This is a genomic window from Rhodococcus tibetensis (assembly GCF_024438035.1).
Classification (GTDB): Bacteria; Actinomycetota; Actinomycetes; order Mycobacteriales; family Mycobacteriaceae; genus Rhodococcus_F; species Rhodococcus_F tibetensis.
In genome coordinates this window covers 1-105,767 of sequence record NZ_JANFQF010000022.1, presented here as the reverse complement: position 1 = coordinate 105,767, position 105,767 = coordinate 1, and the positions used below count along the sequence as shown (strand labels likewise).

Below are 105,767 nucleotides of genomic sequence, written 5' to 3'. Positions count from 1 at the left end.
GTCCTCAACCGCAAGGACTTCGGCATCAGCATCGACATGCCCCTCGAAGGCGGCGGAGCCGTCGTCGGCGACAAGATCACCATCACCCTCGAAATCGAAGCCGGCCTCCAGGCCTGATCGTCTCCCTCGCCGCTGTGAGGACGCACCATGTGGGTGCCGTCGCGCCCTTCGACGGCACCCGCGTCTCTCGCGTCCGTGTCACCCACTACCTGCTCGCGAGGCCGAGGTATCGACTACCGGGTCGCCGATCGTTCGCGTTGTCGGCGCCGCGGACGGCGGAGTCGAAGTCTGCTGTAGCAAAAGACCGCGAGGACGACACCGATGACCACCAGCATGGCGATGTTGAGCAGCCACCACGACGGGGCGTGCTGCCACAGCGGGTCGTCCTCCGTGCCGGGTGAGTAGGTACTCAGGTCCGTCGTCGAGGCGGCGGCGGCGAAGCCCCAGCGGGACGGAAACAGCCACGACAGCTGATCGAGGACGGCGCGGCCGGTGATCGTGATCATGCCTCCGCACATCACCAACTGCACCATGATCGCGACGACGAGCATCGGCATGACCTGCTCGTTGGAGCGCGCCACCGACGACAAAGCCATACCGAACACCACGCAGGCGCAAGTGGTCACTGCGATGTCGACGATAAGCTCGACGGCGCCGGAGGGGATGACCGTCCCTGCTCCCGGAAGGCCCTTGCCCGCGAAGACAACTGTCACCATCACCACCGACTGCACGACCCCCGCGGCGCAGAACACGACGATCTTCGCCGTCAGGTATGCGGACGGGAGCAGCCCGGCCGCGCGTTCTCGGTGGTAGATCATGCGCTCACCGACGAGGTCGCGGATGGTCAGCGAGCAACCCATGAAGGTCGCGCCGAGGATCAGAACCACCAGGATCTGGTTCAGTTCGCTCGACTCGGGCGGTGCCGGACCGAACCCGGTGTCGCCGGGCACGAGAACGGACAACCCGCCGAGGACGAACGGCAGGAGGGACAGGAATATCAGGTATCCCCTGTCGGCGCGGATCAACCGAATCTGCCTGCGCGACACGGTGCTCCATTGCTTCCACCTCGAAGTGTGCGCGGGGCTTCCCAACGGTCCGGGCGGCGTCGACGGCGAACCCCCGTCGACCGAAGGCCGGCGGGCGCGGTACTCGGCGAACACCTCGTCGGGCTCGGCCGCCACCCGGGCGAAGACGTCCGCCCAATCGGAACTGCCCAGCATTGCCCCGACCTCGTCCGGCGGACCCACGTAGGCGGTCTTCCCGCCCGGCGCGAGGAGGAGCACCTGGTCGCACATCTCGAGGTACGAGAGCGAATGCGTGACGATGACGACGACGCGCCCCGAGTCGGCGAGGCGGCGCAATGTGCCCATGATCTGCCGGTCGAGCGCCGGGTCGAGGCCTGAGGTCGGTTCGTCGAGGATGAGAAGGGATGGTCCGGTGAGCAACTCGAGCGCCACCGATGCGCGCTTGCGCTGACCGCCGGACAGGTGGTCGACCCGTGTGTCGGCGTGATCGGTGAGCTGCAGTTCGGCTAGCACCGACGCGATCACCTCCTCGCGGTCCATGCGCGTGGTGTCCGGTGGCAGCCTCAGCTCCGCGGCGTAACCCAGCGCCTGGCGGATGGTCAGCTGCCGGTGCACGACGTCGTCCTGCGGAACCAGCCCGATGCGGGACCGCAAGACTTGGTAGTTGGCGTGGACGCTGCGGCCCTCGAAGTCGACCACACCTTCGGTCGGGCTCTGCGACCCGGAGAGGACCGTGGCCATCGTGGTCTTTCCCGCGCCGGACGGGCCGATCACCGCGGTGAGGGTACCCGGTGCGGCAGTGAGATCGACTTCCTCGAGGAGTCGACGCCCGCCCTCGATGGTGAGTCCGACACCGCGCACGTGCAGTCCATTCACGGCCGGTGTCGTCATTCGCCGCGGAACGAGTCGACCGTCCTCCACACTGAAATCGGTGTTCCCGACCGTGACGACGTCACCGTCACTCAGCGGGGAGCGGCTCACCCGGGAACCACCGACGAACGTTCCGTTGACGCTCCCGAGGTCCTCGATCTCGAGTCCGGACCGCCGAGCGTGGACGATGGCGTGCCTGCGTGAGGCGAGCACGTCCCGGACCACGAGGTCGTTGTCCGGCGCGCGGCCCACCGTGACGGACCCGGCCGGCACGGGCTGATCCTGAGGACGGGTGGTGACCGCGTCTCGCGGGGTCCCGACCTCCACCGTCGACTCGTCCCATCGGGCGCCCACCGCCTGCTGCGTCGCCTCCGGATCCTCGACGGAAATCCGCACCACGGGTCCTTCGGCAGCGTTACCCAGGCGAACGGTGACAGGGTTGGTGACGCGGACCCGCTCCTTGCGCTTACCGTCGACGAAGAACCCGTTCTTGCTTCCCGCGTCGACAAGTTGCCAGCCGTCGTCCCAGCTCAGACGCGCATGCTCTCGCGACACCGCCGGATCGATCACCGTGACTTCCATCTGCGGGTCGCGGCCGATGCGAACGGTCTTTCCCGCGTTGTAGCTCACGCGGGCGTGCTCGGTCTCAACCACCACCCGCGGGTTCCCGGTGTCCGCCGCGTCGTCCATCGCCTCGGCCTCCGTCAGCATCGTCCGGCGTCCGGATGTCGACTCGTCCATCGTCTCACGCAGCCACGGTCGCTCGCGGATGAAGCGACACCGAAGCCGACCAGTCCCGCGTCGTGCTCGGTCACCGACGCCAGACTCACCGCGTATGCGGGCCGCTCGTCGTCATCGAAGGTGTGGAACAGTCCGCAGTCCAGCATCGTCTCGAAGGTGCGCCCACGTGAACCAGCTGGAACGCGTCATCCGCAGCGAATTCGACCTCGAGTCCGCGAACGTCGCAACGTCTCAGCTGCGGTCGGCGGGCCTGTCGTCGAAGGTCACCTGGATGTCTTCGTGCGCGACGGCACGCTGCGCCTGCGCCTGATCGTTGAAGGTGCGTTTGTCCCCTTCGATGAGATCGACATTGTCGGTGAACGGTGCGAGCAGGGCGCGGGGATGCAACTTGTCCACCCTCACCACGTTGATCTCGACACACAGCACTATCGCGACCCCGGCGAGGAACAGAAACGCCAATAGTCCCAAGACGATGGCGAATACACCGTTCGTCACAGACGCGGTGCGCATCACACTGCTGACATAGAAGGCACCGAACGTTTGCAGCATCTGCCACAACACTGCCGCTGCCACCGCCCCGGGCGCTACTTCAGCGTTGGACAACGGCCGTGCGGTGGTGAGCCGGAACGCGAGGATGAAGATTCCGGAATTCAAGACCAGAGTCGCGACGATGAGAAGAACACTGAACGGTCCGTCGAGATGTGCCGCGGCACCGATGCCGGCGATCGCGGCGGTGCCGAGGATCGCGAGACCGATCGTGCCGAGGAGCAGCAACCCCTCACCGCGGGCGCGGATGGGGTCCGGCCGTTGATGACGAGGCACCGACCATGCGGTGTTCATCGCGTTCTGGCACGCCAACGCGACGCCGAGGCCTCCGTACAGGGCGCCGACCACACCGATCACCAAACCGGTCATTCCACCACCGATCCGATCCGGGCTGGCCAGATCGGCCCCGATCGCAGGGAACTGCCGCAGCGCGGAATCGATGATGTCCTGCTGCAGCCCCGGGTTGCCGGCGAGAACGAAACCGAGAAGCGTGGACAGAAGAAGCAGCAACGGGAAAAGCGAGATAAAGCCGTAGTACGCGATCAACGCGGCGAGATAGACGCCCTGATCGTCGAGGAACTTGTACAACACGGCGATCGGGAACCCCAGCGCCGGATGACGCCGCTGAAGGGCGTCCAACCGCCTCGCAATACTCATGCCACTCATCTTGCCCTGCGACGCGACGGAAGGCGCAGGCACGGAGCGTGCGTCCCCGCCCGTGACGAGTCCGCTCGGACGCGTTCACCGATCGCAGGGAGACAGAATCGCGGAGTGACCGATCACTGCGTTCCGGGATGATTGGCGCGGACGTTCACCTCGGCGAGCGTGACCGTTCGATCGATCCGGCGCCGCCTGGTGTCCGGCCTTTTCGCCTTCGCGATCCACTCCAGGATCAGCCGTTTCGACGACGGCGGAAAAGCCTCGAAGTTGATGCGGGCGGCACTGTTTCGATCGAGCAACTCGCGCAGATCGTTCGGTATCGCGGCACTTTCGTGGTCGGGGAGCACCTGCCAGGTTCCCTTGGCCATGGCGAGGTCGATCAAGGCCTGACCGTGCTCGGTCATCAGGCCGAGCTCGATCATTCGCGTCGCACGCTCTCGATTTATCCGGCTCCACGAACTCCGCTCGGTGCGCGGAGTGAAGCGCAGTCGGGAACTGTTCGCATCATTCTTGCGATGCAATCCGTCGATCCATCCGTAGCACAACGCCTGCTCGATCGCCTCGGAATAGCGCACGCTTGCGGTGCCACTGTCCTTGTGGTGAAGGACGAGCCACACTTCATTCTCGGACTGACAGTTGCGGGCCAGCCAGGCACGCCATTCGGCGGACGTGCGGGCGGACACGGTGCTCACCTCATGCTCCCGTCTTGGGATGCCACGACGTCGAGGTAGTGCTGGTTGTACATCACACCGAGGACGTTGCCGAACGGGTCGACGACGGAGGCGGTGACGAATCCGGGTCCGTGCTCGACCGGCTTGGCATGCACAGTGCCACCCAGCGAAACCAACCGTTCGAAGGCCGCCTCGACATCGTCCACCGCCCAATAGGTCATTCCCGCGCCCGCCTCACCGGTCCGGCCCTCTGCCGCGAACCGCCGGTCGATGATCCCCAACTCGTTCTGGTAGTCGCCGATCCGGAACTCGATGTATGCGGGCGCTCCCTGTACCTCGCGCACGAAGTATGGCTCGATGCCCAGCAGTTCGGTGTACCAGTCCCGTGCAGCCGACAGGTCGTCGGCGAAGAAGTTGACGGTGGTGAGTCCTCGCAACATCGGTGGGTTCCTTCCATCGGTGAGTGATAGGAACCATCTTCCGTCCCAAAGTGCTCACCAACTGAGCACTTTCTGGAGGAGACTTCACTTATGCGCGCAGACCGGCTCGTGGCCACCCTCCTGCTCATGCAGTCGCGTGGACGCGTAACCGCTGCCGAGCTCGCCGAGGAACTCGAAGTGTCCGTCGCTACCGCTCGTCGCGATCTGGAAGCCTTGTCGGCCGCGGGCATTCCGGTCTATCCGCAGCCCGGACGCGGAGGCGGTTGGTCACTCGTCGGTGGCGCGCGCACCGACCTGAGCGGTCTGTCGGCAACAGAGGCCCAAGCCCTGTTTCTACTTGTGGGTCCGGCCGCGGCCGTCTCGGACGAGGCGAAAGCGGCGATGCGCAAACTTGTGCGAGCCCTTCCACAGACTTTCCGGGCCGATGCGGAGGCGGCCGCGAGCGCCACGATGATCGACCCCACCCGGTGGGGTGAGCGGGGCCGCCGCCGACCCGAGATGGTCGACCTTCTGCGGGACGCCGTGATCCGCCGACGCAAAGTTCGTCTGACCTACAGCAACAGCGCCCGACAGCGATCCGAGCGTCTCGTCGACCCGTGGGGGCTGGTCGACAAAGACGACACGTGGTACCTGCTCGCCGGAACCGACAAAGGTCAGCGCACGTTCCGGGTCGACCGCATCGTTGCGAGCGAGCACACCGACCAACCGGCCGAGCGGCCGGACGACTTCGCCCTCGCCGCCGCGTGGGAGCAGGTCGTGGGAGAAATGGAGGAGAAGCGGTCGCGCACCTGGGCCACCGTCCTCATCGAAGCCCGGTTCGTGCCCATACTGCGCGACCACTTCGGGCGGCACTGCCACACCGACGCCGAGCTCGACGACGGCCGCGTGCGCGTCCGCCTCGCCGCGCCTACCCCGTTGGACATCGCCCGCAACCTCGCCGGGTGGGGTTTCCTCGTCGAGGTTCTCGAACCACCGTCGGTGCAATCCGAACTCGCACGAATCGGCGACGAACTCGCCGGACTCTATGGTTCCGGTTGATCGTTGCCACCATGCGACGCTGCTGAGTCAGGGCCGAAATCAGCACAGACGTGGCGGACGGCGGCGCATGATATCGGCGACGACGCCGGCGAGTGCCTCGTCGATCACGCCGCCGCTGCGGGCGATCATCGTCGTCCAAGACGTCTGCACGGCGCCGCCGTCACCATCGGTGATTTCGTTCCGGAACACGAGGACATCCTGTCCGTGAGACTGCCGGAACGACTCGAGAGTGGACTCGCAGTGGAGTTGGTCTCCCACCCGAACGGGTCTGTGTGCTACGAGGCGTTGATCGGTGTGCAAGACCTGGCTCAGGTCGTAGACGGTGACGAACTCGGTGAAAAGCTGCTGTTGGACAATCGAACCCAGAATGGAGGTGAAGGTGATCGGTGCGATCAACGTTCGATAACCGAGTTCCGCGGCACCCCTCTCTGTGTGGTGGGCCGGGTGATCGTCGTGCACCGCATCAGCGAACTCACGGATCTTCTCCCGGCCGACCTCGTAGTATCCCGGCATTCGATAGGTGTACCCGACCAGGGCCGCAACCCGGTCGCTCACCGTCAGCTCGGCTGTCATGTCGAAAGGCTGAACTGCATGACGTCGACGTAACCGTCGCGGAAGTAGTCGGCGCAACCGCTCAGGTACTTCATGTAGGTGTCGTAGGTCTGCTCCGAGGCGGTCGTGATCGCCTCGGAGCGGTGCTCGGCCAGTGCGGTCGCCCACAAATCCAGCGTCCGCGCGTAATGCTGCTGCAGCGGCTGTATCCGGTCCACCGTGAATCCCGCCTTTTCCGCACCTGCCACTACCCATTCCGGTTCCGGCAGTTGACCGCCCGGGAATATTTCGTGCTGGATGAACTGCCCGAAAAGCAGGACCTCCCGGTTGATGGGCAAGCCCAGTTCCCGGATTCGATGACGGTTGATCTGAGTAATGGTGTGCAGCAACATCCGGCCGTCTTCGGGAAGTATCGTCTGGCACCGTTCGAAGAAGGTGTCGTAGCGTTCACGCCGGAAGTGTTCGAACGCGCCGATACTGACGATCCGATCCACCGGTTCGTCGAAATCTTCCCAGCCCTGCAGGCGCACCTCGGCCGTTGGACCTCCGCTCGGTAGTCGTGAGAACACTTCGTCGACGTACTCGAACTGGTTACGGCTCAACGTCAACCCGATGACGTCGACCCCGTACTTCTCGATTGCCCGCAACATGGTCGACCCCCAGCCACACCCCACATCGAGCAAAGTCATGCCCGGGCGCAGCTCGCACTTACCCAACGCGAGATCGACTTTGGCGAGCTGTGCCTCCTCGAGAGTCATCTCGTCCCGTTCGAAGTACGCACAGCTGTAGGTACGGGTGGGATCGAGGAACAGGGCGAAGAATTCATCCGACAAGTCGTAGTGCGACTGCACATCGGCGTAGAACGGGGTCAGCTTCGCCATAGCTCGACCACCTCTCGTGATCAATGCAGATGCGCCGTCGTCGAGCCGGCTGCCGAGCTCGCGAGCGGTCACTGGAGCGGTGACGTCGACCCCTCGGAGCACAACGCCACCGTCCGGTGAATTTCAAGATACCCACTGCGCGGTTTGCCCGCGACCCAACTCGGCGAAAAAAGTCTGCGCGCCCTCTCGCTCGGCAGACCGGATCGCGCCTCCTATCTCAGTGCGTCGTCAGTGATGGTTCCGTAGTCGTGGTGGTGGTTGCCTCGGTGCGCTCCACACGGAGCCGAGAGACCGCCAGCGCCGCGAGGCCGAAGGACACGGCAACGAGTACGTAGAGCTGGGCCGGGGTGGGGAGGGTGATCGAGAAGTAGACGCTGCCACCGTTGGCGGGCGCGCGGGTGACGGTGGATCCGTCCGGCGACGGGTGGGTGATGCGATCCAATTGATCTCGTTCAGGTACTCATCCTGTGGTGACGGCGCGGACCGGCCGCTGAGGTCAGTGCCCGTTCGGCACGTATCGGCGCCACCCTAATGCGGGGTGAGTGCTCCGAGCAGTGCGGCGAATCCCAATGCCGATTTCGGTTCGTACGCACTACGCCACAGCCCGCCATGAAGCGCTTGGTCGCTGAAGAGTGCTTCAGGGTGTGGCCGAGTGCCGGGTCGGTGATGCAGGTCATGGACGAGTAGAGCGGCCATGAGGACACGGCAGGTGTCGGGCTCGAACACTTCGACACGGAAGTGGCGTGCCCCGCGATACGCGGCGGCCAATACTCGGTTGCGGGTGACTGAGCGAGTCCACGAGGCCGGCGCGACGTTGAACGACACCGGGTGGCCGTCGTGTTCAGCGATGATGCCGCGCCATCGTTGCAGGCGTTTGGCGAGGGCGTAGCTGGGTCCCTGTTGGGGGACGAGGATGTCCGCGATGCCGGTCCCGTTTTCGTGCAGTGTGGTGTAGGACGGCTGGAATAGGGCGCCTCGGCTCGCGCAGCGGGCGAGCCACTGCAGGTGCTTGAGCGCTCCGCGGTCGCGCCAGGCAGCGTGCCCGGCGTGGACGACCTCGCGGGGTACGACGAAGGCGTCTGTGGGGGTCGCGAGATACGAGAGGGACGTTTCCGGATTGACGGTGCACAGGTGCGTTGCCATAAGGTCTACCGCCATCGTCACGCGGACGTGTGCTCCGCGATCGGCGTAGGCGTACATCCCGAGCACCAACGGTGCGTCGTCGGCAGCTTGGTTGAGCCAGGCGGTCAGCTCACGCAAATGTGAGGTGACGTCAAGGCCGGGTGTGCCGTCCGGGCGGAGGGGCCACTGGACGGTGCCCGCTCCGGCGCCGGCGAGGTCGCCGATGCGGCGCCAAAGGTCCGAGCCTGCGACATCGATTGCGAGAACGTCCGCACCCCATGTGGTCAGCGGGGCAAGGGGACTGAGTTCGGCTCCGGCGCCGATGAGGACGATCCGACGGCCCGGTGCGGGGAGCCATTCGGGATGCGCGACGACGCGGGCGATGGCATCACGGAACGATGGCTCACCGGTTCCCTCGGCGACCCACACGTCGAGCTGATCGAGCAGCGCCGAACCGGCCAGTTGCCGTCCTCGATAGGGCACCTGCAGCTGCATCACCGGTCTGCCTGTCCCGGTGACGGTCTCCATACCGGGGTCCCACGCCTGGCCACTGGAGACATCGAGGTCGTCGAGGGGGGATTCCGCTGTCCCGTGGGCCCAGATCATGTTCCGCCGCGCGGAAGCGAGCCCCTCGGTGGCAATGGTGTATGCGGTCGGGGTCTCCCGTGCGGAGGCGCTGGTGAGTTCCGCGAGCAGAGTGGCGTAGTCGGTGCGCCAGGTCGCGCTCTCGAGGACGCGTCGTCGGAGGTCCTGCGACGTGGTTCCCGAGGCATCAGCCAGAATCCGGGTCAGCACCGGGGTCGTGGGCCGAGCGTTCGACACTAACGGGAAGTCGATGCCACCTGTGGCGTGGGGGAGGTGGCCGATGGCAACGATCGAGGTGGGGTCGCTGGTCATCTCATCTGCTCCGTCGGATAATGCTGCGACAACGCTGTTCGAGAAGAACGACGGCGATGCCGAAGAATCGGAAGGCTTTGTTGGTGGTCTGCTTGTGGTGGTACCGGTAATAGATCTGCTGGCAGATCACTGCGAGCCGGAACAGACCGAACACCTCGTAGAACGCCCACTCGCGATCGCCGAGCCCGATGCCCATTTGCCGGCAGTAGTATTCGACGACCTCGTCACGGGTGAGCATTCCTCGAACATGGGTAGGTTGGCGTCGAAAGAACTTGAACGCCGGTCCGTCGTCGTTCTGAACCCAGTAGGCGAGCGCTCCGCCGAGGTCCATCAGCGGATCGCCGATCGTGGCCATCTCCCAGTCTAGGAGGCCGATGGGCTGGGTCGGCTGGGTCCGATCCAGGACAATGTTGTCGAACCGGAAATCGTTATGGATGACCACCGCGGACCGATCCCGTGGTTGGTTGCGATCGAGCCAGGACATCACGGACTCGAATGAGCCGACGTTCCACGTCTTCGCTCCCCGGTAGCGCTCCGTCCACCCTGCGATCTGACGGGTGACGTAGCCGGGCCCCTTGGACATCCAGGTCAGCTCGGCGGCATCCGGGTTGATCTTGTGCAGGTCGACGAGAATGTCGAGGACATTGGTGCACATGGTGTGGACCTGCGCCGGGGTCAGGGTCAGCTCCGGAGGTAGCTCTTTGCGGGGGATGAGCCCGTCGAGGCGTTCCATCAGGTAGAAGGGTGTCCCGATGACGCCGGGATCCTCGCACAATGCGACCGTGGCCGGTGCGTAGTCGAATACCGGGGCGAGGGCGCTCTGGACACGGTACTCGCGGCTCATGTCGTGGGCGCCTTTGGACCGTCGCCCACCAGGTGGGCGACGGAGGATCAGCTCGCGGTCCGCGTACTCGAGCAGATAGGTCAAATTAGAAGCGCCGCCCGAGAATTGCCGCACTTCCGGTACCCCGATCAGGGGCTCGTCCGGGACATGGGTGCGCAACCAGATGCTGAACGCATCGATGTCGAATGCGTCGTCGGCGCGCACATCGCGAACGCCGGGACGTGCTGGCTGTGGTGTCATGTCAACTTCCTCACGATCGGCAGGGGGAGATTTTTCATCGCGACTGCGACCGCGCCCCAAGGCCAGCGGGGCACATACGCCTTCGATTTGCGGCGCTCGATGGCCTGCACCATCGCTCTGACGCCGGGAGTGGTGTCGACCATGAACTTGGTGCGGTCGGCGGCCGCGGCGGTCATCTCGGATCGGATGTACCCGGGGTAGATGACCGAGATTTCCACTCCGGGAATGTTTTCCGACCGCAGCCCTTCCGCGAGGGCGGCGACGCCCGCCTTGCTGGCGGCGTAGGTGGTCATCGATCGCCGCATTCCGCGCAGCGCGGACATCGAGGAGATAAGGACCAGGTGACCACGGCCCTGCTCACGGAAAATGGTCAGGGCGTGATCGCTCTGGGCGAGGGCCCCGACGAAATTGGTCATCGCGGTCGTGCGGTTGGCCGCGTGACCGCCGGTTCCGAGGGCGGCGCCGACCCCGCTGCCGGCGTTGACGATGACCCGGTCGATGGTCCCGAACGCCGCCCGGAAATGCTCGAATACCACACGGACAGTTTCGTCGTCGGTGACATCGAGGTCAGCGATCTCGACGGTGATGCCCGGGTGCGCAGCTGTGAGCTCGTCTCGGAGCGCGGTGAGGCGTTCGATCCGACGCGCGCACAGGCCCAGGTTGTAGCCCAATGCGGCGAACTGACGTGCCATCTCCTCGCCGAGACCGGAGCTGGCGCCGGTGATGACGATGGTTCCCTTGGTCATCGATCGGTCTTCTTCCTTGTCGTGGAATGGTCGGGGGAGGTGTCGATACGCCGGCCGATCGCGAACATTCGCCGGTCGTACACCGGGCGCAGTAATCGCTTCGTCCAATACGCCTGCCGCCCGGCGCGGTCGGTCAAGATAAGAAACTTGTGGGCGTCGATGCCGGCCAGTGCCGTACCAGCGACCTGGTCTGCGTCCAGGTCGGCGGTGTCGATCAACTTCCGCGCCACCTTCGTCATGACCGGGTCGCTGTCGTCGAGAGACGAGGACAGGTTGGTGCGGAAGAAGGAGGGACAGATGACCGAAACGTGCACACCGTGGGGTGCGAGTTCGTAGCGCAGGCTTTCGCTGAGAGCGACCACCGCCGCCTTGGTCGCGGTGTAGGACGCCATGGCTGGCGGATGGACCAGACCCGCCAGCGATGCTGTGTTGACCACGTGCCCGCTGCCGGCCGCCTTGAACATTGATGCGAATGTCCGGCACCCGTTCGCGACGCCGAGGACGTTGATGTTCATCACGCGGTGCCATTCGTCGTGGGGCACGAAGTCGATGCGCCCACCCGTTGCCACGCCGGCGTTGTTGATCAGAACGTCCAGACCGCCCATCGTGTCGAGCACCCACTGCCGTGCGCGGTCCCAGTCCTGCGGGGAGGTGACGTCGAGGCGCTGATAGGACGCGCCATCGGGGACGGGGTGATTATCGGCCAGGTCGGTGACAAGGACATGATCGCCTCGGGCGGTCAGGCGGCGGACCAGTGCTGCCCCGAAGCCGGACGCTGCGCCGGTGACCAGTATTCGCTGTGTCATCGCGATGCTCTGTACTTGCCGAGCTCCACCCGGGAGACCATGTCGAGGTGGACTTCGTCGGGACCGTCGGCGAGGCGAATTGCTCGCGCAGTCGCCCACGCCGCCGACAAGGGGAGGTCGTCGGATACCCCGGCGCCGCCGTGCATCTGCATCGCGAAGTCGATCACGTCCTGAGCCATGCTCGGGACGTGCGCTTTGATCTGACTGATTTCACTGAGCGCTCCGACCGCGCCGACGGTGTCGAGTTTCCAGGCGGCGTGGAGCACAAGCAAGCGTGCGGAGTCGATCGCGATGCGGGCCTTGGCGATCCGTTCGCGGTTCCCGCCGAGACGTGCAAGTGGCTTGCCGAACGCCGTGCGGTCGAGGCTACGTTGGCAGGTCGCCTCCAACGCGGCCTCGGCGAGCCCGATCAGGCGCATGCAGTGGTGTACCCGGCCGGGCCCGAGCCGGCCCTGAGCGATCTCGAAGGCACGGCCGGGACCAAGGATGATGTGCGAGGCAGGTACCCGCACGTCGGTGAAGGAGACTTCCCCATGCCCGAACGGTTCGTCGTAGCGTCCCAGCGCCGGGAGCATCCGCTCGACCTTCACACCGGTGGTGTCACGGGGAACGAGGACCATGGTGTGCCGTTGATGCTTGGCAGCGTCCGGGTAGGTCAAACCCATGAACAAGATGACCGCGCAGTCGGGGTGACCGATGCCGGTGGTCCACCATTTGCGGCCATTGAGCACCACCTCGTCACCGTCGATGTCGGCGGTCGCGGCCATGTTCGTGGCATCGGAGGAAGCCACATCCGGTTCGGTCATGGCGAACGCCGATCTGATGCTGCCATCGAGCAGCGGCTCGAGCCACCGATCGCGTTGAGTCTGATCGCCGTACTGCAGCAGCACTTCCATGTTTCCCGAATCCGGCGCGTTGCAGTTGAACACGTGCGGGGCCAGAAACGAACGTCCGGTCAGTTCCGCGATCGCGGCGTAGTCGGTGTTGGTCAGACCTGCGCCGCCGTCGGTGCCGAATCGGGCGGCGTAGTCCCCGGCATGGGCGGCCGGAAGGAACAGATTCCACAGACCGGCTGTGCGCGCTTTCGCACGCAATTCGGCGATCAGGGGCAACGGTGTCCACGGATCACCTCCGTTGTCGCGCAGCGCGGCGACATCTCGGTGGTAGTGGTCCTCGAGGGGGGTGATCTCCCCGTCGAGGAAGCGACGTGTCCGCTCGATCAGATCGGCGGCGCGGGGGCTAGGAGCGAAGTCCATGGTGTCCTCGATGCTTGGTTTTGTTAGGGGAGGTGCGTGCTAGCGGTCATGCGGGACATGGGTCAGTGCCAGCGCTGATTCGTGCAGGCTGCCCAGAATCAATGTGCCGTCGTGCTCGACGACGCCGGTGACCATGGCGTAGTCGGTGCCCTCACGCTGGAGGTCGTGAACGACGGTGCCATCGAAGTCGATGCCCATGACCCAAGTAGTGCGTTCGGGTTGCGGTTTCACCCGGTCGGGCAGAGCCCACAGAAGCCGGCGCAACATGCCGGGTCGGGGTAACAGCGCATCGAGCAGCGGATTGCGCGGCGAGGCGAGGGTGACCCACACGAGTCCGTCGCTGCCCAGCGCGATGTTGTCCGGAAATCCGGGCAGATTGTCGATCAGTGTGTCTCGGGTGCCGGCCCGAGGTCCGGTGAGCCAGTAGCGGTTGAGCCGGTATTCGGCGGTCTCGGCGACGACGAGGCACGATCGGTCGGGAGCGAGGGCGACGCCGTTGGCGAAGTGCAGACCGTCGAGCAGGGTGACCACGTCACCGGTCGGTGCCAGGCTGAGCAGTCGGCCGGTGCCGGAATGCTCGATCAGGTCGCCCTTCCACTCGTCGAGTGACCACCGGCGGGAGGATGCAGTGAAGTAGATCAGTCCGTCATCGGGGTTGTCTACGACGTTGCTCGCAAAGGTCAGGGGCTTCCCGTCGACGGTGTCCACCAAGACCTCGGCGGGGCGGTCGGGATCGGTCAGGCGCAACAACCCCCGCTCGGCATCACAGATCAGCAGGGATCCGTCCGCGGCGATGTGCAGCCCCAGGGGGCGGCCACCGGTATTGGTGACCCGGCTGACCTGCCCGGACGCCGGGTCGATCCGCAGGACGTGACCGTCGGCGGTGCCGGTGTAGATCGACCCGTCCGCGGCCCTGACCACGTCCTCGGGTCCGGCAGCGGGGAGCTCGATCCGTCGCACCGAGGGCAGCAGCGGCGAGCTGCGCTTCCGGCGAGCACGCTCGGGTGCGGGCGAGGGAGTCCAGCGTTGCGGTTTCATGGGGAAGTCCTATGTATGTCGGGCGCGACACCGAGGATGGCGCTCGCGACGGTTGCCGGTGCTCCCAGGGGGGTGTGTGCCCGGCGTCGGGGAGGGTGGTGACGACAACACCGGGTACATCCGAATACACCTGCGCGGAGGAAGGATTCACCCGCAGGTCCTCGAGGCCGAAGAGTACGTGGACGGGAAGATCGAGTTTTCTGAGCCGGTCATCGAGCGTCTCGGCACGCAGATACGCGTCGATCGCGCCGTTCTGGCGGACAAACGCGGTCCTGCCGGTGTGGCGTAGCGCTGTCACGAACTCCTCCGGCACCGGTGTTCGAGGGGCGAAGGCAGTTGCCAGTCCCTGCCGCACCAACGAAGACGGCATCAGGCGCCAGACCACCGATCCGAGGACGGGCAGGGCAAGTATCCGTTCGGAGATGCCTCGGGCGCTGGTGCGGCTCTCCCATAGAGGCGGGGTGTTGATCAGGACCAGGCGCTGGACCAGACCTGGGTGGCGCGCTGCCCAGAGCGGTAGCCACCAGGCCGCCCATAGAGTGTCCGGCGACGACAACCGGCGACGAGACCTGCCCGGCGACCCGCTCGGCGATCCGATCGGCCTCCGCTTCGATAGTTCGGTCACCGACCAGAACCGGGGTGATCGCCGTATCTGTGTGCGCGGTGAGCTCGCGCACCACTTGCTTCCACACAATGGGGGACCCGCCGAGGCCACGGATGAGGGCCGGCGCGCTCATCGCGCGGCTCGCCCGTCGCGGATCTCCTGCTCGATGAGCGGAACGTTGACCGCGGCGCGCGGCTTGAGGATCCGGTCCCACAGTGCGCCGGTGAAGACGCCGCGGACCTTGTCCACGGCGGCGAGGGCCCGGGGAACATAGATCTTCCGCCGACGTTCGGTAATGCCGCCGGCGAACGCGGCGGCACAGTCCTCGACGTCGGTGACGGCACTGAACGGCCACGGCAGCTGACTGATACTGCGGTTGACCGACTCGATCTGGCGCTGCGCGGCGAACATCGGGGTTCGGATCCACGCGGGATGAGCCACTCCCACATCGACGCCCTTGTGTGCGACCTCTAGGCGAAGGGCGCCGGCGAAAGCTTCCACCCCAGCCTTGGACGCAGCGTAGGAGGAGCCGCCGGGGACGTTCTTCAGAGCCGCTGCCGAGGACACGAGCAGGTAGTAACCGCGGCTGGCCGTGACGTGGGGGAGGGTTGCGTGCACAGTGCGGATCACACCGGTCAGGTTGACCTCGATCGTGCGGGCGAGGCTCTCTACATCGCTGATCGCGACGGTTCCGGCCGCGGCGATGCCGGCGTTGGCCACCACCACGTCCAGACCGCCCAGCTCGGCGATTACCAGTTCGACCGCGCGCTGCAGTGATTCGGTGCTGCTCACGTCCGCGTCCACACCAAGATGGTGTCCGTGTGCCGGAGGCGGATAGCTGTTGGCGGTGGCCTTTGCCGCTGCCGCGTCTCGATCGAGCAAGGCCACTCGTGCTCCCCTCTCGGCGAGCTGGCGACCGGTTTCGGCACCGATTCCCGACGCACCGCCGGTGATCAGAACAATCGATCCTGCTAAGTTCACGCCGCGAATTCCCAACTCTTGTGGGGGTGTAGGTGGTCCTCGGGCCGGAACCGGAGAGCTTTCAGGCGGAAGGTGGCGGTACTGCCGGGCCACAGATTGCTCTTGCGACCGGTCGCGTCGAGATACCAGCTCGAGCATCCGCCAGAAGTCCAGACGCTGCCCTCGGCCAGTTTGTCGACCAGCGCTCCGAACCTGCTCTGCGACTCGGGAGTTGGTTCGATCTCCGCAAGTCCGTGATCGAGGCTGTAACGCACCGCCCCGACGATGTAATTCGGGCGAGCTTCGACTGTCTCCATCACGTGCCTCTCCAGTTCTTGAATACGGGCGGCCTCCGCGCCCTTGTGCATATGCAAGTGTCACCCCGCGCATGCGGGGGCGTGAATAGGCGCATGACCCGTGAACGCGCCACTGCGTTGTGCACGCGCATAGAATGCGAGGAGGGAGAAAGGCGATCGCGCAATGTCGGACGGCAAGTACCAACACCAGGTCCATCTCGAACCGCACAAACGGCAGATTGCGACGCAGATTGCGACGATGATTTCTGAGGTCGACCCGGAACTCAACGAGATTGCTGCGGACCTCACGCGCTTGTACCGCGACAGCATCCCCGTCTACGACCGAGTCAACAGGGACACGATCGAGCAGAACACCCGCGCCGTTCTGTCCATGGTCGTCGCGCAGTTACACAGCGACTCGGCCCATACCAGCCTCGACGAACTGGCCGCGCTCGCTCGAACCTGGGCGGATCAACAGATACCTCTCGAACTCGTTGCGCACAGCATCCAACTCGGAGCCCGCAGGATTTTCGGTGTGATCCGGGAGCGAGCTACAACCCAGGCCCTGCCGGCGACCACAATCGACGAGATGCAGGACCTCACCTGGGAGTGGGCAACCGCGTACGCGGCCGCCGTGCACACGGTGCTGCAGGAGCGGGCTGTTGCCGGCGCGACTCGACGCGCAGATTTCCTGCGTCGCCTCGTCGACGGTGGCCTCTCTCCAACTGCCTTGACGATGGAGGCGCGCAATCACCATGTGAACCTGCATCACAGCTACCTCGTCGCGTGCACCGCCTGGGACGAGACAGCTGCCACGTCGGACCTGCTGGCCGCCCTGCGTGCCCGGTGTTCGACGCCCGACCTACCCGTGATCGACGCAGTCCTCGACATGCACTTGGTTGCGTTGCTGCCTCGCACTGCCGACGGTCTGCTGCGCTCCGGACCTGTCGGCCTGGGGCCTGCGGCGCTGCCGGCGGACGTGCCGTCGTCTTATCAACACGCCCGACGTGCCCTCGAGATCGCCACCCGATACGGCCGGAACGGTCTGGTCGACCTGGCATCCCTGGGTCCACTGCCGTTGCTCGGGCTCGGTGACGATGCCGCCAGTATGCTCGCCGAGCAACATCTCGCCCCGCTGCTCGATAGTGGGGCCGCCGGACAGGAAATCGCCACCACCGTCGCGACGTTCCTCGACTGCGACCGTCGAGTCGACGACACCGCCACCAAGTTGTACATCCACCGCAACACCGTCCGAAATCGCCTCACTCGATTCGGTGAACTCACCGGACTGGACATCGACCGCACCGACGATCTGGTCCTGGCCTGGTGGCTACTGAACCGCGACCGCGCCGCCGCCGCGCAGTGACACATCGGGTCCGTTGGGCACTCAGGACGGAAGTATCGGGACCGGCACCTGCCGAAGGTGCTTTGTGGCCTCGCGCACGGCGACGAACCCGACAGCATCGAATTACGGATCCGCCGCGCCGAAGCCGCCGGCCTGCCACTCACCCTCTGGTGATTCTCAGTGCAGCGCACAGCACCGCGTGCACGCACACGGCTGATGCGCCGAGGGTGTTCGGGACTCGACGCCCCGAACGTCCTCAACCCTCTCCCGGGAGCACGGCTAGGGGATGTCGATGTCCTCGGGGCGCAGCTCGCCGCTGATCACCTTCTCCACATTCGAGAGCGTGTGCCCGTTCTCGGTGAGCATCCAGGCGCGAGACTCACTGGCCGCCGTCGCTGCGGCGGCCGCGATCTTCTTCTTCGCCTCGTACGTCGCCCAGGTCTTCTCACCCATCAACTCCGGCAGCAGATCGGACGAGTGGAACTCCGACAACTGGTGCGGTGCAAGCGCGACCATCATCGCCGTCCACGTGGCCGCGTTCTTCGGGGGCTTGGTCGCCGACAACATCTCGCGGATGAACTCGCGCCTGACGTCGGTCGCGGCCTCTGCCAACTGGTTCAGCTCCCGTACCCGGCGACGCTGCACCCGCTTGGCCTCCTCAGCCTCCAGGAGTGCGGCCTCGCGCGCTTCCTCGTCCTCCGGCAACGGGTTGGTCGGGTTGAACCCGGCGAGTTGGATCGCCCGGTTGAACTGGTAGCGGCCGCCGTTGACCGGAACCAGGCCGGTCTCCTCGGCACGCAGTACGTCGAGGAAGTAGAACTGCGGCACATACACGTCGCGTTCCTCGACTGAGTTGGCGTGCAGTAGTTCTTCCTCGGGTTCGACGTCCGGGTCGTCGAAGGTGTCCCAGTCGATGTCGCCCTCTTCGACCGGTTCTCCGGATTCGATGTCGGCGTACATCGTGTCGGTGCGCACCCACACGCCCCACAGGTCCGGTCGTCGCCGCGGCGGGCGCACACCGCCGGGTTCAAGGTCATCGAACTCCATGCCGCTCACGGTTACTTGCTCCACCAATTTCTCGCCGGAGAGCAATACCCGAATAGACGAATACGGTGGCCCCTTCGACTATCGGATACGACTGGTGCTCGAGGTCGTCGACGCCGTACGCGAGAGTTGGCCCGCCACACTCCCCTTGTTCGGTCGACTCTCCGCAACCGACTGGACAGGTGAGGAGAGAGGGATCGATTCGACGTCCTGGACGCGGAACAGTCGGTCCTGCTCGCCGACCGGCTACGCGAGCGTGGTGTCGACCTGATCGATGTGTCCACTGGCGGCAACTCCCCGGACGCGCGGATCCCCGTCGGACCCGGTATCAGGTGCCGTTCGCCGGCCGCATCCAACAGGAGGCCGGGATCCCCACCGCAGCAGTGGGAATGATCACCGAGCCTCGTCAAGCCGAACAGATCCTTACCTCGGGAGATGCGTCCGCAGTATTTAATGCGCGGGAAATGCTGCGCGATCCCTACTGGCCGCGGCGCGCAGCACGCACTCTGGGAGCCGATATTCATCCCGCGCCCGCGCCCTACCATCGGGCATTCTGACTCGAAAGTCCTGGCACGCGCGGCGACGACGACGGATGACTCACGTCGGTGGGTGCCCGCAGCGCATCGAAGCTACCCACCTCAGATCCTTCCCACTTTATCGATCGTTCGGTAAGCTAGGTGGTGAGATAGACCTCTCACAGTCGGACCCCGATCCGCACGCGCCTGGTCTCCCGCTCGAGCCAGCCGCACCCGACCAGCTCGTCGATCAGCCGCGACGCGGTGGACAGATGCAAACCCGATCTCCGGGCTATATCGGACACTGTCAGCAGGGAATCATCCGACTGGAACGACTCCACGATCCGCACCGCCCGGGCCAGAACCGACTCACCGGTGTGCACACGCGCCATGCCCACAGTGTGCACCGAGAAGCAGTCAGCGGCAGAAACTGCACCACACCCGCCAGGTCCGCGAGATAGGTTGAATCTGCACAACTCATACGGCATCGAGGGGGGTCGCAGACCATGCGCAGTCACCGTTCCTACTGTCTGGCCGCAATGCTGGTCCTGGTGCTGTGCACCGGGATTCTCACCGCCTGCACCTCCACCTCGGCACCGTCCACGCCCACCAGCGCGCAACCGCCGGCCGGGCCGCAGCTCACCGTGGTACCCGCCGATGGGGCCGCCGCGGTCAACCCGCTCGATCCGGTGTCGGTCGAAGCCGAGGGCGGCACCCTCGAGTCGGTGACGATGACCAACGACGAGGGCCGGGTCGTCGACGGCATCTTCACCCCGGACCGCGTGTCCTGGAAACCGGGTGTGCCCCTCGGCTACGGCAAGACCTACACCCTGGTGGTCGCCGCCGTGAGCGAAGCGGGCGGCCGCACCGATCGGGCCAGCACGTTTTCCACCGTGCGGCCTGGCAATCAGACAAAACCCTCCTTCGTCACCACGGGCGGCAACCTCCTCACGGACGGCGGCACCTTCGGCGTCGGGATCGTGGTCGTCACGCATTTCGACGAGCCGATCACCGACCGCGCAGCCGCCGAAAGGGCACTGAGCGTCGAAACGACGCCGCCGGTCACCGGCTCCTGGTACTGGGCGGACGATCAGAATGTGCACTGGCGCCCGCAGAACTACTACACACCTGGCACCGAAGTCACCGTCCGCGCGAACGTCTACGGGATACCCCTGGGCGAGGGCCTGTTCGGCCAAGAGGACGCGACGACCTCCTTCACCATCGGAGACGCCCACATATCTGTTGCCGACGACACCACCAAGCAGATCACGGTGACCGACAACGGCGAGGTGGTCCGCACCATGCCGACGTCGATGGGCATGGGCGGAAGCGAAGTCGTCGGCGGGCAGACCCTCACGTTCTGGACCCAACCGGGCATCTACACGGTGATCGACAAGGCCAACCCGGTGGTGATGGACTCTTCCACCTACGGGCTCCCGGTCAACTCCCGCCTCGGCTACAAAGAGACGATCAACTTCGCCACCCGTATCAGCAACGACGGCATCTACCTCCACGAACTCGCGGACACCCTCTGGGCTCAGGGCAACACCAACGTCTCGCACGGATGCCTGAACCTCAGCCCCGAGAACGCCCGCTGGTTCTACGACTTCTCCCGCCCCGGCGACATCGTCGAGGTTCGCAACACCGGAGGCGCCCCCCTCGAGCTGTGGCAGAACGGTGACTGGAGTGTCCCCTGGGATCAGTGGCTGGCAGGCAGTTCGCTGCGCTGACCAATCGCCTATCGGCAGCGCCAGTCGCTTGGACAGCGACTACTCGCTGCCCCTTGACGGTGCCGGGCGGCTTCCTGGGTGGCCGCCGTCGTCTAATCGAGCGGCTCGATCCGGAAGACGGCACACCGCGGAGCGGCAGCCTCGAACGCCTCCGGCGAAGAATTCTCGACCGTTCCGGCCTTCAGGAACATCGAGACCCCGTGAGGCATCTTGGCCGGGAATTCCCGCAAGATCGGTCCCCGCTCGGACACCGGCAGGGCGACGAGCCGCACTTGCTCGCTGCGACGGCCGCGGGTCAACGTTCCACGGCCTGCCGCCTCCGCATTCTTCGCCCAATCCGACCGGGCGTATCCGGCGACGACGTAACGCGAGCCGCCAACCTCGTACGGTGACACGGGTGTCGACCGCGGTGTACCGGTCTTCCTGCCGGGAACCGTGAGCGTCTGCATGGGCATGGCTACCCCCAGGCGATGCAGACCCATGATCGCTTTGTTGACCCACGGCAGGTACCACGGGGGCGTCACGGTGTCGGGTGAGCGTTTCATCTCGTTTCATCACCTCCACTGATGGGTACCACGCCGCCATAGAAAAAAACTGGACGGTTTGGTACTCGCAAGTAGCGCGGAATCAATCGTAACCTGCACGGCGCAATGCATTTCCACAGGCGAGGTCGTCAGTTCGACAGCGACCGTTAGCGAAGGAAGATTCCATGGGCATGCGCGACACGGTCAACGGCGCGATCGAAGTTACGCGCCTCACATTCGACGCCGTCGCCGCCGTCGTATCCATGGTTGTCGCCATTCCTGTCGCGTTCGCCATCGGCGAGGCAACCACCATGGCGCGCGCCGCACGCGGCGATATCACTCCCACCACAACCGATGGGACGATCAGCCGCAGAACTCGCCTGTCCAGCACTCCTCATCTCGCCCCACTTCCGCTCGATCACCGAGACGACGCATACCTCGGAAGCTGACCGACGACGCGTCTCCTCGAGGCTCGACGAGCCGAACCTCGCTTGTCGGCATAACGCGGAAGGTGACATTTTCCTCAACGTCGTGTTTCTCGCAGGCGGCCTGCACAGTATGTGTTATTGATATGGCGGTCGTTTCCAGGTTGACCGCTGCATGACCGTCTGATCGCGGTCCAGGCAAGCGAGAACGTAGATGCTCGATGCCGACTAACCTGGGGTTTGGAGCACTACGTGCGTAAGGAACCGATCCCGTACGATCGCCACTCCCATCGCCGGAATCGTAATCTTCACGTCCGCAACGGCTTGCAACCCTTGAGCGTTCCCAACCGATAGTGCTTGCCTTCTGTGTGAGGACGATCACTATCGACAGGAGTCAGGGATGAGCATCAACGGCAAAGTCGCTCTGATCACGGGAGCGGGCCAGGGTATCGGGCGGGCAATCGCGTTGCGTTTGGCAGCGGACGGCGCAGACATCGCGCTCGTCGATGTCAACGGTGACCGTGCGCACGCGGTGGCCGACGAAGTCCGGGCCGTGGGTTCGAAGGCAATCTCTCTGGTTGCCGACGTGACCGACCGAAGTCAGGTCCAGTCCGCCGTCGATCAGGCGGAGCACGAACTCGACGGCTTCGACATCATCGTCAACAACGCGGGAATCGCCCAGGTGAATCCCCTCGCGGACGTAAGGCCCGAGGAAGTGTCGCGGATTCTGGCGGTCAACGTCGAGGGCGTGTTGTGGGGTATTCAGGTCGCGGCAGCCAAGTTTCGGGCACGAGGACACGGCGGGAAAATCATCAACGCGTCGTCGATCGCCGGTCATGAGGGCTTCGCGATGCTCGGTGTCTACTCGGCAACCAAGTTCGCGGTCCGCGGGCTGACACAGGCGGCGGCCAAGGAGTATGCATCCGAGGGCATCACCGTCAACGCCTACTGTCCCGGTGTGGTCGGCACCGACATGTGGGTCACCATCGACGAACGGTTCGCGGCCCTCACCGGCGCGCCGAAGGGTGCGACGTTCGACAAATTCGTCGGGGGCATCGCTCTCGGCCGTGCGCAGACCCCGGAGGACGTCGCGGCATACGTATCCTATTTGGCTGGACCGGATTCCGACTACATGACCGGTCAAGCGGGACTGATCGACGGCGGCCTGGTGTACCGGTAGGTGAGGACCCCTGTGATGCTCCTCATCGGAGCATCACAGGGGGGTGCGGGCCCGGACTATTGCCGGCGACACCGAATGCGGCAACAGTCGGGTGGGGTCGCCCGGGAGGCGTACTTCCAGCGCTGCGGCTTCATCGAACCGGTAAGGCTGTCCCAGCACGACTCCGGAGAAGTGCCTACGTAGACGCGACATCTCGGCTCGCACCGTCATCGCGCGACCGCTGTCGCCGAACAGGTCATCCGCCAACTGGGCGGCAGTGCGGCCGTCGCGGCTCCGGGCAAGGAGGAAGAGGATCTCCGCATGCCGTGGTGTCGGCTCGTGCACCCAAGCCCCGGAAGGGCTGTGCACGTGAACGATCGGATGTTGCGGCCGGGTGAGATCGAGCCGCACGAGCGTCCGCGGGGTGGTCTCGTGGTCTGAGTTCCCGAGCGGGCGCACCAACCACCCACCGGGGAGCGGTTCCACGTCACACGAGCCGAGCTCGGGCATCCACGCACGGCCCGGGGTCATGTCGTCGGGCAACAGCAGTCGCGGACGAAACGGCGACGACTCGATCGCCGCCGTCCACCCGTCACTGTCGACTGCCAACGCTGGACCTGGCATTCGTGACAGCATCGGCGCCGCTACAGCCCGCAGCCGGTCGAGGTGCTCCCGGTGCGTCTCCCGCAGGTGCGATTCGGCGAGGCGCGCGACCGCGTCGACGAGGGCGAGCGTGGCTGGGTGCACGGTGCCGACTGGACCGCTGACGTCGACGACACCGAGGACGCGACCGGTCCGGGGATCGCGGATCGGGGCTCCGGCGCAGGTCCACGCGTGGTGGCTGCGCACGTAGTGCTCGGCCGAGAAGATCTGTACGGGTCGGCGCGATGCGAGCGCGGTGCCGATCCCGTTGGTGCCGACGCTTTCCTCTGCCCAGGTGGCGCCCTCTACGAAGCCGAGGCGATCGGCCCGGCCGAGTGCCATTGTGGATCCTCTGCGCCACAACACTGTTCCATGATGGTCGGTGACGACGAGGATGTTGTCGCCGCCGTCGACCACTGCGTCCAGCCCGTGAACGAGCTGGACGAGCACGTCATCGAGCCCGGACTCGCGGCGGCGCGTATCCAGTCTCGACGGCGTCATTCTCAGGGTCGGTGGCGCCGACTCGGGGTCGATGCCCAGCTTCCTCAGCCGGCGCCATGAATCGTCCACCACCGCGCGGGGCCGTGCCGGTGACTTGTCCCCGGACATCGTGGCCTCGTATACGGCCGACAGGATCCGCGCATAACCTGCCGGATCCTCCCCCGCACCGACCGCCGGTTCGGGGGCCTGGCGTCGTCGAGGCGCGCCACGTCGCGTGGAGGTCACTGCGAGGGGTCCACGAGCACCTTCATCTTGGTGCCTGCGTGTAGGGCTTCGAATCCGTCTTCGACCACGCTGTCGAGTGCGATGGCGCTGACCCACCCCGTGGGGTCGTACTTGCCTTCCGCCATCAGGGCGATGACCGCCTCGCAGTCTGCAGACGTGTAACACAGTGAGCCCTGGATGCGAGACTCGTTCATCACCAGATTCAACAGTGGTGTCTCGAGCGGCTTCTCGTAGATTGCGACGCTGACCATCGGCTTGCGGGCACCCACGCACGCAAGGGCGGTTTCGACGGACGGCTGCACACCCGCGGCGTCGTAGACGGCGTCGGCTCCCCGGCCATCGGTGGCGTCGCGGACATATTCCGGAACATCCACGACGGTGGGGTCGAGCGTCTTCGCGCCCAGCGCCTCGACGGCGGCGCGCCGGGTCGGTGACGGTTCGACGACGAGGACGTCGTCGAGCCCCTTACCGCGCAACGCGAACCACAGACCGATGCCGATCGGTCCGGCACCAAAGACCATCGCGGTATCACCCGGACGGACGTCGCCCAGGGTCGCTGCGTGATAGGCGACGGACATCGGTTCGACGAGCGCGCCGAGTTCGAGCGAGACGTTGTCCGGCAACTGATGGACCATGTCGGCCGGCACCACCGTGTACTCGGCCATTCCGCCGTCCGACATCAGGCCGTGGAATCCGATCTGCTGGCAGATGTTGTAGTTCCCGGCCACACACGGAGCGCAGTGCCCGCAGCGGTAGATCGGCTCGATCGCAACCCGGTCGCCCACGGACGTACCGGTTACACCCTTACCGACCTCCGTCACCGTGCCCGAGAATTCGTGCCCGAGGACCAACGGCATCTGCTGTCCGGTCAGTGCGTGCGGTTCGGTGGGGATGAAGATCGGCCCTGCGTAGTACTCGTGCAGGTCGGTTCCACAAATTCCGTTGAAGCCGACCTTTACCTTCACCTGCCCCGGCCCCACCTGGGGTTCGGGCACATCGGCGATCTCCACTTTGTTCGGGCCGTAGTACACAGCTGCGCGCATCGTTCGCTCCCGTCGTTCCGGCACCCTGCCGGTATGCACTGAGTTGTATGTGACCTGCCCCACAGTCCGGAAGGGTTGCAGCGCGTTGCAGCGGCTACACCTTGCAACCCTGCCGCGACTTTGTGATCCAGCTCATAGTTGGCGCAACCTTGCCCCGCATCTCCCGACGAAGGAGCCCGACAATGACAGCAACCCTGAGCCCGTCGCGAACGAGCGCGCCGGCGGATCGATCCCGGTCCTGGGTGGTTTTCGGCCTGGCCAACCTGGCCGTGGTCGCAACCACGGCCCTCGCCACCTGGTATCTGCTTGCGGATCCGCAGATCAGCCCTTGGAACTTCTACCCCCTCCCCTTCAACGCGGCACTGTTCTGGGCAATCCTGTTCGTTGTCTACATTGGCTTCAACTGCGAGTTCGCCGGCTTCGACCGATTAGGTCAACCCGCCCGAGGGCTCGCCATCCTCGGCACGACGGCAGCGTTCGCGGTTGCCGTCACATGGCTCCTCGCGAATGGCCTCGGCCGGCTGTATCCCGACTTCGCCGCTGACCGCGCCGACGGGCTGGGGTACTTCGCCGGCGCCCTGTTCGTGTTGTTCGGCTTCGGGACGTGGGTGATGGCTGTCCTGAATTGGAAGCACTGGCCGTGGACCGTGCTCGGGCTGCGACAGCCACTGATCGGACTGTGCGAGATCGCATTCATCGCCGTGCCGACGCTGGCGTTGTATCTAGTTCTCGGATTGCCGTCCGTGTCGCTGACGGCGACGGACCCGCTGATGCCGGTCGACACGGTCCTCGGATGGTTCTATTCGATCGTCGTCTCTGTGATCCTGACGGGACAGACGCTCGACAATTGGCCGTGGCGGATCTTCGGCGGCGACCGGAACCCGCGAGCGGTGGCCATCGCCTCGACGGTCGGCAACGTCGTTCTCGGGACCACGATCTACTTCGTGATGATTCCTCTGGTCGAAGCTCTCGTCGGCAGTGCGGCCACGGCCGAGTTGGGCGGTGTCATCCACCAGTTCCCGGCGCAGCTCGGGGTGTGCTGGGCCTTCTGGATGATCTTCTGGGCCAACGCGTTCGGTAACCGGCCGACCCGTTTCGCCGACGGCGTGAACTTGCTGCTGCGGGCAGCGCTGACGTTCGGATTCGCAATCGTCACGTTCCTCGTCTACTACCGGCTCGCCGCCGAACACATCCTCCACGAACCCGTGGTCGCCGGTGACCTACACGGCAACGCACTCGGATTTCTCGACTGGCTGGTGCTGTGGACCCTGTTCTACGTCGTCGGGTTCCAATCCTTCGGTCTGCGGCGGTGGGCGCCCGCCGGGGCCGGGTCGTGATTGCAACACGCTGCAACGCTGGTGTCCCCGCCCCGAACAGAGTGTGCTGTGAGTCACAACAGAGAGAAGGAGAGGTCCATGACACAGACTGTCCAGCCGCCCGCGGTCCAGACATTCTCGACGCCCCAGGAACGGGTCGACCTGTGGCTGGCTGATTTCGAAGCGGCTCTCGCTGCGCGGGACATCGACCGCGCTGCGGGCATGTTCGCGGTCGACAGCTTTTGGCGGGATCTGGTGGCATTCACCTGGAACCTCGAGACGGTCGAGGGACGCGACGGCGTTGCCGCAATGCTGCAGGCACGACTCGACGACACCGAGCCGAGAAACTTCCGCACCAGCGAGACCCCGGAAGAGGCCGACGGAGTCACCTCCGCATGGATCACGTTCGAGACCGCCACGAGCCGCGGAAAGGGCCACCTGCGGCTCAAGGGTGACGAGGCATGGACGTTGCTCACCACCATGCAGGAACTGAAGGGACACGAGGAGCCCCGAGGGACGAATCGCGTGAAGGGCGCAGTCCACGGGTCCGGCGGGGACACCCTCAGCTGGGCCGAAAAGCGGGAACTCGAGGAAAGGGAACTCGGCTACACGCAGCAGCCCTACGTGCTGATCATCGGTGGTGGCCAGGGCGGCATCGCGCTCGGTGCCCGCATGCGTCAACTGGGTGTGCCGGCCATCGTGGTCGACAAGAACGAGCGTCCCGGCGACCAGTGGCGCAACCGGTACAAGTCGCTGTGCCTGCACGACCCCGTCTGGTATGACCACCTACCGTACATGCCGTTCCCCGACAACTGGCCGGTGTTCGCCCCGAAGGACAAGATCGGCGACTGGCTCGAGATGTACACGAAGGTGATGGAGATCCCGTACTGGGCGTCCACCACCTGCACCTCCGCCGCGTTCGACGAAGAGACCAAGGAATGGACGGTCGTCCTCGATCGCGCCGGTGAGGAGGTCGTCCTCCACCCGAAACAGTTGGTGCTCGCCACCGGCATGTCCGGCAAACCCAGTGTTCCGTCGTTCCCGGGCCAGGACATCTTCGAGGGCGAACAGCACCACTCGAGTCAGCACCCGGGTCCGGACGCCTACGCGGGCAAGCGCGTCGTCGTCGTGGGCGCCAACAACTCGGCCCACGACATCTGTAAAGCACTCTACGAGAACGGCGCCGACGTCACCATGCTGCAGCGCTCGTCCACGCACATCGTGAAGTCGGAGTCGCTCATGGACCTCGGCCTCGGCGACCTCTACTCGGAGCGGGCACTCGCGGCGGGCATGACGACGGAGAAGGCCGACCTCACGTTCGCGTCCTTGCCGTACAAGATCATGCACGAATTCCAGATCCCGATCTATCAGAAGATCGCCGAACGTGACAAGGAGTTCTACGACCGGCTCGAAAAGGCCGGATTCAAGCTCGATTTCGGTGACGACGGCTCCGGGCTGTTCATGAAATACCTGCGCCGAGGCTCCGGCTACTACATCGACGTCGGCGCCTCCGAACTCGTCGCCGACGGCAGCATCCACCTCGCGTCCGGACAGGTCGATCGACTCACCGAGACCGCCGTGGTCCTCACCGACGGAACGGAACTGCCTGCCGACCTGGTCGTCTACGCCACCGGTTACGGATCCATGAACGGGTGGGCCGCCGACCTCATGGGCCAGGAAGTGGCCGACAAGGTCGGCAAGTGCTGGGGCCTCGGCTCCGACACCACCAAGGATCCCGGCCCGTGGGAAGGTGAACAGCGCAACATGTGGAAGCCGACACAGCAGGAAGCGTTGTGGTTCCACGGCGGCAACCTGCACCAGTCGCGGCACTACTCCCTGTATCTGGCCCTCCAGATCAAGGCGCGGTACGAGAAGATCCCGACCCCGGTCTACGGACTGCAGGAAGTGCACCACCTCGCTTGATCCGCCTCCGAGAAGGATGGGCGCCCCGCACGACATTGGTGCGGGGCGCCCGACTGCCCATCAGGCGCATGACCAACCAGTCCCCGACCGAACTACCGGAGAGTTGCCGTGCCGATACTCCACGCCCTCGTCGCATGTTTCGCCTTCCTCACCGGACGATGGCTGTTCGCACCGATCAGAAAGCCGGCTGCCATCCTTGCCCAGACACGCACGGTGATGCGGTCGGCTGCTCTCGCCACGCCCAGTCGGGGACGCCGACCAGACAAGGCGCCTGCCCCCGACTGGCAGACGCCTTGGGTCGATATAGGCCCTGAGTAAGCACTGTTCGCTGGCTGACGGGACCGTGGCTGCCTTTGCCTCCTAAACGTGAACTTACGCGGGTCCGGTCATCTCTGGTTGGCGGCCGCCGGAGTGATGTCGACCAGTGAGGTGTAAGCCACGATGTTGGACAGGTAGCTACGGGCGTGCGGGTCGAATTCCCCTCCGCAGGTGACCAGTTGCAGAGTCTGGTTGCCGTGTGAGCCGTAGACCTGCTCGGCCGGGAATTCCGTCTTCGGATACGTCTCCACCTTGGTAACAGAGAAGTGGGCGATGTTGCCGTCGGTCAAGCTCACCTCGACCGTGTCTCCTGCCTCCAGGTTCTTCAATCCATGGAACACCGCCGGCCCCTCGTGTGAGTCGACATGCCCCAGGATCACGGCCGAACCCAGTTGCCCCGGAGCGGGCCCGAACTTGTACCACCCCGGCTTGTCGAAATCGGTGGGCACTTCCACTGTTTCGTCGGGATTGAGGCCGAGGGTGATGAGGGATTCGTCCACCCCCAACTCGGGGATCCGCAGTGCGACCGGCGCCGGGCCGGACACCCCCTCAGAGGGCGCAGTATCGGTCACCGTTGGCGGTGTCAGCTGCGAATCACCCGAATCCTGATAACTGCGCAGGGCGAGGACAGCCGTCGCGATGAGCAGCAGGACTGCCGCCAACACCCACCAGCGTTTCGCCCTGCCCATCGTCCCCTCGGTTCCTGGCCACTCGGGGCCCGGGACGGACTCCGACCACTCGGAGTTCGGCTCGCTCATCGTTGCCTCCCGCGCAGTCGGGCACCCTGGCCTGCCGCTATGCCCGATCCGACTAGGGCCAGCCCTCCGAGGGCGCGGAGAAGCGCCTCATCACCGGGGGGCGGAATGGTGCCGCCGGCCCCTGTTTCCGGGGCCCCCTTGGGAATGATGTACCCGTTACCGCCAGGGCCACCCTTACCTCCCCCGCCGGGTCCACCCTGACCGGGGCCACCCTGCTCGCCAGGTCCACCCTGACCGGGTCCACCCTGCTCGCCAGGTCCACCCTGACCGGGTCCACCCTGCTCGCCAGGTCCACCCTGACCGGGTCCACCCTGCTCGCCAGGTCCACCCTGACCAGGTCCACCCTGCTCGCCAGGTCCACCCTGACCGGGGCCACCCTGCTCGCCAGGTCCACCGGGCGGCGCAGGAGGTGCGGGCGGAGCAGGCGGTCCGGGAGGAGCAGGAGGTCCGGGAGGAGCAGGAGGAGCCGGCGGTCCGGGAACACCGGGGATACCGGGAACACCGGGAACACCGGGAACACCGGGAACGCCGGGAATACCTCCGCCGGGGGGGATGGGGATCGGAATGGGAATCGGGATGGGAATCGGCACGACGGGGCCGTTGGTGATTGTGGTGGTGATCGGCGGCGTGGTCGTCGTGGTCGGCGGTGGCGTCGTTGTGGTCGTCGGCGGCGCCGTCGTTGTGGTCGTCGTCGTGGTCGGCGGCGGCGTCGTCGTGGACGTCGGCGGCGGCGTGGCACAGTTGGGCCGGGTGATGACGTTGTTGTCCAGGCTGACTTGGCCGTTGCGGGCCAGTACGCGTCCGTTCACGGTGGTGCCGGTCTGCACCGAGATCGAGGTCAACGCCATGATGGTTCCGACGAAAGTGGTGTTGGTGCCCAGAGTCGCCGAGCTACCCACCTGCCAGAACACGTTGCACGGTGAGGCCCCGTTGATCAGGGCGACCGTGCTGTTCGACGCGGTGATCAGCGTGGATCCCGCCTGGAAGATGAATACCGCATTGGGATCTCCCTGCGCATCCAGGGTGACTGTGCCGGTCAATCCCATCGGCCCAGCCGTGTTGTAGGTGCCGTCGACCAGAGTCAGGCCACCGAGGTCGGGGGGCGCCGCCGCGGTGGCCGGCCGGCCGGCAGCATCGTTGTAGGCCGTCGTCAGATCGGATTGAGCCTGGAGCGCAACGGCATCGGCGACGTGCTGCGTTCCGTTGATCACCGTTCCCGGCGGGAATCCTGTGACCGCGCTGCCTGGGCTGACCCCCAGGTCCCCGGAAACGGTCGTAGGGCCGGTGTTGGTGACCGTGGTGCCGGCCAGCACCGCGAAGGAGGCGGCTGTCCCCAGACCGACTGGAGGATGAGACGCGGACGCGACACCACCCGAGATCATAAGAGCCGTGGCGGTCGTAATTGCCGCCACCCCAACAAACCAGCGACGCGGAGAACGCGCCCAAAGCGAACTGTGGATCGATGTCACGAATTTTCCCCTCACCGTGGAGCGGTTGACGAGAGGAATCATTCGCAAATCACCCGGTATGTGTCAACGACCGGGACGGCGTGTCGGTTATTTGAATAATTTATTTCCGAATTTCCGGGTCTTCGCGGATGTAGAAACTATCAGCGGAGGACGACGCCCTTAACGGGCGAATGATTGCTTTTCACAAGGACAATGAACGTTCATCTCAGAAGGCGCACCCTGGGTCCGTAATGCCTGGCAGTGCGCCTTTACGACCTAGTCGGACGTGCAGTAAGTTTCGGCTTTTGGTCGGACGTTCAGTAAGTTCTCGTTTCAAGGTTGGTCGTTCGGAAAGCAAATTGCAATTTTGCTACCAAGCTACATTGCATGCCAAATCGTACCGGAGGTACGATAACTGGCGCCAAACCCTGATAGGGACCATGATTGCTTCTTTTGCTCAACCGAACTAAGTATCCCGAATCCGATTGCTTTCCTGATAACAACCTACATTGCCTTCACGCCTGCTATCTTTCTACCCGCAGGCTTCGGTTTCGGTCCATTCTGGTCGTAAATGTAGGCAACTAAGCTTCTAATACAACTCTCAACGTGCAAACCCGGATTCCTGAACACCTCATCGGTTCGTCAAGGAGATGAAGATGTCCAACGAGCACTCCATGGGAGCACCCGACACCGCGTTGCAGACCGCGACGCCCGATGGTGATAACAGTTCGCTCGTACCGAGGACTGCAACCGACTTCACCACACCGTCCGTGGGTGCGAAGAAACTCCCTCAATTCTCCGCCCGCGTAGACCCGGAGTTGCTGCGGCAGGTGAAGATCGAAGTAGCCACCCGGGGGACGACTTTGCAGGCGGCAACGGCCGAAGCCTTCAGACTGTGGCTGTCCTCGAAGTAACCCTCCCGACAGGGGACAGCGTGCAGGAGCCCACCGGTCCCGGTGATGAACAATGCGTGTAGGGCGTCTTACCCAATAGTGTCCAAAAGACCGGTGCACAATTCTGCATCTCGACATCTCGACATCTCGACATCTCGACATCTCCAGCGCTGGGCCGCCCACTGGCCGCCTACCGTCACGTGCACCCGACAGCTGAGTCGATGACCCTGACCGACGACTGCGGCCGTGCGGCATGTTGCATCGGACTTGGACCGGAATGGCTGGCAGGTGCATCCTCTGCGTCCCTCGCGTCGGCAGTGCAGAATGATCGCCGTAACACTGCCGTCGATTCTCCCGATCTTGTCGAAGTGGAGAAACGAGACTGCCCGAGAGGTGGAGTCGTTTCAGTCTCGTCTCCGGGAACCGTACGGAATGCGCGGCCGAGTCGTGTGTCAGGAAGGAGCTCATCGTGTACTCCTTCGCCGATCACTGTGCCGTTCCGGGAAGGGTACTAGCGCTCCCCAGCGCCGAGTCCCGGCTGGTCGGGCGCCTACGCGCGGCGGGAGTGCATGTGCAGATCGGTTCCGCCCTGCTCAGCCGAGCAGAACTGGTGCGGCTTGCCGACGTGGTGATAGTGGACGCGCGTTCACGAAATGTTGAGCAGCTCGACACAATTCGCGCCTTGCGTGCTTGCGGAGCGGGAACGGGGATCCTCGTCATCGACGAGTTCGCGAACGAGGAAATCCGGTGCTCCTACTTCGAGGCCGGCGCAGATGACGTAATGAGTTTCCCGGTCAACATCGACGAGGTCATCGCACGACTGCGCGCCCTCCTCCGACGACTGGGGCCGTCTCGTTCCTCGTCGAATTCACCCACCTTGTCAGGCATCGCCGTGAACACCGACAACGCAGTGCTCCAAGTGGGCACTACGCGCATTGCCCTGAGTAAGACAGAACTCGATGTGGTTGTTGTTCTCGCGAAAGATCCCGGCCTTGTCGTCCGTCGCGGGCACCTACTCCAGAAAGTGTGGGGGCTCCCAGCGGATTCCAAGTCGAACGTCCTCAACACATGCATCTATCTACTACGCCGCAAGCTCGAATCCCACGGGGCACCAGACGTCATCGAGACGGTGCGCGGTGTCGGTTTCAGACTGACACCCGAGTCCGATGATCGCCCGGTCGCGGCAGTGGTCGCCCACAGCTGCCACAACACCGCCGCTGACGGGCCTCGAGCAGCGTTCTCGCTGTCTGATACTGGATGAGTAAGCGAGCATCTGTAGACCACCCGACTTCACCACATCCGGCGCTCGCTCCTGCTGTGGCGTTCGTCAGCGAGTTCTCGCCGGAGGAGGTTCATCGCGGCGTGCTGAGTCAGCAGAACCGCCTCTGTCGAGGTGCCGAGCATCCGGGCCACTTGCTCTACCGACAACTGATGAGCGAGCCGCAGACGCAGCACCGTCCGGTACCGCCCGGGGAGTGCGTCCACGAGCGGCGACGGGCGCGTTGCGCTCTTGTCGTCGATGGTCACCAAGGCTCGCCTTTCGCTCTCGAAGTCGCTCCACTGTGCCGGGCTCGATGTCCCGCGGGGAAGGGACTGGCGTCCCGACCAGCCGGGATGTTTGCGCAAGCCGCTGCTACCTGGGCGCCTTACGAGAGGGCGTGAACGCTTGCCACCTTTTTCGCGCGGCCGGACTCAGGACAGGTGGTGAGGCTCCGGATCGGTCTTGTGCGTCCAGTCGGCACCCACTTCGTCTTGGTCGCCGGCTTGATCGGGGTCCTTCCCCTTCGCCCGGGCGAGCGAGATGACCACGGACTTCGAGGTCGGACAATTGCTGCCCAACGCCGTCGAGTCCAGTGGCACGAGTGGATTGGTCTCCGGATAGTAGGCGGCAGCGGAACCGCGCGGGGTGTCGTACTCGACGATGCGGAAGTTCCGCGCGCACCGGACCCGCTCGTCACCGTCCCAGCGCGTGAAGAGATCGACCATGTCGCCGTTGTCGAATCCGAGCGACGCGATGTCGTCGCGGTGCAGGAAGATCACGCGACGGCCACCCTCGATGCCCCGGTAGCGGTCGCTGTACCCATAGATGGTGGTGTTGAACTGGTCGTGACTACGCAGCGTCTGCAAGATCACGTGTCCCGGCGGCACCTGCACCACCTCGATCGGGGACACCGCGAACTCTGCTCGACCCGAGCGAGTTTCGAATGTCCGCGAATCACGCGGCGGATTCGGAAGGATGAAGCCGCCCGGCCGCCGGACGTTCACCTCGTACCCCTCGCACCCGGGCACGACGCGGGAGATGTGCATGCGGATGTTCGCGTAGTCGTCTCGCATCCCCTTCCAGTCGAGCCCGTAACGGTCACCGATGGTGGCCTCGGCGATGCGCGTCACAATGCCCACCTCCGACTCCAGGTGTGGACTGGCTGGATCCAACGGGCCCCGCGACGCGTGCACCGAGCATGTGGAATCCTCGACCGAAACGAACTGCGGCCCCGACGCTTGGACGTCCTTCTCGGTGCGCCCCTTCGTCGGCAGAATGAGCGCCGTCTCTCCGCACACCAGGTGGGAACGATTGATCTTGGTGGAGATGTGGACGGTCATGCGCGTCTTGCGGAGCGCGGCAGCGGTCACCTCGGTGTCCGGGGCGGCCTGGACGAAGTTGCCGCCCAATCCGAGGAAGAAGTGCGCCTTCCCGTCGCGCATAGCGCGGATCGAGTCGACGGTGTCGTACCCGTTCTCGCGCGGTGGATCGAAATGAAACTCCTTCTCGAGGGCATCGAGGAAATGTCCGGGCGGCCGCTCCCAGATACCCATCGTGCGGTCACCCTGCACGTTGGAGTGCCCCCGAACCGGAAACAAACCTGCACCGCGCTTCCCGATATTACCCTGCGCCAGTGCAAGATTGGTGATTTCTTTGATAATCGCCACTGAGTTGCGGTGCTGGGTGAGTCCCATCGCCCAGCAGAACACGGTGGCGTCGGAGTCCCGGAGCAACGTGGCGGCGTCGGTGATCTGCTCCCGGGACAGCCCCGTCGACTCGGTGACGACGTCCCAGTCGATCGCGGCGACATGCTGTTTCCACAGCTCGACGCCGATCGTGTGCTGGTCGATGAAGGCGTGATCCAGCGCGTCCCATTCGACGAGTAGGGAGCCGAAGGCCTGGAGAAGGGCGAGATCACCATTCAGCGCGATCGGGAGGTGCATGTCGGACAGGTCGGTGCCCGATCCCACCATGCCGCGTGGCGTCTGCGGGTTCTTGAAGTTGACGAGGCCGGCCTCGCGGAGCGGATTGATCGACAGGATCTTCGCGCCGTTCTGCTTGGCTTTCTCGAGCGCCGACAGCATGCGCGGATGATTGGTGCCCGGATTCTGCCCCTGCAACACAATCAATTTCGCGTTGTAGACGTCCTCCATCACGACACTCGCCTTGCCGATGCCGATAGATTCCTGGAGGGCGATGCTGGTGGATTCGTGGCACATGTTGGAACAGTCGGGCAGATTATTGGTGCCGAATGCGCGGACGAAGAGTTGGTACGCGAACGCCGCCTCGTTGGACGCCCGGCCGGACGTATAGAAAATGGCCTCGTCGGGGCTGCCCAGCGCATTCAACTGGTCGCCGATCAGCCCGAAGGCCTCGTCCCAGTCGACCGGTTCGTAATGCGTCGCCCCGGGCCGCTTCACCATGGGATGGGTGATCCGCCCCTGCTGCCCGAGCCAGTGTTCGCTGTGACTGTCGAGGTCGGCGATACTGTGCCGGGCGAAGAACTCCGGAGTGGCGCGGGACCGGGTCGCTTCCTCCGCGACTGCCTTCGCACCGTTCTCGCAGAATTCCGCTTTGTGCCGATGGCCCGGGTCGGGGTCCGGCCAGGCGCAGCTCATGCAGTCGAATCCCTCGGCCTGATTCAGGCGCAGCAGAGTCTCGGCTGTCCGCCTCACACCCATGTGTTCGAGGGAGCGTTTCATCGACACTGCGACGGCAGTGGGGCCGGCGGCATGATCTTCTTGCGGTCGAATCTCGAGGTCAGCCTCGTCGTGGTCGCGGCCCTCATCGTGGTGACGCATGGTCAGGCTCCCGTCAAACAGCTCATCCCTCCCCCCGACATCGTATTCGCGCTGCACGCCATCGGTGGGAAAAGCTCATCGTCAACGAAGCCTTGACGATTCTGATGCGTCAATCTAGCGTTGACGCATGGAAAAACTTCGGCTCGATGACCTCATCGACGGCATCCGCTCCGGATACCCCGATCAACCCCTCGAACAGTTGACGGCTGCGGTCTTGACCGCCGAGCACGTCAACGAAATCTCCGACCACCTGATCGGACACTTCGTCGATCAAGCGCGGCGTAGCGGTGCCTCGTGGACCGAGATCGGCGGCTGCATCGGTGTCACGAAGCAGGCCGCTCAGCAACGCTTTACACCCAAAGGCAGTGCCAACATGTTCGCGCGCTTTACCGAAAAAGCCCGGCACGCGGTGGTCCAATCGCAGGAAGAAGCACGGGCGCAGCGACTGTCCGAGATTCAGTCCGCGCATCTCCTACTCGGCATGCTCTGCGCGCCCGACAGCCTCGCGATGCGGGCGCTCACCGACCAGGGCTTCACACCGCATGCAATCCGGGAAGCGACGGAGGCCGAACTACCGGCAGGGCCGGCCGACGCCGAGTCCCCCAGCCTGATCCCCTACGCGGCGGGCGCGAAGAAGGTGCTCGAACTGACCACCCGTGAGGCGTTACGACTGGGGCACAACTACATCGGTACCGAGCACATGCTGCTTGCGTTGATGGCCGACGAATCCGACAATCCCGGTCCACTCCACCGCCTCGGTGCCGACACCGATGCCGCCGAGAGGTTCTTGTTGACGGCGCTCGGCACGGCGGAAGCGAAGGAGTGAATCCGATTCCAGCCAGGAGTTGCTTCGACGGCCGCGGATTCAACGGTTTCCGCCGGCGAGCGAAGCGGCGCACTACCGTCACACGCTCACTCGACGAAGGCGAGCCCTTGTTCCGCGAGGGCGACTTCCAGGATGCGGACGGCCTTCGGGCCCACGCCGTGCATGGCAAGTAGTTCGCGGCGACTGCGGGTGGCCACCTGGGCCAGGGAGGTAATGCCCGCCACGATCAGGGCACTGTTGGCCGGACGCCCGATCGGGGGGAGATCCCCGATCTGCGCAGGAACATCGCGGGTACTCATCCTGACACGGTATCGAAGCGATGGTCCCGCGCTGATGCTGAGGTCGCGGGACCACGCGCTGCTGCGAGGTCTACTCCTTGATGAACGCGAGAATGTCTCGGTCGAGGGCCTCCTGGTAGGAGCCGTAAATGCCGTGGGGAGCCCCTGGGTACACCTTGAGGGTGCCGTTCTCGACCAGCTTGATGGACTTCTCTGCTGCTGCGGCGATCGGGACTATCTGGTCGTCGTCGCCGTGCGCAATGAGGATCGGGACATCGATCGCCTCGAGGTCCTCGGTCTGGTCCGTTTCCGAGAATGCCTTGACGCAGTCGTACGCTGCCGCGAGATTGACGAGCATTCCCTGCCGCCAGAAGTCGTCCTTCGCGCCCTGCGAGACATCGGAGCCTTCGCGGTTTGCGCCGAAGAAGGTCTCGCTGAGGTCCTTGTAGAACTGCGACCGGTCCTTCAGGACGCCATTGCGGATTCCGTCGAACACCTCGATAGGCGTGCCTTCGGGATTGGTGTCGGATCGGACCATGATCGGGGGAACAGCACCGGCGGTGACAATTTTGGCGACGCGCCCTTTGCCGTACTGCGCTGCGTAGCGGACGACCTCGCCGCCCCCGGTGGAATGTCCGACCAGGATGACGCTGTTCAGGTCGAGCGTCTCGATGAGTTCGGCGAGATCCTTTGCGTAGGTGTCCATGTCATTGCCGGTGTAGGTCTTCGACGAACGGCCGTGGCCGCGGCGATCGTGCGCGATCGTGCGGTAGCCGGCGTCAGCGAACACCTTCAGTTCGACCTGCCACGCGTCGGAACTCAGTGGCCACCCATGGCTCAGCACGATCGGTTGGCCGGTGCCCTGCTCGGTGTAGTAGATCTCGGTTCCGTCGGAGGTGGTGATGTACGGCATCGCGCTGCTCTCTTCCTGTGTCGTTCACGGAATGTCCGGAAAGCCCTCACTGTGCTGCGACTCCCCGGCTTTCCCGACGCTACGGGTGGCCGCCCCACATTGACAGATTTTCGTGGATTCTCGTCCCCGGCAACAACTCGAACCGGCCAGGACGGGACGAAGCGCTAGTGCGCTCCCCCCCGCCTTCGCCCTCGGCGGGGCGGCCCAGCGCGTCAGAAGTTGCCGCGTGCGGCTTGTTCTCGTTCGATGGCCTCGAAGAGGGCTTTGAAGTTGCCGATGCCGAAGCCGAGGGAGCCGTGGCGTTCGATGAGTTCGAAGAACACGGTGGGACGGTCGACGAGCGGTTTGGTGAAGATTTGCAGCAGGTAGCCGTCTTCGTCACGGTCGACGAGGATGCCCCGTTTCTGCAACTCCTCGATCGGGGCGCGGACGTTGCCGATCCGGGCGCGCAGTTCGGGATCCTCGTAGTAGGAGTCGGGGGTGGCCAGGAACTCGACACCCTCGGCAGTGAGCTGGTCGACAGCGGTGAGAATGTCATTGGTAGCCAACGCCAGATGCTGCGCGCCGGGGCCTCGGTAGAAGTCGAGGTATTCGTCGATCTGGGAGCGTTTCTTCGCAATCGCCGGCTCGTTGAGGGGGAACTTGACCCGGTGGTTGCCGTTGGAGACGACCTTGGACATCAGGGCGGAGTAGTCGGTGGCGATGTCTTCGCCGACGAATTCGGCCATGTTGGTGAAGCCCATGACCCGGTTGTAGAAGCCGACCCATTCGTCCATCTTGCCGAGTTCGACGTTGCCGACGACGTGGTCGAGGGCCTGGAACAGCCGTTTCGGGGCGCCGTCGCGTCTGCGATGGGTGGAGGTGCGTTCGACGTAACCGGGCAGATAGGGCCCGGAATAGCCGGAGCGGTCGATCAGGGTGTGGCGGGTGTCGCCGTAGGTGGCGATCGCGGCGAGGCGGACGGTGCCGTGCTCATCGGTCACGTCGTGCGGCTCGTCCAGTACGGTCGCACCCTGCGCCCGGGCATGCGCGATGCACTTGTCGACATCGGGCACCGCCAGCGCGATGTCGACGACACCGTCGCCGTGGATGCGGTGATGCTCGATCAGGGGGCTGTCCGGGTCGACGGCGCCCTTGATGACGAAGCGCACGGCCCCGGATTCGAGGACGAAGCTGTGGTGGTCGCGGTTGCCGGTGGTGGGCCCGGAGTAGGCGACGAGGGTCATCCCGAACGCGGACTGGAAGTAGTGCGCGGTCTGGGTGGCATTGCCGACGATCCAGACGACGGCATCCCAACCGCTGACCGGGAACGGGTCGGCGGCCGAGTCGTATTCCACGAGACCGACGAGCTGCTTCAGCTGATCGAGATCGAGATCCGCCAAACGTTCCTTGTCGGTGAGAGTCTGTTCGATCGTCATCGGAGTCTTCCTGTTTCGTGGGCCGGTGGGCCCGGACTGTTGCCTGGGTCACTACGAAAACCCACTTCGCTCTCGTAGGCAACCGAGCCAGGAGTTCCTAGCCCCACTGCCACTTTCGAGGGGCTGATTGCCCGATTTGTTATACAGTCGGCCTAGTTGACTGGCCTCGGAGGAGGTGTTCGCATGAAGGATGCCGTGCAACTGGACGAGCTCGATTTCGCGCTGCTCGACGCTATGCACAGCGACCCGAAGGCGGGAGTGCTGGAGCTCTCGCGCCGGATCAAGGTGGCAAGAGCCACCGTCCAGGCCCGGGTACGCAAGCTCGAGGAGTCGGGCATCGTCGCCGGCTACGAGCCGCATCTCGACATCGGGGCCGCCGGTTTCGACGTGCAGGCATTCGTCACCCTGGAGACGGCGCAGGGCGCACTCGACTCGGTGACGTCGGAACTGGAGTCGATTCCCGGCGTGCTCGAGGCCTTTGCAACCACCGGTTCGGGCGACATCTTGTGCCGGGTCGCGGCCCAATCACACCTCGGTCTGCAGCAGACCTTGATCGATCTGAACAAGTCGAGCGTTGTCGCGCGATCGACGAGCGTCATGGTGCTGTCCGTGCTCGTTCCGTACCGATCGATGCCGCTTTTGCGCACCCTCGACCGTCGCGGTTCGGCGAAGGCTCCCGCGTACCGGGCCACCGATCAGCACGTCGATCGCTGAGTTTGCTGGGCACGTTGCCTAGAAAAATGTCGAACACCTGTCGTGGTGATGTTCATGTTGGCTACGTGCTGCCGCACTGCTTGCGGCACGGGAGTGGCGCCCGCCACAGTGATCGCCGTAACAGCGGGCGCTGACCGACGAACCGGCTCGATCGCCCCGCAGCCCGGCCGCCCCGACACCCGAAAGAAGCCATGAAGAACCTGCTCACCCGATTCGAAGAAAAGGCCCCCGAGATCGTCTTCGAGTGGCACGACACCGAGACGTCCGCGCGGGGATGGACAGTGATCAACTCGCTGCGTGGTGGCGCCGCCGGCGGGGGAACGAGGATGCGGCGCGGGCTGGACCGCCGGGAAGTGGAGTCGCTTGCCAAGACCATGGAAGTGAAGTTCACCGTCTCGGGGCCGGCCATCGGCGGTGCAAAGTCGGGCATCGATTTCGATCCGACGGACCCCCGCAAGGACGAGGTGTTGCGACGCTGGTTCAAGGCCGTGACCCCGCTGCTGAAGGCGTATTACGGCACCGGCGGAGACCTGAACGTCGACGAGATGGCCGAGGTCGTCCCGATTACCGAGAGCTACGGCTTGTGGCACCCGCAGGAAGGCGTCGTCAACGGACATTTCGCGGCCACCGACCGTGAACGGGTGCAGCGGGTCGGTCAACTCCGGCTCGGTGTCGCGAAGGTGGTCGAGGATCCGCGCTTCACCCCCGACCCGCAGGCCAAGTACACGGTTTCCGACCTGATCACCGGCTGGGGTGTCGCGGAATCGGTGCGCCACTACCACCGCGTCTACGGCGGTGAACTCACCGGCAAGCGGGTTATCATGCAGGGCTGGGGCAATGTCGGTGCCACCGCCGCCTACTACCTCGCCCAGTCCGGCGCCCGGATCGTCGGAATCATCGACCGCAACGGCGGGGTGTCGAACACCGATGGCTACGATTTCGAGCAGATCCGCGACCTCTTCCTGACCAGGTCGGGCAACGAGCTGAATGCCACTGGCGCGGTGCCGTTCACGGAGATCAACGAGACGATCTGGAGTGTCGGCGCGGAGGTGTTCCTGCCCTGCGCGGCGTCCCGTCTGGTCACTCGCGACCAGGTGGACCGGTTGATCGACGGCGGCCTCGAAGTGGTGGCGAGCGGCGCCAACGTGCCCTTCGCCGACGACGAGATCTTCTACGGCCCCACCTACGAATACGCCGACAAGAGTGTGGCGGTGTTGCCCGATTTCATCGCCAACTGCGGCATGGCCCGGGCTTTCGCATTGTTGATGGAGGGTGATATCGAGGTGTCCGACGACGCCATCTTCGGCGATGTGTCGACCACGGTGGCGACGGCGCTCGAGCGGTGCCACGCGCGATCACAGCAGCCGACCGGGATTGCCGGTACCGCCTTCGAGATCGCTCTCGATCAGCTCGTCTGACGTCCCGGGAGACCCCATGAACACAGTTCACGACACAGCGGTGCAGACACCGCCTGTTCCGACGAAAGATATTGCCACCCGGGGACTTCAGCAGGCGATGAAGCCGCGACAGCTCGTGATGATGAGCCTGGGGGGTGCGATCGGGGCCGGGTTGTTCGTCGGTTCCGGCGCCGGCATCGCTGTCGCGGGTCCGGCGGTGCTCGTGTCGTTCCTGATCGCCGGCTTCCTCGTCGTCCTCGTCATGCGCATGATGGGCGAAATGGTGGCCGCCGATCCCGACAGCGGCGCCTTTTCGGTCCACGCCGAGAACGCGATGGGCCCGGTCGCGGGACGCACCATCGGATGGCTCTACTGGGTGCAGGTGGTCATCGTGGTGGCGGCCGAGGCGACCGCTGCAGCAGCCATCACCGCGTCGTCGATACCGACGGTGCCGCAGTGGGCGGCGGCGCTCGTCTATATGAGTGTGCTGACCGCTGTGAACCTGACGGGTGTCTCCCGGTTCGGTGAGTTCGAATTCTGGTTCGCTGCACTGAAGATCGCGGCGATCGTCGCCTTCCTGGGTATCGGTTCCGCGATGATCTTCGGTTGGATCCCGAGCTTCGACGCTCCCGCGCTGGCGAACCTCACGGGCCACGGCGGATTCGCCCCGAACGGGATCACCGGCATTGCGGCCGGACTGCTCATCGTGGTGTTCGCGTTCGGCGGCACCGAGGTGATGGCCATTGCCGCCGCGGAGACGTCCGAGCCGCGCCGCAACGTGAGCCGGGCGGTGCGCTCAATCGTGTGGCGAATCCTGGTGTTCTACATCGGTTCCGTTCTGATCATGGTGACGGTGTTGCCGTGGACTGCCGACGAACTCGCCACCGGCCCCTTCGTGGCGGTGCTGAACGCCGCACACGTACCCGGGGCCGCCGCGGTGATGACCGTCGTCGTGGTGATCGCCCTGCTGTCTTCGCTCAACGCCATGCTGTTCAGTGGTTCTCGGATGATCTACTCGCTGTCCGAGCGCGGCGCCGCGGCCAAGATCTTCGGGCGGGTGTCTCGCAACGGCGTACCCCGCCTCGCGGTGCTCGCGTCGGTGACCTTCGGCTTCCTGACGGTGATTCTCAACTACCTTGCGCCCGACCGGGTACTTCCCCTGCTGCTCAACGCCGTCGGGTCGACGATCCTCGTGTTGTGGACGTTCGTCACGGTGTCGCAGATCGTGCTACGCCGCCGCGCCGAAAAGGAGGGCCTCAGCGACCTGCCGTTGAAGATGTGGGGCTTCCCGTATCTGTCCTACGTCGCTCTCGCCCTGCTCGCCGCGGTGGCGGTGCTGGCTCTGTTCGACGACGCAGCGCGGAACCAGCTCATCGCGACACTCACCTTCACGTGCGCGATCACCGTGGCGTGCTGGTTGGTGGGACGTAGGCACAGCGTGTCGGTTATCGGCTGAACCCGGCACCGTACCGCTCACCAATTCGTCTGCGCCAGGACCGCATCGAGGGCCACGTAGCTTTCGTTCATGCCACCTTCCATGCCGGATTGCAGCATGCCGTCGCGCTCTTCAGGCGCGTGGAACTGGCTGACGACGGTTAGTCTGGTGCGACCGTCACCCAGCGCTCCACGTCGAGCCGATTGCCGCGGCCCCACCACTGTGCCAGCAGTTCGGGTGTGGTGAAGGCTGCCCACACACGCTCGCGCGGGGCATTGAAGATGCGCTCGACGTGGATTTCGCGGTCCGCCGGGGTGGTGAGTGTTGCAGCCGTGGGGGGAGTTGATGTGCTCATGAGGTGCCTTCCGTTCGTGAGAGGAATTCGTCCAGACGGTCCAGTCGGCTTTCGAGCGACGATTGGTAGCCCCGTATCCAGGCCACCTCGCGCTCGAGGGGATTCGGGCCGAGCGTGCAGTACCGCACCCGCCCGCGCTTTTCCGTCACGACCATGCCTGCAACCTCGAGCAGGTGCACGTGCTTCTTGATGCCGGTGAGGGTCATCTCGAAGTGCTCCGCCAGATCGCTGATCGTGCTGGCGCCTTGGCCGAGCCGTTGGAGGATCCCACGTCGCGTGGGGTCGGCCAGTGCGGCGAACGAAGTATCGAGATCTGAATGCTGAACCATCTAGTTCAGTGTTGCACCCGCTGTGTGTGCGGTCAACCCCTCGGCGCGCGCACGCGTCTCGGCGCCGGTACGGATCGATAACGAATCCGCTGACCGGCCTGCGATACCAAAGCCGGTGCCTCCCGCCGGTTAGCGTGTACTCGGGAGGGGAGAAGAAAGGGGGACGGCATGGCCGGATCGGAGGCAGGTGGCGGCGTTCTGTTTCCGCGCAGCCTGACACTCGTGATCGGGTTGGTGGTGAGCGCGACGGTTGCGGCAGCCTTGGTTCTCGGCCCTGTCGATCCGTGGACCCCGGACATCGGGTTGTTCGCCGGCGGCGCCGACCTCCACGTGTACCGGGACGGCGGGTGGCGGGTGCAGCACGACCTGCCGCTCTACGGCGGGCCTGTCGTACTCGGATTGCACTACACCTACACCCCGTTCTCGGCGCTGGTGTTCATCCCCGTCGAACGAATCCCCGGCGCCTATGTCGACAACCTGTGGATGGCACTGAATCTGTGCGTGCTGGCGGCGTGCATCCTGCTGTGCTGGCGCGTGCTCGGATACCGGATCACGCCCTACCTGCTGCTCGTCACAGCCCTGGCGACAATTAACTGCACTCTCGTCGAACCGGTACGAACCACCCTGTTCTACGGCCAGATCAATCTGGTGCTGATGCTGCTGGTGCTGTGGGATTTCTCCCGGCCGAATCGCAGCCTCCTGCGAGGAGTGGGCACGGGCATCGGCGCTGGGATCAAACTGACTCCCGCCTACTTCGTGGTGGTGTTCCTGGCGTTGCGCCAGTGGCGCGCCGCTGCCGTCGCCACGGCGGCCTTTCTCGCGACGGTGGGCGTGGCCTGGGTGGTGATCCCCGGAGATTCACGGCAGTACTGGACCAGCACGTTCTTCGACTCGACGCGGATAGCCGACAACAGACATCCGTCGAACCAGTCGTTGCGTGGAACCCTGGCCCGGCTGACCGACGGAACCGCGCCGCTGTGGTTGTGGTTCGTCGTGGCGGGCACCGTGGCCGCGATCAGCCTCGTGGTGTCGGTGCGGCTGTACCAGCGCGGCGAGCACCTCCTCGCAGTCGCCCTCAGCGGACTCACCATGGCCGTGGTGTCGCCGTATTCGTGGAGTCATCACTGGGTGTGGCTGATTCCCCTGCTCGTCGATGTGGTGCACCGTGCGCTGACCGTGCGCCGGCCTTGGTGGTGGGCCGCGGCAGCATTGTTCGCCGCGACCGCGGCGTGGCCGTACTGGTGGAGCCCCGACTTCATCGTGATCGGGTTGTTCCTGTACCCGCCCTCCTGGCCGGTCGCCCCGATACTGCAGAACATCTACCTCGTCGTCTACGTCCCCGTCCTTGTCGCATCGGCCGTTTTCGCGCGCAGAACTCGGTCCCCGGCCCTGGTCGCGGCGCCGCCTGAGGCCGTAGATCCCATGCGCCGGGATCCGCCTCACATGCCGTTGCGCAGCGCCTGACGGACTTTCGCCCCGATCGGACTCGACCCGGAATATCCTGGCAGTAGCCACGTCGCACGCGGCTCCCCGCCACCGTTGTCCTGAATCGAACCGCCATGAACGATCGCCCGCAGAGTGACGTGACGGTCGCGACCGGTCCACCCACCGAACTGGGGCCGGACACAGCCGTCGCGTCGTCTCCCGTCACCTCGTCGGACAACGGATTCGTCGTGGAGAGCGGCGTCGAACAACTGGTCGCCGACTGGGAGTCGTCCGGCTCTCCGGCCGCGCTCACCGAGTATCTCCCCGATACGGCAGCCATTCGACGGGCAGCACTATCCGAACTGATCAAGGTGGATCTCGAATACCGATGGCTGCGTGCGGGGCAGCCGAAACGGCTTGCCGACTACTGCCTCGAATTCCCGGAACTCCTGGCCGAACCACTGCCGGCCGATCTCGTCTACGAGGAATACCGCGTCAGACGCGACAGCGGAGAGAAGGTGGCGGCCGACGAGTATGTGAAGGCATATCCCGCTCAGGCGAACCGCTTCGAAAGCCTGCTCACCCTCGATCGGCATCGGCGCACGCTCACTCCGAAGTCGACGGCGGGCGACGCATTCGACGTCGGAGCTCGCCTCGACGATTTCGAACTCGTACGGGAATTGGGCCGGGGAGCGTTCGCGCGGGTGTTCCTCGCCCGGCAGCACTCGATGCAACGCTGGGTGGCACTCAAGATTTCGCGCAACGTCGGCACCGAGCCGCAGACGATGGCCCAGCTCGACCATCCGTACATCGTGCGTGTCTTCGATCAGCGGCTGTTGGAAGAGCGTCAACTCCGGTTGCTCTTCATGGAGTACGTGCCAGGCGGCACCTTGCTGGACGTGGTCCGGCTCGTGCGCACCACACCGCCCGACAAGCGCTCAGGACAACTTCTTCTCGCTTCGATCGACCTCGTTCTGGACGAGAAGGGCGAGATGCGGCCCGAGGATTCCAGTGTGCGCAGCGAGATCGCGGCCTTGTCCTGGCCGGAGACTGTCGCCTGGATCGGCTTGCGTCTGGCCGACGCCCTCGAATACGCGCGTAAGCACGGAGTACTGCACCGCGACATCAAACCGGCGAACGTACTGCTGGGCGTGGAGGGCGTGCCCAAGCTGGCCGATTTCAACGTGAGCTCCAGCGACTGTGTGGCAACGCCGGGCTCTGCGGGGTTCATCGGCGGCTCGGTGGCTTACATGTCGCCCGAACAGCTCGAGGCCTGCGACCCGGTTGCCGCGCGGACCGCCGGTGACCTCGACACCCGGAGCGACATCTACGCTCTCGGCGTCCTGTTGTGGGAACTGCTGACCGGGAGCCGACCGTTCCCCGACGGCGAAGCAGGAGAGGCGCCCCCGTCGCCGCACGTGCTCCTCGAATCCCGGCGCGGGGGCGTCGACCTCGAGCGCAACCCGTTGCCCGACGGTTGTCCCGCGGCGCTGCGGCGCATCCTCGTGAAGTCGCTAGCACCCGACCGGGACGACCGGTGGTCGAGCGGCCGCAAGCTCGCCCGCCAGTTCGCGCTGTGTCTCGACCCGCACGCACGCGACCTCGTCGACCCGACGCCGGGTAGTTTGCGTGCCACGATGTGGCGGTGGGCCCCGGCCATCCTGCTCGCTGCGATCGGTATCCCCAACGTGCTGGCGGCCGGATACAACTATTACTACAACAAGGTTCTGATCATTTCCGCGCTCCCTGCGGAAGCACAGCAGAATCTCGAGCGGGTCCACCTGATCATCGGCGGTGTCGCCTTTCCGCTCGGCGCGGTTCTCATCCTCTACTGGTGTCGACTGTCGATGACGGTGCCGCGTGGTCTCAGCCAGGGCCGCACCTACAGTTCCGGCCTTCTCGGCAAAGCCCGCGTCGCCACGCTGACCCTCGGCCATCGCGGCGTCGTCGTGAGTTTCGCGTTGTGGGTTGTGGCCGGCGTCGCCTATCCGATAGCCCTGCAGATCACCGCCGGTGGGATTCCGCTCCACGCATTCACCCAAGTCCTCGCCTCACTCGCGGTGTGCGGAGCGGTGGCGGTGGCGTACCCCTTCTTCATCCTCACGTTCTACGGCGTCCGATGCTTGTCGCCGATCCTGCTCTCCCACGGCGAGTTGCGGAGCAATGACGGCCGCAGCATCCGGAGCCTCGGCCGCAGCATGCCGCGTTACCTCGCGGTCGCGGCGTCGGTGCCGTTGATCGGCGTCGCCGGACTCAGTTTCGTCGGCGGCGACCCGAGCGACGCCGTCAACGCGACCGTTCGAGGACTGTGCCTGGGCGGCATCTTCGCGTTCATCGGCGTGTACCAGCTGTTCCGGCGGATCGAGAGCGACTTGCGGGCGCTGGAGCGAGTCGTGCGGATAGAGGTGCCCGGCGCACCTGCCGGGCGACGTCGGCAGCCGTTCGCCGTGCGGCTCCGGCAAGGAGAAAGCCCCTGACGCTGCCGGGTCGGGGTCCGACAGCGCCACGGGCTCAACTGGTATTTCTCCGGAGGGCCCGTTTGTGTTACAGGCCGGCGAGATTTCCGCCTGCCAGGCCGCCCATCGTCATGTCGTACAACACCGCCGCCAGCTCGTTCCGGCGCTCCCGGAGGTCTCGGCGCAGGTACTCGAGGCTGAGCGCGCGGTAGCTGACCGTGAGGACCAGCAGCAGCGATTCGAGATCCACGCCGGGAGCGATCGCCGACGGATTGAGCGTGACGTACGTGCGCAGCAGGTCCCGGCAGCGCTCCTCGAGGCGGGCCGAGCGGTGCGTCAGTCCGAGGTGCGGCGCGTCGTTGAGCAAAGGCGCGAGTATCCCTCGATAACTGTCCAGCACGGCCAGGAGTTGCCCTTGGAGGGCGGGGTCTCGCAGAAAGGCCCCCTGCCCGAGCGACCGCTCGAGGTGCTCTCCGAAGGTGCGCGTCGTCTCGTCGACGATGCCGTCGAGGAGAACCTCGATGATCTCGTCCTTGTTGGCGAAGTACTGATACACCGAGCCCTTCGAGATACCGGCCGCCTCCGCGATGGCGCCAGTGCTGCACCCGGCGTAACCCTTGGCTTCCAAAACCTGACCAGTGGCCGACAAGATGCGTGCCACCGTCGCCTGCGATCGCTGCTGAGACGGGCCTTTCCGCTGGCCAGTGCCCATTGCGTAGACCGGTCCCTTCTGTGCCTCAATGCGACTTGTACCCGTCCGATTCGGTGGTGTGCACTGTAACTCAGGCAGCCGCGAAAGCTGGTCGGAAGTACCTACGCGCCCGAATCGAGTTCATCCACATGACTGAAGTACAGACCGAGTTCATCCCTCCGCGCCGATTCGCCCGCGACCTCGAGTGGGGGCGCCGGTCGATGCGGGCGCTGTCGCTGCTCACCCGCGGAGATACGCGGCCGACTCCCGCCGAGGAGGACCGTCACGCCCGGGCGGTGATGAGTCAGGACGAGCTCGGTGCTGCGCTTGCGCACGCCATCCTCGTCGACAAAACGGTGACGATGACGCAGTTCGACACCGCGCTTTCCCGCGGGATCGCCGGCGTGGACGAGCCCCCGGCGCCACTCGCTGCATTCTTCGACTCGGTGGGTCACCGGCCCTCCTGGGTGGACGATGCACGACTCGCGCGAGGAGCGGCGGTCTGCCTGCGCAGCGGCATGACGGGACTCGACCTGCTCGCAACTGGCTCGTTGATGAATGGGTACCGGAGCTCGGCGACCACCCGGCAGCTCGTGTCCACGGGCCGGCTCGTCGGCGCTGGAGCGGGTGGGCGCGTCGCAGAGACGGTCCGGTGGTGGTACGAGTGCGTCCTGCCCGGCGGGATGGACCGCGATCGCCAGGGCTGGCAGCTGTCGGTGCACGTCCGGTTGATGCATGCGTTCGTCAACCACTCGTTGCTGCGGGACGAGGACTGGGATGTCGCCGAGTGGGGAATGCCGATCAATCAGTCGGATCAGGCCGGCACGCTTGGGCTCTTTTCGACGACCTTCCTCGTCGGCCTGAGGTCGCTGGGTGTGTGGGTCTCCGCCGACGAGGGCCGCGACGTCATGCACCTGTGGCGGTACATCGGGTGGCTGATGGGCATCGACGACCATTGGCTGGTCGACGACGAGAACACCGGGCGACGGAACCTGTGCCAGATCGGAATGTTCGCCCCCGGCCCGGATGAGAACTCGAGAGTTCTGGCAGACGCCTTGCAGAAATCCTGGGGCAACTTCTCCTACGCCCGCGCGCAATCGTTGCGACGCAGAATAAACCAGCAGCGCCTCCTCAGCATCCAGCGGCTGTTCTCCGGCAAGACCGGGATGCAGGAACTGGGACTGCCGTCCGCACTTCCCTGGTACGTGCCGTTGGCGCTCGCCGGGAACGGTGTGCTGCACGGTGCGGCGAGACTGAGCCCGGCGGTCCGGGAGGGGGTGAGCCGGCGCTCACGGCTGCGAGTGGAATCTTGGCTCGCCGACAACGAACCGAAGCGCGGGCCGCGTCAGCGCCGTTCGTAGATTCCGCGGATGTACGCCGCCTGCCCGGCGTGCTGCAGATCGTCGGAGATCACGCTGATCAGCCGCACACCGAGGGTGACCGGTGGATCCCAGTTCTCGTCGACGATGCGATCGAGGTCGTCCGGACCGATCGATTGGACGTAGTCGACGGTTCGGTCGTGGACCGCGTCGTGATACCCGAGCAGGAGCCCGGCTGCGGTCGTCACCCTCGCCACCTCGGCGGAAGACTGCCCGTACCCGATCGCGGCCACCGGGAAGGGCAGGTCGAAACGTTCACACCACCCGCCCGACGTCCACACCTGCTCGGTTCCCGCCACCCCGGCAACATGGTCGTCCTGCACACGGGTGAGATGCCAGACGAGCCAGGCGATGGTGTTCGCGTCCTCGTCCACCCGATAGGTGAGAGCGCCCGACGGCAGCTCTGACAGCGCCTCGTGCACGGTCTCCTGAATGCGATCGAAAGCGTCGGTCAACAACGCACTGTGATCCACAATGCTCCCCTCGTCGCGTGTACCTTTCCCTGTCCACTATGACCGTTCGGGTACCCGGGCGGGCGGAGACGCCCGGACGACGTCCACGGTGGCCCGTCCGGTCACACATTCACCGGCAGCGCGAGCACGACCTCGCGCTCGTTCGTGGGAAGGTAGCGGACGTCGAGTACTCGTCCCACCTGCACGTGCGCGACGCTGCGTGACGGCAGGAACTTCTCGACGGGGGTGGTGAACGTCGATCCGTCGGGCCGATTGACCACCAGGCCGAGGTGCACCTTGGGATGTCCGTTGCGGATCTCCCCCGGAACGCTCAGCGACTGCACCACCGCCCGGGCCGCGACTCCCCGCGCGGCAACGTCGAGCTTGTCCGCAGAGGTGATGCCCTGCCGGATCATGGTGTGATTCCACGCTACGGTGACCGCCTCGGTGTCGCCGGAGCGATCGATCTCCACCTTGTCCGTGCGCCCCGGTACGTACCGCACGGGTAGCACGACACCGGGCTGAATCAGCGCCAGTTCGGTGAACGGCACAATCATTTTCGCGTGCGATTCGAATGTTTTCCGTCGGCGTCCTCGACACCGAGATCGATTCGGACCTCCGGCTGATCGTTGAGGGTCATTCCGGTCTGGCGGACCGCGCGAACGGTACCGATCCCGACAGACCCGTTGCGGAACGCTGCGCTGTTCGTGCCGGTCAGTGCCGCCATCACGCTGTCGCCGGTGAAGGCGAAGACCATGATGACGAGGGTCGTGGCGAGGATCGGCCAGATCATCTGTGGACCGACCCAGGCGAGACCTTCGATCCCGTAGTCCGTTGCCCCCTGGTTACCGAGGCCGTACCAGAGGTAGTAGCCGACGGACCCGACGAAGAACGTGAGCGCTGTGACGCGCAGGATCTTGCTCATGATGTTCCCTTTCGATACGTGTGGGCGGTGAGGGCAGTGCCCTGGTGCGCGCGAATCCCGTTGTCGCAGCATCTGTCCGAGACTCGCGCGCGCCGTGGTGCTAGTGGTGTGGGGCTCAGCCGTCGACGATGGTGGAGCACGCGAAGGTGATGTCGAACTTCGCCGTGGTCGGCGCGGTCGGATTGCTCATGTCGGGAGCGCCGACGCCTTCCCCCGTCACCTTGTACACGTCACCGTCCTTCACGACCGTCGCGGTGCCACCGGGCATTCCCTGGCCGAACCCGAGGGCGTAGGGCAATCCGTTGGATCCGCCCTTGCTGCCGGCGATCCCGACGGCCTGGACGGTGTCCGCGCCGGTGATGGTCGCGCTCACGGCCAGGTCCCCGTACGTGGCATTGCCGGTGTCGGCGAGAGCCAGCGCCAAGGTGTCACCCCGCTTGGCGCATGTGGCGTCGAACGTGGCGTCCAACGCCTTCCCGTCGATGACGGCCGCGGACGCACCGGCCGGGCTCGGGGCGTTCGACGTCTCCGAGGCGGCCGTGGAGGCGTCGGAGCTGCCATTGGACCCCTTGCTGTCACTGCAACCCGAGAGCAGCAGGGCTGCAGCCGCAACCGCGACGATGCCTGCGGTGTATGCGCGCTTCGGCTGAGTCCGAATGATCTTGTTCATGATCCGTCCTTCGCATGTGGTGAGGGGCGCTCGGCGCCCGTCTCCGATCTCTTCGTCCCGCGGTGTGGGGCCGATGGCTGAAAGGTATGGACGGCCCGCGCCCTACCGATCCCAGATTTCTGCCGACCTCTACCGGGCATACCTGCGGTAGCCTGCACGAATGCGGACGGGAGCGATGGGGGCGACGGCTACTCGACGACCCCGCGCCATGGTCGTGGACGAGGTGTGGCGGGAACTGCACGGCGTCGAACCGCTGAGCGGCCCGGACGGCGGGCCGCTCAGCCGCACAGTCAAACTGATTCTCGATCCGCTGGTGATTCGCCCGGTGCAGAACCCGGCGTGTGCCGGTCCGGTCATCTCCTCTGACGGCGCGGAGCTTCTGGCGACACGCCTGCACGCCTCCGCTGATCTGCTGCGTGCCACGGCAGCATGGTTCACGCTGCTCAAGCGGGTCCGCCGTGCACTACGGATCACCGAGGGCAATCCGCAGGACCTGTACTTTCAGCGCTGTTTCGAGCTGGCCGCCACGGCCGGCCCACCGGACTCTGACCGCGGCGAGTCGATCGCGGCAAACACCCTGCGCGACGTGCACGAATACTAGGCCGGACGCACCACTCAGGCTTTGAAAGCCCATATCACCGACCCATCGCAGGCCCGGCAACTCACGGCACTCATCGATCTCGCCTGGGGCCGGCGACCGCTCTCGCGCGTCGCCCTCGCGGACGACACCTCGGAGATCGAGGCACTTCTCGACGCCTGCCCCGGCGCACGGCTCGACGAGTCGGACGACTCCGGCCAGTGCGTGTTCGACGGGTTGGTCTCCGGTTCCGCCGGAACCCACTTCGGAATTGCGCTGTGGACACCCCCCCCTGCGTACACGGCTCACGAGCTGGGATTGACCACGCATCCGGTGCCTGTGGCGCCCGTCCTGGGAATGTCTGCATCCACCACGGCACTGGGACTTCCCTTCGACCGCACCGTCCACGAACGTGCCTTCACCGTGCTGCGCGCTTCGAGTGAGCGCGCCGAACTTCCGCCCCTAGCCGAGTTGGTGACGACGGAGATTGCGCGGAGTTGCTCGCCGTGGGCCCTGCTCGACGAGTCGTTGAGGGTGGTTGCGACGGCGGGCGCCACGCTGGCCGTCGACTTACGGCCGATCGGGGCCGGCGGTCGCGATCCTGTCGCGGACACGGCGGCGGGTCGAGCGATCAACGGCCGCTGGCAACGCGAAGCGTATGTGCTGCAGGCTCGCCGGCTCGCGCTGAGCACCGAAGATCGGTCGTTACCCGAAACGAATCCGCTTGCCGCCATCGCCGCCGAACTGCAGAAGCCGTGGCGGCCGTACCTGCGGCGTCTCTGGGTGCGCTTGCACGGCCGCGATGCCCGGGAGTCCTCGGTGCACGAACTCGACGAGGTGTGGAATCTACTCGACGGTGTCGCCCGATCGGTCATCCTCGACCACCGGATGCGGGTCAAGCAGGCACTCAGCGTGGTGCCGCTCGCCGACTCCACGGATTCATCTCGATCGCGGGCAAGCTGATGCCGGACTCGGTGACCGTGAGGGCAGTAGCCGCAGGCCTCTGCGCGATCACGCCCGGGGCCGCGCCCAGCGTTCTGGACGACAATCCGGGTATCGACGTCGCCGTCCTGGAGGTCGCCGGCGGACACCTCAGCTGGAGTGTGCTCACCGAATCCGCCCCACCCACCGCAGTGATCGACAACGTGACCTCCGCGCAGAACTGGGTGTGGGCGCTGTACGGAGAGCCGGTGGCTTTGGCGCTGGCCGAGCCCGGTGTGTCTGTGGACGAGGTCGAATACGCACCGGCACGCCCGGACCTCGCCGCGAAGGTGCGGCGACTCGCCTTCGCGCTCTGGGCCGCACGATGGTGGCCGGCCTCGACGATCGATGACATCCCGACCCTCGACGACGCCCTGCTGGACCGCGACATCACCGGACTCGTCGACGACTGCGAGTCCGTGGTCGCCGGCGCTGACGCGCTCTTCGTCGCCGTTTCACCGCCACCGGCGGGAGACTCGGCGCGCGCAGAGGATTACGCTCTCGCAGCCGGCACGGCGGCGGTCAGGCCCGGCACCCTCGTCCTCGCCCGCGGCATCAGCGGAACCGACTGGCGCCGTTACCCTCCCGGCATCGTCGACGCGTCCGAGCGGGCAGTGTCCTGGGAAGTGACACACGTTGCCGGCAACACCGCCGTGCGCGTGGCTGTGGTGGCCTCACCGCACCTCGTCGGAGCCGTACCCGCACACCTGCGCCCGCGTGCCACAGTGGCCGGCGCCGATCCGTCACGCGCCGTCGATGTCGCACTGCACCTGACCGGCGACACCTGGGTCGGCGCCACCCACGCCCCACCGGGATCTGAAGGGGGGGTCACCGTGGAGGTCTACCTCCCCGGGTTCGGCGGAAACCTCCACCCCGAACTCGGCGGGCGCGAGGTCCGCGATCGAATCCGGGACCTCGTGCGGCAACGGCTGCAGCGAGCCGCCACACCTGACGACGACGGCGACACCCCCCTGCTCGCCGAGATCGGCGCCGCTGCCTCGGAATCGGACTTCTGACATGACGGATCACCCACTGTCGCCGGACGAGGCCCGTGACCTGCTCGCCGCAGGCGGCGCCGCGTACGCCCGCGGTGACCTCACCGCAGCGCGGGACACCTTCGAGCAGGTTGCGCGCACCGCCTCCGACGATCTACGGATCAGCGCAATGATCAACGCCGCCAGTATGTCCGACGAGTTGGGTGACCACGTCACGGCCGTCGACCGCTACCGCGAGGCCCTCGCCGCCATGTCGGCGGACGCTCGCAGGATTCGTCCCGTCGCGTTGATCAATCTGTCACAGACCCTCCAGCACGTGGGGGACCTCGACGGTGCGCAGACCGCACTCGAGCAGGCGCGCTCCCTGCTGACCGGTCACGACGACCTCGAGGACCTCCGCATCCCTTGCCTGTTGTCGTTGACAGCCGTCGCCATCCACCGGCAGCAATGGGCGTACGCGGCCGACCTGGCCCACGAGTCACTTGGGGCCGCAGTACATTCCGCGCCACACCTTGCCGGCCACCCATTGATGAATCTGGCGGCGGTCCATTTCGAGACCGGCCGCTTCGACCTCGCTGACGATTTCGCCGGCCAAGCTCTCGCCGCCTTCGCCGAGGCCGGTGACAACAACGCCGTCGCCGAAACACAGCAGAATTTGGGCATCCAGACACACTTCGAGCAGGCCGGGGTCGGCCATCGGGTGGGGATCGGACTGAAGGTCCTGGCATTTGTGGCGGAAAGACGCGACCAGACCGAGCGCGCGAGCGCGCTCTACCGGCGCAGCGCCCAGCACTTCGCGGATTCCGGGGCGTTACTCGATGTCGCGGACGTCAACACTCGCCTCGCCACGCTGGCTTTCGGCGCCGGACGCCGGGACGAGGGTGAGGCTCTCCTCGCTTCCGCTGTCGAGACGTACGCCGAGCTGGGCCTGGGATTGCACTGCGCACAGGTCGACGTCTGGCACGCGACACTGTTGGAAGCGATGCTGAACGACCACCCCGACCCGGCGCTGCGAAAGCGAGCCGTCGACCTCGCAGTGCCCGCGGCACTCACCGTCAACGCCGTGCGCTACACCCTCCCGAACGGTTTTCAGCGCGAGCAATGGAACCGGCACATCGCGGACCCGGCTATGGCGTTGGCATTCCGCCTTTCCTACGGCTGCGGTGATGCCCTTCTCGTCAGTGATCTCATCGAGGCGCAGTGCGCGGGCACCACATTGGATCTCGACCGCTCCACCGGCAGCCCGGCGGCGACGTTACCGCTCGTGATGCCTGCCCTTCCGGACCACACTCTCGACGTGTCGACCGCATTCCAGCTCGGAACCGCCCTGGCCGGGGTTGCCGCGGGCGTCGGCCTGCCCGTTTGTCTGCCACCGCAGCTCACAGTGTCTCACGGTGGCCGCGTCGCGCTCGAGCCGCACATCGCGATGGCCGAGAAGCGTTACGGCCACCCGGTCCGCGACGGCCGATCGGTCCCGGCATGGTGATGTCGACGGAGCGTCCCACCGTCTTCGTGCGGATGGCCGATGCGGGAGACCTGTATACGTCGTGGCGGTGGTCGGGCGACACCTATTCGGGCGGAGTCTCGGTCGTGACGGCGGCACAACTGGACGAGGCACTCGCCGCGCTGACACCTGCTGTGCCGAACGCCGCCGTACCGGAAAATCTCGAATATGTTCTGACGGTCGCCGACTTTGCCACGTACGACGCAGAGCACGCACTGGCACAGCAGCTTTCGCGAACGTTCCTCCCGTTCGGTCTCGCCGCGCAACTGCACGAGTTGTATACCCGCGGGGTCCGGCCACACATCCGGATCCAGCCGTCACCCCGCGTCGCGCAGGTTCCATGGGAACTGATCGCCCCGGACGCCCACATGCGCCTGATCGATATTGCGGACATCAGCCTGCTCGCACCACTGAGTATCGTCCACGCCCCCGGGCGCTCTCCGCGCTCGTGGCGCCACACGCGAGAGCTGCCCGTCGTCGCCGTCCTCGATCCACGAGTACCGGGATATCGAGCGGATTCCGTACTCGGCTCGGTGCTGGGCCGGATGTCGGGGGAGGCGCCCCTGTCCCGACACATCGCCGAGTATGCCGAGCAGAACCGGCTCGAGCCAAGGGTCACCGACCCCACCGGTATGTTCCGTCGGGAGGACGTGGACCGGGAGTGGCTGGGCGAAGCGCTGCGGGGCGGCGCCAGCAGACTGATCTATGTCGGCCATGTGACCGCAGCGGTGCCCGAGTCCGGCCAGAGCGAGCACGCAGAGCTGCATCTGGCGTGCCGGGCGGAGACGATCGGGTTCGCGGAGGCGACGCGGGCACACCGACCGCTGTCGGCGAAGGACCTGCTCTTGGGCACCCACGCCCTCACCGACGACCCCGTTGCCGGACCCGACTTGTGGCCCATCCCTAGCAGGGTTGCCCTCATCGCTTGTGAGAGCGGCGGCGACCTCCGCTTCGGTGAGGCGCTGGGCCTGGTCTCGGCGATGATCAGCGGCGGCGCCGAACTGGTCACGGCCAGTCGGTGGACTCTGCCCACCGACCTCGCCTTCGAGCGCCTGGCGGGGGCACGTCCCGGGGAACGTCCCTTGCAGTCGGCAATCTGTTCCGTGGACTCCGCACACGAGAGCCCGGATGCGGTCAACGCGCTCTGCGACTGGCAGCGAGAGCGATCGTCGGCGTGGCGAGAGGAGCGGACCATCGCCCACTCGCCGGTGCTGTGGGGAGCGTTCGCGACGGTGTCCACTTAGAACCGATCCAGGGCTGCACTGATCCGGGGTCGAGCGACCGCTCTTCGCTGTACCGTCGGTGTGTCGGATCGCCACGAGAAACAATTTCTGCACCGAGAAGGAGCTTCGCCATGGCCTCACGTCTCAATCCGTACATCAGCTTCGGCGGCAACGCACGAGAGGCGATGGAATTCTACAAGGAGGTGTTCGGCGGTTCGCTGTCGATCAACACCTTCGGAGAATTCGGTGCGCCCGACGCCGAGAGCAGCGACAAGATCATGCACTCGCTGCTCGAAGCCGACAACGGATTCGTGCTGATGGGCGCCGACACCCCTCCTGGGATGCCGCACAACCCGGGCGACAACATTGCCGTCAGTCTCTCCGGTGACGACGCCGACGAGCTGCGCGGCTACTGGACGAAACTCTCCGAGAACGGGACGGTGTCCGTCCCCCTCGAGAAGCAGATGTGGGGCGACGAGTTCGGCGCCTGCGTGGACCGGTTCGGCATCTCATGGATGGTGAACATCACGCAGCCGCAGTGATGCGCAGGCGCGCTACCACGGTTTTTCGCCCGGTCGGAAGCCGAACGTCGGTAAATGCACTCGTTCCGCGGCAGAGGGTGGCAGTATGGGTGTACGACCGGGCCTCGATATGAGCGTTCGGCGGACAGTTGCAGGGAGTTAACGGTATGGCGCAGGGTGTTGTGAAGTGGTTCAACAGCGAAAAGGGATTCGGGTTCATCGCACCGGATGACGGCAGTGCCGACCTTTTCGTTCACTACTCGGAGATCTCGGGCAGCGGCTACAAGTCGCTCGACGAGAACCAGCGTGTGGAGTTCGAGGTCGGCCAGGGACAGAAGGGCCCGCAAGCCCAGAACGTGCATCCCGTCTGACGGATCCAGACGTAACGTGAGGCCGCGCCCGATTGTTTCGGGTGCGGCCTTCGCACGTTACGGCGAGGCCTCGGGGCGCTTCTCCACCCGCGCGGTGTGGGGTACCCAATCGTGATGCAGTGCACTCGTATGCCGTGCGGCAAGTGGGTACTCGTCCGGTGGTCGTCGCACGATCACGAACGACCGGGCTCCCATGGAGGTGACAGCGATGAACCTGTACTATCCGCTGGTCATTGTGCTGTATGTAGTGTCGGCTCTGTTGCAGGGCAATCTCGGGACGATCTTCTGAGCCCGATACGTCGGACGCACCCAGCCTGATTGCCGGCCCGGCTCAGCGCACGAATACTGCAGCCCGGTCGGCGATATCGAGCGCGGTCTGCGGCAGGATGCCCAGAACAATGGTGACCACGACGGAGACGGAGACGGCGGCTGTGGTCAGCACGCTGGGTATCACGACCGTCGGCGCGTCGTCCCGCGGCTCCGAGAAGAACATCAGCACGATAACGCGCACGTAGAAGAACGCCGCGATCGCGCTGCTCACTACCCCGACGAGGACGAGTGGGGTGGCGCCGCCCTCGATCGCGGCCTGGAAGACCGCAAATTTGCCGACGAACCCACTGGTCAGCGGGATACCGGCGAAAGCGAGCAGGAACAAGGCGAATACCACCCCGACGAGAGGTGAACGCCTGCCCACTCCCGCCCACCGCGACATCTCCGTGACCTCCCCGTCGGAGTCCCGGACGAGGGTGACGACAGCGAAGGCGCCGAGGGTGCTGAAGCCGTAGGCGAGGAGGTAGAACATCGTCGACGACAACCCGGCGTCGTTGGCGGCGATGAGACCCGTGAGGATGAACCCGGCGTGGGCGATCGACGAGTACGCGAGCATACGTTTCACATCGGTCTGAGTCACCGCCAGGACCGCACCGATGACCATGGTGAGGATGGCAACCACCCACAGCATGGGCCGCCAGTCGTCGCGGAGGCCGGGGAGGGCGACGTAGAAGATGCGGAGCATCGCGCCGAAGGCCGCGATCTTGGTAGCCGCCGCCATGAATGCGGTAATCGAGGTGGGGGCGCCCTGGTAAACGTCCGGTATCCACGAATGGAACGGCACCGCACCGACTTTGAACAACAACCCCACCGCGAGCAGTCCGGTGCCGATCAGGGCCATTCCCTCGTTGCCGGAACCATCGGCGACGGTATCAGCGATCCCTGCCAGCTGGACCGTCCCGGCGTAACCGTAGAGCAGCGCCACTCCGTAGAGGAAGAACGCCGAGGAGAACGCGCCGAGGAGGAAGTACTTGAGCGCAGCTTCCTGGGACAGCAGGCGTCGGCGGCGGGCCAGTCCGCACAGCAGGTACAGCGGCAGCGACAGCACTTCCAGGGCAACGAAGATGGTGAGAAGGTCACCTGCGGCGGGAAACAACAGCATCCCGCCGATTGCGAGCAACGTGAGGGGGAAGACCTCGGTCTGGGCGGCGCCGGCTTCCTCGGCCTCCCGTTCGGCCGCGCTCCCGGGTAGGGCCGCCGCCTGAGGGGCGAATGCATCCGCCACCACGGCGGCGTCGGCGGTTGCCCGGCCTGCACTGACCGCGACACCGGCCGACACCCGCATGCGGTCGAGGCCCCGCTCGGCAATCAGCAGAATCGCCGGGATCGAGACCAGCAGAATCGTCCCTTGCAGAAACAGGGTCGGTCCGTCGATGATCACGGCGCCCATGACCGCCGAACTACGTGTTCCCGCGAGCAGGACGACGGCGACGAACGCCGCCGCGAGACCACCGAGGCTGAGAACGAGATGACTCGTGTAGCGGGCCCGGCGTGGCAGGAAGGACTCGACGAGCACGCCGGCCACGGCCACCCCGAACACGATGAGCATCGGTGAAAGCTGACCGTACTCGATGTCCGGGGTGGGCAGCGCCGGACTCTGCGCGAGCAATGTGTCGGGACTCATGGGTGAGTACCTCCGTCCGGTGCCTGTTCGGCTACGGAGCCGCTGCGGGGGTCGGTGGGAACAGTGGGCGCCGGGTCTTGCCGGTCGATCGTGGTGAGGATTTGGCCGACGGCGGGTGTGATCACGTCCAGGGCGGGCTTGGGATACACGCCGAGGATGATCAAGAGAGCGATGAGCGGTGCGACCACAGCCAGTTCACGGGGCACGAGGTCCCGGACTTTCTCGTTGTCCTCGGTGATCGGACCGGTCATCACCCGCTGGTACAGCCACAGCACGTAGACGGCGGAGAGGACGAGTGCACCGGCCGCGAACACGGCGGCAACCTGGTAGCGCGGATAGGTGCCGACGAGGACGAGGAATTCACTGACGAACGGTGCCAGCCCGGGCAGGGACAGCGTCGCGAGCCCTGCGACGAGGAACGTGCCGGCCAGAACGGGCGCGACCTTCTGCACGCCGCCGTAGGCGTCGATGAGGCGCGTGCCGCGGCGCGAGATCAGGAACCCGGCGATGAGGAACAGTGCCGCAGTCGAGATTCCATGGTTGACCATGTAGAGCGTGGAGCCGGCTTGGCCCTGACTGGTCATGGCGAAGATCCCGAGGATGATGAACCCGAAATGCGAAATCGACGTGTAAGCGATCAGCCGCATCATGTCGGTTTGGCCGATAGCGAGCACTGCGCCGTAGAGAATGCCGATCACCGCCAGCGTGGCGATCAGGGGCGCGAACGTAGCGGACGCCTCGGGGAACAGTTGAAGGCAGTACCGCAGCATCGCGAAGGTGCCCACCTTGTCGACGACGGCCATCATCAGCACCGCACTTGCCGGTGTCGCCTCCACGGCCGCGTCCGGGAGCCAGGAGTGAAACGGCCACAGCGGTGCCTTGACGGCGAAGGCGAACATGAAGCCGAGGAACAGTGCATTGAGAACGGCGGGGTCGGCGCCGAGCTCTCCCGCGGATGCGGCTGCCACGACCTCCCTGAAGTCAAACGTCCCGGTGCCCCCGTCGGCGGTCACGACGTAGAGGCCGATCACCGCAGCGAGCATGATCAGGCCGCCGAAGAGGTTGTACAGCAGGAACTTCACCGCAGCATACGAGCGGCGCGCCCCGCCGAAACCTCCGATGAGGAAATACATCGGGATGAGCATCGCCTCGAAGAACACGTAGAAGAGCAGGATGTCGAGGGCGGTGAACGACACCAGCACCATCGCCTCGACCATCAGGATCAACGCCACATACGTATGGGCCACCCGTCGCTGCGTGTAGTCGGGCGCGTCCTGGCCGTCGTTCCAGCCTGCCAGCAACAGCAGCGGCACCAGCACCGCGGTCAGCAGAACCAGCACCAGCGCGATGCCGTCCAGTCCCAGGGTGTAACCGGTACCGAAAGCCGGTATCCACGAGTGGGATTCGACGAACTGGTATTGAGCGCCGCCTGCATCGAATCCGATCGCCAGCCCGCCCGCGAGGACGAGAACGGCTATGGCCACACCCAGCGCAATCGACTTGGCGAGGTGCCGTCTGCGCGCGGGAACTGCCAGGACCACGCCGGCGCCGACCATCGGCAGCACCCAGAGGACCGTCAGCCAGGGAAAGTTGTTCACCACAGCCTCACCAGCATCATCGTCGCGACCACCAGTGCCGCACCTGTGAACATGGACAGTGCATACGACCGGACGAAGCCGGTCTGCAGGCGCCTGATCAATCCTGACCCCCCACTCACCGCGGAGGCGACACCGTTGACGACGCCGTCGACGCCCTTGTTGTCGAAGTACACCAGCAGCCGCGTCAGATACTGGCCGGGACGCATCACGACCGCCTCGTTGACGGTGTCACCGTAGAGGTCGTTGCGGGCTGCGAGGGTGAGCGGGGAGACCGCGACCGGAGCGGTTTCGGGCACTTCCTTTGCGGCATACTGCCGATAGGCCGCGGCGACACCGGCGAGCACGACCACCAGGATGAGGACGGTCATCATCCACACCGGGATTGCCGCCTCCTCGTGGTGAGCGCCGACAACTGGTTCCAGCCAGTTCACCAACGACGAACCGATGGCCAGTGCCGCACCGGATCCGACCGAACCCACCGCGAGTACGAGCATCGGTATCGTCATCACCCGGGGTGACTCGTGCGGATGCGCGTCGGCCGCCCAGCGCCGGTCCCCGAAGAACGTCAAGAGCATGACGCGGGTCATGTAGAAGGCAGTGATTCCGGCGCCGAGCAGTGCGGCCGTTCCGAGGATCACGCCCTTGACGCCACCCGCGGCGAAGGCCACCTCGATGATCGGATCCTTGGCGAAGAAGCCCGCGAAGGGCGGGATTCCGATGATGGCCAGGTAGCCGAGACCGAATGTCGCGAAGGTGATCGGCATGACGGTGCGCAGTCCGCCGTAGCGTCGCATATCCGTCTCGTCGTTCATGGCATGCATGACCGATCCGGCGCCGAGGAACAGTCCGGCCTTGAAGAAGCCGTGGGCCAGCAACAGCATGATTGCGAATGCGTACCCGGCCGGGCCGAGTCCGGCGGCCAGCACCATGTATCCGATCTGGCTCATCGTGGAGGCGGCGAGCGCCTTCTTGATGTCGTCCTTGGCGCAACCGATGATCGCCCCGAACAGCAGGGTGGCGGCTCCGACGATGACGACAGCCAACTGGGCGGTGGGAGCGAGATCGAAGATCGGACCGGACCGGACGATGAGGTAGACACCGGCGGTCACCATGGTTGCGGCGTGGATGAGGGCCGACACGGGGGTGGGTCCCTCCATGGCATCACCGAGCCACGACTGCAGCGGCAGTTGCGCCGACTTTCCGCAGGCGGCCAGGAGTAGCGTCAATCCGATTGCGGTCGTGATGCTCTGGCCCGCGCCTTCTGCGCCGGCGAACACTCCGGCGAAGGAAATGGTGCCGAAGGTCGCGAACATGATCATCATCGCGACGGCCAACCCCATGTCTCCCACACGGTTGACCACGAAGGCCTTTTTGGCGGCGGTCGCTGCCGTCGGCTTGTACTGCCAGAAGCCGATGAGCAGGTAGGACGCGAGACCGACACCCTCCCAGCCCACGTACAGGCCCAGGTAATTGTCTGCTAGCACCAGCAGGAGCATCGCGGCGAGGAAGAGGTTGAGGTAGGCGAAGAACAGGCGTCTGCCAGGCGCGGAGCCTGCGGTGCGGCCGGCGGGGTCGGGCCCGTGTGCCATGTATCCGATGGAATAGAGGTGGATCAGCGACCCCACGCCGGTGATCAGCAGCACGAAACAGATGGACAACTGGTCGAGTTGCAGTCCGAAGTCGACCTGCAGGCCGGCCACCGGAACCCAGCTGAACAAATTCTGGTGTACCGCACGATCGGCTTTGTCCGCGCCCAGCATGTCGACGAAGAGCGCGAGACCCAGTGCGAACGCGGCCAGTGCCGTCCCGCAACCGAGCAGGTGTCCCCACCTGTTGCTGCGGCGGCCTGTCAGCAGCAGCACGGCGGCACCGAACAGCGGTAGAGCGGGCAGCAGCCACACGAGCGACGTAATCCCCCCGCTCATGTCAGTACCTCAGCAGGTTGGCGTCGTCGACCGACGCCGAGCGGCGCGACCGGAAAATGGTCATGATGATCGCCAAACCCACCACCACTTCGGCCGCTGCGACGACCATGGTGAAGAACGCGAAGACTTGCCCGTCGAGGTTGCCGTGCATTCGGGAGAAGGTGACGAACGCCAGGTTGGCAGCGTTGAGCATCAGTTCGATGCACATGAACACGACGATGGCGTTGCGACGGAGAAGAACCCCCGCCGCGCCGATCGTGAACAGCAGGACCGACAGGTACAAGTAGTTTTCCGGGTTCACCGGGTGCCCTCCTCACCGAACGCTGCGGACTGTGTCGGCGAAACTTCTGCGCCGTGCACCTCACCCGTCACGGACCCGCTGGGGTGACGTCCGCGCTGTTGGAGAACCCGGCTGACCGACAGCCGAGAATAGGAGCCGTCCGGCAGCATGGCCGGCATGTCGACGGCGTTGTGCCGTGCGTAGACACCGGGACTGGGCAGCGGGGTGACGTGAGCGTCGGGAGTGTCGCCGACACTCCGTTGCGCCCATCGACGGAAGCGGTCCTGTGACAACTCGCGCTGACCCTTGCGGATTTCGAACCGTTCGCGATGCGCCAGCACCATAGCGCCGATGGTCGCGGTGATCAGGAGGGCGCCGGTCAGCTCGAACGCCCATACGTACTGCAGGAAGATCAGCTCGGCGAGGCCCTCGACATTTCCGCCGGCGTTGGCTTGCTCCAGATCGGCGAAGCCGGGACCTTCAGCCGAACGCGCCCACTGCGTCGACGCGTTACCGAGGCCGCCGATCAGCAGGAGCCCGAATCCGATTCCCGCCGCTACCGCGGCAGCGCGCTGGCCTCGGATCGTTTCGACCAGCGAGTCGGACGAGTCCACGCCCACGAGCATGAGCACGAACAGGAACAGCATCATGACCGCCCCGGTGTACACCACCACCTGCACGACACCGAGGAACAGTGCGCCCTGGGCGATGTAGAAGATGGCCAGGATGATCATCGTCATGGCGAGGAAGACGGCCGAATACACCGCTTTCGGGGCAATCACCATGCCCACAGCGCCGATGATCACTACTGCACCGAGGATCCAGAACTGCACGGCCTCGCCCGTCGATGTCCGTGTCAGGGGCTCCGCGGCCAGCACAGCGGAAGACAACGTGGTCACCACCGTGCCTCTTCTTTCCTGATCGTCTCGCTCACCTCGACCTGCCGTTCGTCGTCTTCGGCTTCCGCGGCAGGCGTGTCTGCCGTCGCCGCGGCAGTCACCGTGCCGCGGTAGTAGTCCTCGGCTGTGGTGCCCGGAGCCATGGGGTGCGGTGCTGCCTCCATGTCCGGCTCGAGAGGCGCGAGGAGACGGTCTTTGTCGTAGATGAGATCTGCCCGATTGTCGTCAGCGAGCTCGTACTCGTTGGTCATCGTCAGCGCCCGCGTGGGGCACGCTTCGATGCAGAGCCCACAGCCGATGCAGCGCAGATAGTTGATCTGATACACCCGGCCGTACCGCTCACCCGGTGAATAACGCTCCGACGCCGTGTTGTCGGCGCCCTCCACATAGATGGCGTCGGCCGGGCATGCCCAGGCACACAGTTCGCACCCGATACACTTCTCCAGCCCGTCCGGGTGGCGGTTGAGCTGGTGCCGGCCGTGGTAGCGGGGAGCGGTCGGGGTCTTCTCCTCCGGGTAGTACTCGGTATTCGGTTTCTTGAACATCGTCGAGAACGTCACACCGAAACCGGCAATGGGGTCGAGGAACTTAGACATCGCTGTCCTCCTTGTTCGTTCGAGCGGAGCCTGCGGAACGACCCACGGCGACGGGGGTGCGTGGGGGCACTGGTGTGCGCTGTCCGGGCATCGGCGGCACCGGGAAACCTCCTGCCATGGGGTCGAACGGGCGAGCGGCAGGAGTGTCACCTCCGGTATGGGATTGCGCGGCTTCGCCAGAAGCGCGAGTTCGACTGCGACGGAGGCGGGCCCACAGCATCGCGAGCACCACCAGCCCGAGGGTCACGCCTGCGGTGACGAGGGCGACCGGCCAGAAGTCGTACCCGTCGTTGCGGAATGCCCGCACCGTGGCGACGATCATGATCCACACCAGCGACACCGGAATCAGTATTTTCCAGCCCATGTTCATGAACTGGTCGTAGCGCAGTCGCGGAAGCGTGCCCCGCAACCAGATGAAGACGAAGAGGAATCCCCAGACCTTCAGGGTGAACCACAAGACGGGCAGCCAACCCGTATTGGCGCCTTCCCACATGTTGAAGGGCCAGGGCGCATGCCAGCCACCGAGGAACAGTGTGGTGGCGAGCGCGGACACCGTCACCATGTTCACGTATTCGGCGAGCATGAACATGGCGAATTTCAGCGAGGAGTACTCCGTGTGGAATCCGCCGACGAGCTCACCCTCGGCCTCGGGCAGGTCGAACGGGGCACGGTTCGTCTCCCCGACCATCGAGGTGACATAGATGAGAAACGAAGGGAGCAAGAGGAATACGTACCAGATACGGTCTTGCGCCGCCACGATCCCCGACGTGGACATCGTGCCCGCGTGCAGGAACACAGCGGCGAACGACAGCGCCATCGCGATCTCGTACGAGATCACCTGCGCCGTCGACCGCAGACCGCCGAGCAGAGGGTAGGTCGAGCCCGACGCCCACCCGGCGAGGATGATCCCGTAGACACCGACGGAAGTGACCGCGAGGACGTACAGGACGGCCACTGGGAGGTCCGTCAGCTGAAGTGCCGTGCGGTGACCGAGGATCGAGACTTCCGGGCCGAACGGGATGACCGCAAAGGCCATGAACGCGGGCACTGCGGCGATGATCGGCGCAAGCAGATAGATCGGCTTGTCGACGCCCTTCGGGGTGATGCCCTCCTTCAGCGCCAGCTTGACCCCGTCGGCGAGGCTCTGCAGCATGCCTCCAGGGCCCACGCGGTTGGGGCCGATCCGCATCTGCATCCTGGCCATGACCTTGCGCTCGGCGAGGATCGCGATCAGCGGGGTCAGGATGAGGAACACGAAGACGGCGAGAGCCTTCCCGAGGATCAGCCACCACGGGTCGTGGCCGAACAACGACGGGTCGGGGTAGTCGAGCGAAAGAACGGTCACGAGACCTCCTCGGGCGCATTCGGCGTCGAACTCGTCGACTCGGCGCCGACCGCACTCGCGACGCGGACGACGCTCCCCGACGAGACTGCGAGTTGCCGGAAGACTGCGGAACCGGGTGAGTTGAGTGGAATCCACACCACCCGATCGGGTAAGTCGGCGATCACCAACGGGAGGGTGACCGATCCTCGTTCGGTGCTGACGGTCACCGCAGAACCCTCTCCGGCACCGATCTCGGTAGCCGACGCGGCCGACAAGCGGACGACCGGTGTTCGAGCGGTCCCGGCAAGATGGGGTTCCCCGTCCTGCAGACGGCCGGAATCGAGGAGCATCCGCCAACTCGCCAGAACGGCTTCACCCGGACCGGGCTGCGGCACCTCCCGCGGAGAATACGCAGGCCCGGCCGGTCGCTCACCGTCCCAAAGGTTGAGTCGCCCCAGTTCCGCGCGCGCCGCGGCGGCGTCCGGAAGCCCGAGCGGGATGTTCATTTCGTGAGCGAGGGCATGAAGCACCCGCTGGTCGGGCATGGCACCCGTTCCGCGCAACGCCGCCTCGAACACCCGCGGCCTGCCCTCCCAGTCGAGGAAGGTGCCCGGTTTCTCCACCACCGGTGCGACGGGGAAGACCACGTCCGCCCGTTCGGTCACTTCACTGCTGCGCAGTTCCAGACTGACGACGAAGTCGGCTGCCTCGACTGCCGACAGGGCAGCCCTGGGATCGGGCAGGTCGGCGACCTCCACCCCACCGACCACCAGTGCGCCGAGCGTGCCGGCTGCCGCCGCGGCAAGGATTTCCTCGGTGCCACGACCAGGATCCGACGGCAGCTCCGGCACGTTCCAAACTGACGTCACCTGCCGCCTCGCCTTCGAATCATCGATGGGCCGACCCCCGGGTAGAAGTCCGGGCAGGGCGCCCGCTTCGAGCGCGCCCCGCTCACCGGCCCGTCGCGGCACCCACGCCAGGCGCGCGCCGGTGGCGTCCGCGAGGCGCACGGCCGCGGAGAGCCCGCCGGGAACGTTCGCCAGTCGTTCGCCCACGAGGATGACCGCGCCCGGTTGACGCAACGCATCCGCGACGGCCACGCCATGTTCGTCGAGCCGGGTTTCCGGGTCGCTGACGAGCGCTTCGAGCAGCTGCGGCTCGGCTCCGGGCACCGCACGCAGCAACCGACCCGACATCTTCGACAAGCTGCGGGTGGTGAAGGGGGCGATCGAGTACACCCCGTGTCCCTTCATGCGTGCCGCCTTGCGGAGCCGCAGGAAGATGATGGGCGACTCCTCCTCGGGCTCGAACGCGACGAGGAGGACGGCGGGGGCCTTCTCCAGATCGTCGTATGTGACCTCGAGTCCGCGGCCCGCGACCCGTGCCGCCAGGAAGTCGGCCTCTTCGGCGGAATGCGGCCGGATCCTGAAGTCGATATCGTTGGTCTCCAGCGCAACTCGCGCGAATTTCGCGTAGGCGTATGCGTCTTCCGCCGTCGCCCGGCCGCCGACGAGAACCCCCGCGTTGCCTCGTGCGGCCGCCAACCCCCGGGACGCAACCGCGAGGGCATCCGGCCACGAAGCGGGCACCAGCGTGCCCGTGTCGTCGCGGACCAGCGGGGTGGTGAGGCGGTCGCCCTCGGTGGCGTAGGTGAAAGCCCACCGCCCCTTGTCGCAGTTCCACTCCTCGTTGACCTGCGGGTCGTCCCCGGCCAATCGTCGCAACACCTTGCCGCGGCGGTGGTCGGTGCGCTGGGCGCAGCCGCTCGAGCAGTGCTCGCAAACGCTGGGACTGGAGACGAGGTCGAACGGACGCGCACGGAACCGGTACGCAGCACCCGTCAGCGCACCGACCGGGCAGATCTGCACGGTGTTGCCGGAAAAGTACGACTCGAACGGTTCCTTGGCATAGATGCCGACCTGTTGCAGCGCACCCCGCTCCTGGAGTTCGATGAACGGATCGCCGGCGACCTGCTGCGAGAATCGCGTGCACCGGGCGCACAGCACGCACCGCTCCCGGTCCAGCAACACCTGTGAGGAGAGTGGAATCGGCTTGGGGAACGTGCGTTTGACTTCTTCGAAACGCGACTCTGCCCGCCCGTTGGACATGGCCTGATTCTGTAGGGGGCACTCGCCGCCCTTGTCGCAGACCGGGCAGTCGAGCGGATGGTTGATGAGCAGCAACTCCATCACACCCTTCTGCGCCTTGTCTGCGGCAGCCGAGGTGAGCTGAGTGCGCACCACCATGCCGTCGGTGACGGTGGTCGTGCAGGAGGCCAACGGCTTTCGCTGCCCCTCCACCTCGACCAGACACTGACGGCAGGCGCCCACCGGATCGAGCAGCGGATGGTCACAGAACCGCGGAATCTGGATTCCGGCCAGCTCAGCGGCGCGAATCAACAGGGTGCCCTTCGGAACGCTGACATCGGCGCCGTCGATGAGGAGGCTCACTTCGTTAGCAGGCACCTGGGCTGTCACGCGTGAACTCCTGCCATGAGAGTTGACTGGTGGGGGTCGAACGGGCAGCCGCCCTGTTCGAAGTGCGCGACATACTCGTCCCGGAAGTACTTCAGGGAAGACATGATCGGGCTGGCCGCCCCGTCACCGAGGGCACAGAACGACTTCCCGAGGATGCTGTCGGAAATGTCGAGCAACTTCTCCAGGTCGGACTCGGAACCGCCGCCGCTCTCGAGACGCTGCAGAATTTGCACCAGCCAGTAGGTGCCTTCCCGGCAGGGTGTGCACTTGCCACACGATTCGTGGGCATAGAATTCCGTCCAGCGCAGCACCGCGCGCACCACGCAGGTGGTCTCGTCGAACAGCTGTAAAGCCTTGGTGCCCAGCATCGATCCTGCTGCGCCCACACCCTCGTAGTCGAGCGGAACATCGAGGTGCTCGTCGGTGAACATCGGGGTCGACGAACCACCCGGGGTCCAGAACTTCAGCTGATGCCCCGCGCGCATTCCCCCCGCGTACTCGAGCAGCTCCCGCAGCGTGATGCCGAGCGGCGCCTCGTACTGTCCGGGCCGGGTGACGTGACCGGACAGCGAGTAGAGGGTGAATCCGGGCGATTTCTCCGTACCCATCGAACGGAACCACTCGATCCCGTTCCTCAGGATCGGCGGCACGCTCGCGATCGATTCGACGTTGTTGACGACCGTCGGGCAGGCGTACAACCCCGCCACCGCGGGGAACGGGGGACGCAACCGGGGCTGTCCGCGCCGTCCTTCCAGAGAATCGAGCTGAGCAGTTTCCTCGCCGCAGATGTACGCGCCCGCACCGGCGTGGACCACGAGGTCGAGGTCGTACCCGCTACCGAGAATGTTGCGGCCCAGGTACCCGGCGGCGTGCGCCTCGGATACCGCAGCCTGCAGGCGACGCAGCACCGGCACCACTTCGCCGCGCAGATAGATGAAGGCGTGGCTCGAGCGAATGGCGTACGCGGCGATGATGACACCCTCGACCAGCGCGTGCGGGGTGGCCAGCATCAGCGGAATGTCCTTGCAGGTGCCGGGCTCGGACTCGTCCGCGTTGACCACCAGATAGTGCGGTTTGGCGTCGTCCTGCGGGATGAAACCCCACTTCACCCCAGTCGGGAATCCGGCACCACCACGACCGCGCAGCCCCGAATCCTTGATCGTGTCGATGACCTCGTCCGGCTGCATCTTCAGCGCTTTACGCAGCGCCTCGTACCCGTCGTGGCGGTGGTAGGTGTCGAGAGTCCAGGACTGGGGGTCATCCCAATACCGGCTCAGGACAGGAGTCAGCGGCACCTCAGTCTCCCTTGTGTGTCGGGTCGGTCCCAGAAGTGGATGCGCCCGGCGGCGCCGGTTCGGACGGTGCGGGAGCCGGCTTGTCCTTCGTCGACTCCGCCGCCAACGACTCGCCGATCTCGGCCTGCGGCCCGGACCCAGATGGTCCGGCCGACGGAGATGGCGCATCCATGTCGAGTTTCCGGGCAACCTGCAACCCGGCCAACGTGGCGTGGCCGGCGCCGCCGCCGGCTTCCAACGCCCCGGGCCGCTCGTCGGGGAAACCGGCAAGCACGCGAGCCGTCTCCCGGAACGTGCACAGCGGCGCTCCCCGGCTGGGCGTGACCTTCTCCCCGGACCGAAGCGAATCCACCAATGTGCGTGCTGATTCCGGGGACTGGTTGTCGAAAAACTCCCAATTGACCATGACGACAGGCGCGAAATCGCAGGCCGCGTTGCATTCGATGTGCTCCACGGTGACCTTGCCGTCCGGCGTCGTCTCGCCCGGTCGCACACCGAGGTGATCCTCGAGCGCAGCGAGAATCGCATCACCGCCCATGATCGCGCACAACGTGTTGGTGCAGACTCCGACGAAGTAGTCACCGGTCGGATTGCGCCGGTACATCGAATAGAAGGTGGCCACCGCAGCCACCTCCGCCCCTGTGAGACCGAGCTGATCGGAGCAGAAGTCCACGCCCGCCGGACTGATGTACCCGTCCTCCGCCTGCACCAAGTGCAGCAATGGCAACAACGCTGACCGTGCGGTGTTCTGGGGTCGCTCGCCCGGCTCCACCCCCGGCTTCGGATAGCGGCCGATGATCTCGGCGGCGTCCGCGCCCAACCTGGCCCGAACCTCCGGCGGATAGCTCTCTCGGGCACCCGGCCTTACGAGTTGGCCGTTCTCCTCAGGCCGCGGGCCGAATTCGATGAACACGCGCGTACTTTGGCTCACTGCGCTCGCGGGTACCTGCGCTGAACTACCAGGCAGAGGTTTCATCGGTCCACTCCGCCCATGACAGGGTCGATGCTGGCGACCGCGGCGATGACATCCGACACCATGCCGCCCTCACACATGGCGGCGACAGCCTGCAAGTTGGTGAACGAGGGGTCGCGGTAGTGCACCCGATACGGGCGGGTGCCGCCGTCGCTGACCATGTGCACACCCAATTCTCCACGCGGAGATTCCACCGCCACATACACCTGGCCTGGCGGTACCCGGAAACCCTCGGTCACCAACTTGAAGTGGTGGATCAACGACTCCATCGAGGTGTCCATGATCTTGCGTACATGCTTGGTCGAGTTTCCCAATCCGTCACTGTCCAAGGTCAAATCCGCGGGCCAGGCAATCTTCCTGTCCTCGATCATGACGGGGCCGGGACGCAAACGGTCGAGGCACTGCTCGACGATCTTCAGCGACTCCTTCATTTCGTCGACTCGGATCAGATACCGGCCGTACGCGTCACAACCCGTGTGGGTGCAGACGTCGAACTCATAACTCTCGTAACCGCAGTAGGGTTCCGACTTCCGCAGATCGTGCGGCAACCCGGTGGCACGAAGCATCGGGCCGGTGATCCCCAACGCCATACAACCCGTAAGATCCAAGTACCCGATGCCCTCGGTACGGGCCTTCCAGATCCGGTTCTCGTTGAGCAGGTTCTCCATATCCCGTATCCGCGACGGCATCACCGTCAGCAGCTCACGAACCTTTTCCACAGCACCGGCCGGAAGGTCCTGGGCGAGCCCACCCGGCCGGATGAAAGCATGATTCATCCGAAGCCCCGTGATGGCCTCGAAGACGTCCAGAATCAGCTCACGCTCACGGAAACCGAACAACATCGCCGTGACGGCACCCAACTCCATGCCACCCGTGGCCAACGCCACCAAATGCGACGAAATGCGGTTGAGCTCCATCAGCATCACCCGGACAACCGTGGCCCGCTCCGGAACCTCCTCGGTGACCCCCAGCAACTTCTCCACACCCAGGCAGTACGCCACCTCGTTGAAGAACGGTGACAAATAATCCATCCGCGTCACGAACGTCACACCCTGAGTCCAGTTACGGTACTCCAGGTTCTTCTCTATCCCCGTGTGCAAGTAGCCGATTCCACAACGCGCCTCGGTGACCGTCTCACCCTCGATCTCCAGGATGAGCCTCAAAACACCATGCGTAGAAGGGTGCTGGGGGCCCATGTTGACGACAATCCGCTCCTCGCCCGTCCCCTGCGCCGTACCCTCCGCAGGCACCCTCGCCGCGGCGATGATCTCGTCCCAATCCTGCCCGGCGACAGTGACCATGACCTCCGGCCGCTCCGCACGCGCCGCACCCTCGCCCATCAGTTGTACCCCCTCCGCTCATCGGGCGGCGCTATCTCCGCACCCTTGAACTCCACAGGAATACCGCCGAGCGGATAATCCTTACGCTGCGGATGCCCCGACCAGTCATCAGGCATCTCGATCCGAGTCAACGACGGATGACCATCGAACACGATGCCGAAAAAGTCATACACCTCCCGCTCGTGCCAATCATTCGTCGGATACACGCCATACAGCGAGGGGACATGCGGATCCGCATCCGGCACCGCCACCTCCACACGGACCCGACGGTTATGCGTAATCGACATCAACGGATACACCGCATGCAATTCCCGGCCGACCTCCTGCGGGTAATGCACACCACTGACGCCCAAACACAACTCGAAACGCAGCCCCGGCTCATCCCGCAACGAGCGGGCCACCACCGGCAAGAACTCGCGGCGAACATGGAATGTCAACTCCTCACGGAAAACGACAATCCGCTCGATCGCCTCCCCCACACCCACACCCCGCTCCGCCAACGCAGCCTCGAGGCCATCCGCCACCTCATCGAAATACCCGCCCAAAGGGCGAGGCGAACCGCCCGGCAACGCCACCGGGCTCACCAACCGCCCATACCCCGACGTATCCCCACTACCGCGCACACCGAACATCCCCCGGCGCACACCGATCACTGAATCATGGCTCGCTGAGACATGGCTCGCTTCGCTCGCAGGTGCTTGGCCTTCCTCGCGGACCCTTCCCTCGTCACTCACTCGCTACGCTCCCTCGCTCCTCAGTCCAGGCCCCACGGGCCGAGCACACAACCACATGGCTCGCTGAGACATGGCTCGCTTCGCTCGCAGGTGCTTGGCCTTTCTCGCGGACCCTTCCCTCGTCACTCACTCGCTACGCTCCCTCGCTCCTCAGTCCAGGCCCCACGGGCCGAGCACACAACCACATGGCTCGCTGAGACATGGCTCGCTTCGCTCACGAATGCTCGGCCTTCCTCGCGGACCCTTCCCTCGTCACTCACTCGCTACGCTCCCTCGCTCCTCAGTCCAGGCCCCACGGGCCGAGCACACAACCACATGGCTCGGTTTGCTCGGGGCGGTCATCGGAGCAAGCCCTTCATCTCGATCGTCGGAGTGACGGCCAGGGCGGCCTCCTCCGCCGCACGTACCGCCTCTTCGCGGTTCACGCCCAGCGGCATCTCCTGGATCTTCTCGTGCAACTTCAAGATCGCGTGCAGCAACATCTCCGGCCGTGGAGGGCAGCCCGGCAGATAAATGTCCACCGGAACCACGTGGTCGACACCTTGGACGATGGCGTAGTTGTTGAACATGCCCCCCGACGAGGCGCAGACACCCATCGCCAGCACCCACTTCGGCTCGGCCATCTGGTCGTAGATCTGGCGAAGCACCGGTGCCATCTTCTGGCTGACCCGGCCGGCGACGATCATCAGGTCGGCCTGGCGCGGAGACGCCCGGAACGCTTCCATACCGAATCGGGCGATATCGAACCTCCCGGCACTGGTGGCCATCATCTCGATAGCGCAGCACGCGAGGCCGAAAGTCGCGGGCCACAACGAACCCTTCCGCACATAGCCGGCCAGACCTTCCACCGTGCTCAGCAGAAAGCCGCTCGGCACCTTCTCCTCGATACCCATATCCGACTCTTCCTACTTCCGGTTTCGCTATTCATCCGCTTCCGGGGGCCCGGCAGATACGTGAGCACTGCGAGCAACCGAAAAGCACCTAATCCCAACTGAGACCGCCACGCCGCCACTCGTATACGTAGGCCACCGCAGCGCTGAAAATGAAGAGAGCCATAGCAACGAGACCGAAGAAACCGAGGGCATCGAAATGGATCGCCCACGGGTAGAGGAACACGATCTCGATATCGAAAATGATGAACAACATGGCGGTCAGGTAGTACTTCACAGGAAAGCGGCCTCCGCCCACCGGCTGGGGGGTGGGATCGATTCCGCATTCGTAAGCGTCGAGCTTGGCCCGGTTGTAGCGCTTCGGACCGACGACCGACGCCAAGATCACCGATACGACCGCAAAGGCGACAGCAATCGCTCCGAGCACGAGAATCGGCACGTAAACGTTCATGCGCTGAGCACCTCCCTGCGAGCCTGTCCGCGATACCCCATCTCCTCGAACCGAGAATCCCTCAGCGCGTAGATATGTGAGTTGAGACACAGACTACCGGTTTCGGCGGTCTTGTCTCGGTTTCAGCGCCCGCAGTTCCCCAGAGATTTACGTGGGTGTAATTCCCTCCCACCGCGTCGGCCACGTGACAGTTTGCGGATGGCGGATCGGTCAGTAAAGATGCAGGTCAAGAGGCAATATCGCGCGGGCAGACCTGCCCGCGTCGATGGGCTTCGGAGAGCCGGCCCTAAGACGAAATACGAGTGCGGAGCAGCGCGACAACCGCCTCGCCGAGCCGGATGGGGTCGATCGGATGAGGAACCGCGGCCTCGGCCCGTGACCAGTTGGCAAGCCACGCGTCGTCAACTCGCCCGGTCAGCACCAGCACAGGCGGGCACGGGTCGATTTCGTCCTTCAGCTGCTTGGCAATTCCCATCCCCCCGGCCGGGGATGCCTCCCCGTCCAGGACGGCCAAGTCGATCCCGCCCGCATCCAGGTGCTGGATCACCACCGGGCCGGTCGCCACCTCCACGTATTCGAGTTCCGGCAGATCGGGATGCGGACGCTTACCCAGAGCCGACATGACCTGCCGGCGGGTGTTCGGGTCATCGCTGTAGACAAGGACGCGCAGCGAGTCGGGGCGGCTGGGACGGGCGGTCGCGTCGGTCACGGACCCGATGCTACCGGCCCGGCGTGGCCGGATTGCGTTGCTTTCAGGATGATCCGGCGTCAGCGGGGTGGCCGGGTGCCACGCCACGGGCCGTCCGATCGAACCCTTGCACCGGCTTCCGAACACCGCTACCGGCCCCGCTTCACATCCGTCAGGATGGATACACGGTCTCGAAGCACGACGATCGAACGGACGGTACGGACATGAGGCGTTTGGCGTCGACATTGCTAGTGGTGCTGGCCCTGTGTGCGGTGGCAGTTGCCCTGTTCTATGTCACGTCCCGGTCGCCGCAGGACACCCCCGCGCGTCCGGTCGAGGACAAGGCGTTCATGATCGACGGGAGACCGATGACGTGTCGTGAACTCTTTCCGCCGGGCTGCGACTTCGACCTGCAGAATTCGTACAACCGGTGGGGTGAGCGGCTCGACAACTTCGTCGATACCAGCGACCTCGGTCCCTACGCGCGGGACATCGGGTTCGCGGCGTCGGCCAAGTTGAGCCTGCAGGCCTGCAGGCTTTCGGAGACGTCGGGTAAGACCATCCTCGAGTTCGTCGAACTCGCTCGGCGCGACCACCCGGAGGCAGGCAGCCCGCAGCTCTTTCCCTTCTGGAACCGGGCGCGCCAGTACCTGTGCCCCGGGGTGTAAATCCGCCCAGTGGCGCGTACCGCAGCGGACAAGTCTGCAGGACAGCTGCATTGGGCTGACATGCTCTCGGTGACCGACCCACCGATGCCGAAGTGAGAGCCATCGGTTTACCGATGGCGGCCGGGGGTACCACCACCTCCATGGCGACCAACACCACGCGAGACGCGGAGCATCGTGCACTCGAGACCGCAGCCCTGGGCGGTGGCCCGACGGTGTCGGGACTCGAGGCACTTCGTATAGCGGCAGTACTGGGATTCAGCCCGATCGCAGCCGGTGTCATCGCGCGGCGTCCCCGCATGATGGCCGCGCTGGAGCGACTCGGTGCCGACGCGCCCACCGTGCCGTTCGTTCGCGAGTTGCGGGAGCGCTATGGGCCCGGACCGCTGCAGCTGCGGATACCGGGCCGGCGGCTCGCAGTGGTGTTGACCGGGACCGATGCAGGTCGCGTCCTGGGCGGCACACCCGACCCGTTCAATCCTGCCAACAGGGAGAAGAAGGGGGCGCTGTCGCCGTTCCAGCCGCACGGTGTGCTGATTTCGGAGGGACACATCCGGCGGGAACGTCGGCGCGTCAACGAGGAGGCCCTCGACACTTCGCACGCGATGCATCACCTCGCCGGCCCGATGGTGGAGGTGATCCGGCACGAGATGGCGGCACTGATGGCATCCGTGCAGGCGAAGGGAACCCTCGACAACGACGAGTTCACCCGCACGTGGTGGCGCATGGTGCGTCAGATCGTCCTCGGCAAGTCGGCCCGCGATGACAACACGGTCACCGATCAGCTCCGCAAGCTCCGGTCGAACGGCAACTGGTCCTACTTTCTCCCGCAGCGACGCAAACTCCATGACCGGTTCATCGAGAGCCTGTACTCCTACGTCGACAAAGCGGAGCCGGGATGCGTGGTCAGTGCCCTCGCCGCCCTACCCGCCGGCGGGGCCATCGACCCGGTCGGTCAGATACCGCACTGGCTCTTCGCTTTCGATGCGGCAGGCATCGCCAGCAGTCGCGCTCTGGCTCTGCTGTCCAGTCACCCCGAGCAACGTCGACTCGCCCAGGAGGAGATTGCCGCCTGTGACACGGCAGTTCCCCAGCAATACCCGTATCTTCGCGCGTGTGTGCTCGAGTCGGTGCGGCTGTGGCCGACGACGCCGACCATTCTGCGTGACTCCACCAGCGACACCACGTGGGGCGCCGCGGACGTCGAGTTCACGATTCCGGCGGGAACCGCTTTCCTGATTCTCGCGCCCGCATTTCACCGCGACGGTGAAACATTCTCGTTCGCCGACGAGTTCGCGCCGGCGGTCTGGCTCGACGGAATGGCGCAGTCTCGTCCCGAGTTGGTGCCTTTCAGCGCAGGTCCCGCCGAATGCCCGGGCCGAAACCTCGTGTTGTTCGTGACGAGCACGATGCTGGCGTTGTTGCTGGAGGCCGCCGACTTCGAGCTCACCTCCACCCCCGCACTGACGCCGGAGCGGCGTCTGCCGCCGACCCTGAACAACTTCGGGCTTCGCTTCCGCGTCACCCCGAGGTAGGGCCAAAGGCAGCGCTCGCGACCACATGGTGCCACCGACGCCTTGTAATGGCATCACATTGGTGCCATGCTGATGCCATGGATCTCGCGCCCTACGTCGCCGCTCTCCGCTCCCAACTTGCCGTTGCCGCCGAAGCGGGTGGGGAGGATGCCCTCGCCGTAGCCGAGCGATTGGTGGCACCACTCGAATCGGCAGTGCGGCTCGCGATGTTGGATGTTCTGTCGACAGCGGCCAGTGAAATCACCCGGGACCTCGCGCCGGGCTCGGTCGATCTCCGTCTGCGCGGGAAGGAACCGAGTTTCGTCGTCACGCCACCCCCGGTCGACGCTTCGTTCGACGAGGCGGAGGCGCCCACCGTCAACACCTCCACCCGCCGTCTGCCCGAAGGTGACGACGGCGCAATGACCCGGATCAACCTCCGTCTCACGCAGGACATGAAGGACCGAGTGGAGGAAGCGGCGCGCGAGTCGGGACTGTCGGTGAACGCCTGGCTTGTCCGTTCGGCGACAGCAGCGCTGGGCGTCGGAAACAGCCCTTCTCGCCCCGAGCGTCGCGCACCCCGGGGCGGAGACAGCTACACCGGCTGGGTGCGCTGACGCATCCTCCGCTCGCATCCAGCACCCACTTCATCATCTATCGGAGGATCACCATGCCCACCTTCAGCACCCCGGAACCGATCGAGGCGACGATCGAACTCGTTGTCGGCGACATTCGCGTCACCGCACGCGACAGCAAAGACACCGTCGTGGAGGTACGCCCGAGCGACAGCTCCCACGAACCGGACGTCCGGGCAGCCGAACAGACTCGCGTCGACTACTCCGCCGGTCACTTACTGGTCAAGGCTCCACGGCAGCGCGGTCTCGGTCTGTTCGGCAGAACCGGGTCGGTCGACGTCACCGTGGAACTGCCGACGGGTTCCCGCCTGGAGGCGAAGGCGGCCGTGGCAGCCTTCCGATCTGCAGGCCGGCTCGGGGAGTGCCGGATCAAGACGTCGACGGGTGACATCCAACTCGGCGACACCGGCTCACTCGACGCCGGCACCGGCGCCGGCGACGTAGTTGCCGGACGAGTTCTGGGCGACGCCGACGTGCGCACCGGGTCGGGCAAGATACGCGTCCGCGCGATCGACGGCACTGCGGTGATCAAGAACTCCAACGGCGACAATTGGATCGGTGACGTCACCGGTGACAGCCGCGTCAACACGGCCAACGGTGACATCTCCGTGGACTGCGCGCACCGTGGCATTACCTGCGCAACGGCAAACGGTGACATTCGAATCGGTGAGATCGTCCGCGGCACAGCCTCGTTCGACACCGCATTCGGACAGATCGAGATGGGGATCCGGGCGGGGACAGCGGCGCGGCTCGACGTGCGCACCTCATTCGGCAAGGTCGACAACCACCTCGATACCGCGGACAGCCCCGGATCGTCCAACGAGACGATCGACGTTCGCGCCCACACCAGCCACGGCGACATCGTCATTCGACGTTCATAAGCCCCGGAAGCACCTCGAAAGGAAGCGCAATGACAACCGCAGTTTCCACACGCCCAGCCATCTCGGCAATCGGGCTTCGAAAGTCCTACGGCGACACAGTCGTCCTCGACGGCATCGACCTCACCATCGCGGAGGGAACGGTGTTTGCACTCCTCGGACCCAACGGTGCCGGCAAGACCACCACCGTCAACATCCTCTCCACCTTGATCGATGCGGACGCCGGCGACATCCGAGTGGCGGGACACGATCTGGTTCGTGAACCGGATTCGGTGCGGGCAGCGATCGGTGTCACCGGCCAGTTCTCCGCAGTCGACAATCTGCTCACCGGGGAAGAGAACCTGATCCTGATGGCCGACCTGCACCACCTGGGCCGTGGGGAAGGACGACGGCGCACTACCGAACTCCTGGAGCAGTTCGACCTCACGGAGGCCCGCACCCGGCCGGCGGGAAGCTACTCCGGGGGGATGCGGCGGCGACTCGATCTCGCGATGACCCTGGTGGGCAGCCCACGCGTCATCTTCCTGGACGAGCCGACCACTGGGTTGGACCCGCGTAGTCGCCGCACCCTCTGGCAGATCATCCGCGACCTGGTGGACGACGGCATCACGATTCTTCTCACCACCCAGTATCTGGAGGAGGCAGACCGGCTCGCCGATCGCATCGCACTCCTCGACCACGGAAAGCTCGTGGCAGAAGGCACTCCGGCTGAACTGAAGCGGCTCGTACCGGGCGGTCACGTCGTCCTGCAGTTCGCCGACGTGGATTCGTTCGAGACAGCGGCGAGCGTTCTCGGCGACGCGACACACGACGCGGATGCGCTCACCTTGCAACTTCCGAGCGACGGTAGCGTGCAGTCGCTGCAGACCCTTCTCGCGCGACTGAGTGCCGAATCGATCTACCGCGCAGCGCTTTCCGTACACACACCCGACCTCGACGACGTGTTCCTCGCACTGACCGGCAGCCCGAACCATCAGAAGGAGACCCTGCAGTGACTACTCTCTCGCTGACCGTAAGCGATTCGGCGACCATGCTGCGCCGCAATCTCCGGCACCTGGTGCGCTACCCATCGATGACCGTGATGCTCGTCGGCATGCCCATCATTCTCCTACTCCTGTTCGTGTACGTTTTCGGTGGCACCCTGGGAACAGGACTCGGCGCACCAGGCGGCGGGCGAGCCGCCTACGTCGACTACGTCACGCCGGGGATTATCCTGATGACCATCGCCAGTACGGCTCAGGGCACAGCGATTTCGGTGGCCATGGACATGACCGAGGGCATCATCGCGAGGTTCCGCACCATGGCCATCGCTCGCGCCTCGGTGCTGACCGGGCACGTGCTCGGCAGCCTGATTCAAGCGGCGCTGAGTCTGGGCGTCGTCATCGGCGTCGCGGTGCTCATCGGGTTTCGGCCCACCGCCGGATTGGTCGAGTGGACCGCCGCGGTCGGCGTACTCGCGATGATCACCTTCGCGCTCGTCTGGTTGTCCGTCGCGCTCGGCCTCGTGTCGAAGAGCGTGGAGACGGCAAGCAATCTGCCCATGGTCCTGGTGCTGCTCCCATTCCTCGGAAGCGGCTTCGTCCCTACGGATTCGATGCCGGTGGGACTCCGCTGGTTCGCCGAGTACCAGCCGTTCAGCCCGGTCATCGAAACACTGCGCGGGCTTCTACTGGGCGGCCCCATCGGCAACAACGCCGTGCTGGCCATCGGATGGAGCGTCGCGATCGCGGCACTCTCCTACTTGTGGGCCAGAAGGTTGTACGTCCGTCGAACAGCTCACTGAGTCATTCGTGCCGTCGACCGCACAGCGGCGACGAACTCGGTGGGACGTTCTATATGAACCAGGTGACCGGCTCCTTCCACCGTGATTGTGTGAATGTTGCTCCGCCGCCGAATGATACGTTTGTGGAGGCCGGTCATCCACGGGGAGCTCTCCGCTCCGAGGATCCAGGTGATCGGAACCGGCAGGTCCACTATCGCGTCGAGCGGCACGTGCTCGGCCATGACGCCGAACGGATGCGGGTCCCATTCCGCCAGTACCGGGGTGGAGTTACGCCGGATGTTCGACCGAACCGCATCGTCGGCCATGTCATAGCTGTTGCCGCCCGACTGCAAGGTGGTGGCGAAGCGAAAGAAGACCTCAGCCGCCTCGAGGGGCCGGCCTCTCACCTGGTTCAGCTTCAACCGCAACCCAGCAGCCAGAACCGATCGATCGGCGTACCGCAGGCCGTGAAAGGGTGCTTCTACTATGACGAGTTCTCGGAAGAGTTCAGGTCTGCGGGCGGCCGTGGCGAGCACGATGTTCCCACCGGAACTCCAACCGACAACCTTCGCGGGTTCTTCGACTACCCGCTCGAGCACGGCTTCCAGGTCTCGCGCGTGGATTCGGTGATCTCGCACCGGCTTGTGCCGGGACTCTCCGTATCCTCGCCGGTCGTAGACGATGACCCGGTGATCCCGGGCGAGGTCGTCGAGGACACCCTCCCACGTGGTCGAGTCGGTGGCCGAGCCATGGACCAGAACGAGGACGGGGCCCTCACCGACTTCCCGGTAATGCAGGGTCGCGCCGTGAACTGTAAGGGTAGGCAATGTGATCTCCTCGAGGTGCGAATCGTTCCGCCTATCGAGTGGGCGTGGTGACGATTCCGTATGAGCGGATAACGCGGTACAGGGTGGTGCGACTGATTCCCAGCTGCTGGGCGGCAGCCTTCTTATTTCCTTTGAAGTCCTTGAGCGCCTTGACGACTGCATCACGTTCGGCCTGCTCGAGTGCTGTGAGCGGTCGGGTCAGCCTGCCACGGTACTGCTCCGGCAGGTCGCTCACGGTGATATCCCCCGCGCTCCGAGAGGTGCTTATCGTTGTCACGGCGGTGTGCAGTTCGCGTAAGTTCCCCGCCCACTGTTGCCCGGCAAGAGCTTCGAGCGCTGCCGGTGTGAAACGCACTTGCGTCGCTGTACCGAGGTCGTCGAGCATCTTCTTCACGAGTCCGGGGATGTCGGCGCGGCGGTGACGCAGCGGCGCGAGCTCGATTCTCTCCGTGCAGTGTGCGACGAGTGCGGCGTGCTCTGGGGGCAGCTCGTCGACCGGCGCGCTGGTGACGATGACCCTCGCTCGCGCCGAGCGTAGGTATTCTGCAGCCCGCCTGGCGAGCGCGGGTGGGAGAAATTCGATCGCTTCGACTACGACGCATCGGCTTTGGTCGAGCTGCCGCCGGAGCTGCTCGGCCCATTGTCGCTCACCCCACTCCGAGACCTGTGCAGCGTCGAACCAGACGGCCTGCTCGTCGGCAACCGCGCGGGCGGCTGTCGTGTGACCAGAGCCCGGCTCACCAGTGATGAGGACCGACCCGATCGACGCGACCGGCCCCGGCTGCAGCGTCTTCGAACGGGTGAGTGGTTCGTCGAGGGTGAAGAGAGCCGCTCCGCTTCCGGGAATCCGCAGGACCGACGCCGACAGCCTGCCCGTCGACAAATCGATGTCGCGAGTCACCTCCCGGTCCATCGGCGCGTCTATCGCCAACGCACGAAGGAGGGCGTGATCGGCCGGTTCGAGGATTTGAATCGCGGCTGTGTTCGCGAGGAGAATGTCGTCCCCGATGGCGATCACCGGGCGGTTGCGGGCACGTACGGTCGCATCCTGGAAACTGCGGAAGATTCGCTGTTCGGCCTGGCGGGATTCTTCGAGCAACCGCTCACCGATCTGACGCGCCGAACGAATCACGAAAGGCGCGAGCAACGGGCTGTCGTCCTCGTTCAAACAGGTGATGTCGAGGACACCCTCGATCCGGCGGGTCACCGGGTTGAGCACGGGCTGGCCGTAACAGCTGAACCTCTTGAGGGCCTCGATGTAGTGCTCCTCGCCGCGGACCGCGAGGCCCCGGCGTAGCTCGAAGGCGGTGGCGATCGAGTTGGTACCTGTGGTTTCCTCGAGGAATCGGCGGCCCTCCACGGCGCCGACCTTCTCGAGTTTGGGTTGCAGGCGCCGTTCGCCGTAGCGGAGATCGACCAGACGTGCATTACGGTCGGCGAGGATGACGGCGAAACCGGATCCCTCGAGTTCACCGGCCATTTCGTCGAGCACCGGTGCGGCAGCGACCATCAGCCGGCTGCGCCTGTCGACTTCCTCGATCGCGGCATCGTCGACGGACGCTCCCGGATACAGTCCGCTCATCGCCACTCGTTGCCAGGACTGCGCGATGAGTGGTCGTGACGAATTGTCGAGTTCGGTCATGGTCTCGACGTCCTTCCACACCGTGTCACGCACTTGCGAGTCTACGTTCGACTCCCTAGTTCCCCTACACCCCGGCGGATCGAGGCGACCGGTCGTAACCTCGTCCGGCCCTGACCCGCCGGGGCGAAACTGCATCATCCCAAGTACACGGATTTCAGTTCCTGGTAGTTGGACAGGGCTTCCGGACCGAGTTCACGGCCGAGACCGCTGGCTTTGACGCCGCCGAAGGGAGCGGTGGGTTCGGGGAGGTAGGTGTTGACGCCGATGGTGCCGGTCTGCACCCGCTTCGCCAACGCGAGCCCCCGGTCGTGGTCGCCGGTCCACACGGTTCCGCCGAGGCCGTAGTCGGAGTCGTTGGCGATGCGGATCGCCTCGTCGTCGCCGCCGTACGGAATCACGGCCAGCACCGGGCCGAAGATCTCTTCCTGGGCGATGGTGTGGTTGTTGTCGACGTCGGCGAAGATCGTCGGCTCGACGAACCACCCCCTGTCGCGGTCCACGGGCCTGCCGCCGCCGATGGTGACGCGGGCACCGTCACCGCGACCCTTGGCGATGTACCGCTCGACGCGCTCGCGCTGCGCCGCGGTGGCCATCGGACCGATCTGCGTGGTCTCGTCCAGCGCGTCACCGACCTTCATAGCTCCCGCGAAATCGGTGAACAGATCGACGATCTCGGAGTACCGCGACCGCGGCGCCAGCACCCGCGTCCCAAGGAAACAGGTTTGTCCGTTGTTGAGAAGTGTTGCAGTGAACAGCTTCTCGGCCACCTCCTGCAAGTTCAGACTGGCGTCGTCGAGGATGATCGCGGCGGACTTGCCGCCCAGTTCCAGGGTCACCGGCCGCAGCAGTCGGCCGCACACCTCACCAATGGACCGGCCCGCGGCGGTGGAACCGGTGAAGCTGATCTTGTCCACACCCGGATGCGCGACCAGGTACGCGCCGGCGTCGCGGCCACCGGGGACGATGTTGACCACTCCGGCGGGAATCCCGGCCTCGGCCACGGCCTCGGCAAAAATGTAGCTGTCGAGGACGGTCTCCGGTGACGGCTTGATCACCAGCGTGCAACCGGCAGCCAGCGCGGGAGCGTACTTGAACGCGGCCAGAGTCTGAGGGAAGTTCCACGGCACGATCGCCCCGACCACACCGATCGGTTCGCGGCGGACCAGGGTGTTACCGCCGAGCAGTCCGGGGCGGGTCTCCTCGGTGGCGGTCTCGCGGGCCAGACCGGCGTAGTAGCGCAGCAGGATTACCGGGAACGCGCCTTCGAGTTGCCGGGCCACGGCGACGGGCATGCCGTTCTGGGAACTGACTCGCTGCACGACGTCCTCGGCGCGGCGCTCGAGTGCGTCGGCGAGGCGTTCCATGGCGGTGGCGCGGTCGGCCGGAGCCCAGTGCGCCCACCCGGCCGGGTCGTCGAAAGCGCGGCGGGCGGCGGCAACGGCGGCGTCGATGTCGGCGTCCTGGGCCTCGGGTACCGAGCCGATCACCTCCTCGGTACTGGCCGAGACAGCGGTGATCCGCTGACTCGACGAGGGCGTAACCCAGTCGCCGCCGATGAAGAGAGAGTCGTAGTGCACGTCCATGGAATGTCCCTTGATGTCGTCGAGAAAGGTCAGAAGGTGATGACGCCGCGGAGGTTTCGGCCGTCGCGCATGTCCTGGTACCCGGTATTGATTTCGTCGAGCTTGTAGGTTCGGGTGGCCAGTTCGTCGAGCTTGAGGTGACCACTGCGGTACAGGCCGAGCAGCTTGGGGATGTGCAGGCGAGGGTTCGCGGAACCGAACAGTGAACCGACCACGCGCTTTTCCATCAGCACCAGGTCCAGCGCACTCATCGATACGGTTTCCTCCGTCGCGCGGTGCAGGTTGGTCACCACCACGGTGCCGCGTTTCGCGGTCATCGCCAGGCTGGCCCCGATCTGCTCACCGTCACCGACGCCCATGGTGTTGACCACCACGTTCGCCCCGCGGCCATACGTGAGATCCGTGACGAGAGCCTGTGCCTCCTCGCTGGTGGCGACCGCATGCGTGGCACCGAATTCGAGGGCCTTGGCGCGCTTGAACTCCACCGGGTCGACGGCCACGACATACTGTGATCCGCTCAGCGCCGCGCCTTGGACCGCGTTGATGCCGATGCCGCCGACACCGACGACCACGGAGGTATCGCCCGGCTGGACCCCACCCGTGAAGACGGCCGAGCCCCACCCGGTGACGACGCCGCAGCCGAGCAGGCAGGCCTTGTCCAGTGCGATGTCATCGTCGATCTTGATGCAGTTGGCCTCGCTCACCACGGTGTGCTGAGCGAACGTACCCAGCAGGCACATCAGACCCAGGTCCTGTCCGCGGGCGTGATGCCGGGCCGTGTGATCGGAAATCTGGGTGCCGTCACCGAGGTACTGGCCCAGTTCGCACAAATTCTGCATGCCGGCCGAGCACGCCGCACATCGTCCACACGCGGGGAGGAACCCGAAGATGACCCGGTCGCCCGCAGCCAGACCCTCGACACCGGGACCGACCTCGACGACGGTGCCCGCACCTTCGTGTCCACCAATCATCGGCAGCGGCCAGGGCAGATCACCGGTCAGCACGTGCTCGTCCGAGTGGCACAAACCACTACCGCCCATCTCGACAAGCACTTCACCGTGCTTGGGCGGATCCAGTTCGATCTCCTCGACGGTCCACGGACCTCCGCGCTCCCACAAAATCGCTGCCTGAGTCTTCACTTGATCTCCTCTCATGTAACGGACGTCACATCTCGTCCGTAGTCACGAGCATCACAGCCGACCAAGGGTGCCGCGTGTTCCATTTCTGGACACGGGCTGCTGTTACCGGGCGGGCGCGGCGGTGGGCATCGCGATCATCAACTCAGCCGGCAGCATGAGCGGATTCAGGCAGGCCAGGTCACGGGGTCATGGCTGCTCGACCAGTGCCTCGACTATTCATTCCCCGGCGAACCGTTCGAGTAGGGGACGGGTTCGATAGGGGATGGCGTCGCGCATCGCGACAGACACCGTCGTGCGCTCGATCCCGGGCACAGCGAGAATGAGGCCGGCGACCCGGTACAAATCATCGGCATCGATGGCCACCACACCGATGTGCAGGTCCGCCACCCCGGAGATGCCGACGACCTCGGTGACCTCGGCGATGTCCCGCAAATGGTCGATGACGTCCTCGAGACGATGCTGATCGACGACCGCAGTGACAAACGCCTGCAAGGGGTAACCGAGGTCTCGGGGCGCGACGCAGCGATCGACAGGCGCGAGCACCTTATGCTCGTCCCAACGAGACATCCTTGCCTGCACCGTATTACGCGCCATGCCCAACAGTGACGCCAACTGCACCCCGGTCGCCCGAGGTACGTCGCAGAGCGCAAGCAGAAGGCGGGCGTCGGTCCGATCGAGTCTCGTCATATGGCGGAGTATGCCACTGGACGACTCATCGGGCACTGCGCATTCTGCTTGATTTCTACCAGATGTTTGCGCATAGCGGGTCATGTCGCTGCATTGGTGCATCGATCTGACGATAATGCGCTGGCCCTCAGTGTCCCGGCGGGGTCAGCCGTTCGGGTAGAACAGTGCACCGGGTGTCCGGTGTGAACTGGGCTTGGCGAGGACACGCTGGAGTACCGCGCGGCCGCCGATTCCGCTGGCGAGCAGGCCCAGCAGCAGTGCCACGTTGGTCATACCGACATCCTCTCCGGCGCGGCGTAGTCACCCCGAAGCGGTCGGGGTTCGGAGCGTTCACCGGCGAACATCGCCTCGATGCGGAACTTGATTTCCTCGGTGGAGATCGACCCCGCCCGGCGCGATGCGCGTACAGGTGGGGTCGTCGATCCTGAAACGGGAATGCTCACGAATGTATGTGTCCTGTCGATGAGATGGTTTGGGTGAGAAGTAATGTTCAGATCATCATCGATGCGGCGGCGACGCAGGCAAGGGTCGCGAGCGCAGCGACGCCGGCCAGAAGCACGGATCCGGTCACTACCACGGCGGGTGCCGCAGCCGCGGCCGCGGCACCGAGCGCTATTGATGCGCCTGAGCGCACCGGCGATGTCGTCGACTCGTCAGGAAGCGGGGTGTGGTGGGTGGTGTGCACGCCGGGTCCTTTCCGGGTCGGGGCCGATCGAAATGCGTGGAAATAGACGTAGCCTGAGGTCACGGCCAGATGTGTGCTGGATCACAATCGGTCATGGCGTTAGTTGTACATCATCAAGGTGACGAATGCCACTTGTGATGAACACCAACAACGCTGACCCATTCCCCGCCCGACTGCAACTGGACACTCGTTCAAGCTTGACCGGGTGTGACGACGCCGTGGTCGAACGCGTAGACGATGGCGGCGGCACGGTCGCGAAGATCGAGTTTGACGAAGATGTGCCCGATGTGGCTCTTCACTGTCACTCCAGAGATGCCCAGTTCGCGGCCGATCTCGCTGTTGCTGTATCCCCTGCCGATCAGAGCGAGCACATCGAGTTCACGCGTCGTCAACTCGTCGAGACTGCGCCCCGCACCGTTGGTCGACCGGGCGGCGGTGCGATAGGTGGTGAGTACTCGGCCGGTCACCGCCGGATCGAGGCAGGCGCCCCCGTCCGCGACCGTACGCACCGCACGGATCAACTCCTCCGCAGGTGAGTCCTTGAGAAGGAATCCGGCGGCCCCGGCGCGCAGTGAGCCGGACAGCAGTTCGTCGTCGTCGAAGGTGGTGAGTATCAAGACGGGCGGTGGTCGGTCGCCGGCCTGGAGTTCGCGCGTCGCCGAAATTCCGTCGACCCGCTTCATCCTCAGGTCCATCAGCACGACATCGGGCGCGTGCTGAGCCACAGCGTCGGGCACTTCGGAGCCGTCGGCGCATTCGGCGACGATGACGAAACCGTCCTTTCGCCGCAGGATCCGCCGCAGCCCGGATCTCACCAACTCTTGGTCGTCGACGAGCAGCACTCTGATCTCGGGCGCGGTCACGACTGCTCCGGGGTGCGCCGCCGGAGCGACAGAGGGCAGGAGTCGGTCGGGAGCGGAACCTCCGCGCGCACCGACCAACCGTGCTCACCCCGGCCGGCCTGCAACGTGCCACCGAGGAGTTCGGCGCGCTCGCGCATCCCTCGCAGACCCGAACCGTTCGAACCGTTCGACGAGGCGTCCGGGTCAGTGATCGAATTTCGAACTACCAGCGTGATCGAGTTCGGCGCAATCGTCAGCTTCACCTCGGCGTCCGCTCCCGGCGCATGTTTGATGACGTTGGCCAGGGACTCCTGCGATATCCGATACAAACTGAGACCGGTCGCGCCGCTCACGGCCGCCGGGTCGCCCCGCATCTCGAAGGACACCGCGAGTCCTGCGCGGCGAAAGTCGTCGATCAGATCCGGGACATCGGTGATGGCAGGTTCGGGGCGGGTTCCGGCCGGCTTCACATCCAGCAGCCCGACCGTGCGCCGGATGTCGGCCATCGCTTGACGCCCGAGACGCTCGGCGTCGGCGAGGGCCTCCACCGCGTCGTCGACGTCGCGATCCTCCTCGAGGGCGCGGCGGGCGCCGGTGAGGTGCAGCATGGTGATGCTCAACGAGTGGGCGACTACGTCGTGGATTTCCCGGGCGATGCGCTGGCGTTCGCGAGTGGCGGCTTGCTCGGTCTGGATGGCATGGGATGCGCGCTCCTGATGAAGGAGGCGGAGCTGGGTCTGCAGCAGATGCCCGATGATCCACCCGACCGCGACACCGGCGAAGTACCAGGGCACATCGCTCAGGCGGCCGGCGACGGCGAATCCCGACAGCACCGCTACAGCACCCGCTGCGGTGGCAAGGCTGACGGCCAGCGGCGCCGTCGCTGCGACCTCGCCGACCATGAACACCAGGATGAACGGAGCCACATCGAACTGACCGACCACCTGCTGCACCAGCAGCAGTGCCGTCGCTGCAGTGACGATCACCGCCAGGAGGGGTCGGGGAATCATGGAACCCGGTCTCACCACATCTCCTGCCAAGGACGTTCCCGCGGCCACAAGCGCGACCGGCAACGCCCATCCGGGGGGCACAAACGCGTCCCGCTGCGCGACGGCGACTCCGGCCACGGCAACTATGGCGACATGGCCGAAGATCGGGACACCGGGCGGGTAGTCGTACTCACTCATCGTCATGCGACGGCGAAAGTACTCCATGACCTGCACCTGACCAGCGTAGCCGGGTGGCGTTCCGCTGAGCATCGTTCCGGGAGCGGACTTGTTTCTCCGCCCACGGTAGGAGTAGTAGTCACGACCCTGGCACGGCGAAATCGCTTCGGCAGCCCCGTAGCGTTTCCGGCATCACAAGATTCGACGGAGGTGGCGAAATGTCCTGGAGTGATTTCCACGAACGGCGGGCCGTGCTCGAAGGCATGCTGTCATTAGCGCAGCACAATGTGGACGCGGCCCTGCAGATCGACGAAATACCGGGGGCAGCAGAACTTTTCGGTTGTGCTGACAACCTCCTCCTTGCGTTGCAACATCGATGGAGCAACCATCTCGCCGCGAAACTCGACCAAGCACTCGAGAACGGCACCCCGCTCGAGGAGGAGTGGTTCCACTTGGCTGCCGAACAGCCGGCGCTTCGCGCGCTCCTCGATGCAGGTGCCGCCGTGTCTCCGCCACTGCGCGTCGCACAACGAGGCGAACAGCGGATGATCGACGCCCACTCGACGGGCCGTCTCACCGGTCGGGCTATCACTCGGCGTCGGGTGCCGGCGCCCTGCTAGCGCCGAAATCCGGCGACGGTCGCGGCGCAGGGTCACCTTACGGTCACGAGCGCATCTTCGGTCTCACTATGTAACGCATCGGCGTCGATTCACGACGTGCCTGGTAACGCATTGTCATTGGTCGGGGCCGGACCGAATGAGGTTGACCATGAAGCATGGCGTAACGACACCTGCAGCACGCCGACGCCGGATGGCATCGGGGCTGCTGGCGCCCGGTGTGCTGGGGCTGGCTGCGCTGCTCGCCGCCCCCTGGTCGAATCCCGGTGCACCGACGACGACCGCCACGGCCCTGACGGCGGCGGCCGGGCCCGCCTGTTACGACATGGTCAGCATCGCGGTGGCCGGGCGCAACGACGCCCCGCGCGCGGGCACGCACCAGATGCTCGTGGCTCCCGATGGCACCCCGCTCCCCGCGGCTCTGTCCAGCGAGTACAGCAGCGACTGGGTAGATCCGGTGGTCAACGCACCCGGGCAGGCCGTCGGCGAGGGTTCCTACGCCGCCGTCTACATCGACTATCCCGCAAACATGGCGTCGTACGAGGACGCGGTGAATGTCGGCGTGGACAACACCGAAACCGTCATGCGCACGATCGCCGCCTCCTGCCCGGACACGAAGTTCGCCATCGTCGGATACAGCGAGGGCGCCGATGTGGCGCGCCGGGTCGCGATGGAAGTCGGCAACCAGGAGGTCGGGGAGGACGGGTACGACATCGTCGACCCCGCATCCGTGGTCGGCGTGGTGATCCTGGCGGATGCCGGACGTGAGTTCGGTGAGGGTCCCTTTCCCGGCGCCGAGAACGAATTTCGCAATCCCGACGGATTCGATCTCGCCTACCAGTCCGGCGGCAACAGCGCGCCGGGACGGGGCTCCCTGCCGGGCACAGCCGGCGGCTTCGGGGCGCTGGACGGCAAGGTGGCGTCCTTCTGTTCGGAGGGAGACCTGACCTGCTCCGCACCGGAAAACATCGGCTTGTTGCAGCTGGCCGTCAACGTGGGCCGGCAACTGAATGTCGATGCGCTCGAACGTGAGGGCCTGACCGTCGCGACGGCCCAGGATATGGCGACGGTTCTCGGACGAATCGCCCTCGCAGCGTTCGCCGACATCCAATCGCAAGAGAACTGGATGCAATCCGACGAGACGTTCCTCGACGTTCTCATCAAGGTATCGGACCCCGCCTACAAGCTCGGCACCGAAGTGGCACAGGCAGATACAACAACTGACCCCCTGTCGCCGAACCAGGCTATCGACCTGGTCTACCTGCCTACGAAGGTTCGCAACGAGATCATCGGGTTCATCGCGGACAACGAGAATACCGTCGAGGTGGTGATGAGCGATCCGTATCAGCAGACCCTCGGCCCGGGTACGGGCCATCACTTCGACTACTGGCGCGATGCCGACCCCGCGGGCGGAAAGCCCTTGACGTCTTCGCAATACGCTGCAGCCTGGTTGACCCACCTGGCCCAGCAAGCGGAGAAGGGGCAGCCTGCCACCATCACCAAGGCCGACACGTCCGCTGCGGCCCTCGTCGCGTCGTCCACCGACCCGACGGACACGAGCGAAACCACGTCGACGACGTCCTCCACGTCCAAAGACCTTCTGTCTGCGACTGACTCGTCCGCCATCCCGACCACGACACCGTCGCTCGTCCCCACCGCCGCCACCCAGGTGCCCACAGCTGCAGTCGTTCCGCCCGCATCATCGGAGCCGTCACCGTCCGCGGCGGTTGCAGCTGCCGAAACACCGTCCACGCAGCAGGAGGTTCCGAAGACGGTCGAGGTGACCGAACCGGAGATGACGACGATCCCGACGACCACCACCGTCCCGCCGTCGCCCGTGCAGTAGGAGTCTGCAGGCCCGAGCTGCAGGCGGTGGAGTGGTCAGCGCCGGGCGAGGGCGCGGTCGGCGAGGGCACCGACGACGGGAGCGAGTGCTTGGGCGTGCCCGAGGGTCAGATGGTTGTCGTCGCGAAACACGAGGTCGTTGCCGACGATCACCGGACAGCGGTCGGGTGTGCAGAAGAGCGAAGTGAGGTCGGCGTACTGACCACCGCCGGCTGCGGTCGCCGCCGCCTCGGCCGCGATACCGGGCGGCGTTCACCGCCACACCGTGCGGCGGCGAGCAGGCCGTGGCGTCGTCCAGATGGGCAGACAGGCAGGTCGGCACGGTGGAGCGCGGATCGGGGATGGGGCCGAGAATCAGGACGGCCGCGCCCGTGGTCCGCAGTTGCGCCACCATGCGGGTCACGCTGTCGATCCAGGCCTGGTCGTAGGTGGTGAACCCGAAGTCGCCGCCGTACCGCCGGGACATGCTCACCACGATCAACTGCGGACGCTCGGCCTGCAGCCGGGCGACCACCTCACTGCGCCACTGCTCGCACTCGGAGTACTGACGGCCGAGGTAAGGACTGGTGATGGGCAGATCCATCAGAGGGCAGGTGACCTTGCCCATGGTCGTGAGTCGCCAGTGCCGCTGCTCGGCGACCGGTTCGAACGCCGGGTGCCACATCGCGGCATGTGAGTCACCGACCAGTGCCACCGTCGTGGGCGAGCCGGGATCACCGGACACGCATTCCTCCAGCCCGACCTCGAGCCAGGAGCGAACGCAGCCGTTGTTGAAGACCGCCGGCTTGTCGGCCGGGGCGTCGGCGAGCGGCGGGGTCAGATTGGACGGGACGGCGCGCAAGTCGGCCGATTGCGCGACCGCGGCCGCCACCTGCGCGGTCACTTGCTGCACCGCCGCGTCGTGCGGGTCGGCAGTGGGTACCGCCGTGGTCGAGGGCGCGGTGACCGTGAGGGCCTCGGCCGCAGCACCTTGGCCGACCGGTATGGGTCGCAAGACAAGCAGTACGAGCGCCGCGCAGACGGCGAGCACGGTGACGGCGCCGCCGAGAGCCAGGCTGCGCGTGTCCGACCGGCGCAGTGGAGCAGCGAATCGCGCGGGGTTCTCGATGAGTCGCAGTGTGAGGACGGCGAGACCCCCCGACAGCGCGACCGCCGCGAGCCGGTCGAACAGGCCCAGCGAATGGCCGAGCAGTGGCGGCAAGAGCAGCAGCACCGGCCAGTGCCAGAGGTACCAGGAGTACGACACACGACCGATCGCTCGCATCGGGGGTAGCGAGAGCCCGCGGCTGACTCCCCGTGGGGGTTCGGCGCAGCCTCCACCGATCACCAACACCGTGCCGAGCACGGGCAGCAGCGCGGCGGTCCCGGGGTAGGGCGTCGTCTCGTTCAGTGCGAAGCAGCCGAGAAGGATCAGGACCAGCCCCGTCCACCCGGCGACTGCAGCGGGAAGCGCCGGCAGGCGGCGCCACACCGGGACGGACAAGGCCACCAGTCCACCGGCGGCCAGTTCCCAGGCTCGCGAAGGCAGCGAGAAGTATGCCCACGGGGGCAGCGTGCTCGTCCAGGCCATCGAAATCGCGAACGACACGGCCGTCACGAGTGCGAGACCGAACAGATACGGCCACACCGAGGGGGCGGTGTCGCCGTCAAAGCGCCGTCGCGCGCGCCGAACCAGCCAGACCGTGCCGATGATCAGCGCGGGCCACAAGAGGTAGAACTGTTCTTCCACACCGAGGGACCAATAGTGCTGAAAAGGTGACGGAGGTGTATCGGCGGACAGGTAGTCGGTGCCTTGCAGGGCGAGCCGGTAGTTGCCGACGTAGAGCGCGCTGGCTATCCCGTCACCGAGAACTGCCCGGGCCTGCAGCGGGGGCAGGAGCAGGGCGGTCCCGATCGCGGTGATCACCAGCACGGTGACACCGGCGGGCAGCAGCCGCCTGGCCCGCGCGGCATAGAACCGGGCGAGCCGGACATTCCCCGTGCTGGTCACGTCTCGCCACAACAGCCCGGTGATGAGGAAGCCGGACACCACGAAGAACACGTCGACGCCGACGAATCCCCCGTCGAGACCGGGTACGCCCGCGTGGAACAGCACCACTGCCAGCACTGCGACAGCCCGCAATCCCTCGATGTCGGTGCGGAACCCGGTGCCCGGCGCTCGCCGAGTGTCTACCCGCTCCGACGCTCCGCGGTCAGGGCGATGACGACCGGGTCCGCGCCGTCGTTCCGGAGTCTCGACGATGTTCACTCGACCAGCGGTCCTCTCCCGAATCCAACCCCCGGATCACTGTGGCACCCGTCATATTGCCAACGATGCTGCGGGCTACCCGAGAGCCACGCCGGAGCAGGCCACAGCATGAGGCGGGCTGCATCGCCGTGGGGTCATCCACCGGAGCGTGATCCAGATCATTGTGATCTTGGACCTGTTCGAGTAACCCTGTGCCCTTCGATATCGGCGACTGCGAAAACGAAGGTGATCCGATGAGCAGCCATTCCGAACTGTCATTCGCGCTCGATCTCACGCTCGACGAGGCACGACGGCGTACCGCGGTGCTCGAAGCGATCGGTGACAACTGGGACCCTGTCGCCGTCCTCGCCGAAGAAGAGCGCGCCTACGACATGTTGTATTCCGGTCTCGACGCCGAGCAGCAGCGCATCTACGACGACCTCGTGGCAGCGGGTGTGCTCCCGGATCGGACGGGGGGCCGCGTTACCGATTGATCCGTCCGCGGACTTCTCCCGCCGAACTAGTGCGCGCGGCTGTCGTACCTCGCACGGGCCGCCGTCACGTCATCCATGTTGTGCTCTGACCACACCTTGACCGCCCTGAGGATCGGGAGTAGCGACCTGCCGAGTTCGGTCAGCGAGTAGTCGACGCGGACCGGCACCGACGCAGTCACTTCGCGATCGATGAGACCGTCACGTTCCAGTGCTCGCAGTGTCTGGGTCAGCATCTTTTGGCTGACGCCGGCAAGTTCGCGCGCCAATTCGGAATACCTTCGCGAACCGTCACCCAGCGCGACGAGAATGAGCGACACCCACTTGTCGCTGATGCGGTCGAGTAGCTGCCGACTCGGACAGTTCGCGAGGTACGCGTCGTACTCGCTCTTTGCCGCATGTCGCGCTTGTGCTGCGGTTGCCGTCGCCATCGCGCGCCCCTTCTGCTTCGTTACGCACTTTCAGGTGCCTACTTCCCAACGGAGAGTAGCCAGGCAAGTCTGAACCGGCAACAGCGACTATCGAAGGGTGCAACATGCGAGCGATCGTGACGACCGGGGCCGAGGACTTGAAGACGATCGAGGTGGCCGTGCCGAACGCAGGACCGGGGGAGATCCGCATCGAACTTCGCGCGGCGGCGGTGAATCCGGTGGACTCTCAGACCAGGCGGGGCAACTATCACCGGCTCGGATGGATAGATCAGCCGGACGGCGCTGGACTGGGCTGGGATGTGGCCGGAATCGTCGACGCGCTGGGTGACGGCGTGGCGGGACCCGTCGTCGGCGCACGGGTGGTCGCCCTGCACGACCGGTTGGATGCGCCACTCCGCGCCTTCGCGGACTACGTCGTCGTTCCGGCCACTGCGGTGGCCCACATCCCCGACGGCCTGGACTTCGTCGGGGCGGCGACGCTGCCACTCAATCTGTCGACCGCAGACCAGGCGCTAGATCTCCTCGGCGACCCCACAGGCAGAACGCTCCTGGTGACCGGTGCGGCCGGAGGAGTGGGCGGGTTCGCGGTCCCGCTCGCGGTCGCGCGGGGATGGACCGTCAGCGCACTCGGCCGCCCCACCGACACCGACTTTCTGGTTTCCGCGGGAGCGGTAGAGGTTCTCGGCGAACTTCCCTCGACCCGGTTCGATGCCGTGTTCGATGCCGCGGTGCTGGGAGAGGCGGCGGTTGTCGCAGTGGTGGACGGCGGAACCTACGTGGGCGTCGTGCCGCCGGCAATGCCCGAGGCAGTGCGCGGCATCGACGTTCAGGCGGTGATGGTCCACCATGACGGAGCCCGGCTCGAAAAACTGCTGCGCTCGGTCGCACGCACGGGGAACGAGAAGGAACCGCTCGCGGCACGGATCGCCGGAACATACCCCCTCACTCGAGCGGACGAGGCGGTGGCGGCACTGGATGCGGGCGGCTCGCGTGGACGCTGGGTTCTCACCTTCGAACGCTGATTCCCGAACCCACTCGTCATCGCCGATGATGGAGTGGGGCCGATGATGGAGTGGGAAGTGTGAGATCTCGCCGAGAGGAGAAGGCCGTATGACCGCGTGGTCGTCGCAGCAGTCGTTACTCGACGAGCTCGCCGACATCGTGGGAGCGTCGCACGTGCTCACCGATCCCGGCGTAGTTGCCGGATACGTCACCGACTGGACCGGACATTGGCAGGGACACACCATCGCTGTGGTTCGCCCCGCCGATACCGGGCAGGTTGCGGCGGTCCTCGCCCTCTGCTCCCGTGTCGGAGTCGCCGTGGTTCCCCAGGGCGGCAACACCGGTCTGGTCGGTGGGTCGATCCCTATGGACGGTGAGGTGGTGCTCAGCACCACCCGACTCTCCGTGATCGAACACGTCGATCCGATCGGTCGCACGATCGGCGCGGGCGCGGGTGTGACCATTGCCCGCGCCCGCGACACGGCCCGCGAACACGGAGTCGATCTCGGGGTGGACCTCGCCTCCCGCGAATCGGCCACCCTCGGTGGGATCGTCGCCACCAACGCAGGCGGCATCCGAGTCATCAAAAACGGCGACACCCGATCTCAACTACTCGGCGTCGAGGCGGTGCTGTCCGACGGCCGCATTCTGACCCGCTGGAAGGAGCTGACGAAGGACAACGTCGGATACGATCTGCCCGGCCTCCTCGCCGGCTCCGAGGGCACACTCGCCGTCATCACTCGTGTACTGATGCGACTCGTACTGCCACCCAGCCACACTCAGGTCGCTCTCGCCGCAGTCGAATCGGTTCGGAGTGCATTGGCGGTGGTCGATCGCCTCGAGCGGGCCGGACTGACTCTCGACGCAGCAGAGCTGATGACCAAGTCGGGTATCGACCTGGTCTGCGAGCATCACCAACTCCGGCCGCCACTTTCCGCCCAAACACCGTTTTCTCTCCTGGTGGAGGTGTCCGGTCGGGAAGACGCCCAGACCACTCTCCTCGAGGTTCTCGACGAGTTCGACAAATTCGTGCTCGACGCCGTCGTCGAGGAAGGGCCGGCCCACAGGCTGTGGCAGTACCGGGAAAGCCACACCGAGTCGGTCGGCGCAGCATCGTCCACACCACCCGTGAAGTTGGACATCTCGACACCGCTGCGCGACATCGAGGCCTTCCTGAATGATCTGACCACCGGCCTGCGACGTAGCTTTCCCGGAGTGCGGGCGATCTGCTTCGGGCACGTCGCTGACGGCAACATCCACGTCAATCTTCTCGACGTCGCGCCGGCCCAGCGGGAGACCGTGTCCGACTTCGCCCTACGACTCGTCACCGAACACAACGGGAGCATCAGCGCCGAACACGGTGTCGGCAGGGCCAAAGCCCCCTGGATAACACTCGGGCGAAGTCCGGTCGACCTCGACGTCATGCGGTCGATACGAGCAGCACTGGACCCCGCGGGAATCCTGAACCCCCACATCCTTCCCGCACGCTCGCCATGAGATTCACGCGGAGCATCTTCTACGGACTTTCCTGGCCGTCGGTGAGCTCGTCGAGGACGGCCGAGAGCCGACGCATCGCTGCCAACGCATCGCGCAGCTTTTCGGGGCCCATCGCCTGGGCCAGACGAGCGGCGAACGCAGCATGCGCAGGGTCGATGCCGGACACCGCCTCACGTCCCGCCGGGGTGGGGGTGATGAGCTTGGCGCGCCGGTGCGCTGGATTCGGTTGATACTCGGCGAGTCCGCGATCAACCAGCAGGTCGGCGATCCGCTGCACGCTCTGACGAGTGATGCCCATCTCCCGTGCGATGCCGGCGACCGGCAGCGGCTCGGCCAGTACGGCGCCGAGAACCTGCCACCACGCCGCAGTGAGCCCGGCCGGCCGCGCCAATTCCTCGGCCACAGAGAGAAACTGACCGTTGAGGCGAAAGGTCGCGAGAGCGGCCCCGCTCAGCAATTCCTGTTCGGCTCGCTGGCTCATACGGCCATGAGTTCGTAGAAACCGGCCGGATCGCGGTGGCCGTAAAGCTTGAACCACGACGCGAGAACGCTCGGCTCGAACACATCGAGCCGTTCGAGGATCGCTCGCGCGAACTCTACTGGCGCAGTGGCACTACCGGTGATGAGGTCACGGTCCGTGACGGCCGGTTCATCCCGGTAGAGGCTTGCGCCCGCGTATCCGACACCCTCGAGAAATTCGGCGGCGTTGCTGGTGTGCTCGCGATCGTCGAGCAACCCGGCGAGGGCGAGACCACCTGTTGCACCACAGATTGCCGCCACCGGAACACCGGCAGCGAGGAATTCGCGCGCCTTCTCGGCGAAGGGCGTGAACTGCTCGGTGGGCCAGATGTCGTTGCCGGCCAGAATCAGGATCGCACTGTCCTGCGGGCGAGCCTCGTCCAACGTGATGTCCGGGACCACCCGCATGCCGCCCATCGTGGTGATCGGACTCAGGGTGGCACCGACCGTGGCGACGGCGTAGCGACCGGGCTGCTTGTGCCACGTGGGTTTGTTGATGTGGGCGATTGCGTGACCGATCTCCCAGTCGGCGAAGGTGTCGTAAACGGCGACGTGCACTGTTTTCATCATGACAGAATGCTGGCATTGTGACAGCATTCTGTCAAGACACGAACTCGCGCTCTGTCCCGCGGACTCGATAATCGGTCGCATCAGGATCAGCGAACGTGATGTAGTGCGGTCATGCCTATCTCCATTCGCCGGATGACGACGGCGGACCTCGACCGCGCCGCGACCGTTCTCGGCGACGCCTTCGCCGACTACCCCTGGACCAACTGGTGCGTCGCCGCCGACTCGCACAAGCAGCGTGTGACCGAACTGCAGCGCCTGTACCTCGAGCACATGGCGCTGCCACACGGTCTTGCGTACACCGACGACGCGCACAACGGTGTCGTAGCGTTCATCCCGCCGGACCTACCGGAGCCGGACGAATCGCTCGTCGCGAAGATCGTCGAACTCCATGGCGATCGTTTAGAGCGCGCCGTCGAAGCGGAAGAACGTATGTCTGCCATGGCCGTTCCGGAGAACGCCTGGTCCTTGGCGACCGCAGGAGTTTCGCGCGAGGCTCGAGGCCGAGGACTGGGCGGTGACCTTCTGAAAGTTGGTCTCGCAGAACTCGACCGACGCAATGCGGCATGTTGGCTCGATACCTCGACGCACCGGAACTTGCCGTTGTACGAACGTCACAACTTCACGATTGCCGACCATGTCGTCCTCGACGACACACTCGAAGTGTGGAGAATGCACCGGCCCGCCGTCTGAGGAATCGCCACGGGCAGTAGGGCCGGTTCGTTCAGGCGTGGGCGGAACCGCTCTTCCCGATGGCACGTTCCCGCACCGTCGTGACGGCTTCCCGGATCGGGATACGCTCCGGCCGACCGTGTCCGGGGATGAGGAGGCCGGCGTCGAGCGAGGCGAGCGCGTCGAGCGACGCCAAGGTCTCCTGCTCGGAGTGGTGGAACATCGGAAGCAGCAGTTGCGGACCCACTCTGCGAGAAGTGGGATGCCCCGTCACGAGACTGTCCCCTGTCACCACCGCGCCGACGGACGGAAGGAAGTACGAGGTGTGCCCGGAGGTGTGCCCGGTGGTCGCCACCGGTACCGGGGCGCCGGGAAGGTCGAGAGCACCGGCGGTGGGAAATTCGGCGGCATGGGGCACGGTGACATGACGCGTCGCGCCCGCTCGGGCAATCCGCAAGGACCAGCGCAACATTCCCGGCCGCCAGATGTTCTTGACGACATCCATCTCACCGGCCTGCTCGAGGTACTCGCGCTTTGCGTGTGATGTCTCCACCGCGGACATGTACGCAGGTGTTCCGTACTTGTCGTGGAAGTGGTTGATCGCTCCGATGTGATCGATATGCGCATGTGTCAACAGGATCGCGCGAACATCATCCGGCCGGGCACCGATGGAACGGATGGACTCTTCGACGGCGGGTATGTCGGCGGGGTAGCCGGCATCGATCAGCGTCAGGTCGGCGCCCTCGCGCAACAGGACCCAGTTGACATCGGTACCGGTCACGCAGAACACGTCCTGCTCGACCTCGACCACAGTAGGACTCGGCACGGATTCCCCCTCAGCACGTCACGACGCCCCAGAGCGTCACCCTTTCACGCTAGCAGTCGACACTGTATAACCGGAGCGGTCACTACCGAGGGGGAGAGGAAAGACGCCATGCAGATCCGGCGAGTACGGACGACGGCAGGATTGCAGCATCAAGAGTGGCGCGCCGACGGCTGGGAAAAGGCCAATCCGGTGCCCGCATGGGCTTACTCGCCCTTCAGCAGTGAGTGGGACATCGGCACCGCGGACAGGCAACTCCGCACTTCCGAGCAGTTGTTGCCGTTCCAGCCGTTGTCTTTTCGCGACTTCATGTTGTACGAGAAGCACAATATCGATGCGTCTCGTGGCTATGCCCGACGATTCATGCCTGCCGCATATCGGGTGACGCAGGCCTATGAAACTCTCCGGCGGGCTCCCTTCCCGCGTTTCACTCCGCCGCGGTTGTTCTATCGGCAGCCCATGTACTACATGGGCAACCACCTGGCCTTCGTCCCCTCGGGCACACCGATCGGTGCGCCGTCGTACTCTTCCGCTCTCGACTACGAGCTGGAACTCGGTTTCGTGTTGGCCGAGCCACTACTCGACGCCACCCCGGAGGAAGCACTCGCCGCTGTCGGAGCGTTCGTACTCGTCAACGACTTCTCCGCCCGCGACGTCCAGAAAGACGAGATGGACAGTGGCTTCGGACTGCAGAAGGCGAAGCACTTCGCGAGCTCCATGTCGTCGACCGCTGTGACGGCAGACGAGATACTGCCGTACCTCGACCAGCTCACCGGCACAGTACGTCTCGACGGCAAGACGGTGGCCACCGTGTCGAGCGCAGGGATGCAGTGGGGGATCGGTGAGGCGCTCGCCCATGCCAGCCGGTCCGAACGACTACTCCCCGGTGAACTGTTCGCGACGGGCACCCTGCCGGGTGGATGCGCCCTCGAGAACGGTCATTGGCCGCAACCGGGACAGACCCTCACCCTGACACTCGACCGGGTGGGCGAGGTCGAACACCGCATCACGGCCTGACTTACGCCGGCCCGTCGGAAGTGAGCGCCGTCTTACGCAGGTACAGATCGCGCAGCAAGGCGATCTCGGCGCCGTGATGGATGACTTCCCGGTTCACGTGCATCACGAGGGCTGCCATCGAACGGTCCGCGAACGGTCCTTCGCTCGGGCCGCAGGGGCGGGCGAGCCCTTCGTCCCCCAGGCTTGTAACTCCCCGAATCCACAGGCTGTACATCTCGTCGAGTTGATCTAACGCTCCGGCGGCCGTACCGGCGTAGTCGAACGTCTGGTAGTCGACCGAACGACCCCCGAAATGATCGCCGATTCGAGCCCCGAACACGCCGACGACGATGTGGCCGAGACGCCACGCGATGGTCGTGACCGGTGCAGGGTCGGGTTGGGGAAACGCGAAGTCGATGGTGAAAGCCCCACTACCTGCCTGAACGGGAGCCTGAGAAGTGCCGCGCGGGCGGACGCTCCAACAGGCGGGGACCGGCTCCCAGAAATACTCCTCGTCTATCAGCCCCTCGAGCCTGGGACGCAACTGCTGCCAGTGCAAGCTCAGCTGGTCAGCCAGTTCGTGCCGCCAATCGAGTAAGTGCATCGGAAGTGTTCAGTTCTCCGGTGACAGTTCCACATCGGAGAAATCCACCGTTACACCCTCGGCCAACGGTGCAGCTTCTCCGGCTTCGGCGTGCCGGAAGAACGTCGGCGCCCCCAGCGCGGCGCGCAGGGTGTAGCGCCCCGGCTCGGGTACCGAGAAGTTGTTGGCGTAGTGGAAGAAGGTGCTGTAGTAGAAGTTCAGCGGCTTCGCCTCCACCACTCGACCGTCGGCTGCCACCACCTCGAGCGTGATCGGCACGTTCGGCACGATCCGACCGGTTGCCGCCTCGAACGGGATGATTTCGATGTGATGAGTTTCCCCCGGAGCCGGCTCGCGAAAACGCTGACCGGACCCGTCCGGTTGGTACCACGGCTCGGCCGGCTCGACGATGTAAGCCACCCGCCACGCCCCGGAATTCGTCTCACCACCCTCGGCGGCGATCTCCTTCTCGACGGTCTCGTACTGCTCGACGACGCCGGCCGGCACTCCGTCCGCCTCGGCTGATGCCGTCGCGCCGGACGTCGCATCGGCAGGTTCACTGCTGTTGTCACCGCAGGCAGAGGCGACCAACACTGCGCCGACAGCCGCTATGGTCATGAACGTACGAGGCATCCGTCCCATCGGGTTCTCCTCAAAGGCACCGTATCCGGAACAAGGCAAGGCTAACTTAGCATCGACCGTGGGTCGGATTCGGCGAAATGCGCAACCAACCTCGCTGGATGCGGTCGACGTCATCGAGGACGGTCACCTCGGGTTACGAGGAGTGCGTTCGTCGGTTGATGTCCTTGTCGACGGCTGTGGCGATGTCGTGGACGAGGCGGGAGTGCCAGTGCTTGTGTGCCTCGAGGTCTGCGGTGAGGGCGTGGCAGTCGGGGCATTCCGAGGATGCGGGACCCGGTTGTGCGGTGTGTTCCATGGCGCTGCGCTTTCTGGGAGACATTGTTCCTATTCCACCGTGGCACGGGCGGGACCGATAGTCCACGGCCGAGTGGAGGCACCGACGATCCGGTCGTGGTGCTCAACGCCGGGGGCGAACACCGGCCGGCTGATGCGCTAAACCACCCGCTCCAGGGCGCGCACGTCGGCATCCAACTTCCTGTACAACCAGTACACCGCGACGAACGCCAGACCGGATGCCGCGCACAGCCCCAGGACCGAATCTCGGACGAGCGGAAGCTCCGCGGGTTCGAGCGTGCTGAATCCGGCCAGCACGCCGACCAGCGGCACCGATGCCGTCACCGCCAGATAGATCGTGGTTCTGCGGCGCAGCCCGCGGAGCACGACGGCGTCGTGCGCGGTTGTGAGGCCGTGGCGCAGATAAATGGGATAAACACAGCGAACGACGTAGAACGTCGACAGAAAGAATGTGTAGGCAACGGAGATGGTGCCCGCCACCAGAACAGTCGTCGCCGCATGGACCATCAGCCGGGCCGGAAGGTCGGTGAACCAGCGAAGAAACATCACTCCCGCCACGGAGGCGCAGACCGCGAACACGAACGTGTTCAGCGCACACATATCGCCCCAGACCAGTGTTCGCGACCGCACCTGCCCGAGGACGGCCTCGTCGTAGCGTCTGCCCTTGCGTAAGCCGCGGGGAACCGCGAGCAGATCACGCGACATGTAGGCGTAGATGAGGACCGCCAGCGGCCAGGCACAGAGATTGAAAACGACGGTGCTCGTGTAGAGCTTCGAATAGGTGGCATCGGACAAGCGCTCGTTGAGCAGTGCCTGAAGGTGCACAGCCAGATAGATCGTCGCAAGGCCGATGCCGACCAGCGAGGACGACCACAGGACGGGGGTGGGTGCTCGTGAAAGTCGCGCCCGCCAACTGCCCGGGGGCGGATAGACCAGGTCGCGCGACCTCTGCTCGAGGCACAAGTCGAGCTGCTGGGCCAGTTCCGAACCGGACGGGTAGCGATCTTCGCGGTCCGGCGAGAGACACTTCAGAAGCACGCGGCGCAAAGCCATGGGGCAATCCGGCGGAAGCTCGGACAGGAATCTCGCCTCGACGGGTCTGCGCCGCAGTTCGAGCATGCGGGCCAGCGACGTCTCGGACTCGCCGGCGGACGTTTCGTCCGCGAAGGGACGGCGTCCCGTGAGTAACTCCCACAGCATGACAGCGAGCGCGAAGATGTCGCTTCGTGTGTCGAGGTCGGCGGGGGTGGTCGGCGAGCACGGATGGCAGGCTTCGAGCTGTTCGGGCGACATGTACGCCAGCGACCCGCCGAAGTACGCCAGCGGACTGGTGCCCTTGATCCGATTGCTGGAGCTGACGTTGAAATCGGCCAGCTTCGGAATTCCCTCGGCGCTCAGCAGCACGTTCGCGGGTTTGATGTCTCGATGCAATACCCCTCGCTCGGATGCGTGCGCAAGCGCGTCTGCGAGTCGGCGGCCCAGCCAGGCGACTGTCTCGGGCCACGTCAGTGAGGCGGCCCTTGCTCGGACAGCGGATTCGCTGGGCCGAACCTCGCCCTTGGCGGCAAGAACCCCGTCGACGGCATCGAGCAGCAGTTGACCACTGCGGTGCTCCGGCGGCGTCGAGCGCAGCAAGTGCACCACGTCGAGCAGCGTTCCTCCCGGTAGATACTGCATGTAGAGCAGCTTCAGTTCGCCGTCGGCAATCAGTCGCTGGTCGAAGATTCGCACGATGTATTCGTGATCCAATTGCGCGAGGGTCTGCGGCTCGATGCCGTGGTTATGGGAAATCTTGACCGCAACCAGTCGCTGCATCGATTGTTGCCGAGCCAGATACACCTGGGCGAAGGCGCCGGACCCAATCCTCATCAGGAGGTCGAAGTCGTCGACACGGTCGCCGGCGTCGATCGCGCCGAGAACCACTTGCGCCCTTGGTCGAGCAATCATCGTGCTGCAGTAGTCACTCGTGAACTCTTCGAGCTCAGGACCACCCGCCATAGTGGCTGCCTCAGCGGCCATGGTTGCCGTATCGACCCCGTGCGCACTTCGGCGCAGGGCGTGGAATTCCTCGTAGACCAGGTCGGCGGGAAGCGGACCCTCTTGCAGCTCTGCAAACTCCGCGCGATATTCGGTCAGTCGTTTAGGGAAGTGATAGCGAACCCAGCGGTATTCGAGGTCGATTTTGATCAATTCGATCAGTATCGATCGCCGCTCAGCCGGTTCACGGGGTAAGTAGCCGGACAGGTCAGGTGGGAACCCGGACCCCCAAGCCCCTGAAAACTGTGCCACGACGGTGGCAAGCGCTGTGCGGGTTCGTTCAGCAGATTCAACCAGATCGGTCGGCTCGTGCATCGGTAGCTCCGAGTGCCGCCCAAGGCGGTCACATAGCGGCTACGCGCGCTGGGGCCATGTTTTGTTGTCTCCCCACATTGTTTCCTTCCGCCGAACCTCCCCGCTCAAGGGTATCGCTCCGGTACGCGAACATGGGCGCAGAAGCGGGGATCGCCCGCGGTCGAGCATTTGTCGGCAACTGCGCCGATGCAGCACCGGATCCACCCGGCGCGAGGCACGATAGATCGGGTTGGCCTGCTGACACAGTCTCAGCCGCTGACCGCCGACGGCAACGGTGAGGGTGGTCGAATGAGCAACACGACGTCTGTCGTGGGCCGACGGATACTGGGGCTGGTGTTCTTCCTTGTCCTGGCCCTGTTCCTCGCCGTCACCATCGGCATGTTCAACAAGACGTTCACCAAGGTGGTCAAGATCGGGTTGGTCACCGACACGGTCGGAAATGCGCTGCCACCGAATGCGGACGTCAAGGTGCGTGGCCTGATCGTCGGTGAGGTGCGCTCGGCTTCCACCAAGGAGGGTGAAGTCACCTTGGATCTGGCCATACAACCGGACAAGGCCGAACTCATTCCGTCCAACGCCACGGCGCGACTGTTACCCAAGACCCTGTTCGGTGAACGATATGTCTCGCTGATCGTGCCGGAAGGAGACACGGCTCCGCCGATCCAGGCCGGTGACACCCTCGAGCAGGACAAGAGCGGGAATGCCGTCGAGATCGGCGAGGTTCTCGACGGACTGTTGCCGCTGCTGCAGGCGATTCCGCCGCAGGACCTGGCGAACACGCTCGGTGCCCTGTCTCAGGGGCTCAGTGGACGCGGCGCCGA

The 105,767-nt window shown here is 65.3% G+C and carries 99 protein-coding genes and 7 pseudogenes; 39 read left to right on the top strand and 67 right to left on the bottom strand.

The features are described 5' to 3' along the window. Nucleotides 1–117 (top strand): annotated as a pseudogene (locus tag NOF53_RS22430) (YceI family protein); the annotation flags it as partial. Nucleotides 118–233: 116 nt separating this feature from the next. On the opposite strand, the gene NOF53_RS22425 reads toward NOF53_RS22430, so the two are convergent. The 4 genes from NOF53_RS22425 to NOF53_RS22405 form a co-directional block, all read right to left on the bottom strand. Continuing rightward, complete coding sequence (locus NOF53_RS22425) at nucleotides 234–2,585, bottom strand: FHA domain-containing protein (RefSeq protein WP_255972866.1); 2,352 nt, start codon at nucleotides 2,583–2,585, stop codon at nucleotides 234–236. Between the two features lie 282 nt (nucleotides 2,586–2,867). Next, on the bottom strand, nucleotides 2,868–3,839 hold the full coding sequence (locus NOF53_RS22415; RefSeq protein WP_255972857.1) for a YhjD/YihY/BrkB family envelope integrity protein: 972 nt from the start codon (nucleotides 3,837–3,839) through the stop codon (nucleotides 2,868–2,870). Nucleotides 3,840–3,961: 122 nt separating this feature from the next. Next, complete coding sequence (locus NOF53_RS22410) at nucleotides 3,962–4,534, bottom strand: YdeI/OmpD-associated family protein (protein ID WP_255972855.1); 573 nt, start codon at nucleotides 4,532–4,534, stop codon at nucleotides 3,962–3,964. Then, nucleotides 4,531–4,953, bottom strand: a complete 423-nt coding sequence (locus tag NOF53_RS22405; RefSeq protein WP_255972853.1) for a VOC family protein — start codon at nucleotides 4,951–4,953, stop codon at nucleotides 4,531–4,533. Before NOF53_RS22405 ends, NOF53_RS22410 begins: the two co-directional genes overlap by 4 nt. A gap of 90 nt (nucleotides 4,954–5,043) precedes the next feature. On the opposite strand from NOF53_RS22405, the gene NOF53_RS22400 reads away from it, so the two are divergent. Then, the gene (locus NOF53_RS22400; RefSeq protein WP_255972851.1) at nucleotides 5,044–5,991 is read left to right on the top strand and encodes a helix-turn-helix transcriptional regulator; all 948 of its coding nucleotides are present in this window, start codon (nucleotides 5,044–5,046) and stop codon (nucleotides 5,989–5,991) included. Between the two features lie 39 nt (nucleotides 5,992–6,030). On the opposite strand, the gene hadA is transcribed toward NOF53_RS22400, so the two are convergent. The 9 genes from hadA to NOF53_RS22355 form a co-directional block, all read right to left on the bottom strand. Next, entirely contained in the window at nucleotides 6,031–6,564 is a 534-nt protein-coding gene (hadA, locus tag NOF53_RS22395) for a (3R)-hydroxyacyl-ACP dehydratase subunit HadA (protein ID WP_255972849.1), read from the bottom strand. Then, nucleotides 6,561–7,424, bottom strand: a complete 864-nt coding sequence (locus NOF53_RS22390) for a cyclopropane mycolic acid synthase family methyltransferase (protein ID WP_255972846.1) — start codon at nucleotides 7,422–7,424, stop codon at nucleotides 6,561–6,563. Before NOF53_RS22390 ends, hadA begins: the two co-directional genes overlap by 4 nt. Nucleotides 7,425–7,641: 217 nt before the next feature. Further along, nucleotides 7,642–7,866, bottom strand: coding sequence for a hypothetical protein (locus NOF53_RS22385; RefSeq protein WP_255972844.1), 225 nt, complete (start codon nucleotides 7,864–7,866; stop codon nucleotides 7,642–7,644). 86 nt (nucleotides 7,867–7,952) lie between these two features. Then, a complete protein-coding gene (locus NOF53_RS22380; RefSeq protein WP_255972842.1) occupies nucleotides 7,953–9,443 on the bottom strand; it encodes a hypothetical protein in 1,491 nt (496 codons plus the stop codon). Between the two features lies 1 nt (nucleotide 9,444). Next, entirely contained in the window at nucleotides 9,445–10,527 is a 1,083-nt protein-coding gene (locus NOF53_RS22375) for a phosphotransferase family protein (protein WP_255972840.1), read from the bottom strand. Further along, a complete protein-coding gene (locus tag NOF53_RS22370; RefSeq protein WP_255972838.1) occupies nucleotides 10,524–11,273 on the bottom strand; it encodes an SDR family oxidoreductase in 750 nt (249 codons plus the stop codon). The genes NOF53_RS22375 and NOF53_RS22370 overlap by 4 nt, the downstream gene beginning before the upstream one ends. Next, the gene (locus NOF53_RS22365) at nucleotides 11,270–12,079 is read right to left on the bottom strand and encodes an SDR family NAD(P)-dependent oxidoreductase (protein ID WP_255972836.1); all 810 of its coding nucleotides are present in this window, start codon (nucleotides 12,077–12,079) and stop codon (nucleotides 11,270–11,272) included. The genes NOF53_RS22370 and NOF53_RS22365 overlap by 4 nt, the downstream gene beginning before the upstream one ends. Next, the gene (locus NOF53_RS22360) at nucleotides 12,076–13,335 is read right to left on the bottom strand and encodes an acyl-CoA dehydrogenase family protein (protein ID WP_255972834.1); all 1,260 of its coding nucleotides are present in this window, start codon (nucleotides 13,333–13,335) and stop codon (nucleotides 12,076–12,078) included. The genes NOF53_RS22365 and NOF53_RS22360 overlap by 4 nt, the downstream gene beginning before the upstream one ends. A gap of 39 nt (nucleotides 13,336–13,374) precedes the next feature. Next, nucleotides 13,375–14,373, bottom strand: coding sequence for an SMP-30/gluconolactonase/LRE family protein (locus NOF53_RS22355; RefSeq protein ID WP_255972832.1), 999 nt, complete (start codon nucleotides 14,371–14,373; stop codon nucleotides 13,375–13,377). 76 nt (nucleotides 14,374–14,449) lie between these two features. Here NOF53_RS22355 and NOF53_RS22350 point away from each other — a divergent pair, with 76 nt between their 5' ends. After that, the gene (locus tag NOF53_RS22350; RefSeq protein ID WP_255972830.1) at nucleotides 14,450–14,662 is read left to right on the top strand and encodes a hypothetical protein; all 213 of its coding nucleotides are present in this window, start codon (nucleotides 14,450–14,452) and stop codon (nucleotides 14,660–14,662) included. A 444-nt stretch (nucleotides 14,663–15,106) separates the two neighbouring features. On the opposite strand, the gene NOF53_RS22345 is transcribed toward NOF53_RS22350, so the two are convergent. After that, nucleotides 15,107–15,958: a short-chain dehydrogenase/reductase gene (locus NOF53_RS22345; RefSeq protein ID WP_255972828.1), complete on the bottom strand. Its 852-nt coding sequence runs from the start codon at nucleotides 15,956–15,958 to the stop codon at nucleotides 15,107–15,109. Beyond that, nucleotides 15,955–16,257: a hypothetical protein gene (locus NOF53_RS22340; RefSeq protein ID WP_255972826.1), complete on the bottom strand. Its 303-nt coding sequence runs from the start codon at nucleotides 16,255–16,257 to the stop codon at nucleotides 15,955–15,957. Before NOF53_RS22340 ends, NOF53_RS22345 begins: the two co-directional genes overlap by 4 nt. Before the next feature lie 235 nt (nucleotides 16,258–16,492). Here NOF53_RS22340 and NOF53_RS22335 point away from each other — a divergent pair, with 235 nt between their 5' ends. Next, nucleotides 16,493–17,599 (top strand): PucR family transcriptional regulator, encoded by a 1,107-nt coding sequence (locus NOF53_RS22335; RefSeq protein WP_255972824.1) that lies wholly within the window; start codon nucleotides 16,493–16,495, stop codon nucleotides 17,597–17,599. Between the two features lie 258 nt (nucleotides 17,600–17,857). Here NOF53_RS22335 and NOF53_RS22330 read toward each other — a convergent pair whose 3' ends face one another. Further along, complete coding sequence (locus NOF53_RS22330) at nucleotides 17,858–18,625, bottom strand: hypothetical protein (protein ID WP_255972822.1); 768 nt, start codon at nucleotides 18,623–18,625, stop codon at nucleotides 17,858–17,860. On the opposite strand from NOF53_RS22330, the pseudogene NOF53_RS22325 reads away from it, so the two are divergent. Next, a pseudogene (locus NOF53_RS22325) lies at nucleotides 18,575–19,179 on the top strand (oxidoreductase); the annotation flags it as partial. The gene NOF53_RS22330 and the pseudogene NOF53_RS22325 overlap by 51 nt on opposite strands. A 140-nt stretch (nucleotides 19,180–19,319) precedes the next feature. On the opposite strand, the pseudogene NOF53_RS22320 reads toward NOF53_RS22325, so the two are convergent. After that, nucleotides 19,320–19,529 (bottom strand): annotated as a pseudogene (locus tag NOF53_RS22320) (helix-turn-helix domain-containing protein); the annotation flags it as partial. Between the two features lie 114 nt (nucleotides 19,530–19,643). Here NOF53_RS22320 and NOF53_RS22315 point away from each other — a divergent pair. Then, nucleotides 19,644–20,867, top strand: coding sequence for a L,D-transpeptidase (locus NOF53_RS22315; protein WP_374212653.1), 1,224 nt, complete (start codon nucleotides 19,644–19,646; stop codon nucleotides 20,865–20,867). A gap of 92 nt (nucleotides 20,868–20,959) precedes the next feature. Here NOF53_RS22315 and NOF53_RS22310 read toward each other — a convergent pair whose 3' ends face one another. After that, nucleotides 20,960–21,412 carry a nitroreductase/quinone reductase family protein gene (locus NOF53_RS22310; RefSeq protein WP_255972820.1) on the bottom strand — a complete coding sequence of 151 codons (453 nt, stop codon included), beginning with the start codon at nucleotides 21,410–21,412 and terminating at the stop codon, nucleotides 20,960–20,962. 164 nt (nucleotides 21,413–21,576) lie between these two features. Between NOF53_RS22310 and NOF53_RS22305 the strand changes: the two genes are divergently transcribed. Both NOF53_RS22305 and NOF53_RS22300 read left to right on the top strand, forming a co-directional pair. Further along, on the top strand, nucleotides 21,577–21,840 hold the full coding sequence (locus NOF53_RS22305) for a hypothetical protein (RefSeq protein ID WP_255972818.1): 264 nt from the start codon (nucleotides 21,577–21,579) through the stop codon (nucleotides 21,838–21,840). A 376-nt stretch (nucleotides 21,841–22,216) separates the two neighbouring features. Beyond that, the gene (locus tag NOF53_RS22300) at nucleotides 22,217–22,996 is read left to right on the top strand and encodes an acetoin reductase (RefSeq protein ID WP_255972816.1); all 780 of its coding nucleotides are present in this window, start codon (nucleotides 22,217–22,219) and stop codon (nucleotides 22,994–22,996) included. A gap of 33 nt (nucleotides 22,997–23,029) precedes the next feature. On the opposite strand, the gene NOF53_RS22295 is transcribed toward NOF53_RS22300, so the two are convergent. Both NOF53_RS22295 and NOF53_RS22290 read right to left on the bottom strand, forming a co-directional pair. Further along, nucleotides 23,030–24,343, bottom strand: coding sequence for a GAF domain-containing protein (locus NOF53_RS22295; protein WP_255972814.1), 1,314 nt, complete (start codon nucleotides 24,341–24,343; stop codon nucleotides 23,030–23,032). After that, nucleotides 24,340–25,386, bottom strand: coding sequence for a 2,3-butanediol dehydrogenase (locus NOF53_RS22290; RefSeq protein ID WP_255972812.1), 1,047 nt, complete (start codon nucleotides 25,384–25,386; stop codon nucleotides 24,340–24,342). The genes NOF53_RS22295 and NOF53_RS22290 overlap by 4 nt, the downstream gene beginning before the upstream one ends. 182 nt (nucleotides 25,387–25,568) lie before the next feature. Here NOF53_RS22290 and NOF53_RS22285 point away from each other — a divergent pair, with 182 nt between their 5' ends. Both NOF53_RS22285 and NOF53_RS22280 read left to right on the top strand, forming a co-directional pair. Beyond that, a complete protein-coding gene (locus tag NOF53_RS22285; protein ID WP_255972810.1) occupies nucleotides 25,569–26,723 on the top strand; it encodes a hypothetical protein in 1,155 nt (384 codons plus the stop codon). 78 nt (nucleotides 26,724–26,801) lie between these two features. Further along, nucleotides 26,802–28,625, top strand: coding sequence for an NAD(P)/FAD-dependent oxidoreductase (locus NOF53_RS22280; RefSeq protein WP_255972809.1), 1,824 nt, complete (start codon nucleotides 26,802–26,804; stop codon nucleotides 28,623–28,625). Between the two features lie 386 nt (nucleotides 28,626–29,011). On the opposite strand, the gene NOF53_RS22275 is transcribed toward NOF53_RS22280, so the two are convergent. Then, nucleotides 29,012–29,701: a class F sortase gene (locus NOF53_RS22275; RefSeq protein WP_255972807.1), complete on the bottom strand. Its 690-nt coding sequence runs from the start codon at nucleotides 29,699–29,701 to the stop codon at nucleotides 29,012–29,014. Beyond that, the gene (locus NOF53_RS22270; protein WP_255972804.1) at nucleotides 29,698–31,083 is read right to left on the bottom strand and encodes an ice-binding family protein; all 1,386 of its coding nucleotides are present in this window, start codon (nucleotides 31,081–31,083) and stop codon (nucleotides 29,698–29,700) included. The genes NOF53_RS22275 and NOF53_RS22270 overlap by 4 nt, the downstream gene beginning before the upstream one ends. Before the next feature lie 716 nt (nucleotides 31,084–31,799). Between NOF53_RS22270 and NOF53_RS22265 the strand changes: the two genes are divergently transcribed. Together NOF53_RS22265 and NOF53_RS27785 are read left to right on the top strand one after the other, a co-directional pair. Further along, entirely contained in the window at nucleotides 31,800–32,063 is a 264-nt protein-coding gene (locus tag NOF53_RS22265; RefSeq protein WP_308213858.1) for a hypothetical protein, read from the top strand. Nucleotides 32,064–32,511: 448 nt separating this feature from the next. Beyond that, on the top strand, nucleotides 32,512–33,303 hold the full coding sequence (locus NOF53_RS27785) for a winged helix-turn-helix transcriptional regulator (RefSeq protein WP_255972800.1): 792 nt from the start codon (nucleotides 32,512–32,514) through the stop codon (nucleotides 33,301–33,303). A gap of 29 nt (nucleotides 33,304–33,332) precedes the next feature. Here NOF53_RS27785 and NOF53_RS22255 read toward each other — a convergent pair whose 3' ends face one another. Further along, on the bottom strand, nucleotides 33,333–33,569 hold the full coding sequence (locus NOF53_RS22255) for a sigma factor-like helix-turn-helix DNA-binding protein (protein ID WP_255972797.1): 237 nt from the start codon (nucleotides 33,567–33,569) through the stop codon (nucleotides 33,333–33,335). Nucleotides 33,570–33,734: 165 nt separating this feature from the next. Beyond that, nucleotides 33,735–36,104, bottom strand: a complete 2,370-nt coding sequence (locus NOF53_RS22250) for an FdhF/YdeP family oxidoreductase (protein ID WP_255972794.1) — start codon at nucleotides 36,102–36,104, stop codon at nucleotides 33,735–33,737. Nucleotides 36,105–36,231: 127 nt separating this feature from the next. Here NOF53_RS22250 and NOF53_RS22245 point away from each other — a divergent pair, with 127 nt between their 5' ends. After that, nucleotides 36,232–36,930 (top strand): Clp protease N-terminal domain-containing protein, encoded by a 699-nt coding sequence (locus NOF53_RS22245; protein WP_255972791.1) that lies wholly within the window; start codon nucleotides 36,232–36,234, stop codon nucleotides 36,928–36,930. Between the two features lie 86 nt (nucleotides 36,931–37,016). Here the strand turns inward: NOF53_RS22245 and NOF53_RS22240 are convergent, their stop codons facing one another. The 3 genes from NOF53_RS22240 to hppD all read right to left on the bottom strand — a co-directional run bounded on the left by NOF53_RS22240 (nucleotide 37,017) and on the right by hppD (nucleotide 39,539). Then, complete coding sequence (locus NOF53_RS22240; RefSeq protein ID WP_255972789.1) at nucleotides 37,017–37,229, bottom strand: helix-hairpin-helix domain-containing protein; 213 nt, start codon at nucleotides 37,227–37,229, stop codon at nucleotides 37,017–37,019. Between the two features lie 70 nt (nucleotides 37,230–37,299). Continuing rightward, complete coding sequence (locus NOF53_RS22235) at nucleotides 37,300–38,121, bottom strand: alpha/beta fold hydrolase (RefSeq protein WP_255972787.1); 822 nt, start codon at nucleotides 38,119–38,121, stop codon at nucleotides 37,300–37,302. A gap of 212 nt (nucleotides 38,122–38,333) precedes the next feature. Then, nucleotides 38,334–39,539 carry a 4-hydroxyphenylpyruvate dioxygenase gene (gene hppD / locus NOF53_RS22230; RefSeq protein ID WP_255972785.1) on the bottom strand — a complete coding sequence of 402 codons (1,206 nt, stop codon included), beginning with the start codon at nucleotides 39,537–39,539 and terminating at the stop codon, nucleotides 38,334–38,336. 183 nt (nucleotides 39,540–39,722) lie between these two features. On the opposite strand from hppD, the gene NOF53_RS22225 reads away from it, so the two are divergent. From NOF53_RS22225 to NOF53_RS22215, 3 genes are all read left to right on the top strand, one after another. Continuing rightward, complete coding sequence (locus NOF53_RS22225; RefSeq protein ID WP_255972782.1) at nucleotides 39,723–40,253, top strand: Lrp/AsnC family transcriptional regulator; 531 nt, start codon at nucleotides 39,723–39,725, stop codon at nucleotides 40,251–40,253. A 191-nt stretch (nucleotides 40,254–40,444) separates the two neighbouring features. Further along, nucleotides 40,445–41,671 carry a Glu/Leu/Phe/Val dehydrogenase dimerization domain-containing protein gene (locus NOF53_RS22220; RefSeq protein WP_255972780.1) on the top strand — a complete coding sequence of 409 codons (1,227 nt, stop codon included), beginning with the start codon at nucleotides 40,445–40,447 and terminating at the stop codon, nucleotides 41,669–41,671. 16 nt (nucleotides 41,672–41,687) lie between these two features. Next, nucleotides 41,688–43,106: an amino acid permease gene (locus NOF53_RS22215; protein WP_374212652.1), complete on the top strand. Its 1,419-nt coding sequence runs from the start codon at nucleotides 41,688–41,690 to the stop codon at nucleotides 43,104–43,106. Nucleotides 43,107–43,123: 17 nt separating this feature from the next. On the opposite strand, the pseudogene NOF53_RS22210 reads toward NOF53_RS22215, so the two are convergent. Together NOF53_RS22210 and NOF53_RS22205 are read right to left on the bottom strand one after the other, a co-directional pair. Next, nucleotides 43,124–43,440, bottom strand: a pseudogene (locus tag NOF53_RS22210) (SRPBCC domain-containing protein). Beyond that, on the bottom strand, nucleotides 43,437–43,769 hold the full coding sequence (locus NOF53_RS22205; RefSeq protein WP_255972778.1) for an ArsR/SmtB family transcription factor: 333 nt from the start codon (nucleotides 43,767–43,769) through the stop codon (nucleotides 43,437–43,439). Before NOF53_RS22205 ends, NOF53_RS22210 begins: the two are co-directional and overlap by 4 nt. A gap of 168 nt (nucleotides 43,770–43,937) precedes the next feature. On the opposite strand from NOF53_RS22205, the gene NOF53_RS22200 reads away from it, so the two are divergent. Both NOF53_RS22200 and NOF53_RS22195 read left to right on the top strand, forming a co-directional pair. Then, nucleotides 43,938–45,233: a glycosyltransferase 87 family protein gene (locus NOF53_RS22200; RefSeq protein WP_255972775.1), complete on the top strand. Its 1,296-nt coding sequence runs from the start codon at nucleotides 43,938–43,940 to the stop codon at nucleotides 45,231–45,233. Between the two features lie 95 nt (nucleotides 45,234–45,328). Beyond that, entirely contained in the window at nucleotides 45,329–47,671 is a 2,343-nt protein-coding gene (locus NOF53_RS22195; protein ID WP_255972772.1) for a serine/threonine-protein kinase, read from the top strand. Between the two features lie 67 nt (nucleotides 47,672–47,738). Here the strand turns inward: NOF53_RS22195 and NOF53_RS22190 are convergent, their stop codons facing one another. Beyond that, nucleotides 47,739–48,362, bottom strand: a complete 624-nt coding sequence (locus NOF53_RS22190) for a TetR/AcrR family transcriptional regulator (RefSeq protein WP_255972769.1) — start codon at nucleotides 48,360–48,362, stop codon at nucleotides 47,739–47,741. A 128-nt stretch (nucleotides 48,363–48,490) separates the two neighbouring features. Here NOF53_RS22190 and NOF53_RS22185 point away from each other — a divergent pair, with 128 nt between their 5' ends. Further along, nucleotides 48,491–49,702 (top strand): oxygenase MpaB family protein, encoded by a 1,212-nt coding sequence (locus tag NOF53_RS22185; protein WP_255972767.1) that lies wholly within the window; start codon nucleotides 48,491–48,493, stop codon nucleotides 49,700–49,702. Here the strand turns inward: NOF53_RS22185 and NOF53_RS22180 are convergent. From NOF53_RS22180 to NOF53_RS22165, 3 genes and pseudogenes are all read right to left on the bottom strand, one after another. Then, nucleotides 49,687–50,193 (bottom strand): mycothiol transferase, encoded by a 507-nt coding sequence (locus NOF53_RS22180; RefSeq protein ID WP_255972765.1) that lies wholly within the window; start codon nucleotides 50,191–50,193, stop codon nucleotides 49,687–49,689. The genes NOF53_RS22185 and NOF53_RS22180 overlap by 16 nt on opposite strands. Before the next feature lie 101 nt (nucleotides 50,194–50,294). Further along, nucleotides 50,295–51,097 (bottom strand): annotated as a pseudogene (locus NOF53_RS27780) (hypothetical protein). Between the two features lie 115 nt (nucleotides 51,098–51,212). Next, a complete protein-coding gene (locus NOF53_RS22165; RefSeq protein WP_255972760.1) occupies nucleotides 51,213–51,767 on the bottom strand; it encodes a lipoprotein LpqH in 555 nt (184 codons plus the stop codon). A 208-nt stretch (nucleotides 51,768–51,975) separates the two neighbouring features. Here NOF53_RS22165 and NOF53_RS22160 point away from each other — a divergent pair. The 6 genes and pseudogenes from NOF53_RS22160 (at nucleotide 51,976) to NOF53_RS22135 (ending at nucleotide 57,939) form a co-directional block, all read left to right on the top strand. Continuing rightward, a pseudogene (locus NOF53_RS22160) lies at nucleotides 51,976–53,307 on the top strand (hypothetical protein). A gap of 11 nt (nucleotides 53,308–53,318) precedes the next feature. Further along, nucleotides 53,319–54,341, top strand: coding sequence for a hypothetical protein (locus NOF53_RS22155; protein ID WP_255972758.1), 1,023 nt, complete (start codon nucleotides 53,319–53,321; stop codon nucleotides 54,339–54,341). Nucleotide 54,342: 1 nt separating this feature from the next. After that, a complete protein-coding gene (locus tag NOF53_RS22150; protein ID WP_255972756.1) occupies nucleotides 54,343–55,806 on the top strand; it encodes a tetratricopeptide repeat protein in 1,464 nt (487 codons plus the stop codon). Beyond that, on the top strand, nucleotides 55,800–57,068 hold the full coding sequence (locus NOF53_RS22145; protein ID WP_255972754.1) for a CHAT domain-containing protein: 1,269 nt from the start codon (nucleotides 55,800–55,802) through the stop codon (nucleotides 57,066–57,068). The genes NOF53_RS22150 and NOF53_RS22145 overlap by 7 nt, the downstream gene beginning before the upstream one ends. Nucleotides 57,069–57,178: 110 nt before the next feature. After that, nucleotides 57,179–57,589, top strand: a complete 411-nt coding sequence (locus tag NOF53_RS22140) for a VOC family protein (protein WP_255972751.1) — start codon at nucleotides 57,179–57,181, stop codon at nucleotides 57,587–57,589. Nucleotides 57,590–57,735: 146 nt separating this feature from the next. After that, on the top strand, nucleotides 57,736–57,939 hold the full coding sequence (locus tag NOF53_RS22135) for a cold-shock protein (protein WP_109334475.1): 204 nt from the start codon (nucleotides 57,736–57,738) through the stop codon (nucleotides 57,937–57,939). A gap of 331 nt (nucleotides 57,940–58,270) precedes the next feature. Here the strand turns inward: NOF53_RS22135 and nuoN are convergent, their stop codons facing one another. The 15 genes from nuoN to NOF53_RS22060 all read right to left on the bottom strand — a co-directional run bounded on the left by nuoN (nucleotide 58,271) and on the right by NOF53_RS22060 (nucleotide 75,384). After that, entirely contained in the window at nucleotides 58,271–59,893 is a 1,623-nt protein-coding gene (gene nuoN, locus NOF53_RS22130; RefSeq protein WP_255972747.1) for an NADH-quinone oxidoreductase subunit NuoN, read from the bottom strand. Continuing rightward, nucleotides 59,890–61,491: an NADH-quinone oxidoreductase subunit M gene (locus tag NOF53_RS22125; protein WP_255972745.1), complete on the bottom strand. Its 1,602-nt coding sequence runs from the start codon at nucleotides 61,489–61,491 to the stop codon at nucleotides 59,890–59,892. The genes nuoN and NOF53_RS22125 overlap by 4 nt, the downstream gene beginning before the upstream one ends. Beyond that, nucleotides 61,488–63,416 (bottom strand): NADH-quinone oxidoreductase subunit L, encoded by a 1,929-nt coding sequence (nuoL, locus tag NOF53_RS22120; RefSeq protein WP_255972743.1) that lies wholly within the window; start codon nucleotides 63,414–63,416, stop codon nucleotides 61,488–61,490. Before nuoL ends, NOF53_RS22125 begins: the two co-directional genes overlap by 4 nt. A gap of 1 nt (nucleotide 63,417) precedes the next feature. Next, the gene (gene nuoK / locus NOF53_RS22115; protein ID WP_255972740.1) at nucleotides 63,418–63,717 is read right to left on the bottom strand and encodes an NADH-quinone oxidoreductase subunit NuoK; all 300 of its coding nucleotides are present in this window, start codon (nucleotides 63,715–63,717) and stop codon (nucleotides 63,418–63,420) included. Then, nucleotides 63,714–64,598 carry an NADH-quinone oxidoreductase subunit J gene (locus NOF53_RS22110; protein WP_255972738.1) on the bottom strand — a complete coding sequence of 295 codons (885 nt, stop codon included), beginning with the start codon at nucleotides 64,596–64,598 and terminating at the stop codon, nucleotides 63,714–63,716. The genes nuoK and NOF53_RS22110 overlap by 4 nt, the downstream gene beginning before the upstream one ends. Continuing rightward, complete coding sequence (gene nuoI, locus NOF53_RS22105; protein ID WP_255972736.1) at nucleotides 64,592–65,191, bottom strand: NADH-quinone oxidoreductase subunit NuoI; 600 nt, start codon at nucleotides 65,189–65,191, stop codon at nucleotides 64,592–64,594. Before nuoI ends, NOF53_RS22110 begins: the two co-directional genes overlap by 7 nt. After that, nucleotides 65,184–66,536, bottom strand: a complete 1,353-nt coding sequence (nuoH, locus tag NOF53_RS22100; protein ID WP_255972734.1) for an NADH-quinone oxidoreductase subunit NuoH — start codon at nucleotides 66,534–66,536, stop codon at nucleotides 65,184–65,186. The genes nuoI and nuoH overlap by 8 nt, the downstream gene beginning before the upstream one ends. Beyond that, nucleotides 66,533–68,965, bottom strand: coding sequence for an NADH-quinone oxidoreductase subunit G (locus tag NOF53_RS22095; protein WP_255972859.1), 2,433 nt, complete (start codon nucleotides 68,963–68,965; stop codon nucleotides 66,533–66,535). The genes nuoH and NOF53_RS22095 overlap by 4 nt, the downstream gene beginning before the upstream one ends. A gap of 23 nt (nucleotides 68,966–68,988) precedes the next feature. Continuing rightward, nucleotides 68,989–70,287 (bottom strand): NADH-quinone oxidoreductase subunit NuoF, encoded by a 1,299-nt coding sequence (nuoF, locus tag NOF53_RS22090; RefSeq protein ID WP_255972732.1) that lies wholly within the window; start codon nucleotides 70,285–70,287, stop codon nucleotides 68,989–68,991. Between the two features lies 1 nt (nucleotide 70,288). Continuing rightward, nucleotides 70,289–71,263 carry an NADH-quinone oxidoreductase subunit NuoE gene (gene nuoE, locus NOF53_RS22085; RefSeq protein ID WP_255972730.1) on the bottom strand — a complete coding sequence of 325 codons (975 nt, stop codon included), beginning with the start codon at nucleotides 71,261–71,263 and terminating at the stop codon, nucleotides 70,289–70,291. Then, a complete protein-coding gene (gene nuoD / locus NOF53_RS22080; RefSeq protein ID WP_255972728.1) occupies nucleotides 71,260–72,600 on the bottom strand; it encodes an NADH dehydrogenase (quinone) subunit D in 1,341 nt (446 codons plus the stop codon). The genes nuoE and nuoD overlap by 4 nt, the downstream gene beginning before the upstream one ends. After that, on the bottom strand, nucleotides 72,600–73,334 hold the full coding sequence (locus NOF53_RS22075; RefSeq protein WP_255972726.1) for an NADH-quinone oxidoreductase subunit C: 735 nt from the start codon (nucleotides 73,332–73,334) through the stop codon (nucleotides 72,600–72,602). The genes nuoD and NOF53_RS22075 overlap by 1 nt, the downstream gene beginning before the upstream one ends. A 338-nt stretch (nucleotides 73,335–73,672) precedes the next feature. After that, complete coding sequence (locus NOF53_RS22070; RefSeq protein WP_109334497.1) at nucleotides 73,673–74,227, bottom strand: NuoB/complex I 20 kDa subunit family protein; 555 nt, start codon at nucleotides 74,225–74,227, stop codon at nucleotides 73,673–73,675. 88 nt (nucleotides 74,228–74,315) lie between these two features. Further along, on the bottom strand, nucleotides 74,316–74,675 hold the full coding sequence (locus tag NOF53_RS22065) for an NADH-quinone oxidoreductase subunit A (protein WP_109335456.1): 360 nt from the start codon (nucleotides 74,673–74,675) through the stop codon (nucleotides 74,316–74,318). Between the two features lie 286 nt (nucleotides 74,676–74,961). Next, nucleotides 74,962–75,384, bottom strand: a complete 423-nt coding sequence (locus NOF53_RS22060; protein WP_255972721.1) for an Rv3143 family two-component system response regulator — start codon at nucleotides 75,382–75,384, stop codon at nucleotides 74,962–74,964. A 203-nt stretch (nucleotides 75,385–75,587) separates the two neighbouring features. On the opposite strand from NOF53_RS22060, the gene NOF53_RS22055 reads away from it, so the two are divergent. The 6 genes from NOF53_RS22055 to NOF53_RS22030 all read left to right on the top strand — a co-directional run bounded on the left by NOF53_RS22055 (nucleotide 75,588) and on the right by NOF53_RS22030 (nucleotide 80,838). Further along, nucleotides 75,588–76,031, top strand: a complete 444-nt coding sequence (locus NOF53_RS22055; protein WP_255972719.1) for a hypothetical protein — start codon at nucleotides 75,588–75,590, stop codon at nucleotides 76,029–76,031. A 140-nt stretch (nucleotides 76,032–76,171) separates the two neighbouring features. Next, a complete protein-coding gene (locus NOF53_RS22050) occupies nucleotides 76,172–77,563 on the top strand; it encodes a cytochrome P450 (protein WP_255972717.1) in 1,392 nt (463 codons plus the stop codon). Nucleotides 77,564–77,640: 77 nt separating this feature from the next. Beyond that, nucleotides 77,641–78,159 carry a hypothetical protein gene (locus tag NOF53_RS22045; protein ID WP_255972715.1) on the top strand — a complete coding sequence of 173 codons (519 nt, stop codon included), beginning with the start codon at nucleotides 77,641–77,643 and terminating at the stop codon, nucleotides 78,157–78,159. A 53-nt stretch (nucleotides 78,160–78,212) separates the two neighbouring features. Beyond that, complete coding sequence (locus NOF53_RS22040; protein WP_255972713.1) at nucleotides 78,213–79,058, top strand: DUF4097 family beta strand repeat-containing protein; 846 nt, start codon at nucleotides 78,213–78,215, stop codon at nucleotides 79,056–79,058. A 29-nt stretch (nucleotides 79,059–79,087) separates the two neighbouring features. After that, nucleotides 79,088–80,050: an ATP-binding cassette domain-containing protein gene (locus tag NOF53_RS22035; RefSeq protein ID WP_255972711.1), complete on the top strand. Its 963-nt coding sequence runs from the start codon at nucleotides 79,088–79,090 to the stop codon at nucleotides 80,048–80,050. A gap of 35 nt (nucleotides 80,051–80,085) precedes the next feature. Beyond that, entirely contained in the window at nucleotides 80,086–80,838 is a 753-nt protein-coding gene (locus NOF53_RS22030; RefSeq protein ID WP_305087188.1) for an ABC transporter permease, read from the top strand. Here NOF53_RS22030 and NOF53_RS22025 read toward each other — a convergent pair. The 10 genes from NOF53_RS22025 to NOF53_RS21980 all read right to left on the bottom strand — a co-directional run bounded on the left by NOF53_RS22025 (nucleotide 80,832) and on the right by NOF53_RS21980 (nucleotide 89,436). Then, nucleotides 80,832–81,644, bottom strand: a complete 813-nt coding sequence (locus NOF53_RS22025) for an alpha/beta fold hydrolase (RefSeq protein ID WP_255972708.1) — start codon at nucleotides 81,642–81,644, stop codon at nucleotides 80,832–80,834. The genes NOF53_RS22030 and NOF53_RS22025 overlap by 7 nt on opposite strands. 31 nt (nucleotides 81,645–81,675) lie before the next feature. Beyond that, entirely contained in the window at nucleotides 81,676–83,319 is a 1,644-nt protein-coding gene (locus NOF53_RS27775; RefSeq protein WP_255972707.1) for a sigma-54-dependent Fis family transcriptional regulator, read from the bottom strand. 101 nt (nucleotides 83,320–83,420) lie between these two features. Next, the gene (locus NOF53_RS22015; protein ID WP_255972706.1) at nucleotides 83,421–84,869 is read right to left on the bottom strand and encodes an aldehyde dehydrogenase; all 1,449 of its coding nucleotides are present in this window, start codon (nucleotides 84,867–84,869) and stop codon (nucleotides 83,421–83,423) included. A gap of 29 nt (nucleotides 84,870–84,898) precedes the next feature. Beyond that, on the bottom strand, nucleotides 84,899–86,008 hold the full coding sequence (locus NOF53_RS22010) for an NDMA-dependent alcohol dehydrogenase (RefSeq protein WP_255972705.1): 1,110 nt from the start codon (nucleotides 86,006–86,008) through the stop codon (nucleotides 84,899–84,901). A 216-nt stretch (nucleotides 86,009–86,224) separates the two neighbouring features. Further along, nucleotides 86,225–86,695 carry an Lrp/AsnC family transcriptional regulator gene (locus NOF53_RS22005; protein WP_255972704.1) on the bottom strand — a complete coding sequence of 157 codons (471 nt, stop codon included), beginning with the start codon at nucleotides 86,693–86,695 and terminating at the stop codon, nucleotides 86,225–86,227. A 144-nt stretch (nucleotides 86,696–86,839) separates the two neighbouring features. Further along, complete coding sequence (locus NOF53_RS22000) at nucleotides 86,840–86,968, bottom strand: hypothetical protein (protein WP_255972703.1); 129 nt, start codon at nucleotides 86,966–86,968, stop codon at nucleotides 86,840–86,842. Continuing rightward, nucleotides 86,965–87,138 (bottom strand): hypothetical protein, encoded by a 174-nt coding sequence (locus tag NOF53_RS21995; protein ID WP_255972702.1) that lies wholly within the window; start codon nucleotides 87,136–87,138, stop codon nucleotides 86,965–86,967. Before NOF53_RS21995 ends, NOF53_RS22000 begins: the two co-directional genes overlap by 4 nt. Nucleotides 87,139–87,185: 47 nt before the next feature. Further along, nucleotides 87,186–87,380 (bottom strand): hypothetical protein, encoded by a 195-nt coding sequence (locus NOF53_RS21990; protein ID WP_255972701.1) that lies wholly within the window; start codon nucleotides 87,378–87,380, stop codon nucleotides 87,186–87,188. 191 nt (nucleotides 87,381–87,571) lie between these two features. Next, nucleotides 87,572–88,243 carry a response regulator transcription factor gene (locus tag NOF53_RS21985; protein ID WP_255972700.1) on the bottom strand — a complete coding sequence of 224 codons (672 nt, stop codon included), beginning with the start codon at nucleotides 88,241–88,243 and terminating at the stop codon, nucleotides 87,572–87,574. Continuing rightward, entirely contained in the window at nucleotides 88,240–89,436 is a 1,197-nt protein-coding gene (locus tag NOF53_RS21980; protein WP_255972699.1) for a sensor histidine kinase, read from the bottom strand. Before NOF53_RS21980 ends, NOF53_RS21985 begins: the two co-directional genes overlap by 4 nt. A gap of 170 nt (nucleotides 89,437–89,606) precedes the next feature. Here NOF53_RS21980 and NOF53_RS21975 point away from each other — a divergent pair, with 170 nt between their 5' ends. Beyond that, nucleotides 89,607–90,008: a hypothetical protein gene (locus tag NOF53_RS21975; RefSeq protein WP_255972698.1), complete on the top strand. Its 402-nt coding sequence runs from the start codon at nucleotides 89,607–89,609 to the stop codon at nucleotides 90,006–90,008. Between the two features lie 148 nt (nucleotides 90,009–90,156). Then, nucleotides 90,157–91,851 carry a cutinase family protein gene (locus NOF53_RS21970; protein ID WP_255972697.1) on the top strand — a complete coding sequence of 565 codons (1,695 nt, stop codon included), beginning with the start codon at nucleotides 90,157–90,159 and terminating at the stop codon, nucleotides 91,849–91,851. 35 nt (nucleotides 91,852–91,886) lie between these two features. On the opposite strand, the pseudogene NOF53_RS21965 reads toward NOF53_RS21970, so the two are convergent. Further along, nucleotides 91,887–94,098 (bottom strand): annotated as a pseudogene (locus tag NOF53_RS21965) (acyltransferase family protein). A gap of 233 nt (nucleotides 94,099–94,331) precedes the next feature. On the opposite strand from NOF53_RS21965, the gene NOF53_RS21960 reads away from it, so the two are divergent. Next, entirely contained in the window at nucleotides 94,332–94,571 is a 240-nt protein-coding gene (locus NOF53_RS21960; protein ID WP_255972696.1) for a DUF6400 family protein, read from the top strand. A gap of 26 nt (nucleotides 94,572–94,597) precedes the next feature. On the opposite strand, the gene NOF53_RS21955 is transcribed toward NOF53_RS21960, so the two are convergent. Beyond that, a complete protein-coding gene (locus NOF53_RS21955) occupies nucleotides 94,598–94,999 on the bottom strand; it encodes a winged helix-turn-helix transcriptional regulator (protein WP_255972695.1) in 402 nt (133 codons plus the stop codon). Between the two features lie 104 nt (nucleotides 95,000–95,103). On the opposite strand from NOF53_RS21955, the gene NOF53_RS21950 reads away from it, so the two are divergent. Next, nucleotides 95,104–96,021, top strand: a complete 918-nt coding sequence (locus NOF53_RS21950) for an NADP-dependent oxidoreductase (protein ID WP_255972694.1) — start codon at nucleotides 95,104–95,106, stop codon at nucleotides 96,019–96,021. 88 nt (nucleotides 96,022–96,109) lie between these two features. Further along, nucleotides 96,110–97,498 carry an FAD-binding oxidoreductase gene (locus tag NOF53_RS21945; protein ID WP_255972693.1) on the top strand — a complete coding sequence of 463 codons (1,389 nt, stop codon included), beginning with the start codon at nucleotides 96,110–96,112 and terminating at the stop codon, nucleotides 97,496–97,498. 19 nt (nucleotides 97,499–97,517) lie between these two features. On the opposite strand, the gene NOF53_RS21940 is transcribed toward NOF53_RS21945, so the two are convergent. Next, on the bottom strand, nucleotides 97,518–97,979 hold the full coding sequence (locus NOF53_RS21940; RefSeq protein WP_255972692.1) for a MarR family winged helix-turn-helix transcriptional regulator: 462 nt from the start codon (nucleotides 97,977–97,979) through the stop codon (nucleotides 97,518–97,520). Continuing rightward, a complete protein-coding gene (locus NOF53_RS21935) occupies nucleotides 97,976–98,587 on the bottom strand; it encodes a type 1 glutamine amidotransferase family protein (RefSeq protein WP_255972690.1) in 612 nt (203 codons plus the stop codon). Before NOF53_RS21935 ends, NOF53_RS21940 begins: the two co-directional genes overlap by 4 nt. A gap of 111 nt (nucleotides 98,588–98,698) precedes the next feature. Here NOF53_RS21935 and NOF53_RS21930 point away from each other — a divergent pair, with 111 nt between their 5' ends. Then, nucleotides 98,699–99,277: a GNAT family N-acetyltransferase gene (locus NOF53_RS21930; protein ID WP_255972688.1), complete on the top strand. Its 579-nt coding sequence runs from the start codon at nucleotides 98,699–98,701 to the stop codon at nucleotides 99,275–99,277. 31 nt (nucleotides 99,278–99,308) lie between these two features. On the opposite strand, the gene NOF53_RS21925 is transcribed toward NOF53_RS21930, so the two are convergent. Beyond that, the gene (locus tag NOF53_RS21925) at nucleotides 99,309–100,082 is read right to left on the bottom strand and encodes an MBL fold metallo-hydrolase (protein ID WP_255972686.1); all 774 of its coding nucleotides are present in this window, start codon (nucleotides 100,080–100,082) and stop codon (nucleotides 99,309–99,311) included. A gap of 108 nt (nucleotides 100,083–100,190) precedes the next feature. Here NOF53_RS21925 and NOF53_RS21920 point away from each other — a divergent pair, with 108 nt between their 5' ends. Further along, nucleotides 100,191–101,096, top strand: a complete 906-nt coding sequence (locus tag NOF53_RS21920; RefSeq protein ID WP_255972684.1) for a fumarylacetoacetate hydrolase family protein — start codon at nucleotides 100,191–100,193, stop codon at nucleotides 101,094–101,096. A 1-nt stretch (nucleotide 101,097) separates the two neighbouring features. Here the strand turns inward: NOF53_RS21920 and NOF53_RS21915 are convergent, their stop codons facing one another. From NOF53_RS21915 to NOF53_RS21900, 4 genes are all read right to left on the bottom strand, one after another. Further along, nucleotides 101,098–101,679, bottom strand: coding sequence for a DinB family protein (locus NOF53_RS21915; protein ID WP_255972682.1), 582 nt, complete (start codon nucleotides 101,677–101,679; stop codon nucleotides 101,098–101,100). Nucleotides 101,680–101,688: 9 nt separating this feature from the next. Beyond that, a complete protein-coding gene (locus NOF53_RS21910) occupies nucleotides 101,689–102,300 on the bottom strand; it encodes a hypothetical protein (protein ID WP_255972680.1) in 612 nt (203 codons plus the stop codon). 133 nt (nucleotides 102,301–102,433) lie between these two features. Then, a complete protein-coding gene (locus NOF53_RS21905) occupies nucleotides 102,434–102,619 on the bottom strand; it encodes a hypothetical protein (protein WP_255972678.1) in 186 nt (61 codons plus the stop codon). A 113-nt stretch (nucleotides 102,620–102,732) separates the two neighbouring features. After that, a complete protein-coding gene (locus tag NOF53_RS21900; RefSeq protein ID WP_308213857.1) occupies nucleotides 102,733–104,946 on the bottom strand; it encodes a serine/threonine-protein kinase in 2,214 nt (737 codons plus the stop codon). A 288-nt stretch (nucleotides 104,947–105,234) separates the two neighbouring features. Between NOF53_RS21900 and NOF53_RS21895 the strand changes: the two genes are divergently transcribed. Beyond that, the coding region (locus NOF53_RS21895; RefSeq protein WP_255972674.1) for an MlaD family protein at nucleotides 105,235–105,767 on the top strand (533 nt) is incomplete at its 3' end.

Coding starts and splice junctions, on each gene's coding strand:
- NOF53_RS22365 (WP_255972836.1), bottom strand. CDS start 12,079: ATGACACAGCGAATACTGGTCACCGGCGCAGCGTCCGGCTTCGGGGCA.
- NOF53_RS21975 (WP_255972698.1), top strand. CDS start 89,607: ATGTCCTGGAGTGATTTCCACGAACGGCGGGCCGTGCTCGAAGGCATG.
- NOF53_RS22275 (WP_255972807.1), bottom strand. CDS start 29,701: ATGAGCGAGCCGAACTCCGAGTGGTCGGAGTCCGTCCCGGGCCCCGAG.
- NOF53_RS22015 (WP_255972706.1), bottom strand. CDS start 84,869: ATGGACGTGCACTACGACTCTCTCTTCATCGGCGGCGACTGGGTTACG.
- NOF53_RS22070 (WP_109334497.1), bottom strand. CDS start 74,227: ATGGGTATCGAGGAGAAGGTGCCGAGCGGCTTTCTGCTGAGCACGGTG.
- NOF53_RS21905 (WP_255972678.1), bottom strand. CDS start 102,619: ATGTCTCCCAGAAAGCGCAGCGCCATGGAACACACCGCACAACCGGGT.
- NOF53_RS21970 (WP_255972697.1), top strand. CDS start 90,157: ATGAAGCATGGCGTAACGACACCTGCAGCACGCCGACGCCGGATGGCA.
- NOF53_RS22405 (WP_255972853.1), bottom strand. CDS start 4,953: ATGTTGCGAGGACTCACCACCGTCAACTTCTTCGCCGACGACCTGTCG.
- NOF53_RS22305 (WP_255972818.1), top strand. CDS start 21,577: ATGGGCATGCGCGACACGGTCAACGGCGCGATCGAAGTTACGCGCCTC.
- NOF53_RS22240 (WP_255972789.1), bottom strand. CDS start 37,229: ATGAGTACCCGCGATGTTCCTGCGCAGATCGGGGATCTCCCCCCGATC.
- NOF53_RS22235 (WP_255972787.1), bottom strand. CDS start 38,121: ATGCCGTACATCACCACCTCCGACGGAACCGAGATCTACTACACCGAG.
- NOF53_RS22290 (WP_255972812.1), bottom strand. CDS start 25,386: ATGCGCGCAGCTGTGTACTACGGCCCGAACAAAGTGGAGATCGCCGAT.
- NOF53_RS22030 (WP_305087188.1), top strand. CDS start 80,086: ATGCTGCGCCGCAATCTCCGGCACCTGGTGCGCTACCCATCGATGACC.
- NOF53_RS22310 (WP_255972820.1), bottom strand. CDS start 21,412: ATGAAACGCTCACCCGACACCGTGACGCCCCCGTGGTACCTGCCGTGG.
- NOF53_RS22035 (WP_255972711.1), top strand. CDS start 79,088: ATGACAACCGCAGTTTCCACACGCCCAGCCATCTCGGCAATCGGGCTT.
- NOF53_RS22370 (WP_255972838.1), bottom strand. CDS start 11,273: ATGACCAAGGGAACCATCGTCATCACCGGCGCCAGCTCCGGTCTCGGC.
- nuoD (WP_255972728.1), bottom strand. CDS start 72,600: ATGGGCGAGGGTGCGGCGCGTGCGGAGCGGCCGGAGGTCATGGTCACT.
- NOF53_RS22055 (WP_255972719.1), top strand. CDS start 75,588: ATGAGGCGTTTGGCGTCGACATTGCTAGTGGTGCTGGCCCTGTGTGCG.
- NOF53_RS22265 (WP_308213858.1), top strand. CDS start 31,800: ATGAAGATGTCCAACGAGCACTCCATGGGAGCACCCGACACCGCGTTG.
- NOF53_RS22190 (WP_255972769.1), bottom strand. CDS start 48,362: ATGGGCACTGGCCAGCGGAAAGGCCCGTCTCAGCAGCGATCGCAGGCG.
- NOF53_RS21915 (WP_255972682.1), bottom strand. CDS start 101,679: ATGCACTTACTCGATTGGCGGCACGAACTGGCTGACCAGCTGAGCTTG.
- NOF53_RS22330 (WP_255972822.1), bottom strand. CDS start 18,625: ATGGAGTTCGATGACCTTGAACCCGGCGGTGTGCGCCCGCCGCGGCGA.
- NOF53_RS22360 (WP_255972834.1), bottom strand. CDS start 13,335: ATGGACTTCGCTCCTAGCCCCCGCGCCGCCGATCTGATCGAGCGGACA.
- NOF53_RS21950 (WP_255972694.1), top strand. CDS start 95,104: ATGCGAGCGATCGTGACGACCGGGGCCGAGGACTTGAAGACGATCGAG.
- nuoL (WP_255972743.1), bottom strand. CDS start 63,416: ATGAGCGGGGGGATTACGTCGCTCGTGTGGCTGCTGCCCGCTCTACCG.
- nuoI (WP_255972736.1), bottom strand. CDS start 65,191: ATGTCTAAGTTCCTCGACCCCATTGCCGGTTTCGGTGTGACGTTCTCG.
- nuoE (WP_255972730.1), bottom strand. CDS start 71,263: ATGAAACCTCTGCCTGGTAGTTCAGCGCAGGTACCCGCGAGCGCAGTG.
- NOF53_RS22185 (WP_255972767.1), top strand. CDS start 48,491: ATGACTGAAGTACAGACCGAGTTCATCCCTCCGCGCCGATTCGCCCGC.
- NOF53_RS22065 (WP_109335456.1), bottom strand. CDS start 74,675: ATGAACGTTTACGTGCCGATTCTCGTGCTCGGAGCGATTGCTGTCGCC.
- NOF53_RS22195 (WP_255972772.1), top strand. CDS start 45,329: ATGAACGATCGCCCGCAGAGTGACGTGACGGTCGCGACCGGTCCACCC.
- NOF53_RS22040 (WP_255972713.1), top strand. CDS start 78,213: ATGCCCACCTTCAGCACCCCGGAACCGATCGAGGCGACGATCGAACTC.
- NOF53_RS22220 (WP_255972780.1), top strand. CDS start 40,445: ATGAAGAACCTGCTCACCCGATTCGAAGAAAAGGCCCCCGAGATCGTC.
- NOF53_RS22045 (WP_255972715.1), top strand. CDS start 77,641: ATGGATCTCGCGCCCTACGTCGCCGCTCTCCGCTCCCAACTTGCCGTT.
- NOF53_RS22145 (WP_255972754.1), top strand. CDS start 55,800: ATGGTGATGTCGACGGAGCGTCCCACCGTCTTCGTGCGGATGGCCGAT.
- NOF53_RS22205 (WP_255972778.1), bottom strand. CDS start 43,769: ATGGTTCAGCATTCAGATCTCGATACTTCGTTCGCCGCACTGGCCGAC.
- NOF53_RS21940 (WP_255972692.1), bottom strand. CDS start 97,979: ATGAGCCAGCGAGCCGAACAGGAATTGCTGAGCGGGGCCGCTCTCGCG.
- NOF53_RS22280 (WP_255972809.1), top strand. CDS start 26,802: ATGACACAGACTGTCCAGCCGCCCGCGGTCCAGACATTCTCGACGCCC.
- NOF53_RS22355 (WP_255972832.1), bottom strand. CDS start 14,373: ATGAAACCGCAACGCTGGACTCCCTCGCCCGCACCCGAGCGTGCTCGC.
- hppD (WP_255972785.1), bottom strand. CDS start 39,539: ATGACGATCGAACAGACTCTCACCGACAAGGAACGTTTGGCGGATCTC.
- NOF53_RS22200 (WP_255972775.1), top strand. CDS start 43,938: ATGGCCGGATCGGAGGCAGGTGGCGGCGTTCTGTTTCCGCGCAGCCTG.
- NOF53_RS22000 (WP_255972703.1), bottom strand. CDS start 86,968: ATGACCAACGTGGCACTGCTGCTGGGCCTGCTCGCCAGCGGAATCGGC.
- hadA (WP_255972849.1), bottom strand. CDS start 6,564: ATGACAGCCGAGCTGACGGTGAGCGACCGGGTTGCGGCCCTGGTCGGG.
- NOF53_RS22415 (WP_255972857.1), bottom strand. CDS start 3,839: ATGAGTATTGCGAGGCGGTTGGACGCCCTTCAGCGGCGTCATCCGGCG.
- NOF53_RS22315 (WP_374212653.1), top strand. CDS start 19,644: ATGCGCAGTCACCGTTCCTACTGTCTGGCCGCAATGCTGGTCCTGGTG.
- NOF53_RS22270 (WP_255972804.1), bottom strand. CDS start 31,083: ATGATCTCGGGTGGTGTCGCGTCCGCGTCTCATCCTCCAGTCGGTCTG.
- NOF53_RS22335 (WP_255972824.1), top strand. CDS start 16,493: ATGATTTCTGAGGTCGACCCGGAACTCAACGAGATTGCTGCGGACCTC.
- NOF53_RS21980 (WP_255972699.1), bottom strand. CDS start 89,436: ATGGAGTACTTTCGCCGTCGCATGACGATGAGTGAGTACGACTACCCG.
- NOF53_RS22390 (WP_255972846.1), bottom strand. CDS start 7,424: ATGGCGAAGCTGACCCCGTTCTACGCCGATGTGCAGTCGCACTACGAC.
- NOF53_RS22285 (WP_255972810.1), top strand. CDS start 25,569: ATGACAGCAACCCTGAGCCCGTCGCGAACGAGCGCGCCGGCGGATCGA.
- NOF53_RS22425 (WP_255972866.1), bottom strand. CDS start 2,585: ATGGACGACGCGGCGGACACCGGGAACCCGCGGGTGGTGGTTGAGACC.
- NOF53_RS22215 (WP_374212652.1), top strand. CDS start 41,688: ATGAACACAGTTCACGACACAGCGGTGCAGACACCGCCTGTTCCGACG.
- NOF53_RS22245 (WP_255972791.1), top strand. CDS start 36,232: ATGGAAAAACTTCGGCTCGATGACCTCATCGACGGCATCCGCTCCGGA.
- NOF53_RS21920 (WP_255972684.1), top strand. CDS start 100,191: ATGCAGATCCGGCGAGTACGGACGACGGCAGGATTGCAGCATCAAGAG.
- NOF53_RS22005 (WP_255972704.1), bottom strand. CDS start 86,695: ATGACGAGACTCGATCGGACCGACGCCCGCCTTCTGCTTGCGCTCTGC.
- NOF53_RS22140 (WP_255972751.1), top strand. CDS start 57,179: ATGGCCTCACGTCTCAATCCGTACATCAGCTTCGGCGGCAACGCACGA.
- NOF53_RS22250 (WP_255972794.1), bottom strand. CDS start 36,104: ATGCGTCACCACGATGAGGGCCGCGACCACGACGAGGCTGACCTCGAG.
- NOF53_RS21960 (WP_255972696.1), top strand. CDS start 94,332: ATGAGCAGCCATTCCGAACTGTCATTCGCGCTCGATCTCACGCTCGAC.
- NOF53_RS22400 (WP_255972851.1), top strand. CDS start 5,044: ATGCGCGCAGACCGGCTCGTGGCCACCCTCCTGCTCATGCAGTCGCGT.
- NOF53_RS21900 (WP_308213857.1), bottom strand. CDS start 104,946: ATGCACGAGCCGACCGATCTGGTTGAATCTGCTGAACGAACCCGCACA.
- NOF53_RS21910 (WP_255972680.1), bottom strand. CDS start 102,300: ATGGGACGGATGCCTCGTACGTTCATGACCATAGCGGCTGTCGGCGCA.
- NOF53_RS22050 (WP_255972717.1), top strand. CDS start 76,172: ATGGCGACCAACACCACGCGAGACGCGGAGCATCGTGCACTCGAGACC.
- NOF53_RS22165 (WP_255972760.1), bottom strand. CDS start 51,767: ATGAACAAGATCATTCGGACTCAGCCGAAGCGCGCATACACCGCAGGC.
- NOF53_RS22225 (WP_255972782.1), top strand. CDS start 39,723: ATGAAGGATGCCGTGCAACTGGACGAGCTCGATTTCGCGCTGCTCGAC.
- NOF53_RS22375 (WP_255972840.1), bottom strand. CDS start 10,527: ATGACACCACAGCCAGCACGTCCCGGCGTTCGCGATGTGCGCGCCGAC.
- NOF53_RS22135 (WP_109334475.1), top strand. CDS start 57,736: ATGGCGCAGGGTGTTGTGAAGTGGTTCAACAGCGAAAAGGGATTCGGG.
- NOF53_RS21930 (WP_255972688.1), top strand. CDS start 98,699: ATGCCTATCTCCATTCGCCGGATGACGACGGCGGACCTCGACCGCGCC.
- NOF53_RS21945 (WP_255972693.1), top strand. CDS start 96,110: ATGACCGCGTGGTCGTCGCAGCAGTCGTTACTCGACGAGCTCGCCGAC.
- NOF53_RS22150 (WP_255972756.1), top strand. CDS start 54,343: ATGACGGATCACCCACTGTCGCCGGACGAGGCCCGTGACCTGCTCGCC.
- NOF53_RS21935 (WP_255972690.1), bottom strand. CDS start 98,587: ATGATGAAAACAGTGCACGTCGCCGTTTACGACACCTTCGCCGACTGG.
- NOF53_RS21955 (WP_255972695.1), bottom strand. CDS start 94,999: ATGGCGACGGCAACCGCAGCACAAGCGCGACATGCGGCAAAGAGCGAG.
- NOF53_RS22380 (WP_255972842.1), bottom strand. CDS start 9,443: ATGACCAGCGACCCCACCTCGATCGTTGCCATCGGCCACCTCCCCCAC.
- NOF53_RS22300 (WP_255972816.1), top strand. CDS start 22,217: ATGAGCATCAACGGCAAAGTCGCTCTGATCACGGGAGCGGGCCAGGGT.
- nuoN (WP_255972747.1), bottom strand. CDS start 59,893: ATGAGTCCCGACACATTGCTCGCGCAGAGTCCGGCGCTGCCCACCCCG.